Origin of the sequence: Arthrobacter sp. SX1312 (genome assembly GCF_002929295.1) — a bacterium.
Classification (GTDB): Bacteria; Actinomycetota; Actinomycetes; order Actinomycetales; family Micrococcaceae; genus Arthrobacter_D.
This window is the reverse complement of the sequence record NZ_PJIM01000002.1, coordinates 820,553-929,767: the sequence shown is the minus strand read 5'-3', so window position 1 is coordinate 929,767 and position 109,215 is coordinate 820,553. Positions and strand designations below refer to the sequence as shown.

General features: G+C 70.0%; 116 protein-coding genes, 1 tRNA gene and 2 riboswitches (2 of these 119 only partly in view). Of the genes, 56 read left to right on the top strand and 61 right to left on the bottom strand.

The genetic code is table 11. From position 1 onward, the window contains the following. The 6 genes from CXQ92_RS11900 to CXQ92_RS11875 all read left to right on the top strand — a co-directional run. Positions 1-629 carry the 3' portion of a carbohydrate ABC transporter permease gene (locus CXQ92_RS11900; RefSeq protein ID WP_306738619.1) on the top strand. Its footprint begins 319 nt before the window's first position, so only the last 629 of its 948 coding nucleotides appear in the window; its start codon lies off the left edge, out of view; it ends in the stop codon at positions 627-629. Further along, positions 629-1,477, top strand: coding sequence for a carbohydrate ABC transporter permease (locus CXQ92_RS11895; protein WP_104167910.1), 849 nt, complete (start codon positions 629-631; stop codon positions 1,475-1,477). Before CXQ92_RS11900 ends, CXQ92_RS11895 begins: the two co-directional genes overlap by 1 nt. Before the next feature lie 30 nt (positions 1,478-1,507). Then, the gene (locus tag CXQ92_RS11890) at positions 1,508-2,869 is read left to right on the top strand and encodes an ABC transporter ATP-binding protein (protein WP_258069885.1); all 1,362 of its coding nucleotides are present in this window, start codon (positions 1,508-1,510) and stop codon (positions 2,867-2,869) included. A gap of 88 nt (positions 2,870-2,957) precedes the next feature. Beyond that, on the top strand, positions 2,958-4,619 hold the full coding sequence (locus tag CXQ92_RS11885; protein WP_104167909.1) for a helicase HerA-like domain-containing protein: 1,662 nt from the start codon (positions 2,958-2,960) through the stop codon (positions 4,617-4,619). 33 nt (positions 4,620-4,652) lie between these two features. Continuing rightward, on the top strand, positions 4,653-5,036 hold the full coding sequence (locus CXQ92_RS11880; protein ID WP_104167908.1) for a hypothetical protein: 384 nt from the start codon (positions 4,653-4,655) through the stop codon (positions 5,034-5,036). A 26-nt stretch (positions 5,037-5,062) separates the two neighbouring features. Then, positions 5,063-6,046 carry a hypothetical protein gene (locus tag CXQ92_RS11875; protein ID WP_258069884.1) on the top strand — a complete coding sequence of 328 codons (984 nt, stop codon included), beginning with the start codon at positions 5,063-5,065 and terminating at the stop codon, positions 6,044-6,046. Positions 6,047-6,077: 31 nt separating this feature from the next. On the opposite strand, the gene CXQ92_RS11870 is transcribed toward CXQ92_RS11875, so the two are convergent. The 10 genes from CXQ92_RS11870 to CXQ92_RS11825 all read right to left on the bottom strand — a co-directional run bounded on the left by CXQ92_RS11870 (position 6,078) and on the right by CXQ92_RS11825 (position 15,655). Beyond that, positions 6,078-7,169, bottom strand: a complete 1,092-nt coding sequence (locus CXQ92_RS11870) for an SDR family oxidoreductase (RefSeq protein ID WP_104167907.1) — start codon at positions 7,167-7,169, stop codon at positions 6,078-6,080. Positions 7,170-7,241: 72 nt separating this feature from the next. After that, positions 7,242-9,224, bottom strand: coding sequence for an NHL domain-containing thioredoxin family protein (locus CXQ92_RS11865; protein WP_104167906.1), 1,983 nt, complete (start codon positions 9,222-9,224; stop codon positions 7,242-7,244). Then, positions 9,221-11,275, bottom strand: coding sequence for a bifunctional copper resistance protein CopD/cytochrome c oxidase assembly protein (locus tag CXQ92_RS11860; protein ID WP_258069928.1), 2,055 nt, complete (start codon positions 11,273-11,275; stop codon positions 9,221-9,223). The genes CXQ92_RS11865 and CXQ92_RS11860 overlap by 4 nt, the downstream gene beginning before the upstream one ends. 209 nt (positions 11,276-11,484) lie before the next feature. Further along, positions 11,485-11,763, bottom strand: coding sequence for an HU family DNA-binding protein (locus CXQ92_RS11855; protein WP_043441577.1), 279 nt, complete (start codon positions 11,761-11,763; stop codon positions 11,485-11,487). A 257-nt stretch (positions 11,764-12,020) separates the two neighbouring features. Then, on the bottom strand, positions 12,021-12,326 hold the full coding sequence (rpsN, locus tag CXQ92_RS11850; protein WP_026545363.1) for a 30S ribosomal protein S14: 306 nt from the start codon (positions 12,324-12,326) through the stop codon (positions 12,021-12,023). A gap of 2 nt (positions 12,327-12,328) precedes the next feature. Then, the gene (gene rpmG, locus CXQ92_RS11845) at positions 12,329-12,496 is read right to left on the bottom strand and encodes a 50S ribosomal protein L33 (protein WP_019481734.1); all 168 of its coding nucleotides are present in this window, start codon (positions 12,494-12,496) and stop codon (positions 12,329-12,331) included. Beyond that, positions 12,496-12,732 (bottom strand): 50S ribosomal protein L28, encoded by a 237-nt coding sequence (gene rpmB, locus CXQ92_RS11840; RefSeq protein WP_043441573.1) that lies wholly within the window; start codon positions 12,730-12,732, stop codon positions 12,496-12,498. Before rpmB ends, rpmG begins: the two co-directional genes overlap by 1 nt. A 304-nt stretch (positions 12,733-13,036) precedes the next feature. Next, positions 13,037-14,179, bottom strand: coding sequence for a glucose-1-phosphate adenylyltransferase family protein (locus CXQ92_RS11835; protein WP_104167904.1), 1,143 nt, complete (start codon positions 14,177-14,179; stop codon positions 13,037-13,039). A 60-nt stretch (positions 14,180-14,239) separates the two neighbouring features. Continuing rightward, positions 14,240-14,776: a MarR family winged helix-turn-helix transcriptional regulator gene (locus CXQ92_RS11830; protein ID WP_104167903.1), complete on the bottom strand. Its 537-nt coding sequence runs from the start codon at positions 14,774-14,776 to the stop codon at positions 14,240-14,242. A 96-nt stretch (positions 14,777-14,872) separates the two neighbouring features. Beyond that, on the bottom strand, positions 14,873-15,655 hold the full coding sequence (locus CXQ92_RS11825) for an SGNH/GDSL hydrolase family protein (RefSeq protein ID WP_104168232.1): 783 nt from the start codon (positions 15,653-15,655) through the stop codon (positions 14,873-14,875). Between the two features lie 80 nt (positions 15,656-15,735). Here CXQ92_RS11825 and CXQ92_RS11820 point away from each other — a divergent pair, with 80 nt between their 5' ends. After that, complete coding sequence (locus CXQ92_RS11820) at positions 15,736-16,734, top strand: diacylglycerol kinase family protein (protein WP_104167902.1); 999 nt, start codon at positions 15,736-15,738, stop codon at positions 16,732-16,734. A 72-nt stretch (positions 16,735-16,806) separates the two neighbouring features. On the opposite strand, the gene CXQ92_RS11815 is transcribed toward CXQ92_RS11820, so the two are convergent. The 6 genes from CXQ92_RS11815 to CXQ92_RS11790 form a co-directional block, all read right to left on the bottom strand. Continuing rightward, on the bottom strand, positions 16,807-17,859 hold the full coding sequence (locus CXQ92_RS11815; RefSeq protein ID WP_258069883.1) for a siderophore-interacting protein: 1,053 nt from the start codon (positions 17,857-17,859) through the stop codon (positions 16,807-16,809). Then, on the bottom strand, positions 17,856-18,749 hold the full coding sequence (locus CXQ92_RS11810) for an ABC transporter ATP-binding protein (RefSeq protein WP_306738566.1): 894 nt from the start codon (positions 18,747-18,749) through the stop codon (positions 17,856-17,858). Before CXQ92_RS11810 ends, CXQ92_RS11815 begins: the two co-directional genes overlap by 4 nt. Further along, positions 18,749-19,828, bottom strand: a complete 1,080-nt coding sequence (locus tag CXQ92_RS11805) for an iron chelate uptake ABC transporter family permease subunit (RefSeq protein WP_258069882.1) — start codon at positions 19,826-19,828, stop codon at positions 18,749-18,751. The genes CXQ92_RS11810 and CXQ92_RS11805 overlap by 1 nt, the downstream gene beginning before the upstream one ends. Continuing rightward, positions 19,825-20,883: an iron ABC transporter permease gene (locus tag CXQ92_RS11800; protein WP_104167900.1), complete on the bottom strand. Its 1,059-nt coding sequence runs from the start codon at positions 20,881-20,883 to the stop codon at positions 19,825-19,827. Before CXQ92_RS11800 ends, CXQ92_RS11805 begins: the two co-directional genes overlap by 4 nt. A gap of 125 nt (positions 20,884-21,008) precedes the next feature. After that, positions 21,009-22,019 (bottom strand): glutathione S-transferase family protein, encoded by a 1,011-nt coding sequence (locus CXQ92_RS11795; RefSeq protein ID WP_104167899.1) that lies wholly within the window; start codon positions 22,017-22,019, stop codon positions 21,009-21,011. Between the two features lie 97 nt (positions 22,020-22,116). Further along, positions 22,117-23,208: a YihY/virulence factor BrkB family protein gene (locus tag CXQ92_RS11790; protein ID WP_258069881.1), complete on the bottom strand. Its 1,092-nt coding sequence runs from the start codon at positions 23,206-23,208 to the stop codon at positions 22,117-22,119. 144 nt (positions 23,209-23,352) lie between these two features. Between CXQ92_RS11790 and CXQ92_RS11785 the strand changes: the two genes are divergently transcribed. Further along, the gene (locus tag CXQ92_RS11785) at positions 23,353-24,429 is read left to right on the top strand and encodes an NAD-dependent epimerase/dehydratase family protein (protein WP_104167898.1); all 1,077 of its coding nucleotides are present in this window, start codon (positions 23,353-23,355) and stop codon (positions 24,427-24,429) included. 10 nt (positions 24,430-24,439) lie between these two features. Here CXQ92_RS11785 and CXQ92_RS11780 read toward each other — a convergent pair whose 3' ends face one another. Together CXQ92_RS11780 and CXQ92_RS11775 are read right to left on the bottom strand one after the other, a co-directional pair. Beyond that, the gene (locus CXQ92_RS11780) at positions 24,440-26,527 is read right to left on the bottom strand and encodes an ATP-binding protein (RefSeq protein ID WP_104167897.1); all 2,088 of its coding nucleotides are present in this window, start codon (positions 26,525-26,527) and stop codon (positions 24,440-24,442) included. Positions 26,528-26,662: 135 nt separating this feature from the next. After that, complete coding sequence (locus tag CXQ92_RS11775) at positions 26,663-27,469, bottom strand: NmrA family NAD(P)-binding protein (protein ID WP_104168228.1); 807 nt, start codon at positions 27,467-27,469, stop codon at positions 26,663-26,665. Between the two features lie 81 nt (positions 27,470-27,550). Here CXQ92_RS11775 and CXQ92_RS18420 point away from each other — a divergent pair, with 81 nt between their 5' ends. Both CXQ92_RS18420 and CXQ92_RS18415 read left to right on the top strand, forming a co-directional pair. Next, positions 27,551-28,051: a cupin domain-containing protein gene (locus tag CXQ92_RS18420; protein ID WP_219815713.1), complete on the top strand. Its 501-nt coding sequence runs from the start codon at positions 27,551-27,553 to the stop codon at positions 28,049-28,051. 42 nt (positions 28,052-28,093) lie between these two features. Beyond that, positions 28,094-28,495, top strand: coding sequence for a helix-turn-helix transcriptional regulator (locus CXQ92_RS18415; RefSeq protein ID WP_219815712.1), 402 nt, complete (start codon positions 28,094-28,096; stop codon positions 28,493-28,495). Positions 28,496-28,523: 28 nt separating this feature from the next. Here the strand turns inward: CXQ92_RS18415 and CXQ92_RS11765 are convergent, their stop codons facing one another. Beyond that, positions 28,524-29,567, bottom strand: coding sequence for an NAD(P)-dependent alcohol dehydrogenase (locus tag CXQ92_RS11765; protein ID WP_104167896.1), 1,044 nt, complete (start codon positions 29,565-29,567; stop codon positions 28,524-28,526). Between the two features lie 263 nt (positions 29,568-29,830). Between CXQ92_RS11765 and CXQ92_RS11760 the strand changes: the two genes are divergently transcribed. Next, entirely contained in the window at positions 29,831-31,201 is a 1,371-nt protein-coding gene (locus CXQ92_RS11760; RefSeq protein ID WP_104168227.1) for an NAD(P)/FAD-dependent oxidoreductase, read from the top strand. Positions 31,202-31,240: 39 nt separating this feature from the next. Here the strand turns inward: CXQ92_RS11760 and CXQ92_RS11755 are convergent, their stop codons facing one another. Next, positions 31,241-31,861, bottom strand: coding sequence for a GNAT family N-acetyltransferase (locus CXQ92_RS11755; RefSeq protein ID WP_104167895.1), 621 nt, complete (start codon positions 31,859-31,861; stop codon positions 31,241-31,243). Positions 31,862-32,052: 191 nt separating this feature from the next. On the opposite strand from CXQ92_RS11755, the gene CXQ92_RS11750 reads away from it, so the two are divergent. Then, positions 32,053-32,349: a hypothetical protein gene (locus CXQ92_RS11750; protein ID WP_104167894.1), complete on the top strand. Its 297-nt coding sequence runs from the start codon at positions 32,053-32,055 to the stop codon at positions 32,347-32,349. Positions 32,350-32,444: 95 nt separating this feature from the next. Next, on the top strand, positions 32,445-32,714 hold the full coding sequence (locus tag CXQ92_RS11745; protein ID WP_104168226.1) for a DUF6480 family protein: 270 nt from the start codon (positions 32,445-32,447) through the stop codon (positions 32,712-32,714). Between the two features lie 67 nt (positions 32,715-32,781). On the opposite strand, the gene CXQ92_RS11740 is transcribed toward CXQ92_RS11745, so the two are convergent. From CXQ92_RS11740 to CXQ92_RS11710, 8 genes are all read right to left on the bottom strand, one after another. Beyond that, positions 32,782-33,105: a PRC-barrel domain-containing protein gene (locus CXQ92_RS11740; protein WP_104167893.1), complete on the bottom strand. Its 324-nt coding sequence runs from the start codon at positions 33,103-33,105 to the stop codon at positions 32,782-32,784. A 93-nt stretch (positions 33,106-33,198) separates the two neighbouring features. Next, positions 33,199-34,254 carry an iron-siderophore ABC transporter substrate-binding protein gene (locus CXQ92_RS11735; RefSeq protein WP_104167892.1) on the bottom strand — a complete coding sequence of 352 codons (1,056 nt, stop codon included), beginning with the start codon at positions 34,252-34,254 and terminating at the stop codon, positions 33,199-33,201. A gap of 102 nt (positions 34,255-34,356) precedes the next feature. Beyond that, positions 34,357-34,779, bottom strand: coding sequence for a ChaB family protein (locus CXQ92_RS11730; protein WP_104167891.1), 423 nt, complete (start codon positions 34,777-34,779; stop codon positions 34,357-34,359). Positions 34,780-34,875: 96 nt separating this feature from the next. Beyond that, the gene (locus CXQ92_RS11725; RefSeq protein ID WP_104168225.1) at positions 34,876-35,823 is read right to left on the bottom strand and encodes a RimK family alpha-L-glutamate ligase; all 948 of its coding nucleotides are present in this window, start codon (positions 35,821-35,823) and stop codon (positions 34,876-34,878) included. 154 nt (positions 35,824-35,977) lie between these two features. Further along, positions 35,978-37,387: a rhodanese-like domain-containing protein gene (locus tag CXQ92_RS11720; RefSeq protein WP_104167890.1), complete on the bottom strand. Its 1,410-nt coding sequence runs from the start codon at positions 37,385-37,387 to the stop codon at positions 35,978-35,980. Positions 37,388-37,558: 171 nt separating this feature from the next. Next, positions 37,559-37,705 carry a hypothetical protein gene (locus CXQ92_RS18200; protein ID WP_181033639.1) on the bottom strand — a complete coding sequence of 49 codons (147 nt, stop codon included), beginning with the start codon at positions 37,703-37,705 and terminating at the stop codon, positions 37,559-37,561. Further along, the gene (locus CXQ92_RS11715) at positions 37,702-38,664 is read right to left on the bottom strand and encodes a sulfite exporter TauE/SafE family protein (RefSeq protein ID WP_104167889.1); all 963 of its coding nucleotides are present in this window, start codon (positions 38,662-38,664) and stop codon (positions 37,702-37,704) included. Before CXQ92_RS11715 ends, CXQ92_RS18200 begins: the two co-directional genes overlap by 4 nt. Beyond that, entirely contained in the window at positions 38,661-39,338 is a 678-nt protein-coding gene (locus tag CXQ92_RS11710; RefSeq protein WP_104167888.1) for a rhodanese-like domain-containing protein, read from the bottom strand. The genes CXQ92_RS11715 and CXQ92_RS11710 overlap by 4 nt, the downstream gene beginning before the upstream one ends. 121 nt (positions 39,339-39,459) lie before the next feature. Here CXQ92_RS11710 and CXQ92_RS11705 point away from each other — a divergent pair, with 121 nt between their 5' ends. The 5 genes from CXQ92_RS11705 to CXQ92_RS11685 all read left to right on the top strand — a co-directional run bounded on the left by CXQ92_RS11705 (position 39,460) and on the right by CXQ92_RS11685 (position 42,781). Then, the gene (locus CXQ92_RS11705; RefSeq protein WP_104121696.1) at positions 39,460-39,717 is read left to right on the top strand and encodes a metal-sensitive transcriptional regulator; all 258 of its coding nucleotides are present in this window, start codon (positions 39,460-39,462) and stop codon (positions 39,715-39,717) included. A gap of 165 nt (positions 39,718-39,882) precedes the next feature. Beyond that, on the top strand, positions 39,883-40,104 hold the full coding sequence (locus CXQ92_RS11700) for a hypothetical protein (RefSeq protein WP_104167887.1): 222 nt from the start codon (positions 39,883-39,885) through the stop codon (positions 40,102-40,104). A 58-nt stretch (positions 40,105-40,162) separates the two neighbouring features. Next, the gene (locus CXQ92_RS11695; RefSeq protein WP_104167886.1) at positions 40,163-41,800 is read left to right on the top strand and encodes an ABC-F family ATP-binding cassette domain-containing protein; all 1,638 of its coding nucleotides are present in this window, start codon (positions 40,163-40,165) and stop codon (positions 41,798-41,800) included. An 86-nt stretch (positions 41,801-41,886) separates the two neighbouring features. Beyond that, positions 41,887-41,951, top strand: a riboswitch (guanidine-III (ykkC-III) riboswitch). Positions 41,952-41,958: 7 nt separating this feature from the next. Further along, positions 41,959-42,273, top strand: coding sequence for a multidrug efflux SMR transporter (locus tag CXQ92_RS11690; protein ID WP_104167885.1), 315 nt, complete (start codon positions 41,959-41,961; stop codon positions 42,271-42,273). Between the two features lie 97 nt (positions 42,274-42,370). Then, a complete protein-coding gene (locus CXQ92_RS11685) occupies positions 42,371-42,781 on the top strand; it encodes a hypothetical protein (protein ID WP_146067459.1) in 411 nt (136 codons plus the stop codon). Between the two features lie 2 nt (positions 42,782-42,783). Here the strand turns inward: CXQ92_RS11685 and CXQ92_RS11680 are convergent, their stop codons facing one another. Then, positions 42,784-43,980 (bottom strand): TerC family protein, encoded by a 1,197-nt coding sequence (locus tag CXQ92_RS11680; protein WP_104168224.1) that lies wholly within the window; start codon positions 43,978-43,980, stop codon positions 42,784-42,786. Between the two features lie 118 nt (positions 43,981-44,098). Between CXQ92_RS11680 and CXQ92_RS11675 the strand changes: the two genes are divergently transcribed. Further along, positions 44,099-45,217: an alcohol dehydrogenase catalytic domain-containing protein gene (locus tag CXQ92_RS11675; protein ID WP_104168223.1), complete on the top strand. Its 1,119-nt coding sequence runs from the start codon at positions 44,099-44,101 to the stop codon at positions 45,215-45,217. A gap of 76 nt (positions 45,218-45,293) precedes the next feature. Next, positions 45,294-46,157 carry an aldo/keto reductase gene (locus CXQ92_RS11670; RefSeq protein WP_104167883.1) on the top strand — a complete coding sequence of 288 codons (864 nt, stop codon included), beginning with the start codon at positions 45,294-45,296 and terminating at the stop codon, positions 46,155-46,157. Positions 46,158-46,307: 150 nt separating this feature from the next. Here the strand turns inward: CXQ92_RS11670 and CXQ92_RS11665 are convergent, their stop codons facing one another. From CXQ92_RS11665 to CXQ92_RS11655, 3 genes are read right to left on the bottom strand one after another with little or no spacing between them, the layout of a single operon-like run. Beyond that, positions 46,308-46,958, bottom strand: coding sequence for a cyclase family protein (locus CXQ92_RS11665; RefSeq protein WP_104167882.1), 651 nt, complete (start codon positions 46,956-46,958; stop codon positions 46,308-46,310). Beyond that, entirely contained in the window at positions 46,945-48,360 is a 1,416-nt protein-coding gene (locus tag CXQ92_RS11660) for a cytosine permease (RefSeq protein WP_104167881.1), read from the bottom strand. The genes CXQ92_RS11665 and CXQ92_RS11660 overlap by 14 nt, the downstream gene beginning before the upstream one ends. Then, the gene (locus CXQ92_RS11655; protein WP_104167880.1) at positions 48,357-48,794 is read right to left on the bottom strand and encodes a nuclear transport factor 2 family protein; all 438 of its coding nucleotides are present in this window, start codon (positions 48,792-48,794) and stop codon (positions 48,357-48,359) included. The genes CXQ92_RS11660 and CXQ92_RS11655 overlap by 4 nt, the downstream gene beginning before the upstream one ends. Before the next feature lie 124 nt (positions 48,795-48,918). On the opposite strand from CXQ92_RS11655, the gene CXQ92_RS11650 reads away from it, so the two are divergent. Then, positions 48,919-49,617 (top strand): SDR family oxidoreductase, encoded by a 699-nt coding sequence (locus CXQ92_RS11650; RefSeq protein WP_104167879.1) that lies wholly within the window; start codon positions 48,919-48,921, stop codon positions 49,615-49,617. A 163-nt stretch (positions 49,618-49,780) separates the two neighbouring features. On the opposite strand, the gene CXQ92_RS11645 is transcribed toward CXQ92_RS11650, so the two are convergent. The 3 genes from CXQ92_RS11645 to CXQ92_RS11635 all read right to left on the bottom strand — a co-directional run bounded on the left by CXQ92_RS11645 (position 49,781) and on the right by CXQ92_RS11635 (position 52,848). After that, positions 49,781-50,530, bottom strand: a complete 750-nt coding sequence (locus tag CXQ92_RS11645; protein ID WP_258069880.1) for a YqjF family protein — start codon at positions 50,528-50,530, stop codon at positions 49,781-49,783. Beyond that, the gene (locus CXQ92_RS11640; protein WP_258069879.1) at positions 50,527-51,684 is read right to left on the bottom strand and encodes a glycoside hydrolase family 26 protein; all 1,158 of its coding nucleotides are present in this window, start codon (positions 51,682-51,684) and stop codon (positions 50,527-50,529) included. Before CXQ92_RS11640 ends, CXQ92_RS11645 begins: the two co-directional genes overlap by 4 nt. A 96-nt stretch (positions 51,685-51,780) precedes the next feature. Then, complete coding sequence (locus tag CXQ92_RS11635; protein ID WP_104167878.1) at positions 51,781-52,848, bottom strand: spore photoproduct lyase family protein; 1,068 nt, start codon at positions 52,846-52,848, stop codon at positions 51,781-51,783. A 131-nt stretch (positions 52,849-52,979) separates the two neighbouring features. Here CXQ92_RS11635 and CXQ92_RS11630 point away from each other — a divergent pair, with 131 nt between their 5' ends. The 3 genes from CXQ92_RS11630 to CXQ92_RS11620 all read left to right on the top strand — a co-directional run bounded on the left by CXQ92_RS11630 (position 52,980) and on the right by CXQ92_RS11620 (position 54,253). After that, positions 52,980-53,399, top strand: coding sequence for a DUF1801 domain-containing protein (locus CXQ92_RS11630; RefSeq protein ID WP_104167877.1), 420 nt, complete (start codon positions 52,980-52,982; stop codon positions 53,397-53,399). 117 nt (positions 53,400-53,516) lie between these two features. After that, a complete protein-coding gene (locus tag CXQ92_RS11625; RefSeq protein WP_104167876.1) occupies positions 53,517-53,729 on the top strand; it encodes a hypothetical protein in 213 nt (70 codons plus the stop codon). Positions 53,730-53,896: 167 nt separating this feature from the next. Then, a complete protein-coding gene (locus tag CXQ92_RS11620) occupies positions 53,897-54,253 on the top strand; it encodes a hypothetical protein (RefSeq protein ID WP_146067458.1) in 357 nt (118 codons plus the stop codon). Positions 54,254-54,310: 57 nt separating this feature from the next. On the opposite strand, the gene CXQ92_RS11615 is transcribed toward CXQ92_RS11620, so the two are convergent. The 3 genes from CXQ92_RS11615 to CXQ92_RS11605 all read right to left on the bottom strand — a co-directional run bounded on the left by CXQ92_RS11615 (position 54,311) and on the right by CXQ92_RS11605 (position 57,009). After that, a complete protein-coding gene (locus CXQ92_RS11615) occupies positions 54,311-54,943 on the bottom strand; it encodes a uracil-DNA glycosylase (protein ID WP_104167874.1) in 633 nt (210 codons plus the stop codon). A 207-nt stretch (positions 54,944-55,150) separates the two neighbouring features. Then, positions 55,151-56,278, bottom strand: a complete 1,128-nt coding sequence (locus CXQ92_RS11610; protein WP_104167873.1) for a Gfo/Idh/MocA family protein — start codon at positions 56,276-56,278, stop codon at positions 55,151-55,153. Then, a complete protein-coding gene (locus CXQ92_RS11605; protein ID WP_104167872.1) occupies positions 56,275-57,009 on the bottom strand; it encodes a sugar phosphate isomerase/epimerase in 735 nt (244 codons plus the stop codon). Before CXQ92_RS11605 ends, CXQ92_RS11610 begins: the two co-directional genes overlap by 4 nt. 112 nt (positions 57,010-57,121) lie before the next feature. Here CXQ92_RS11605 and CXQ92_RS11600 point away from each other — a divergent pair, with 112 nt between their 5' ends. The 5 genes from CXQ92_RS11600 (at position 57,122) to CXQ92_RS11580 (ending at position 62,002) form a co-directional block, all read left to right on the top strand. Further along, positions 57,122-58,141, top strand: coding sequence for a LacI family DNA-binding transcriptional regulator (locus tag CXQ92_RS11600; RefSeq protein ID WP_104167871.1), 1,020 nt, complete (start codon positions 57,122-57,124; stop codon positions 58,139-58,141). Between the two features lie 101 nt (positions 58,142-58,242). Continuing rightward, the gene (locus tag CXQ92_RS11595) at positions 58,243-59,391 is read left to right on the top strand and encodes an NAD(P)/FAD-dependent oxidoreductase (protein ID WP_104167870.1); all 1,149 of its coding nucleotides are present in this window, start codon (positions 58,243-58,245) and stop codon (positions 59,389-59,391) included. Between the two features lie 5 nt (positions 59,392-59,396). Next, positions 59,397-60,281, top strand: a complete 885-nt coding sequence (gene sigJ, locus CXQ92_RS11590) for an RNA polymerase sigma factor SigJ (protein ID WP_219815711.1) — start codon at positions 59,397-59,399, stop codon at positions 60,279-60,281. A 249-nt stretch (positions 60,282-60,530) separates the two neighbouring features. Beyond that, the gene (sigK, locus tag CXQ92_RS11585; protein WP_258069878.1) at positions 60,531-61,070 is read left to right on the top strand and encodes an ECF RNA polymerase sigma factor SigK; all 540 of its coding nucleotides are present in this window, start codon (positions 60,531-60,533) and stop codon (positions 61,068-61,070) included. A 176-nt stretch (positions 61,071-61,246) separates the two neighbouring features. Further along, positions 61,247-62,002, top strand: a complete 756-nt coding sequence (locus tag CXQ92_RS11580) for a GAF and ANTAR domain-containing protein (RefSeq protein ID WP_104167868.1) — start codon at positions 61,247-61,249, stop codon at positions 62,000-62,002. A gap of 64 nt (positions 62,003-62,066) precedes the next feature. Here the strand turns inward: CXQ92_RS11580 and CXQ92_RS11575 are convergent, their stop codons facing one another. Continuing rightward, positions 62,067-62,822, bottom strand: a complete 756-nt coding sequence (locus CXQ92_RS11575) for a GAF and ANTAR domain-containing protein (RefSeq protein WP_258069877.1) — start codon at positions 62,820-62,822, stop codon at positions 62,067-62,069. 372 nt (positions 62,823-63,194) lie between these two features. Between CXQ92_RS11575 and CXQ92_RS11570 the strand changes: the two genes are divergently transcribed. Both CXQ92_RS11570 and CXQ92_RS11565 read left to right on the top strand, forming a co-directional pair. Then, the gene (locus CXQ92_RS11570; protein ID WP_181033638.1) at positions 63,195-64,865 is read left to right on the top strand and encodes a GAF domain-containing protein; all 1,671 of its coding nucleotides are present in this window, start codon (positions 63,195-63,197) and stop codon (positions 64,863-64,865) included. Positions 64,866-64,941: 76 nt separating this feature from the next. Further along, positions 64,942-65,202 (top strand): hypothetical protein, encoded by a 261-nt coding sequence (locus CXQ92_RS11565; protein WP_181033637.1) that lies wholly within the window; start codon positions 64,942-64,944, stop codon positions 65,200-65,202. A gap of 27 nt (positions 65,203-65,229) precedes the next feature. Here CXQ92_RS11565 and CXQ92_RS11560 read toward each other — a convergent pair whose 3' ends face one another. Further along, entirely contained in the window at positions 65,230-65,901 is a 672-nt protein-coding gene (locus tag CXQ92_RS11560) for a peroxiredoxin-like family protein (protein WP_104167866.1), read from the bottom strand. A 255-nt stretch (positions 65,902-66,156) separates the two neighbouring features. Beyond that, a riboswitch (cyclic di-GMP riboswitch) is annotated at positions 66,157-66,231 on the top strand. Between the two features lie 17 nt (positions 66,232-66,248). Here CXQ92_RS11560 and CXQ92_RS11555 point away from each other — a divergent pair. Continuing rightward, positions 66,249-67,496, top strand: coding sequence for a glycoside hydrolase family 26 protein (locus CXQ92_RS11555; RefSeq protein ID WP_258069876.1), 1,248 nt, complete (start codon positions 66,249-66,251; stop codon positions 67,494-67,496). Positions 67,497-67,532: 36 nt separating this feature from the next. On the opposite strand, the gene CXQ92_RS11550 is transcribed toward CXQ92_RS11555, so the two are convergent. Then, positions 67,533-68,339, bottom strand: a complete 807-nt coding sequence (locus tag CXQ92_RS11550) for a DNA-formamidopyrimidine glycosylase family protein (protein WP_104167865.1) — start codon at positions 68,337-68,339, stop codon at positions 67,533-67,535. 180 nt (positions 68,340-68,519) lie between these two features. Here CXQ92_RS11550 and CXQ92_RS11545 point away from each other — a divergent pair, with 180 nt between their 5' ends. After that, positions 68,520-68,879 carry a hypothetical protein gene (locus tag CXQ92_RS11545; RefSeq protein ID WP_104167864.1) on the top strand — a complete coding sequence of 120 codons (360 nt, stop codon included), beginning with the start codon at positions 68,520-68,522 and terminating at the stop codon, positions 68,877-68,879. A gap of 69 nt (positions 68,880-68,948) precedes the next feature. On the opposite strand, the gene CXQ92_RS11540 is transcribed toward CXQ92_RS11545, so the two are convergent. The 8 genes from CXQ92_RS11540 to CXQ92_RS11505 form a co-directional block, all read right to left on the bottom strand. Further along, a complete protein-coding gene (locus CXQ92_RS11540; protein WP_104167863.1) occupies positions 68,949-69,929 on the bottom strand; it encodes an NAD(P)/FAD-dependent oxidoreductase in 981 nt (326 codons plus the stop codon). Between the two features lie 55 nt (positions 69,930-69,984). Continuing rightward, a complete protein-coding gene (gene malQ, locus CXQ92_RS11535) occupies positions 69,985-72,171 on the bottom strand; it encodes a 4-alpha-glucanotransferase (RefSeq protein WP_104167862.1) in 2,187 nt (728 codons plus the stop codon). A 111-nt stretch (positions 72,172-72,282) separates the two neighbouring features. After that, on the bottom strand, positions 72,283-72,756 hold the full coding sequence (locus CXQ92_RS11530; protein ID WP_104167861.1) for a MarR family winged helix-turn-helix transcriptional regulator: 474 nt from the start codon (positions 72,754-72,756) through the stop codon (positions 72,283-72,285). A gap of 62 nt (positions 72,757-72,818) precedes the next feature. After that, positions 72,819-73,817 (bottom strand): MBL fold metallo-hydrolase, encoded by a 999-nt coding sequence (locus CXQ92_RS11525; protein ID WP_104167860.1) that lies wholly within the window; start codon positions 73,815-73,817, stop codon positions 72,819-72,821. A 106-nt stretch (positions 73,818-73,923) separates the two neighbouring features. Beyond that, the gene (locus tag CXQ92_RS18880) at positions 73,924-74,334 is read right to left on the bottom strand and encodes an ATP-binding protein (RefSeq protein ID WP_146067457.1); all 411 of its coding nucleotides are present in this window, start codon (positions 74,332-74,334) and stop codon (positions 73,924-73,926) included. Positions 74,335-74,396: 62 nt separating this feature from the next. Then, positions 74,397-74,705 carry a hypothetical protein gene (locus tag CXQ92_RS11515; RefSeq protein ID WP_104167858.1) on the bottom strand — a complete coding sequence of 103 codons (309 nt, stop codon included), beginning with the start codon at positions 74,703-74,705 and terminating at the stop codon, positions 74,397-74,399. Positions 74,706-74,816: 111 nt separating this feature from the next. Further along, positions 74,817-76,163 carry a BTAD domain-containing putative transcriptional regulator gene (locus CXQ92_RS11510; RefSeq protein ID WP_258069875.1) on the bottom strand — a complete coding sequence of 449 codons (1,347 nt, stop codon included), beginning with the start codon at positions 76,161-76,163 and terminating at the stop codon, positions 74,817-74,819. A 447-nt stretch (positions 76,164-76,610) separates the two neighbouring features. Further along, the gene (locus CXQ92_RS11505; RefSeq protein WP_104167857.1) at positions 76,611-77,999 is read right to left on the bottom strand and encodes an OFA family MFS transporter; all 1,389 of its coding nucleotides are present in this window, start codon (positions 77,997-77,999) and stop codon (positions 76,611-76,613) included. Positions 78,000-78,178: 179 nt separating this feature from the next. On the opposite strand from CXQ92_RS11505, the gene CXQ92_RS11500 reads away from it, so the two are divergent. Then, positions 78,179-79,507 carry an APC family permease gene (locus CXQ92_RS11500; protein ID WP_104167856.1) on the top strand — a complete coding sequence of 443 codons (1,329 nt, stop codon included), beginning with the start codon at positions 78,179-78,181 and terminating at the stop codon, positions 79,505-79,507. A 12-nt stretch (positions 79,508-79,519) separates the two neighbouring features. Here the strand turns inward: CXQ92_RS11500 and CXQ92_RS11495 are convergent, their stop codons facing one another. Then, entirely contained in the window at positions 79,520-80,062 is a 543-nt protein-coding gene (locus CXQ92_RS11495) for an acyl-CoA thioesterase (protein WP_104167855.1), read from the bottom strand. Positions 80,063-80,124: 62 nt separating this feature from the next. Between CXQ92_RS11495 and CXQ92_RS11490 the strand changes: the two genes are divergently transcribed. The 3 genes from CXQ92_RS11490 to CXQ92_RS11480 all read left to right on the top strand — a co-directional run bounded on the left by CXQ92_RS11490 (position 80,125) and on the right by CXQ92_RS11480 (position 82,447). After that, the gene (locus CXQ92_RS11490) at positions 80,125-80,862 is read left to right on the top strand and encodes a maleylpyruvate isomerase family mycothiol-dependent enzyme (protein WP_104167854.1); all 738 of its coding nucleotides are present in this window, start codon (positions 80,125-80,127) and stop codon (positions 80,860-80,862) included. 64 nt (positions 80,863-80,926) lie between these two features. Next, positions 80,927-81,928, top strand: coding sequence for an NADP-dependent oxidoreductase (locus CXQ92_RS11485; protein WP_104167853.1), 1,002 nt, complete (start codon positions 80,927-80,929; stop codon positions 81,926-81,928). Between the two features lie 51 nt (positions 81,929-81,979). Next, on the top strand, positions 81,980-82,447 hold the full coding sequence (locus CXQ92_RS11480) for an SRPBCC family protein (RefSeq protein ID WP_104167852.1): 468 nt from the start codon (positions 81,980-81,982) through the stop codon (positions 82,445-82,447). Positions 82,448-82,455: 8 nt separating this feature from the next. On the opposite strand, the gene CXQ92_RS11475 is transcribed toward CXQ92_RS11480, so the two are convergent. Beyond that, the gene (locus CXQ92_RS11475) at positions 82,456-83,088 is read right to left on the bottom strand and encodes a GNAT family N-acetyltransferase (protein ID WP_146067456.1); all 633 of its coding nucleotides are present in this window, start codon (positions 83,086-83,088) and stop codon (positions 82,456-82,458) included. Between the two features lie 256 nt (positions 83,089-83,344). Here CXQ92_RS11475 and CXQ92_RS11470 point away from each other — a divergent pair, with 256 nt between their 5' ends. Together CXQ92_RS11470 and CXQ92_RS11465 are read left to right on the top strand one after the other, a co-directional pair. Beyond that, the gene (locus CXQ92_RS11470; protein ID WP_104167850.1) at positions 83,345-83,569 is read left to right on the top strand and encodes a hypothetical protein; all 225 of its coding nucleotides are present in this window, start codon (positions 83,345-83,347) and stop codon (positions 83,567-83,569) included. Between the two features lie 133 nt (positions 83,570-83,702). Next, complete coding sequence (locus tag CXQ92_RS11465) at positions 83,703-84,530, top strand: aldo/keto reductase (protein ID WP_104167849.1); 828 nt, start codon at positions 83,703-83,705, stop codon at positions 84,528-84,530. 39 nt (positions 84,531-84,569) lie between these two features. Here CXQ92_RS11465 and CXQ92_RS11460 read toward each other — a convergent pair whose 3' ends face one another. Beyond that, positions 84,570-85,232 (bottom strand): pyridoxal 5'-phosphate synthase, encoded by a 663-nt coding sequence (locus CXQ92_RS11460; RefSeq protein WP_258069874.1) that lies wholly within the window; start codon positions 85,230-85,232, stop codon positions 84,570-84,572. 113 nt (positions 85,233-85,345) lie between these two features. Here CXQ92_RS11460 and CXQ92_RS11455 point away from each other — a divergent pair, with 113 nt between their 5' ends. The 5 genes from CXQ92_RS11455 to CXQ92_RS11435 all read left to right on the top strand — a co-directional run bounded on the left by CXQ92_RS11455 (position 85,346) and on the right by CXQ92_RS11435 (position 90,459). Further along, complete coding sequence (locus CXQ92_RS11455; RefSeq protein WP_104167847.1) at positions 85,346-86,140, top strand: phosphatase PAP2 family protein; 795 nt, start codon at positions 85,346-85,348, stop codon at positions 86,138-86,140. Continuing rightward, positions 86,124-86,756 (top strand): TetR/AcrR family transcriptional regulator, encoded by a 633-nt coding sequence (locus CXQ92_RS11450; RefSeq protein WP_104167846.1) that lies wholly within the window; start codon positions 86,124-86,126, stop codon positions 86,754-86,756. Before CXQ92_RS11455 ends, CXQ92_RS11450 begins: the two co-directional genes overlap by 17 nt. A gap of 101 nt (positions 86,757-86,857) precedes the next feature. Beyond that, complete coding sequence (locus CXQ92_RS11445) at positions 86,858-88,318, top strand: amino acid permease (protein ID WP_104167845.1); 1,461 nt, start codon at positions 86,858-86,860, stop codon at positions 88,316-88,318. Positions 88,319-88,452: 134 nt separating this feature from the next. Continuing rightward, entirely contained in the window at positions 88,453-89,952 is a 1,500-nt protein-coding gene (locus CXQ92_RS11440) for an APC family permease (RefSeq protein WP_104167844.1), read from the top strand. An 84-nt stretch (positions 89,953-90,036) separates the two neighbouring features. Beyond that, positions 90,037-90,459, top strand: coding sequence for a DUF4190 domain-containing protein (locus CXQ92_RS11435; protein WP_104167843.1), 423 nt, complete (start codon positions 90,037-90,039; stop codon positions 90,457-90,459). A gap of 42 nt (positions 90,460-90,501) precedes the next feature. On the opposite strand, the gene ppk2 is transcribed toward CXQ92_RS11435, so the two are convergent. Next, the gene (ppk2, locus tag CXQ92_RS11430) at positions 90,502-91,452 is read right to left on the bottom strand and encodes a polyphosphate kinase 2 (protein WP_104167842.1); all 951 of its coding nucleotides are present in this window, start codon (positions 91,450-91,452) and stop codon (positions 90,502-90,504) included. Positions 91,453-91,591: 139 nt separating this feature from the next. Here ppk2 and CXQ92_RS11425 point away from each other — a divergent pair, with 139 nt between their 5' ends. Together CXQ92_RS11425 and CXQ92_RS11420 are read left to right on the top strand one after the other, a co-directional pair. Next, the gene (locus tag CXQ92_RS11425) at positions 91,592-92,449 is read left to right on the top strand and encodes a DUF1684 domain-containing protein (RefSeq protein WP_104167841.1); all 858 of its coding nucleotides are present in this window, start codon (positions 91,592-91,594) and stop codon (positions 92,447-92,449) included. A 62-nt stretch (positions 92,450-92,511) separates the two neighbouring features. Further along, positions 92,512-93,174: an alpha-ketoglutarate-dependent dioxygenase AlkB gene (locus CXQ92_RS11420; protein WP_104167840.1), complete on the top strand. Its 663-nt coding sequence runs from the start codon at positions 92,512-92,514 to the stop codon at positions 93,172-93,174. Here CXQ92_RS11420 and CXQ92_RS11415 read toward each other — a convergent pair. Genes CXQ92_RS11415 through CXQ92_RS11405 form a run of 3 tightly spaced genes read right to left on the bottom strand, consistent with a single transcriptional unit; the run spans position 93,171 to position 94,875 of the window. Further along, a complete protein-coding gene (locus CXQ92_RS11415; protein ID WP_104167839.1) occupies positions 93,171-93,689 on the bottom strand; it encodes a DUF664 domain-containing protein in 519 nt (172 codons plus the stop codon). The two genes, CXQ92_RS11420 and CXQ92_RS11415, sit on opposite strands and share 4 nt — an antisense overlap. Further along, entirely contained in the window at positions 93,686-94,105 is a 420-nt protein-coding gene (locus CXQ92_RS11410; RefSeq protein ID WP_146067455.1) for a hypothetical protein, read from the bottom strand. The genes CXQ92_RS11415 and CXQ92_RS11410 overlap by 4 nt, the downstream gene beginning before the upstream one ends. 29 nt (positions 94,106-94,134) lie before the next feature. After that, positions 94,135-94,875 carry a FadR/GntR family transcriptional regulator gene (locus CXQ92_RS11405; RefSeq protein ID WP_104167837.1) on the bottom strand — a complete coding sequence of 247 codons (741 nt, stop codon included), beginning with the start codon at positions 94,873-94,875 and terminating at the stop codon, positions 94,135-94,137. Between the two features lie 115 nt (positions 94,876-94,990). Between CXQ92_RS11405 and CXQ92_RS11400 the strand changes: the two genes are divergently transcribed. Together CXQ92_RS11400 and CXQ92_RS11395 are read left to right on the top strand one after the other, a co-directional pair. Beyond that, positions 94,991-96,280 carry an alpha-hydroxy acid oxidase gene (locus tag CXQ92_RS11400; protein WP_104167836.1) on the top strand — a complete coding sequence of 430 codons (1,290 nt, stop codon included), beginning with the start codon at positions 94,991-94,993 and terminating at the stop codon, positions 96,278-96,280. Positions 96,281-96,428: 148 nt separating this feature from the next. Continuing rightward, entirely contained in the window at positions 96,429-96,749 is a 321-nt protein-coding gene (locus tag CXQ92_RS11395; RefSeq protein ID WP_146067454.1) for a hypothetical protein, read from the top strand. 64 nt (positions 96,750-96,813) lie between these two features. Here CXQ92_RS11395 and CXQ92_RS11390 read toward each other — a convergent pair whose 3' ends face one another. Next, positions 96,814-97,116, bottom strand: a complete 303-nt coding sequence (locus CXQ92_RS11390; RefSeq protein WP_104167834.1) for a DUF4193 domain-containing protein — start codon at positions 97,114-97,116, stop codon at positions 96,814-96,816. A 292-nt stretch (positions 97,117-97,408) separates the two neighbouring features. On the opposite strand from CXQ92_RS11390, the gene CXQ92_RS11385 reads away from it, so the two are divergent. The 4 genes from CXQ92_RS11385 (at position 97,409) to CXQ92_RS11370 (ending at position 100,473) form a co-directional block, all read left to right on the top strand. Then, a complete protein-coding gene (locus CXQ92_RS11385) occupies positions 97,409-97,843 on the top strand; it encodes a DUF2243 domain-containing protein (protein WP_306738559.1) in 435 nt (144 codons plus the stop codon). After that, complete coding sequence (locus tag CXQ92_RS11380; protein WP_104167832.1) at positions 97,836-98,708, top strand: cytochrome c oxidase assembly protein; 873 nt, start codon at positions 97,836-97,838, stop codon at positions 98,706-98,708. The genes CXQ92_RS11385 and CXQ92_RS11380 overlap by 8 nt, the downstream gene beginning before the upstream one ends. A gap of 119 nt (positions 98,709-98,827) precedes the next feature. Beyond that, positions 98,828-100,150 carry an alpha-amylase family glycosyl hydrolase gene (locus CXQ92_RS11375; protein WP_104167831.1) on the top strand — a complete coding sequence of 441 codons (1,323 nt, stop codon included), beginning with the start codon at positions 98,828-98,830 and terminating at the stop codon, positions 100,148-100,150. 53 nt (positions 100,151-100,203) lie between these two features. Continuing rightward, entirely contained in the window at positions 100,204-100,473 is a 270-nt protein-coding gene (locus tag CXQ92_RS11370) for a hypothetical protein (RefSeq protein ID WP_104167830.1), read from the top strand. A gap of 39 nt (positions 100,474-100,512) precedes the next feature. Here the strand turns inward: CXQ92_RS11370 and CXQ92_RS11365 are convergent, their stop codons facing one another. Both CXQ92_RS11365 and CXQ92_RS11360 read right to left on the bottom strand, forming a co-directional pair. Then, positions 100,513-101,151 carry a hypothetical protein gene (locus CXQ92_RS11365; RefSeq protein WP_104167829.1) on the bottom strand — a complete coding sequence of 213 codons (639 nt, stop codon included), beginning with the start codon at positions 101,149-101,151 and terminating at the stop codon, positions 100,513-100,515. A gap of 257 nt (positions 101,152-101,408) precedes the next feature. Continuing rightward, positions 101,409-101,481: transfer RNA gene (locus CXQ92_RS11360), tRNA-Ala, on the bottom strand. A gap of 112 nt (positions 101,482-101,593) precedes the next feature. On the opposite strand from CXQ92_RS11360, the gene CXQ92_RS11355 reads away from it, so the two are divergent. From CXQ92_RS11355 to CXQ92_RS11345, 3 genes are all read left to right on the top strand, one after another. Further along, positions 101,594-103,171 carry a DHA2 family efflux MFS transporter permease subunit gene (locus tag CXQ92_RS11355; protein ID WP_104167828.1) on the top strand — a complete coding sequence of 526 codons (1,578 nt, stop codon included), beginning with the start codon at positions 101,594-101,596 and terminating at the stop codon, positions 103,169-103,171. 36 nt (positions 103,172-103,207) lie between these two features. Continuing rightward, entirely contained in the window at positions 103,208-104,686 is a 1,479-nt protein-coding gene (locus CXQ92_RS11350) for a S10 family peptidase (protein WP_104167827.1), read from the top strand. Between the two features lie 242 nt (positions 104,687-104,928). Beyond that, positions 104,929-106,671 carry a glycoside hydrolase family 15 protein gene (locus CXQ92_RS11345; protein WP_258069873.1) on the top strand — a complete coding sequence of 581 codons (1,743 nt, stop codon included), beginning with the start codon at positions 104,929-104,931 and terminating at the stop codon, positions 106,669-106,671. Positions 106,672-106,674: 3 nt separating this feature from the next. On the opposite strand, the gene CXQ92_RS11340 is transcribed toward CXQ92_RS11345, so the two are convergent. Continuing rightward, positions 106,675-107,175 (bottom strand): DUF456 domain-containing protein, encoded by a 501-nt coding sequence (locus CXQ92_RS11340; RefSeq protein ID WP_104167825.1) that lies wholly within the window; start codon positions 107,173-107,175, stop codon positions 106,675-106,677. Between the two features lie 125 nt (positions 107,176-107,300). On the opposite strand from CXQ92_RS11340, the gene CXQ92_RS11335 reads away from it, so the two are divergent. Then, on the top strand, positions 107,301-108,344 hold the full coding sequence (locus CXQ92_RS11335) for a hypothetical protein (protein WP_104167824.1): 1,044 nt from the start codon (positions 107,301-107,303) through the stop codon (positions 108,342-108,344). A gap of 73 nt (positions 108,345-108,417) precedes the next feature. On the opposite strand, the gene CXQ92_RS11330 is transcribed toward CXQ92_RS11335, so the two are convergent. Further along, positions 108,418-109,215: the 3' portion of an SDR family oxidoreductase gene (locus CXQ92_RS11330; RefSeq protein WP_104167823.1), read on the bottom strand. Its footprint extends 120 nt past the window's final position; 798 of the gene's 918 nt are visible here — the last part of the coding sequence; the start codon falls outside the window, past its right edge; the stop codon is at positions 108,418-108,420.

Sequence of the window (109,215 nt, the reverse complement as noted above, 5' to 3'; positions counted from 1 at the left end):
CCCTCGCCCTGGTGATGCACAAGGCCCTGAAGTCTGTCCGGGGACCGCTCCGCACGGCCATCCTCGTGCCGTACGGCATCATCACCGTCGTGTCGGCGTTCGCCTGGTTCTACGCGTTCGACATCAACTCGGGCTACGTGAACAACTGGTTCAGCTGGGTGCCCGGGATCGACGAGAACCTCAACTGGTTCGCCCAGGGCGGCACGGCCCTGTTCGTCATCATGGCGTCCGAGATCTGGAAGACCACCCCGTTCATCTCGCTGCTGCTCCTCGCGGGCCTCGCCCAGGTACCGGACGAGCTCAGCGAGGCGGCGAAAGTCGACGGCGCCACCTGGTGGGAGCAGATGCGCAAGGTGATCATCCCCAACATGAAGGCCGCGATCATGGTCGCGGTACTCTTCCGGGCCCTGGACGCCTTCCGCATCTTCGACAACGTATTCATCATGACCAACGGTGCCTACGGCACGGAAGTGCTGTCCCTGCTCGCCTACCGCCAGTCGATCAGCAGGCTCGAGATCGGCCTCGGCTCCGCCGTGTCCGTCCTCCTGTTCCTGTGCGTCCTACTGATCTGCTTCGTGGCGATCAAGCTGTTCAAGGTCGATCTCGCCGGATCGCAGGGAGGAAAGTAATGACGAACACCAGCACCAAGGGAAAAGTCCTGTGGGCGATCGTCTCGGTCCTCGTGGTCGTCTACGCGCTGTTCCCCGTCGCCTCGATCCTCGCGACGTCCTTCAAGACGCCGAGCGATCTGACGAGCGGCAAATTCCTCCCGTCGTCCGGCACGGCCACGACGAGCAACTACGAGCAGATCCTCGTCGGTGACGCCCAGGGCCTGTTCCTCTCGGCGCTGCGCAACTCGGTCGGCATCGCCCTGATCGCGACGTTCATCGCCGTCGTCCTGGCGACCCTGTGCGCCTACGCGATCGCCCGCCTGGACTTCCCCGGGAAGAAGGTCATCCTCACGACGGCGCTGGCCGTCTCGATCTTCCCGGTGATCTCGATCGTGACGCCGCTGTTCAACCTGTGGCGCACCATCGGCCTCTACGACACCTGGCTGGGCCTGATCATCCCGTACCTCTCGCTCACCCTGCCCATCTCCATCTGGACCCTTGCCGCGTTCTTCCGGCAGATCCCGTGGGAACTGGAGCAGGCGGCCCAGGTGGACGGGGCGACGACGTGGCAGGCGTTCCGGAAGGCGATCGTGCCGCTGGCCGCCCCGGGTGTCTTCACGACGGCGATCATCGCGTTCTTCATCGCGTGGAACGACTTCGTGTACGGCATCTCGCTCACCTCCACCGAAGCGGCTCGCCCGGTCCCGGCGGCGCTCGCCTTCTTCACGGGAGCCTCGCAGTTCGAGGCCCCCACGGGCGCCATCTCGGCGGCCGGGATCATCGTCACGATCCCGGTCGTCCTACTGGTCCTGCTGTTCCAACGCCAGATCGTCTCAGGCCTGACCTCGGGCGCCGTCAAGGGCTAACGCCCGCGGTTCAAGTAAAGGATTCGCACCATGGCATCAATCACCCTCAACCACCTGGTCAAGAAATACGGCGACGGGTTCCCTGCCGTCAACGACATCAGCATCGACATCGCGGACGGCGAGTTCATCATCCTCGTCGGCCCCTCCGGCTGCGGGAAGTCCACGCTGCTGCGCATGATCGTGGGCCTCGAGGACATCACGGAGGGCGACCTCCTGATCGACGGGACGCGCGTGAACGACAAGGCGCCCCGCGACCGCAACCTGGCGATGGTGTTCCAGAACTACGCCCTGTACCCGCACCTCACGGTGTACGAGAACATCGCGTTCCCCCTCCGCCTGGCCAAGGGCAAGCACTCGGAGGAGCAGGTGAACAAGCTCGTCACGGAGGCCGCTGCGACCCTGGAACTCACCGACCACCTGCAGCGCAAGCCCGCCAACCTCTCCGGCGGTCAGCGGCAGCGCGTCGCGATGGGTCGTGCGATCGTGCGGCAGGCGGACGCGTTCCTCTTCGACGAGCCGCTGTCCAACCTCGACGCCAAGCTCCGCGGCCAGATGCGGTCGGAGATCTCCCAGATGCAGCGACGCCTCGGCGTCACCTCGGTCTACGTCACCCACGACCAGACCGAGGCGATGACCCTGGGCGACCGCGTGGCCGTCCTGAAGAAGGGCGAGCTGCAGCAGATCGCCTCGCCGCGCGAGCTGTACGAGCAGCCGCGGAACCTCTTCGTCGCCGGCTTCATCGGCTCGCCGTCGATGAACTTCCTGCCGGCGACCCTGGAGGGCACCACCCTCAAGACCGCCATCGGGGACCTCGAGATCCCCCAGGAGAAGGCCCAGAAGGCGGCCGGCAAGAAGGTGGTCCTCGTCGGCGTCCGGCCCGAGTTCTTCGAGGACGCGAAGCTGGTGGAGGACAGCAAGAGGCCCCACGGCTCCACCTTCGCGGCCACCCTGACGCACACCGAATGGCTCGGCAACGAGCAGTACGGGTACATCAACTTCGATCCGGCCCCCGAGATGCGGGACCTGCTCAACGGTCTCGCGCGCGACATGGACGCCGACGAGCTCCGCCCGCAGGTCGTCGTCACCCTCGACGCCTCGAGCCGCATCAGGGGCGGGCGCGAGTCGGAGCTCTGGGTGGACACCCGGAAGCTCCATCTCTTCGATGCCGAGTCCGGGGAGAACCTGACGCGTGATGCCGAGGCCGGCGCCGCGCTGACGCGTGAGGCCGCCGAGGAGCGCGCCGAGGAGATCGCGACCGCCCAGCAGGCCGATCGCCGGGCGGACTCCGGTGGTTTCGGGAGCGGCAACGGCGCGACCGGCGGGAACACCACCGTCGACGCCGGCCGGACCGGTGGAGCGACGGCGGCCGGCGGCACGCACGCCGCAGGCTGACAGGACCCGCATTCGCGCCCGGAGGGGCGCACCTGCTGACAGGACCGGCGCCCGGAAGGGTGCCGGTCCTGCTGTGTAGTCTGGCCCTATGGTCGAACACGACGGCGCCGCCCAGGTCACCGATATCAGCGCCGGCTACGTCTTCGAGGGGCCCACGCTGCACCTCGGCGCCGCCCTCGTGGACGGCACCCTCCACACCGACGCGCAGGTCCGCCTCCCCCTCGCGATGATGAACCGGCACGGCCTGATCGCGGGCGCCACGGGGACCGGCAAGACGGTGACCCTGCAGGTGCTCGCCGAGCAGCTGTCCGCACAGGGCGTCCCCGTCTTCCTGTCCGACATCAAGGGGGACCTCACCGGTCTGTCCGTTCCCGGGACGGCGTCGGACCGGCTCGCGAAGCGCACGGCGAGCGTGGGCCAGGACTGGACGCCGAGGGCCTTCCCCGTCGAGTTCCTGTCCCTCGGCGGCGACGGCGACGGCGTCCCCGTCCGGGCCACCATCTCCGCCTTCGGGCCCCTGCTCCTCGGCCGGGTCATGGACCTGAACGAGACGCAGGAATCGAGCCTCCAGCTCGTGTTCCACTACGCCGACAGGAACGGCCTGGAACTGTACGACCTGGCGGACCTGCGCGCCGTCATCGGCTTCCTCACCTCGGAGGACGGCAAGGACGGCCTGGAGTCGCTCGGCGGGCTGTCGAAGGCGACGGCCGGCGTGATCCTCCGCGAGCTGGTCACCCTCGAGGCCCAGGGCCTGGGGGCCTTCTTCGGAGAGCCCGCGTTCGACACCGCCGATCTCCTCAGGACCGCTCCGGACGGCCGGGGCATCATCACGGCGCTGGAGCTCGTCACCGTCCAGCAGCAGCCGCGTCTCTTCTCCACCTTCCTCATGTGGCTGCTCGCGGACCTGTTCGCCGAACTCCCCGAGGTGGGCGACGTCGACAAGCCCCGCCTCGTGTTCTTCCTCGACGAGGCGCACCTGCTCTTCGCCGGGTCGTCGAAGGCCTTCCGGGAAGCCATCCAGACGACGGTGCGCCTCATCCGGTCGAAGGGCGTGGGCATCTTCTTCGTCACCCAGACGCCGAAGGACATCCCGGGGGACGTCCTCGGCCAGCTGGCCAACCGGATCCAGCACGCCCAGCGCGCCTTCACGCCCGACGACGCCAAAGCACTCCGCGCCACCGTCTCGACGTTCCCCGTGAGCCCCTACGACCTCGAGGAGGTGCTCACCTCAGCGGGCATCGGGGAGGCCGTCGTCACGGTCATGGACGAGGAGGGCGCCCCGACCCCTGTCGCCTGGACGCGCCTGCGCTCCCCCGAATCGGTGATGGGCCGGGCACCGGAGGGCACCGTTGCCGCCGTCGTCGCCGCCTCCCCGCTCCTGCCCCGCTACCGGGAGGCGGTCGACAGCCACTCCGCGTCCGAGGAACTGGCCGCGCGCCGCCCATCCGGGACCGCGGCACCCCTGCCCGGCCGTCAGGCCCCGAGCGGCCCGCGCGAGGAGCGGGACGCGGAGGCGCGCCGCATCGAGGAGGACATCCTCGGTGTCCCGTCCCGTCCGAGGGAGGCACGCGGAGGGCGTGCGCAGGGTGACGTGCCGGGCGACGCGCAGGGCACCGGCCGGCCGGCCGGTGGCCGCAGCCCCGACCGGAGCGAGATGACCGACCTGGCGCTGAAGGCCGCCGGGGTCATCGGCAAGGAACTGGCGCGCGGGCTCTTCGGTACCAAGCACCGCACGCGGCGGTGGTACTGACCCGATGCGCCGCCGTCCGGACGGACCCCGATCATGCTGATCGAGATCGTCAGTTCCACCCTGACCGTGCTGGGGCTCGTGCTGCTCAGCGCCGCGCTCGTCATGCGGCTCGTGGACGGCTCGTGGAGCAGGACGCAGGCCATCACGTTCGAGCACGAAGGGCACCCCTACCTGCGCTGGCACGACCACCGGTTCCGCATCGTCGAGGCCCTGTGGTCCAGTGGCTCACGACGACGGCGGGACCGGACACCGGCACCTCCCCCGCTGCCGCCGGGGAAGGACGTCATCATCTTCTATCAGGCCCGGCACCCCGCCCACTGGTCGCTCGAGGAGCCCCATCGCGGCTCGCGCCGGATCGCGATCACCGGGCTCGTGTGCGCCGTGGTCGGGACCGTCCTGGGCTTCCTGCCCGGCTGATCCGGGCCAGCCGGTAACGTGGGATCGTGCACATCACCCCGGTCATGAAGGTCCTCGCAGCGTGGCTGCTCGGGCTCATGCTCCTGGGTGCGGCCTTCGTCGCCACGGTGTCCTTCATGAACGGACGGCTCTACAGCCCTGAACACCAGGTGGACCTGTACTTCGAGGCGCTGCGGGACGGCGACGGCGGGGCGGCCCTAGGGCTGCTCAACGCGTCGGTCCCGGAGGGGTCGAACCCCGCCCTGCTGGACGGCGACGCCCTCCGCCGGGCGAGTGCGGCCGTGGAGGACGTCGAGGTCGGCGATGCACGGGAGACGGATGACGACCGCGTCGAGGTACCTGTGACGTACACCCTCGACGGCGTGGAGACGACGACGGTCTTCCCGCTCCAGCGCACTGGCACCGAATGGGGCTTCTTCAACGTCTGGCGCTTCGAGCAGTCCGTCCTGCCCACCGTGCAGGTCACGGCCCTGAACAGCGTGGAGGCCGCGGTGAACGGCGTGGACGTCGGGCTCCCCGACGGCACGGCCGGGCTGGCCTCCTTCTACCCGGCCGCCATCACCGCGCAGTACGACGGGCAGTACGTCGCCGCCCCCGAGCAGCACGCCGTCGTCACGAGCCGGGAGGCGCCGCCTCCCCTGGCCCTGGCCACCGAGGCGACGCCGGAACTCGCCCGGGCGGTCGACGAGGACCTGCGGGCCTTCCTCGACGGGTGCGCGGAGCAGACCGTCTTCCAGCCCACGAACTGCCCCTTCAACTACGTGACGAACGAGCGCCTGGCCGGGGACATCGCCTGGTCCATCGAGGAGTACCCCGCCGTCAGCGTCACCCTGGACGGCAAGGAGTGGCTCCTCGGGCCGCTGCGCGGGTCCGCGCGGATCGACACGCAGCTGCGCGACTTCTTCTCCGGAGCGGTCCGGGACGTGTCCGAGACCGTCCCGTTCGAGTTCGAGGCCGATCTCACGGTGACCGAGGACGAGGTCACCGTGACGCCCGTCGTCCGCTACTAGGCCGTCCCGCGCCGTCGCACCGGGCAGGGCGTCAGGGGATGAGCTTCTCCGTGCGGTAGCGCTCGAACAGGGCCGTGAACGCGTCGAGGGTCCGCCGGTACCCGGTGAAGCCGGCGACCCGGCTCTTGCCCATGTCGGTGACCACCTCGATGCCCCGCCCGAGGTCGCTGTCCGTGTGCCACCAGGACGCCATGCGGTCCAGTCGGGGTTCCACCAGGCCATGGCGCCCTGCGAGGTCCGCCCAGTGGTCCTGCCGCCCGGCCATCGCCTGCTCCAGCGGCCGCGGCGCGCCGTCGTAACCCTCCCAGTCCACCCCGAACCAGGCGGCGAGCTGCGGCCACATCCACCGCCACCGGAACACGTCGCCGTTCACGATGTTGAACGCCTCGTCGGCGGCTGCCGGGGTCGTCGACGCCCACACCATGTGGTCGGCGAGCAGGCCGGCGTCCGTCATGTCGGTCAGCCCGTTCCACTGCGTCTCCGACCCGGGGAACACGAACGGCTCGCCCGCATCCCTGCACAGTGCCGCCTGCGTGGCGAGCGTGAGCCCCATGTTCATGGCATTGCCGACGGCGTGGCCGATCACGGTGTGCGCGCGGTGCACCGACCAGGTGAAGCCCTGCTCCGCCGCCGCGGCGAACAGCTCGTCCTCCTGCGCGTAGTAGAAGTTGCGGACCGGCAGGCGCGGCTCCTCCTCGTGGAACGGCGTATCCGCCATCTCCCCCGCCGCATAGGCCTCGAACGGCCCGAGGTAGTGCTTGAGCCCGGTCATGAGGGCCACGTGGGCCACCTCCTTGCCGCGCAGGGCGGCGAGCAGGTCGCGCAGCATGGCGGCGTTGACCTCGATGTTCTCCTCTTCGGTGTCCCTGCGGGACCAGGCGGTGAAGAAGACGTGCGTCGGGTGCTCCGGTGCCAGGACGGCCGCGAGCTCCTCGGCCGAGGTCAGATCCGCGGACAGCCAGCGCACCCCCTCACGCTCGGCCCCGGGCCGGCGGGACAGGGCCAGCACGGGCCACCCGTCGGCGGTGAGCCTCTCGACGAGGGCCGATCCGGCGATGCCGGTCGCCCCCACCACGAGGGCTGTCCCCGAGTCGGTGCCTGCGGGTCGGTGGTCGTTCGTCATGGTGCGCTCCTCGTCATGATGCTGCCGGCGCGGTGCCGGCACAGTGGGGGGCGGTCACCTCCTGCCGGAGGGTCAGTCGAGGCCCCTCAGGTCCAGGGTCAGGCTCGTCTCGCCGTCGGCCGAGAGCGTGACGGGGATGCCCCAGTCCTGCTGGTACAGGTGGCAGGCGGCGTGGTCGGGGATCTCGCCGCCCGGCTCGCCGTCGCAGGACGCCGCGCGGGCGGTGATGTGCAGGACCCCGCCGCCCGCCTCAGGGGCGAGCACGAGCTCGCGGGTCAGGCCGGTGGACGTGCCGCCGCCCGAGACGAGGAGCGATTCCGGCGACGCACTGATCTTCAGCTGGGTGGGATCACCCCAGCGGTCGTCGAGCTTCTGGCCCTTCGGCGCCGTGAAGCGCACGGTGAGTCCCACGGGGCCCGCGGACATCGCAGTGGTGGGCCGCTGGGTCCGGGATGCTCCCTCGTCGACGGCGAGGGCCTCCTTGGGCAGCGGCACACGGACCAGCTGGTGCCGGTTGGCCTCGACGACGATCAGCAGCGGGTCCCCGCCGTCGGCCACGGGGGTCAGGTCCACGAGGACGTCGGAGGGCTCGGACAGGCCGCGGAGCAGCGTGGACACCTGGCGGGTGGCGGGATCGTACCGGCGGACGGCGCCGTTGTAGGTGTCCGCGATGGCGATGGACCCGTCCGGGAGCGCGGCGACCCCGAGCGGGTGCTGCAGCCGTGCCTGTCCGGCGTCGCCGTCCCGGAAACCGAAGTCGAACAGCCCGGTCCCGACGGCGGTCTGCACCTGCACGCGGCGGCGGCCGCCGACCTCGAGGAAGGACAGGATGCGCACGGAGGAGGTCTCCGAATCGGCGATCCAGATGCTGCCGTTGGCATCCTCCGCGAGGCCCGAGGACTGGGCGAACCACGCGGCCGACGCATCGCCGTCGAGCAGTCCCTCCAGTCCCGTGCCGGCGAGGATGTCGACGGCGTGGGAGCGGGGGTCGTAGGTGAAGATCTGGTGCGTGCCGGCCATGGCGATGACCACGCGGTCCAGCACCGTCGAGTGGAGCACGTCCCACGGCGAGGACAGCGACACGTTCAGCGCATCGGTGCCGAGCTCCGTCTCCGTGAGGCGGGGCGCCTCGCTCTCCGCGTCCACCTCGAAGGCGTTCTCCTGCAGCCCGGTCTTCGTGTGGTTCCCGGCGTCGAGCAGTCGCTGCGTGCCGTTGCCCGCGAGGGTGCGCACCTCCCCCGTGGCGAGGTCCACGCCACGCAGGCGGTGGTTCACGGAGTCCGCGACGACGACGTCGTACCCGACCTCCGCGGCCAGCGCGGCGGGCAGCAGGGCGAGCCCCTGCGGCTCGTTGAACTCCGCCTCGCCGGCGCCGCCGTCGCGGAAGCCCTTCGCACCGGAACCGATGGTGCGGCGGACCGTGACGAGGTCAGCTTCGAGCTCCACGAGCCGGTGGTGGCCCGTGTCGCCGGCGAGGAAGGTACCGGTGGCGGGGAGCGCGAGCAGCTTGCCGGGGAACTTCAGGTCCCCTGCGGTGCTCTCCGCCGGGACGTACGGGCCGTCGCCGCGGTGCAGCGTGCCCTTCGCCTCGTGCTCGGCGACGAGCTCCTCGACGAGCGAGGTGAGGCCGGCGGCGTGGCCCTCGCCGGAGAGGTGCGCCACGATGTAGCCCTCCGGGTCGATCACCACGAGCGTTGGCCACGCGCGGGCCGTGTAGGCCTGCCACGTGGTCAGCTCCGGGTCGTCGAGGACGGGGTGGTGGATGTCGTAGCGCTCGACGGCGGCGGCCAGCGCGTCCGGGTCGGCCTCGTGCTCGAACTTCGGCGAGTGCACGCCGACCGTCACCAGGACGTCCGAGTGCTGCTCCTCGAGCGGCCGGAGTTCGTCGAGGACGTGCAGGCAGTTGATGCAGCAGAAGGTCCAGAAATCGAGGATCACGATTTTTCCGCGAAGGTCCTCGAGCTGCAGCTGCCTGCCGCCGGTGTTGAGCCAGTTACGGCCGGTCAGGGCTGAGCCGCGCACCCGGTAGCCAGTGCGCACGGTGGTCTCGGTCATTCATCGTCTCCTGCGGTGGTGGTCGCCCGCGCCGCGGGCTGCTGCCCTGCGCGGGCGGGTCCGGCGTCGCGCGCGGCGAGGTCGGCGAACATGCTGTTGTAAGCCGCGAGGTCGGCGTCGTTATTCCTGTCCGCCGCGCGGTCCTTGCGCTTCGTCTCCCGCGCATCCGAGCGCGACCACACGATCGCGACGCCGATCGCGAGCAGCAGCGTGGGGATCTCGCCCACGCCCCAGGTCACGGCGCCGCCCACCTGCTGGTCGGCGAGGGCGGAGGCGCCCCACTCACGGCCCATGTTGCCGAACCAGGAGGCCTCGAGCAGCGACGTCGAGCCCATGAGGGTGACGCCGAAGAAGGCGTGGAAGGCCATCGTCGCGAACAGGAGCAGCAGCCGCATGGGGTACGGGGCACGGAACGGCACGGGATCGGAGCCGATCATGGACAGCACGAAGATGTACCCGGTGATCAGGAAGTGGGTGATCATGAGCTCGTGGCCCACGTGCTCGCGCAGCGCGAACCCGAACAGCGGCGAGTAGTAGAACACGACGATCGACGCGACGAAGTTGCCGGCTGCGACGAGCGGGTGGGTGATGATCCGCGACGGCAGCGAATGCACGATCACGAGGATCCATTCCCGGATGCCGCGCGTGCCGTCCCGGCGGGCGCTGAGGGCCTTGAGTGCGAGGGTGACGGGTGCGCCGAGGACGAGGAACAGCGGCACCACCATCGTCAGGGCCATGTGGTCCACCATGTGCGCGCTGAACAGCACCATGCCGTAGATGGCGGGCGCGCCGGAGGTGAAGTAGGTGAGGCATGCCAGGCCGACCAGCCAGCTCATGAGCTTCAGCGGCGACCAGGAGTCGCCGCGGCGGTGCAGCTTCAGCATGCCCAGGACGTATGAGACGGCGAAGATCACCGCGACCGCGATCCACAGCCAGTCGGGCCGCCACTCGGTGACCCAGCGTGCCGCGGTGGGCTCGGGCGGGAGGTCGTAGCCGGTCAGGATCCGCGCCGGTCCCGCCTCCGTGGGCAGTTCCTCGGAGCGGGGCGGGGCCGTGCGTCCGAGGGCCCCGGCGACCCCCAGCACCGCGCTCATGATGAGGAGTTCGACGAGGACGAGCTGCCACAGGACGCGGCGTGCGGACATCTTCGACGCGGCGGTCCCGGCGGGAGCCCCGAGCTGCGGGATGATCCACTGCCGGTGCATCCAGCCGATCCCGCCGAGCAGGATCGTGGCGATGGTCTTGAAGGTGACGAGCAGTCCCCACGGGGAGCTGAGCTGCCCGAGGTCCGAGATCCGGAGGCTGGCGTTCACCACGCCGGAGGCGACCACGAGGACGAACGCGAAGCCGGCCAGCGCGGAGAAGCGCTGGAGGACCGGCAGGGTCTGCCCGCCGAGCGCGCCGCCCACCACGGCGAGGGCGATGATCCCGCCGACCCACAGGCAGACGCCCACCAGGTGCAGGGCGATCGAGTTCACCGCGGCGTTGTGGTCGTCACCGCTGGCGGAATGGCCGATCAGGGCCATGGGCAGCAGGTTCAGGAGCGCGAGCACCAGGGTGAGGGCCAGGCCGGTCTGCGACCGCACCCCGAACAGGAGGGTGGCCAGGACGGCCGCGACGATGGTCGTCACGAGCCAGGCGCGCCCGGTGGAGAAGTCGGTGAGGAAGGCGGCGAGCCCCTGCGTGTAGGCGGGGTCGGTGCTGAGCGGCAGTCCTGCCGCGTCCGAGTAGGTGAAGATCATGACGCCGAGCGCGCCGAGCGTCCAGGCGACGGCGGAGACGGAGGCCAGCAGCATCACGCGCGAGAAGGCAGGATGCTCGGCGGCGGTCTCCGCGGGCTTCCGGCCGCGGGGTCCGACCCTCCGCGGGAGCATGAAGACGGCGAGGACGAGGGCGCCGATGGTCGCTGCGGCCGCCGTGTTGTTGAGCACCTTGGCGACGGGCAGGCCCCACCGGGTGAGGGCGCCGGGGTCTCCGAGCTGACGCGCGGCGGCCGCCCCCGTGTAGAGCAGGGCGACGACGAGGGCGCCGAGGACGACGGCCCCGGCCAGGACGAGCCAGCCGGTCGCGAGGGCTCGCTCGGGGGAGGAAGCGGCGGCGGTCTCCCGGGGTTCCTTCACAGTGGTCGGCACATACACCATTCTCTACCCCGAGTAGAAATAGGGCCAATCTCCTCCGGGCCTGCACCGGAACGGGAGGGGCACTTAACGCCGAGGGACCGCTGCCTCATGGCAGCGGTCCCCTGGTGTCGGTCCTGGGACTACTTGGCGGAAGCCTTCAGCTTCGAGCCGGCGGTCAGCTTGACGCTGTGGCCGGCGGCGATCTGGATGGTCTCACCGGTCTGGGGGTTGCGGCCCGTGCGGGCTGCGCGGCTGGTGCGCTCGACGGCGAGCCATCCGGGGATGGTGATCTTCTCGTCCTTGGCGATGGACTCGGAGAAGACGTCGAACAGCGCATCGAGGACGCTGTTGACGGCGGCCTGGCTGGTGTCGGCCTTCGCCGCTACCTCTGCAACAAGTTCACTACGGTTCTTAGCCAATTTTGTCCTCCTGGACGTCACTCTTCGGAAAGAGCTCTTCGCGGTATTCGAAAAGCCTCTGTCCGAAAACTTACCAGCTTGGATGCCCCGACCCGCGTGTTCACGCGGCTTCTCGGCGGAAAGACGGCCGTTTCGAGGCTGTTTTCCGGCCGTGGCCGGGCATGACGCGAAGAAGCCGCCACCCGGGGGTGACGGCTTCTTCGGTTACCGCGCGGGGCGGCGGGTGATGCGGTGGGGCTCGGCGCCCCGGGGGCTGTCTACCAGCTCGACTTGGTCACGCCGGGCAGTTCGCCACGGTGTGCCATGTCACGGAAGCGGACACGGGAGATGCCGAACTTCTGGAGCGTGCCGCGGGGGCGGCCGTCGATCTGGTCACGGTTGCGCAGGCGCACCGGCGAGGCGTTGCGGGGAAGCTTCTGCAGGCCGAGGCGTGCGGCTTCGCGTGCTTCGTCGGTGGCGTTCTCGTCGACGAGGGTCTTCTTGAGCTCGAGGCGCTTGGCCGCGTAGCGCTCGACGATGACCTTGCGCTGCTCGTTACGAGCAATCTTTGACTTCTTGGCCATGGTTAGCGCTCCTCTCGGAATTCGACGTGCTTGCGGATCTTGGGGTCGTACTTCATCAGGACCATGCGGTCCGGATCGTTACGACGGTTCTTGCGCGTCACGTAGGTGTAGCCCGTCCCGGCGGTGGACTTCAGCTTGATGATCGGACGTACGTCCTTGTCCTTGGCCATTAGAGCTTCACTCCCCTCGCGAGGATGGACGCGACGACCGCGTCGATGCCACGCACGTCGATGGTCTTGATACCGCGGGCCGAGACCTGCAGCGTCACGTTGCGGCGCAGGGAAGGCACGTAGTAGCGCTTCTTCTGAATGTTGGGGTCGAACCGGCGCTTGTTACGGCGGTGCGAGTGCGAAATGCTGTGTCCAAAGCCGGGCTCGGCTCCGGTCACTTGGCAGTGGGCTGCCATAACTCTCCTCCAGATTAGATGAACGTGACGGAATCACTTGTTGGGCGTCCCGCCACCAGTAATGACACCGTTATTACTGCAGCTTTCCGGAGGTTGACCTGGCAGGGTGAGAACCTGCCGAAGCGCCTCGCCGCGGGGAAGACGGTGAAGTTCAGGCGGGGCGCGGCCTTGCGGCCGGCACAGCCTTGAATTCTAGGTAGTCGCGGGTCGCTGGGCAAATTCCTCCCGTCCGTGGACGGGCGTCATCAGCCACAGCCAAACGCCCTACCATCCTACCGGCCGGATGAGGCGTGACCAAAACGGGTCAGTCGTCGATCAGCCCGTCCCGCCCGACGACGGCGGGCTCGTCCGGACCGGCACCGAGGCGGTCCCCGTCGACGACGGCGTCCGAGTCCACGATGGCGTGCCGCACCACCGCCCCGGCCTCCACCCGCGCGCGGTTCAGCAGGACGGAATCCTCCACGACCGCCCCGGCCTCCACCGTGGCACCCGCGCCGATGACGCTCCGGCGGACCGTGCCGTGCACGCGCGCGCCGGGGGCGATCAGCGAGCTGCCGACAACGGCCCCGTCGCCGATGAACGCCGGTACCAGTTCCGGCGGCTCGGTGAGGATGGGCCAGTCGGGGTCCGAGAGGTCGAGACCCTCACCGTCCACGAGGTCCAGGTGGGCGCGGAGGTAGTTTGCCGGCGTCCCGAGATCGCGCCAGTACCCCTGGAGCCGGTGTTCGACCACGGAACCCTGCTCCACCAGGTGCGGCACCAGGTGGTGCCCGTAGTCACCCAGGCCGCCCTCGGTGCCGTCCAGGCGCTCGAGGGCGTCGAGGAGGGTCGCCGCGGTGTACAGGAAGATCTCCGTGGTGACGATGCGCGTCCGCGGCTCCTCCGGCTTGTAGGCGAAGTCGGTCACGCGGCCGTCGTCATCCACGGCCACGACGCCGTGGGCGGAGGCGTCGCCGTCGAAGTCCGCGGTGACCATCGTGAGCGCGGCCCCGCTGTCGAGGTGCGTGGCGACGACGTCGCGGTAGTCGAGGCGGTAGAGGTGGTCCGAGCTGAGGACGAGGACCAGGTCCGGTGCGAAGTCGCGGATGGAGTCGACCTGCCGGAGCAGTCCGTCGGCGTTGCCCTCGGCGAACCCCTCACCGTCGCCCCCGCTGAAGGGAGGCAGTACCAGGAGCCCGCCGCGGGTGCGGTCGAGGTCCCAGGGCCTGCCGTTGCGGAGGTGGTCGTTGATGGTCTTCGGCTGGTACTGCTCCATGACCCACACGTCGGAGATGCCGCTGTGGTGCAGGTTGGACAGGGGGATGTCGATCAGCCGGAAGCTGCCGCCGACGGGCATGACGGGCTTCGCCCGGTGATCGGTGAGCGCACCGAGGCGCCCTCCCGCACCGCCGGCGAGCACGATCGCGAGGATGCGCGGCTGGTGCCGGGCCTTCGCCTGCTGGTCCATGGGCAGTCCTGTCCTGTCTGTGTCCGGTCGGGATGATGGCCCCGCCCCGGTCGGGTGGTCCTAGAGGTCCTGCCGGGAGCTTCCCTGCGCTGCCGCCCGGCCCGCCAGGGCCGCCGCCGGGGCGGCGTCGGCCAGGATCCAGTGCGCGCTGTCCATCCCGCGGAGGATCTTGCGGCCCACGCGCTCGAGGTCGGCGACGTCCTGGTCATCGAGGGCGTCGAAGACGGTGGAGCGGACCTGCGCGACGTGCGTCACCGCGAGTTCGGTCAGCATCTCGAGCCCGTCGGCGGTGAGGGAGGCCGTGGTCACGCGCCCGTCGAGGGAGGACGGCAATCGTGTGACCCACCCCCGGCCCTCGAGCTTCTTGACCACATGGCTGAGCCGGGAGAGGGACGCGGTGGATCGGGCGGCGAGCTCGCTCATGGGCAGGCTCGTGCCCTCCGCCTCCGAGAGCATCGCGAGGACGTGGTAGTCGAACAGGGTGATCCGCGCCTCACGGAAGAGGTGGGTGTCGAGGTTCGCGGGAAGCAGGGAGGTCAGCGCGTAGAGGGCCAGCCATGCCCGCCGCTCGTCGGGTGTGAGCCAGTGCGCCGCCATGCGCTCATTCTGGCACACGGGGTCCTCCGGACGAGGGCCCGTGCCGCGGCCCCGGCGTGCTTGCGGGCACGGCCGGATCCGTGCTCGCTGCGGGCCTCAGGCGCTGACCGAGGCCCAGTGCGGGCGGGTCAGCGACGGGTACTTCGGCGCCAGGTCGTCCCCGGACGAGACGCCCCGCAGTCGCCTGCCCACCCAGGGCGTCAGGTACTCCCGCGCCCACTGCGCATCGGCCCGCAGCTGGTCCGCCCGGTTCAGGGCGGGACGGGCGTCGAGCTCGGGCAGGTCGATCCGGTGGGACGCCTTCATGGCCCCGAGCACGCGCGCGGCCATGAGCGTGTGCCCCGCGACGGACATGTGCATGCGGTCGACGTCCCAGTAGCTCCAGTCCTGGAACTCCCGCAGGCGCCAGTAGTCGACGATCGTGGCGGCATGCCGGTCGGCGATCTCACGCACCCACTCGTTGTAGACGGCGGTGCGCCCGCGGGTCTTCCCGAAGACCGCCGATCCCGCCGTGTCGAAGCCCGTGAACAGCACGACGGCGGCTCCCGCCGCGCGGAGCCGGGCCACGCCGTCGTCGTACCGGGACATCAGGAGGTCGATGTCGACGCGCGGCCGCAGGATGTCGTTCGCGCCGGCATAGACGGTCACGAGCGTCGGCTCGAGGGCCAGGGCGGCGTCGACCTGCTGGTCGAGGATCTGCCGCATCTTCTTCCCGCGGATGGCGAGGTTCGCGTAGCCCCAGGACGCGTCGGCGAGGACCAGCTGCTCCGCGACGCGGTCCGCCCACCCCCGGACGCCGTTGGGCGACGCCGGATCCCAGTCACCCACCCCTTCGGTGAAGGAATCGCCAAGGGCCACGTATCGCTGGGTGTAGGTCACGACCAAAGATTACCCCCGCCGGCCGCACCCGCCGGGATAAGCTCGTCGGAGCCATCCCTCCACCCTGCCCGAAGGACATCATGCCCACCGAAGCCACACTCGAAGCGACCCCCGAGACGCTCGCGGACACCGGATCGGGCCGCCGTCGCGCCGCGCTCATCGTCAACCCGATCAAGATCACCACGGTGGACGTCGAGGCGGCCGTGAAGCGCATCTCGGCCGAGGACGGGTGGGACGAGCCCCTGGTCATCGAGACGACCGCGGATGATCCGGGTCACGGCCAGGCCCAGCAGGCCCTCGAGGCCGGCGTGGACCTGGTCATCGCCGCGGGCGGGGACGGCACCGTGCGGTGCATCGCCGAGGAACTCTCCGGCACCGACACCATGATGGCCCTCGTGCCGCTGGGTACGGGCAACCTCCTGGCCCGCAACCTCGACATCGCGGTCGACGATCCGGACGCCGCCGTCGAGGCCGCGTTCCGCGGGACCGAACGCACCATCGACGTCGTGCACGTGACCGTGGACCGGGCACAGGACGCCCACGTCTTCCTGGTGATGGCCGGCATCGGCTACGACGCCGCCATCATGTCCGACACCCGGGACGATCTGAAGGACAAGGTGGGCTGGCTCGCCTACGTGGACGCCGGCATCAGGAACCTCCCCGGCAAACCGACCCGGACCACCATCTCGGTGGACGGCGGCAAGCCCTTCGACCGCCGCCTGCGCAGCGTCATGGGCGGCAACTGCGGCAAGATCATGGGCGGCCTGGAGATCTTCCCCGGCGCGAAGATCGACGACGGCCTGATGGACCTGATGACGGTCGCCCCGAAGGGGAAGCTCGGCTGGCTCGCCGTCGTCGGCAAGCTCTTCGCCCGCGGCAAGGGCAAGGACTCCTCGCTCGAGTACTTCCAGTGCCGCACCGCGGAGGTCACCCTGCACGCGCCGCTGGAGGTGCAGCTCGACGGCGATCCCCTCGGCGAGGCGACCCACATGGCGTTCGAGGTCAGGCCGAATTCGCTGCGCCTGAGGATGCCGCTGGGCTACAAGGACCCCGCCGTGGTGAGTGAGCCCCTGCCCTGACGGGTGGGCCCTGGGCGGCGCCGGGCGGGCCGCGGAGTGCGCCGGCCCGGTCGGCGCTGCTGCGGCTCCGGGTCAGGCCTGTTCCGCGCGCCCCTTGCGCCAGTACCCCATGAACGCCACCTGCTTCCGGTCCACGCCGACGTCGCGCACGAGGTAGCGGCGCAGGCTGCGCACCACGGCCGCCTCGCCCGCGATCCAGGCGTAGAAGGGCTGCGTGCCCGGAGGCCGCTCCGGGTTGACCGTGGACCGCACGATCGCCGTCTCGAGCAGCTGCGGCGTCTCCCAGAGGATGGTCCTGTCGATGTCGACGTCCTCCGGCTCGCCTCCGCCGTTCGCGCTCTCCCGGCCGGACAGGGAGACCCAGCCCGGGACGCGCACCGCGTCCCGGACCGCCGCCTCCAGGTGCTCGCCGTGCGGGCGATCCCCGCGGGGCAGCCAGGTGACCTGCACGGACGAGCGTGACCGGATGGGCCGGATGTCCTGCCCATCCGGCACCTCCAGGAACGCGTGGCCGCCGATGTCCTCGGGGAGTGCCTCGAGGATGGCGCTGATGGCGGGCACGGCGGTCTCGTCCCCCGCGAGGAGGACATGCTGCGCGAGGCCCGGGCTCCATTCGATCCCCCCGTACGCACCCGCCGTCCGGCACTGGGCGGCGGAGGCGTTCGGCCCGATGACGCAGACCTTGTCCCCCGGCCGCGCCGCCGCGGCCCATTCCGCGGCGGGACCGCCCCGGCCGTGGGCGTCCAGGTGCATCACGAAGTCGACGTCGATTTCGGGGCGGGGACCGCTGCAGCGTGATTCCCGCACCGTGTAGGTGCGCATGGAGCCGCGGTCCGCGGCATCCAGGCCGAGCCACCGCTGGTACCAGCCCGAGGCGTCGCCGCTGCTCATCATCGCCGCGATGTCCGGGGCGTCGCGGCCCTCGGAGGGGATGACGATCTTGATCCGCAGGTCGAGGGTGTCCCCCACCACGCCGAACCCCGTGAGGCACGCGCCGCCGAAGGTGATGCGGCGGAAGGTGGGGGTGAGGTCCCGGACGGCGGTGACGACGACGTCGAACGCCAGCACCATCGGCTCGGTGTCCGCGGCGGTCCGCCGCGCGCTGCGCTGGGTCACGTCGGTCATGATGCTGCCTCCAGGGGGGTCGGAACGGTGTCCTGCGGGCCGGGTCCTTCGCCGGCTTCGCCCGGGCCGTGGTGCCGGCCGTGGTGGCGGCCGATCGGGACCACCATCGGGGTCCCCGAGACCGGGTCGGTGATGACGCGGCACTCGAGGTCGAACACCCCGGACACGGTCTCCTCGGTCACCACGTCCGACGGCGCGCCGTCGGCCACGATCCTGCCGTCCCGCATGGCGATCAGGTGGTCCGCGTAGCGTGCGGCGAGGTTGAGATCATGCAGCACCATGACCACAGTGGTCCCGGACCGCCGGTTGAGATCCGTGATGAGGTCCAGGACCTCGATCTGGTGGGTGACGTCGAGGAACGTGGTGGGTTCGTCGAGGAGCAGGATGTCCGTCTGCTGGGCGAGGGCCATCGCGATCCAGACGCGCTGGCGCTGCCCGCCGCTGAGCTCGTCCACGGAGCGGTCGGCGAGCGGGAGGGTGTCGGTGGCCTCGAGTGCACCCGCGACGGCGGCGTCGTCCTCCGGCGTCCACTGGCGGAACCACCCCTGGTGCGGGTACCGGCCGCGGCCCACGAGGTCGGCGACGCTGATGCCGTCGGGCGCGACAGGGGTCTGCGGGAGGAGGCCGAGGACGCGGGCGACTGCCTTGGTGGACTGCGTGGAGATGTCGGAGCCGTTGAGCAGCACGGTGCCGCCGGCGGGCTTGAGGAGGCGCGCCAGTCCCCGCAGCAGCGTCGACTTGCCGCACGCGTTCGCACCGACGATCACCGTCACCTTCCCGGCGGGCAGGGCCACGTCGAGTCCGTCGACCACGGTGCGGTCGTCGTAGGCGAGGGTGAGCGCCTCGGCGGTCAGCGTGGCCGCCGTCGTACGTCCGGATCCTGCCATCATCAGCCTCCCTGGCCCGAGCGGTTCGCCGTGGCGAGCAGCCACAGCAGGAACGGGGCGCCGAGCGCACCGGTCACGACGCCGACGGGCAGCGACGCACCGGGGACGAGGTTGGCCGCCACGAAATCCGCACCGAGCACGATCACCGCACCCACGAGGGCCGCCATGGCCAGCGACGGACGGTTGCCGAGCAGGCGGCGGGCGATCGGCCCCGACAGGAAGGCGACGGCGGCCACGGGTCCGGCAGCGGCGGTCGCCACCGCGGCAAGGGCGACGCCGGTGGACATGAGCCCCAGGCGCGAGGCCTCGACGCGGAGGCCGAGGCCCGCGGCGGCGTCGTCGCCCAGTTCGAGGCCCTGCAGGCTGCGGGAGAGGACCGCAGCGGCCGGCAGCAGCACGGCGAGGCACGCGACGAGGACCGTCACGCGGTCCCACGTGCTGGAGTTCAGCGAGCCGTTCAGCCAGAGCACCGCGGCCGACGCCGTGCGGAGGTCGGTGCGGGTGATGAGGAAGCTCACGAGCGCGTGCATGACCGCCGCGAAGCCGATCCCGACGAGGATCAGGCGGTAGCCCGCCACGCCGCCGCGACGGGAGATCAGGTAGATGGCCGCCGCGACCACCATCGCGCCCACGAGGGCCGAGAGGGACACCGCGGCACCGGCCGCCCCGAAGAGGACGATCGCGGTCACGGCCGACGCACTGGCACCGTAGCTGATGCCGATGATGTCGGGGCTCGCGAGCGGGTTCCTCAGCATGGTCTGGAACACGGCACCCGCGATCCCGAAGGCGATCCCGACGAGGAGCCCGATGACCGCCCGGGGCAGCTTGTTCTCCAGCACGATGAAGCTCGCGCCGGGGATGTCGGCGCCGCCGAGGATGCGGAAGAAGTCCGGGACGGTGACGGTGTAGGAGCCGAGCAGGACGTTCACGGCGAACAGCACCGCGACGACGCCGGCCACGACGGCCAGCCGCGTGCCCGTGCTCCGGCGGCGGCGCGCCCGGACGGCGGCGGGACCGCCCGGATGCCCGGGGCGGTCCGCCCGGGGCATCCGGGCGGGCGCGTGGTCCACGGGCGCGCTCACAGCTGCGCCATCCTGCGCCGCCGGACGAGCCAGATGAAGACGGGGGCGCCGAGCACGGCGGTCATGATGCCCACCTGCACCTCGCCCGGCGGCAGGATGACCCGGCCCACGATGTCCGCCCACAGGAGCAGCACGGGACCCGACAGGGCGGAGAAGGGCAGGATCCACCGGTAGTCGGAGCCGACGACGAGCCGCACCAGGTGCGGGATGACGAGTCCCACGAAGGCAATCGGCCCTGCCGCGGCCACGGCCGCACCGCACAGCAGCACGACGCCGACGGCGGTGACGGCACGGGCGAGGGGGACGTTCTGGCCGAGGCCGCGTGCCACGTCGTCGCCCAGCGCCAGGGAGTTGAGGACCCGACCCGTGGCCAGGGTCAGGACGAGGCCCGCCCCGACGAACGGCACCACCGCACCGATGACCTCCCAGCCCCGGCCGGCGAGCGTGCCGACCTGCCAGAACCGGAAGGCGTCGAGGGTCTCCTGGCTGGAGACGAGGACGGCGTTCGTGAGGCTCGCGAGTCCGGCGGCCAGGGCCGCCCCTGCGAGTGCCAGCTTGACCGGCGTCGCGCCGTCCCTCCCGAGGCTCGCCACGGCGTAGACGGCGACGGCCGCGGCGCCCGCGCCGGCGAAGGCGAACCAGAGATAGCTGGAGGCGCTGCTGAGGCCGAACAGGTAGATCCCGACGACGACGGCGAGGGACGCGCCGGCGTTGATGCCGAGGATGCCGGGGTCCGCCAGCGGATTGCGGGCGATGCCCTGCAGCGCGGCTCCCGCGGTGGCGAGCGCCGCCCCGACGAGCAGCCCGACCACGGTGCGCGGGACACGGGAGAGGACCACGGCGTGGTCGCCGTTCGCCGGGTCGAAGGACGCAACGGCGTCGAGCACGGTCGGGATGCTGACGGAACGGGCGCCGATGGTGAGCGAGGCGACGCAGGACAGTCCGAGGATCATGACCGCGAGCAGCAGCTTCGCGAGGCTCCTCGCGCCGGAGGACCGGTGGCGGGAGGCCGGGCCGGCAGGGGCCCGGCGCAGGGTGGAGGCCTGGACTGCCATGTGCCTCCCTCAGCCGGACGATCGGTCTGAGTAAGGCTAGCCTAGGCTTGGATGGATTAGGAAACGAACTTGTTTCCTAATCCATCCAAGCCTGCCACGGAGGGACCGCGGCAGGCCCGCTCAGGTCACGCGGCGGCCGGCGGGGTGCCGTCGCCGAACGGCCTGCCGCCGAGTGCCTCACGTCCATGGGCGGTGGTCCATCCGGCCAGGTCCGGGCCCTTCGGGACGATCCCCGTGGGATTGATGTCCTCGTGGACGATGTAGTAGTGCTGCTTGATCTGCTCGAAGTCGACGGTGTCGCCGAAGCCGGGCGTCTGGAAGAGATCGCGCGCGTAGGCCCACAGCGCGGGCATCTCGGTCAGCGTGTTCCGGTTGCACTTGAAATGGCCGTGGTACACGGGGTCGAAGCGGACCAGCGTGGTGAACAGGCGGACATCGGCCTCGGTGATGGTGTCCCCGACGAGGAAACGCCGGTCGGTCAGCCGCTCCTCGAGCCAGTCCAGGGCCGTGAAGAGGCGGTCGTACGCAGCCTCGTAGGCGTCCTGCGACCCCGCGAACCCGCAACGGTAGACGCCGTTGTTGACCTCCGTGAAGACCCGCCTGTTCACGGTGTCGATCTCCTCGCGGAGGTGCTCGGGGTAGAGGTCCGGTGCTCCCTCGCGGTGGAACTCCTTCCACTCACCGGAGAAGTCGAGGGTGATCTGCGGGAAGTTGTTCGTCACGACCGCGCCGGTGGTGGTGTCCACGATGGCAGGGACGGTGATGCCGCGCGAGTAGTCCGGGTCCCGCTTGAAGAAGGCCTCCTGCAGCCGCTCGATGCCGAGCACCGGGTCGCGGCCGTCGGGGTCGAGGTCGAAGGTCCAGGACCGGCTGTCATGCGTGGGCCCGGGGGTGCCCAGCGAGATGGCGTCCTCCAGCCCAAGGAGCCTCCGCACGATGATGGTCCGGTTCGCCCAGGGGCAGGCGCGGGCCGCGACGAGGCGGTACCGGCCCGCCTCGACGGGGTAGCCGTCGGCGCCGTCGCGCGTGATCCGCGTCTCGATGTACTGGGTGTCGCGGGTGAACTCCTCGCCGGAGGTCACGTAGGCCCCTTTGGTGCTGTGCCCGGACGATTCGGCCTGCTGTGTGTCGGTCATGCTGCCAGTCTAGGACGGCGGACATGCGGGAGGCCCGGCCGTGTGCACGACCGGGCCTCCCGGAAGGTGGGTCCGGAGAGTGGGTCCGGACCGTCCGTCAGTTCTTCGCGGACTCGCGTCCGTACTTCTCGCGGAGCTCGCGCCCCTCGCGGACGAGCTTGAGGTGCTTCTCGCTCTTCTTCTCGGCGGCCTTGGTGTCGCGCGGGGGAAGCTGGATGGTCTCCTCCGCCTCGATCCCGCCCTGCAGCTGACGGCCGCGCTCCATCTCGGCGTCGAACTCGACGCCGAACAGCAGCGAGATGTTGGCGAGCCAGATCCACAGGAGCAGCACGATGACGCCGGCGATGGCACCGTACGTCGCGTTGTAGTTGCCGAAGTTGGCGACGTAGAGGGAGAACGCGGCCGTGGTGATCGCGAGGACGAGCAGGGCGATGAACCCGCCGAGGCTCATCCAGCGGAACTTGGGCTGCTTGATGTTGGGGGCGCCGTAGTACAGCACGGCGATCATGAGGACGGCGAAGAGGACCATGACGGGCCACTTGACGATGTTCCAGATGGTCACGGCGGTGCTGCCCAGGCCGATGGTGTTGCCGACGGCCTCCGCGACCGGTCCCGAGAGCACGAGCATGAGGCCCATGGCGACGATCAGGAGGAGGACGATGATGGTGATGAGCAGCATCTGCGGGCGCAGCTTGAGGAAGCCGCGGCCTTCCTCGACCTCGTAGACGCGGTTCATGGCCCTCGAGAACGCGTTGACGTAACCGGAGGCCGACCAGATGGCGCCTAGGAGGCCGATGACGAACGTCAGGCCGGCGGCCTGGTTGGACGCCAGGTTCTCGATGATGGGCTTGATGGTGTTGAGTGCTTCTTCAGGCGCGAACTGCCCGATGACCCCCATGACCTGGTCGGTGGTGGCCTGAGCCTGGCCGAAGAGTCCGAGGAGGGACATCAGGGCGAGGATTCCGGGGAAGATGGCGAGCACGGCGTAGTAGGTCAGCGCCGCGGCGAGGTCGGTGCACTGGTCCTTGCCGAACTCGTTGACGGAGCGCTTGAACACGTACTTCCAGGCCGGCTTCTTGACGTCCTTCGGATCGTCCGGCTTGCGGGGATCGTTGGGATCGGGTGCGTTCTGGGCCTTCTGCCCGGCCGCACTGCGGGGCTCGTTCCCCACCCTGCTGTTGCTGCTCACGGATACCTCCCGGTCTGGCCCCGCAGACGGTGTGGGGCGCTTTTTCGGCTATGCGTCTGGTCCAACTGCACCATAAGCTTACTTAGTAGTCCAGTTCAGACCGGCACCTGCCCGTGCCCCCGCGACCCAAGGCCAGGAGCAGCAATGCGTATCGCAGTCATCGGTGCCACCGGGAACGTCGGCACCGCGGTCCTCACCCGTCTCCACCGCGCCGCCGAGGAGCGCACGACTCCCCCGCCGGCGGGCGCCCACCCGGCCGATGACCCGGTGGGCCTCTCGATCACCGCGGTCGCCCGCACCCTCCCGGACACAGGCCGGTTCCCCTACGCGGGCGTCGACTGGCACGCCATCGACATCGGGACCGACGAGGGCCGGGAGGTCCTGACGGCGGCCCTCTCCGGCGTGGACGCCGTCGTGCATCTCGCCTGGGCCATCCAGCCCAACCGGGACGAGGACGCCATGCACCGGACCAACGTCACCGGCACCGCGAATGTCCTGCGCGCGGCCTCGGCGGCCGGCGTGCGCCAGGTCGTCTGCGCATCGTCCGTCGGTGCCTACTCCCCCTCGGACAAGGACACCCGCAGGGACGAGTCCTGGCCGACCGGGGGCATCGAGTCCTCCCACTACAGCCGGCACAAGGCCGAGCAGGAGCGGCTGCTGGACGGGTTCGAGCGGGACCACCCGGAGATCGCGGTGGCGCGGCTGCGGCCCGGGCTGATCTTCCAGGGCCAGGCCGGCAGCGAGATCGGCCGGTACTTCCTGGGGCCCCTCGTGCCCAAGATCGTGCTGGGTGCCCTGCCGCTCCTGCCGATCCCCGGATCCTTCATCTTCCAGGCCGTGCACGCGGAGGACGTGGCCGACGCCTACTGGCGCGTGGTGGCGCAGCGTGCCTCCGGCGCCTTCAACATCGCGGCCGAACCGGAGCTCACCCCCGAGCGCGTCGCCGACCTGCTGGGCGCCCGGCGGATCATCGGCCTGCCCGTGCGCGTGCTCCGGGGGATCGTCGGTGCGAGTTGGGCCCTCGGCGTCCAGCGGACGGACCCGGGCTGGATCGACATGGCCGCCGGGAGTCCCGTCATGGACACCACGCGGGCGCGCACCGAGCTGGGCTGGGAACCGCACCACTCCTCGAAAGACGCCCTGGCCGAGGTCCTGGCCGGGCTCCGCCACGGCGCCGGCCGCCGCGGCTCCCCGAAGCTGTACCCCCGCTCGGGGTCCTGAGCAGCAGGCCTCAGGGGGTGGAGACCCGCGGTCCCTCGGTGGCGGCGACCAGAGGGACGCCCTCCGGCAGCTGATCCGGCACCCCCGGAAGGTCGACCGTGAATTCGGCGCCGCCCCCCTCGATGTTGCGGACCCTGATGGACCCGCCATGGCTCTCGGCGATCCTGCGGCAGATGGCCAGCCCCAGGCCGGTACCCGTCGCCTGATTCAGCCCGTTCTCCGACCGGTGGAACTCCTCGAACACGCGCTCGAGGTCCCCACCCGGGATGCCGATGCCGTTGTCCCGCACGTGGACCTCGGTCCTGCCGGTCGATGCGCCCATCGAGGTGTGGACAACGACCTCGGCCGAACCGTCCGTCCGCCCGTACTTCATGGCGTTGCCCACGAGGTTCTCCATGAGCTGCAGGAAGAGCCGCTCGTCGGCATAGACCGGGTGCGACGCGTGGACGTCGAAGCGCACCTCGGGCAGGTGCGTCCCGGGCAGCGCGGTCCGTAGGTCGATGATGCCCTCGACGACGCGGCCGACGTCGATCCTGGAGGCAGTCAACTTCTCCTCCTTCGCCAGGCTGTAGGCCAGGAGGTTGCGGATGAGGTTCCGCATGCGGAGGCTCGCCTGCTGCAGCCGCTCGATGCTCGCCTGCCGTTCCGAGGGCGGCAGGTCGGGGTCCTCGAGCATCTCGAGCCAGCCGTCGAAGACCGTCAGGGGCGTCAGGAGGTCGTGGGCGACGACGGACGCGAACCGGCCGAGGTCCCGCTGGTACGCCCGCTCGTCGGTGACGTTCCTCATCACGACGAGCGCCCCCCGTTCGCCGGGCAGCGGCATCGCGTCGACGGAGAGGTGCACGAGCTCGCCGGACCGGTGCACGAGATCCAGGTCCATCCGCTCCGTCGCCGTTCCCTGGAGGGCCAGCGTCAGCGGGTTGTCGGCATCCTCCAGCCGCGCCCCATCGGGCCAGGTGACTTCGTAGTCGCGCTGCCACACCTCACCGGGGCGGGCCGTCCCCGATCCGAGCCACCGCTCGCTCATGGCGTTCTGGAAGATCAGGCGACGGTCCGGTCCCGCGACGAGCACGCCGTCGTTCATGCGTCCGATCACGAGGTCGCGCAGGTCCGCCGCCGCCTTCGCCTCGGCGGTGGCGCGATACAGGCGGTCGATCAGGCGGCGCCGCTCGTCCATACTGAGCGCCAGGACCGCGGAGAGTGAGAAGGCGATGAACATGAAGGACTGAGCCACGTAGGCGCCGGCGACAGGCGCCAGGTCCTGGAACGGGCCCAGGCCGGCCAGGGTGAAGAACACGAGGAAGGCCCCGCTCACCAGCCCGTGCAGCATGGCCCACCCGGTGCGCAACCGGAGTCCGGCCCACATGTGGGCGGGGATGGTGGTGTAGGCGATGGGCAGGGCCGAACCCGCACCGAAGGTGGCGACGTACAGCAGCACGGACGCGACGACGAGCAGGGCGTATTCGGTGCGCCGGGCGACGGTGAGCGGCGTCGGGTGCTCCCCGCGGGCGCGGGCGGTGATGCTCGCTGCGGCGACGATGCCGAGGGATCCGATCGCGGTGAGCGACACCGCATGGCGGACCAGCCACGGGATGAAGGACGCGAACGGATCGGGGCCGCCCTCGAGCGCGACGCCGAGGACGATGAAGAGGGCGCCGACGGAACACGCGCCGAGCGCCACCAGACCGAGCCGGAGATACTCCCCCACGGTCCGCACGGACACGGACGGCACCAGGCGCCGGAAGGAGTAGACGGCCACCGCGGTCTGGGCCACGCTCCCGAACGCGACAGCGAAGGCCAGCTGGGCGCTCAGGCCGGTGGCGAGGTTCACGGCGGCCAGGAGCGGCACGGTGGAGAGGAGGGCGACGGCGAGATCGCGCCGCGAGCGCGATGCCCACAACCCCCAGAGGAAATTGATCCCCGCGGCGGGCCAGACCAGTGCGAGGCTGGAGGATTCGAAGGTCGTGAAGCGTCCGAAGAGGGCGGCCACCACGAGCATCGCGGCGAAGGCCGCATGCACGGCGACGGGAGACATCCGTGTCAGCCCCCCAGCGACCGTCAGCATCCGCCCCTCGTCCATCCCATCTCGTGCCGGCATCCTGCCTCCCGCGGTCGAGACCGGACCCCGCGGAGGCGGCCGGAAAAGCACCGCTGACGGACAGTGTACTTGTTACCTCCCCCGTCCTGCCCGCTCCCGCGCCCGCGGACGAGCCCGGAGCAGGAGCACGGCGGTTCACGACCAGGCCCCGCTCGCCGCCGTCGCCGCCGCGTAGGAGCCGAAGGATGCCGCAGGCCGGCCCAGGATCTGCTCGACGCCGGCCCCGAGGGAGGCATTGCGGCCGTCGAGGATGTCGGTGAAGAGGTGGGCGAGGAACTCCGCCTCCTCCGCCGGGATCCCGTCGTCGGCGAGGTCGGTGACGAACGACGCGACGTCGACCGCCTCGAACGTCACCGATCGTCCGGAGGCGTCGGCGAGGACCTGGGCGACCTGGGCGAAGGTCAGGAGTTCCGGACCGGACAGCTCGTAGGTGGCGTCGTCCGGGACGGCCCGGGTGAGGACCTGGACCGCCGCGTCGGCGACATCGTCCAGGTCCACGAATGCCTCAGGCACGTCGGGTGCCGGAAGCCGCAGTCGTCCCCGGCGGACGGGCCCACTGAGGAAGTTCTCGGAGAAGTTCTGCTGGAACCAGGAACAGCGGAGGACGGTGGTGGGCACACCCGCTCCGCGCAGGGCCGTTTCGCTCGCGCGGGCTCCTTCCTCACCCCTGCCCGAGAGCAGGACGAGCCGTTCGAGGCCCTCCGCCGCGGCAAGTCGACCGAGCGCTGCCATCTTCTCCGGTACTCCGGGGAAGGCGAGGTCCGGGGCGAAGCAGACGTAGGCGGAGGTGGCGCCGGACAGGGCCTGCGGCCAGGTGTCGGGTCTGTCCCAGTCGAAGCCCGTGTGACGGGAGGCGAGCCGCGTGGGCTCTCCGAGGGCAGTGAGGCGGTCGTTGATGCGTGCGCCGGTGCGTCCTGCGCCGCCGAGGAGAAGAGTTGTCATGCATCCAGTGAACGGCCAGAGCATCGGACGAAGAATGGGTGGGACTCCACAGATCCTTGGTGATCGTCTACCGTCGTGGCCATGGATCCGCTGACCCATTTCCTGGACGGCCCGCGCGCCGTGCGCGCGTTCGCGCTCGCCATGCACATGAGCGCACCCTGGGGGGTGGAGGTCCGCGACAACGCGGTGCTCACCGTCTTGGCCGTCACGTCGGGCGAGGCGCGCGTGACGGGCGTACTCCTCGAGGAAGGGGATGTCGCGCTCGTCCGCGGCCCCGAACCCTATGACGTGACCGACGCCGCCGGCAGCCCGCCCTCCATCGAGATCGGCCCCGGGCAGCAGTGCACCACGGTCGACGGACGGGATCTTCAGGAGGAGTTCCGTCGCGGGATCCGCCGCTGGGGCAATGCCACGGACGGCGGGACGGCACTCCTGGTCGGGACGTACGACCGACCGGATCAGGCCGGCGGGCTCGTGGCCCGCGCCCTGCCCCGACTCGCCGTCGTACGGCGTGACCGCGCCGACGCAGACATCGTCCGGCTGCTGGTCGGCGAGATCTCCCGGGAGGACCCCGCCGCTTAGGTCGTCGTCGACCGCCTCCTCGACGTCCTCGTCGTCAGCACCATGCGCCGCTGGTTCGACGGCGCGGACCGTCCGCCGAATCCCACCTGGTTCGCGGCCGACGACCCCGTGGTCAGGGCCGCCCTCGATCACCTGCATGCCGCGCCTTCGGCACCCTGGACCGTGGAGACCCTCGCTCGGCGGGTCAACACCTCGCGGGCCTCCCTCGCCGCCCGCTTCCGCACGAGCGTCGGGGAGCCCCCCATGGGCTATCTGACCCGCTGGCGCCTCACGCTTGCCGGCGATCTCCTGCAGACCCCGGGCGTCACCATCGCGCACGTCGCCCGCTCGGTCGGGTACACCGACGCCTACTCGTTCAGCACCGCGTTCAAGCGACACGTTGGAGTCACACCGTCCGAGTTCCGACGCCACCGTCCGGTCCTGGCGGGTGGCGAATGGTCCTGACGGAGCCTGCCGCCGCCGAAGGTGCCGCCTAGCCCAGGGTGGCCGTGTCGATCACGAAGCGGTAGCGGACGTCGGAGGACAGGACGCGCTCGTAGGCCTCGTTGACGGCGTCGGCCGCGATGACCTCGACCTCGGGTGCGATGCCGTGGTCGGCGCAGAAGTCGAGCATCTCCTGGGTCTCGCGGATGCCGCCGATCCCCGATCCCGCGAAGGAGCGCCGCTGGTTGAACAGCGTGAACACGTGCAGGGGCAGGGCGTCGGCGGGAGCGCCCACGTTGACCATGGTCCCGTTCAGGCCGAGCAGCCCGAGGTGCGCGTCCAGGTCGATCTTGGCGCTGACGGTGTTGATGATCAGGTCGAAGGTGTTGGCCAGCTGCTTGAACGTGTCCGGGTCGCTCGTGGCGTAGTAGTGCTCCGCGCCGAACCGCTTGCCGTCCTCCTGCTTGCTGAGGCTCTGCGAGAGCACCGTCACCTCGGCGCCCATCGCGGAGGCGATCTTGACGGCCATGTGCCCGAGTCCGCCCATGCCGACGACCGCGACCTTCTTGCCCGGGCCCGCGTTCCAGTGGGAGAGCGGCGAGTAGGTCGTGATGCCCGCGCAGAGCAGGGGTGCAGCCGCTTCGTAGGGGATGCTCTCGGGCACCGTGAGGACGAAGTCCTCGTCGACGACGACGTGCGTCGAGTAGCCGCCCTGCGTGATCGAGCCGTCGCGGTCCACGGACGCGTAGGTCCCGATGTTGCCGTTGAGGCAGTACTGCTCCTCGCCCTGCAGGCAGTTCGCGCACTCACGGCAGGAATTCACCATGCAGCCGACACCCACGCGGTCGCCGACCTTGTGGCGGGTCGCCTCGCTGCCGGCCTCCTCGACGACGCCGACGATCTCGTGGCCGACCGTCAACGGGTACTGCTGGGGACCCCACTCGCCGCGCACCGTGTGGATGTCGGAGTGGCAGATCCCGGCATAGGCGATCTTGATCAGTACGTCCTTCGAGCCGACGTCGCGGCGCTCGATGGTCGTGGGGATGAGCGGGTCCGTGGCGGATGGCGCTGCGTAGGCCTTGACGGTCCTCATGGGGTTCCTCCTGGGAATCGGGGACACGGCCCGCAGGGTTGCGGGCCGGGAGTCTGGTGGCTGCCGTCCTGGCGGCAGGTGCGGGCCCTGCCTGCTTCGACACTGATGCGGGGGCGCCCGGAGGTGGGACAGTCATGGACGTCCTGACCGCTGCCCACTGTTCCAACGGTAAGGCGGATCGCCGACGAGTGGTGCATTGTGGCGCGGGTGACATCCGGTGGAGGATGGGACGAGCCACGGCGGACGACCTCAAGGAGCATTCCATGGACTACACGTTCGATGTCCTCGTCATCGGCGGTGGGCCCGCCGGAATGGCGGCCGCCACGCGCGCAGCCGAACTCGGCGCACGCACCGCCGTCGTCGAACGCTCCGCGCTCGGTGGGACCTGCGTGAACTCGGGATGCGTCCCCACGCGCGTACTCGCCAAGACCGCGCGGCTGTTCCGCGAGGTCCGCACGGCGTACGACTACGGGATCGTCGTCGCCGAACCGTCCGTCGACTGGGACAAGACGGTGCAGCGGGTCCGAGCCACGGTGGCCCGGGTACTCGACGCCAAGGGCTACGGCCCCACCATGGAACGCCTCGCCATCGACCTCGTCGAGGGCGACGCCGAGCTCACGGGCGAGCACAGCGTCGTCGTCGACGGCCGGGAGATCACCGCCGCCGCGATCATCCTGTGCATCGGCGGCAGCGGCCGCCGCCTGCCGATCGAGGGCACCGAACATGCCGTCCTGCCGCACGAGGTACTCGACCTCCCGAGCCTGCCCGGTACGGTCGCGATCATCGGCGGCGGACACACCGGTGCCCAGATGACCACCATCTTCGACGCCATGGGCTCGGACGTCCTCCTCCTCGACGTCGCACCGCGCATCCTGATGACGGAGGACGAGGACGTCGCGGACGTCGTCACCGCCGGCTTCCGGGGCAGGGGTATCCGGGTGGAGGCCGGCATCAGCGGTATCGACAGCATCCGCCGGGAGGAGGGCGGCCTCACGCTCACCTGGCAGCGCGATGAGGCACCGGAGTCCCTCACCGTGGATGCCGTCATCATGGCGGCCGGCTGGCCCGCGAACCTCGCCGGCCTGGGCCTCGACGCGGCGGGCGTCCGGACTGCCCGCTCCTTCATACCGGTGGACGACTACCTGCGGTCCAACGTGCCGCACATCTTCGTGGCGGGCGATGCGAACGGCAGCAGCATGCTGGTGCAGGCCGCGGTCTTCGAGGGGGAGACCGCGGCCGAGAACGCCGTGATGGGCGCCATGCGGACCACACCGCACCATCTCCTGCCCGAAGGCGGGTTCACCGACCCCGACTATGCAGGGGTCGGGCTCACGGAGGCTCAGGCGAGGGAACGCGACACGGAATGCCACGCCGTCACGGTGCCCTACGCCGCCGTGGAGCGTCCCATCATCGACGACCGCGAGCAGGGCTTCCTCAAGCTCGTGATCGACCGGCGCCGCGAGCTGATCCTCGGCGCACACGCGGTGGGTGAGAACGCCGTCGAGGTCATCACCGCGGTGGCCGCCGCCATGGCGGCGGGCACCGACCTGGCGACGCTGGCCCGGGTGAAGTTCGCGTACCCCACGTACAGTGCCATCATCGGGCAGGCGGCCAGGGCCGGCCTCCACAGCTGACCTCCCGGCCCCGGTCGCTGCGGGGGACGCCGCCGGGCGTCAGGAGGTGCGGCCGAGCGTCAGGTACTGCGGATTCTGCCGCAGGAAGTCGCGGGCCGCGGCGCACCCCGCGACGAGGTCCAGTCGTCGCCTGTGGGCGCTCAGGACCGCGCGCCGCATCAGGACCCGGCCCACGCCGCGCTGTTCGAAGCCCGGCATCTCGACCAGGGCCTGCAGGGTCAGCCGGCCGCCGAGCATCGAGTAGTCGAGGTAGGCGGCGAGGCCTCCGTCCACGAACAGTTCGAACCGCGAGCCGAAGGCGGAGTCCTTGAAGACCGCCCGGGAGATCGCGGCGTCCCCGCGGGTGGCGACCAGGCGGGCCCGGCGGGCCCGGCGCTCGATCTCGTCGACCGCCGCCGCGTACCGTTCGACGGCCTGCTCCGGCGGGACGGCGGTGTCGAGCAGGCGGAACATCCTGTCCGCGAGACCGCGGAGACCGGCCAGGGACGCGGTGCCGACGTCGAATGCCGTGGCGTCCTCCATGCACTGCGCTTCGCGCTCCCGCTCGGTGGGAGGCACGACGGCGTCAGCGGCCGGGTCGTCGGGGACGGCCGGCACCGGCGGCAGGGCGATGCCACCGGCCGCGCTGGTGACATCGGGAACGGTCGAGGATTCTGTCATGGAAGATCCGATGATGGTCAGGAAGCCGAGGCCTGCTGCTAGACCGTGGCAGCACGCACGCTAGTCCATGCCGCCCCCAGAACTCCGGGCCGGCCACCCCGTGCCGTCCACCATGACGCACTGCTACTGTTGCAGCCATCCACATTGCAAGGGCACTTGGTTCTTCAGGATCGGCAGGAATGGCGAGGGCGATGATCGACAAGAAATTCACCGTGACCGAGGAGTCGACGAGCAAGCATCCGCACGACTGGGGGCGCGCGATGGCGGTGGCCATCAGCCGCCTGACGGACCTTGCGCGCGAGGCCGGTGACCCGGTGCACGACGAGGCCCTCATCGGAGAGGAACTCCAGCTCTTCGTGGCGGACACCGAGAACGGCGTGAACATCACCATGTCGTGGACTCCCGGGGAACAGGGCACGCCTCCCGCCGAGACGCCCGCGCGTCCGGCGGAAGGCATCGCCGAAGAGGACGGCGGATCCGGCCGGTAAGCGCAAGGGCGAGCCGACAGGAACGTCAGTAAGCAGACTGATGATCCTGTGCGTAGGGTGGAGTGGAGCAGCCGACCAACTACGTGGAGGACAGCATGAGCGAACGAAAGAACCCCGATCCCTCGAATGCGGGGAACCCGGATCCGGACGAGATGAACCTGACGGGCCTCGAGCCCGGAGGCGGCGTCCCACCCGGCGAGACACCGCCGGGCGAAGCCAGCACCACGTGGCAGCAGCCGACCATCGAGAACAAGACCCAGTCCAAGACCGTCACCGGTCTCTGGATCGGCGTCATCGCCGTCGTCGTGCTCCTGGTCCTGCTGTTCATCGTCGGCAACATCATTGGGCTGTTCAACCTGACCTGATCCCCGGTCCCGGACCAGCAAAGCCCCCGTCCGGTGGACGGGGGCTTCGCCGGTCCGGGACCGGGGATCAGGCCTCGGCGCCGTCGCGCAGACCGTAGTGGTCGATCAGGGCCGTCTCCTCCTCCGGCGAGAGCTCCACGCTGCTGTTGGCGCTGGGCGCGTCGGAGATCTCCTTCTTCGTCCACGCGAGGTGGAGGTCGTCACCCTCGAAGCGCGAGTTCGCCAGGGGCACGTAGTGCTTGCGGGAGTTGAGCAGCCCGAGTGACACCGTGACCCAGGCGGGGATGCCCGATTCCTTCTCGAGGTGCACGTCGTTGACATCGCCGAGCTTCTTGCCCTTGCTGTCCCAGGCCGTGGCGGACTGGAGTTTCGTGATTTCGGCCTGAGCCATTGGGTGTTCCCTTCGGTGGAGGAGATTCGGTTCGCTTCCCATTCCAGCCCAGATACCGCCCGGGGGCAATCGACGCGTGGAGCGAGGCTCCGCTCAGGCCTTGTCGGCGGCCTCACCGAGCAGGGGGAGGAAGCGCTCGAGGGCCCAGGGCAGGCTCAGCGGGTTGGCCGCGGAGATGGACAGCGTGAGCGTGTTGTCGCTGTCCGCCACCAAGGCCCCGCTCTCGACCGCGGGGATCTGCTTCAGCAGCGGATCGGCCGAGATCGCCTGCTCGGTGGCCTCGTCCGCGACCCAGGTCACGAAGAGGTCCGAGTCCAGCTCGTTCGCCCGCTCCGCCGACCACGGGATGAAGAATTCCGAGGAGTCCTTCGTGTTCTCCGTGACGACGTCGGCCTGGACCATGCCGAGCTCGGTCAGGAAGCGCGGGCGGTTGTCGTTGGCGGTGTAGATGCTGACGCCGTCGGCGGCGGCCGGCTCGAGGTTGCCGTAGATGAAGGTCTTGCCGGCCAGTTGCGGGTAGTCGGCGGCGGCGTCCGCGATGGCCCGCTCCGTGTCGGCCACGAGCTGCTCGGCGTCGTCGGACAGGCCCAGGGCCTCGCCGATGATGCGCGTGGAGTCCTGCCAGGCGGTGCCGTAGGGGACCTCCGGGTAGGCGACGACGGGGGCGATCTTGCTCAGGGTGTCGTAGTCCTCCTGGGAGAGCCCGGAGTACGCGGCGAGGATGACCTCGGGGTTCGTGGCGGCGATGTCGTCGAAGGCGATGCCGTCGGTCTCGGAGTACTGGACGGGGGCGTTCTCGGTGCCGATGGCGGCGTCGAGTTCCTCGAGCCGGGCATCCTTCCAGGGGGTCGACTGGTTCTCGTTGCCACCGTAGGTGTCGGCGGGCATCCCCACGGGCACGACGCCGAGCGCCAGGGACACGTCCGCGTTCACCCAGGACACCGTCGCCACCCGCTCGGGCTTCTCGGTGAGGGTGGTCTCGCCGAAGGCGTGCTCGATGGTCACCGGGAATCCCTCGGCAGCAGCGGACGCCGTGGCGCCGTCGGCTGCGCCGGATCCGCTGTCGGCCGGACCTGTGGAGCAGGCGGAGAGGGACAGGACGGCGACGGCGGCGGCGGCCACGAGGCTGCGCAGGCGGGTGGGGGCCATGAGGTTCCTTGACTTCTGTGGCCTCGAACGAGGCCGGGACGGGACAGAAGTAAGGCTAACCTAAGCTGTGTCCTATTAAGAAATACTTTCGTTGCGTAATGGTCAGCCCTCGCGGGCCCTGCGGGTCTCGCGCTCGTTCGCCTTCTGGAGCGCCTCGACGAGCTCGGCCTTGGACATCGTGGACCGGCCCGGGACGTCGAGCTTCCTGGCCAGAGCGTAGAGATGCTCCTTCGACGACTTCGTGTCCACCCCGCCGGCCGTGCGCCCGCCGTCGGCGCGGTTGCCGGCGGCCTGCTCGTCGGAGGGGCCCTTCTCCTCCTTCGGCTCCCAGTGGTCGCCCACCTTCTCGAAGCCGTGCTTCAGGGAGGCGAAGGCCGTGCGGCGGGCCCGCTCGCCGTCGCCGTACTGCTCCTCCGCGGCGTCGAGGGTTGCAGCGAACGTGTCCTGCGCCTTCTCGTCGGAACGCTGGAGCGTGCTCGGGAGCGTCTCGGACTTGACCTTGCCGTCCTTCGTGAATCGGGACATTCCTGCATCCTTCCGGGTCGGGGCACCGCAGGGCGCGTACCAGCACGCTACCGCAGAGGGCCCGGCCGGAGGCGTCGTCGGGAAGCGACGACGGCGTCAGCCGAGCGTCGCGAGGTACCGGACCAGCTCGCGGGGTGCGGACTTCGGCGCCACCGCCTCCACCGCGGCGTTGTAGTTGGTGTTGGTGTTGACGTCGTAGGTGAGGACGCGTCCGTCCGCGGTCTCGATGAACTCGATGCCGCAGACCTCCAGGCCGTTGCGCCGCGCGAAGTCCTCGAACCGTCCGATCACGGGATGATCGAACCCCTCCCGGAGGCTGAAGAGCTGCTGGCCCGGCTCGGGCGCGATCGTGGCTCCCGGGGGCATGATCGGCCTGCCGGTCACCGGGTCGATCGCGCAGGCGTCCGCGGGGCAGAGCTGGAAGCCGCCGCGCGCCGTATCGGCCTTGATCGCGTAGACGAACCGCCCGCCCACGATCTCCGCGCGCGTGATGAACGGTTCGGCGGCCTGGATGTACTCCTGCACGAGCGTGATGCCGTCCTGGGGCTCCTCGAACCCGCTCGACCCCACGTACTCGGCGAGCTCCTCGTGGGAATCGAACTTCCGCACCCCGAGGCCCTTGCCGCCCTGGTTGTGCTTGACGATGAACGGCGTCGCGAAGCCCTGCGCCGCTTCGAGGATGCGGTCACGGCCGACGGCGGCGACCGTGCGCGGGGTGTCGATGCCGGCGGCCTTCAGGGCGGTCAGCTGGTCCACCTTGCTCATCTCGAGTTCGAGGACGCGGCGGCCGTTCACCGTGCGGCGCCCGTGGGCCTCGAGCCAGGAGAGGACGGACCGCGCGTAGTCCTTCGACAGGCCGTGGTCGCGCGTGTGGGCGGAGGCGCTGATGCGGGACCAGAAGATGCCCTCCGGCGGCACGGCATCGAGGTCCAGCACGCCGTCCGTGAGCAGCCACTCGACCACCTCGACACCCTCGGCTTCGAAGGCGCGGGCGAAGGGCGGGAACCACTCGGGGTTCTCGTGCAGGGCGTAGACCGTCGTCACGGGGTGGACCTCCTGGGGGGAATCGATGGACCTGTCCGGATAACCGGTGGCCAGGGGCACCTATTCCTGCACTCCTTCCTGCACTCCGTGCGACGCGGACCCCGGCACGGGCCCCGACACGGGCCCGCCAGATGCTGACGGCCCGTGCGGGGGATCAGCGTGCGGACGTGGCTTCCCTGGTCTGCTGCCAGGCGGTCCAGGCTGCGTAGCTGCCGTCGAGTTCGACGACGTCGTACCCGGCCCGGCGGAGGGCACTGGCGGCGACCGAGTTCCTCAGTCCGCTCTGGCAGTAGGTGACGATGGTGCCGTCGGAGGGAAGTTCGTCGAGGTGCCACATTACCCGCCCGCCGTTGAGCTGGTGGGCTCCGGGGATGTGCCCGTTGGCGTGTTCGGTGCGGTTACGGACATCCAGCACCATGGCGGCGTCGGAACCCTCGAGCTCTGCGGGCTGGATCAGGGCGGGCGTGGTGAGGGGTAGTCCGTCGAGGCTGGTGACGTACCCGGCGACACGGTCGATACCGACGCGGACCAGGTGATCCCATAGTTCTTGGGCCTGGTCCTGGCCGGTGGCGAGCAGGACGAGCGGGTTCGTGTCCGTCTCGGGGTTGACGACCCAGGCGCCATGGGTGGCCGGGGTAGGGCTCGCGGGGATGTTGAGGGATCCCTCGACGGTCCCCGCGTGCACCTCGTCCGCGGTCCGGGTGTCGATGAACGTCAGCGTGTCCGCGGCGAGGCCGGCGGCGACCCGGTCGGCGTCGAGTTCGGCCAGCGGTGCGCGCTCCCCCATGACCGCGGGCCCGTCGCGGTTCTCGCGCTTCATCCGCCCGAAGTAGGCGTGGGCGTCGGGCTGACCGTCGAGGAGTTCGTCGATGAAGCCCTGCTCGTCGTCCGCGGCGAGGTAGGGGCCCCACCAGGAGTAGAGCCGCTCGTAACCGACGGTGGAGGACGGGATGGCGCCCAGGGCCTTGCCGCAGGCGCTGCCGGCACCGTGGGCGGGGTGGACCTGGACGTGGTCGGGCAGGGTCAGGAACTTCTCCTGCAGGCTCCGGAACAGCTGCTTCGCCCCCTCGAAGCGGGTGTCGACGCCGCCCGCGGCCTCATCGAGGAGGTCGGGGCGGCCGAGGTCCCCGGAGAACACGAAGTCCCCCGAGAGCAGGTAGCCGGGCTTGTCGCTGAACGCGCCGTCGGTGACGAGGAAGGACAGGTGCTCGGGGGTGTGCCCGGGCGTGTGCACGGCCCGGATGCTGATGTTGCCGACGGTGATCGCGTCGCCGTCGAACAGTCGGGTGCCGTCGAAGGCGTACTGCCAGTCGGGTCCGCCTTCGCCGGAGACGTAGATCGCAGCCCCCGTCGCCGCCGCCAGTTCGCGGGTGCCCGAGAGGTAGTCCGCGTGGATGTGGGTCTCGGTGACGGCCACGATCCGCATGTTGTTCTTCGCGGCGAGGTCCTGGTAGACGGCGATGTCGCGGCGGCCGTCGACGACGACAGCCGTCCCGTTGGCCTGGCAGCCGATCAGGTAACCGGCCTGGGCGAGGTCCTCGTCGTAAATGCGTTCGATCAGCATCGGGTGCTCCTTCTGTTCGGATGGATTCTGATACCCCCTGGGGTATCTTGCTGATCTCCAGCGTAATACCCCTGGGGGTATACCGCAAGGCGTGGAGGTGCCTGCGGGGGGCATCGGGAGGAGGGCGCGTGACCGGGCCCGGGACGGGACGGGTCCGGGCACGCGCCCGGTCTATGGGGTCCGGGGCCGCCGGGAGGGCGCCTGCGCTCCGGCGCGGCCCGCCTGGTCGACAGGGAGGCCTGTAGCCTCGCGGACGTCGAGGACCTGCCCGTGGTGCCGGCGGTCGATGGTCGCGGCGGTGGCGGTCTCGCTCATCATGCGTCCCTCCTGGGATCAGAGGGTGCGTGGTGGGGCTGGTGCAGGGATGGTGCGGCACCAGCCCCGTCGCCCCGTTCCCGGTTCCGGGCGCTGAGGGGACGGGCCGGAAGGATGAACCGCCGGGCGACGAGTGCCGCGAGCGCAATTCCGGCGACCATCGCGGCGACGAGGGGACGCGCGTCTGCAGGGACCTGCTGGATGAGGACGAAGGCGCCCATGGCCAGCACGAACCAGCCGAAGGCCTTGCGGAGGGCCACCTCGGGGATGCGGCCGGCGAGTTGCGCGCCGATCAGGGATCCGACGATCGCGGCGGCCGTGACCGCAAGGGTGAGCGGCCAGTCGATCTGCACCGTCGTGAGGTATCCGGCGAGGCCGGCGAAGGACTTCATGGAGATCACGACCAGGGAGGTGCCGACGGCCACGGACATCGGCAGCCCGCCGAGCAGGGCCAGGGCCGGGACGACGAGGAACCCGCCACCCGCTCCGACGAGCCCGGTGACCAGCCCGACCACCACGCCGTCGAGCAGGACCCGCCCGAGGGGAAGCTCACGCCTGACGCCGACAGAGGCCGTGCCATGAGTTGCCGTGCGGGGCTTCCTGCGGCCGCGGATCATGGCGATCGACGTGGCGACCATCATGGGGGCGAAGGCGACGAGCAGGATCTGTCCGGGGACGAACCCTCCGAGGAGCCCGCCGACGAACGCCCCGACCATGCCGGCCGCGCCGAAGATCAGCCCCGTCCGCCACATCACCCGGCCGCGCCGGGCGTGGCTGATGACGCTGACCGCGGAGGTGACGCCGACGACGAACAGGGACGCGGCGATCGCCTCCTTCGCCTCGAAGCCGGCCACGTAGACGAGGATCGGGACGGTCAGGATCGATCCGCCACCGCCCAGGACGCCCAGGGACAGGCCGATGAGGATCGACAGGGCCAGGACGAGGGCCAGGACCGCGTTCATGCCACGTCGGCCCGTCGGCGGGCCTCGGCATTCCCGACGCCGACGAAAGCAGTGGGCAGGGTCAGGATCGCGGATTCCCGGGTGGGCTCCTGGGCCGCCCTGTTCCAGGGCATCGAGGACAGGGCACGGCCCATCGCGCACGTGTTCGTCGCGGCCGAGAAGGTCAGGCCGGTGCCGATGAGGCCTGCCAGGGTCCGGATCCTCGGGGAGACGAGGCGTCCTCCGGCGAGACCGACGAGGACGAGGGAGCCGGCGGCCATGCGGACCTGACGCTCGAGATCCCAGCGGCCGCCACCGCGCACCACGTCGCCGCCGACCGCGGCGTACCCGGGAACCCCGCCCGTCAGGACGTGGGCGGCGCCGATGCCCGATGCGGCCAGCTTCCGGCGTGCCTGCTCGGCGCGGACACCGGACTGGCAGGCCAGCACGACCCGGCCGCCCAGGCGGGCGGCGAGCTCGTCGGTGTGCTCCGACAGGAGCGGCAGCGGGACGTTGTACGAGCCATGGATGTGCAGGGACTCGAACTCCGCCGCAGACCGCACATCGATCACCACGAGATCCTCGTGCTCGGCCACCCAGTCCCGCAGCGTCTCGGGGGACAACTCCGTCAGGGCCGACGAGGACGTCGCCTCCGAGACGATGGCGGCGGGGTTCACAGGGGAAGGGGTGCTCATGGGAGCCTCTCGGTCGAATCGGAAGGGTATACCCCCCGGAGTATTCCGCATACCCCCCGGGGTAGTCAAAATACCCATGGGGGTATAAGCTCGACAGGTACCCCGACATCTGGAGAAGACCATGCAGCTCGACCCGACCGAAATGACGCCTGTCATCAACCGCCTCAAGCGTGCCCAGGGGCAGCTCGCCGCGGTCACCCGCATGCTCGAGGAAGGCAAGGACTGCAAGGACGTCGTCACCCAGCTCGCAGCCGTCTCGAAGGCGCTGGACCGCGCCGGGTTCGCCGTGATCGCCAGCGGCCTCGAACAGTGCATCGTCCGCGAGGACACCAGCCTCGACAAGAAGGAGCTCGAGAAGCTCTTCCTCACCCTCGCCTGATCCGGTGGACCTGGCCCGAAGGAGAAGCCGGCAGGGCTGCCCGGCGCCGCGTCCTGCCGGCGTCGAGAACTAAACGTCCCGGAAACACTCCCGCAATACCGCTCCCGAATCATGGAGACAGCCCGCCGTTCCAACGGGCCGACCCTGGATCACCGAGGAGTACCGATGACCGCCATCGCCACCCGCACCACCGTCCGCATCCTCGACCTCCGCGCGCTGACCCCGGGAACGATCGTCGAAGCCCGTCGCAGGGACGAAGTGCACTACCGCGGGCGCGTGGAGGACACTGCCCCCGGGCTCGGCGTCGTCTGGATCCGCGACGACCTGGCCGGGCACCGCGCCATCCTCCACCTCGACGAGTACAGCATCTGGCGTGTCGCGGGGTGAGCCGCCCGTCCGGCAGTTCCGCCCTCAGCTCGAGCGGGCACCCTCCTAGACTGGAGGGATGACTGCAACCCTCGTGGCGAAGGACCTGTCCGGGGGCCACGCCCACCGCACCCTCTTCTCGAAGCTCGACCTCACCGTGTCGCCCGGGGACGTCGTCGGCGTCGTGGGGGCCAACGGCGCCGGGAAGACCACGCTCCTGCGCCTCCTCGCCGGAGCGGACACCCCCCTTGCCGGCACCGTCCGGACCACCCCGGCCGACGCCTTCGTGGGGTGGCTCCCGCAGGAGCACGAGCGCGTCGCGGGTGAGACGGTGGCCGCCTACCTCGGGCGGCGGACCGGCACGACGGCGGCAACCCTCGCCATGGAGGACGCCGCCGCGGCGCTCGGAAGCGGGGCGAAGGGCGCCGACGACGCCTACGCCTTGGCGCTCGACCACTGGATGTCCTCCGGGGCCGTGGACCTCGAGGACCGCATGCCGGCCGTCCTCGCCGACGTCGCCGGGGGCCTCGACCCGTCCACCCCCACCGCTGCCCTGTCCGGCGGGCAGCTCGCGCGGGTCGCGCTCGCCGCCCTGCTGCTGAGCCGCTTCGACATCGTGCTCCTCGACGAGCCCACCAACGACCTGGACCTCGCCGGCCTCGACCGGCTGGAATCGTTCATCCAGAACCTGCGCGGCGGCGCGGTCCTCGTCTCGCACGACCGCGAGTTCCTGGCGCGCTGCGTGACCACCGTCGTCGAGCTGGACCTCGCCCAGAACAGGGTGGCGGTGTACGACGGCGGGTACGACGCCTTCCTGGAGGAACGCGCCGTAGCGCGCCGGCACGCCCGCGAGGCGTACGAGGAGTACGCGGACAAGAAGCAGGACCTCGTGGGCCGGGCCCGGACGCAGCGCGAGTGGAGCTCGCAGGGCGTCCGCAACGCCATGAAGAAGAGCCCCGACAATGACAAGATCCGCCGCAGGGCCAGCATGGAGTCCTCCGAGAAGCAGGCGCAGAAGGTCCGCCAGATGGAATCGCGCATTGCCCGGCTGGACGAGGTCGAGGAACCCCGCAAGGAGTGGCAGTTGCAGTTCACCATCGGCGCTGCACCGCGCTCGAGTTCCGTGGTCGCCACCCTGAACAACGCCTCCGTCACGCAGGGCGCCTTCACCCTCGGGCCCGTGTCCGTCCAGGTGAACGCGGGTGAGCGCATCGGGATCACCGGCCCCAACGGTGCCGGGAAGTCTACGCTCCTGCGCCTCCTGCTCGGTCATCAGACGCCCGACGGCGGCGCGACCGCCCTCGGCTCCAGCGTGGCCGTCGGCGAGATCGACCAGGCCCGCGGTCAGCTCGACGACGCCCTCCCCCTCGGGACGGCCTTCGAGTCCCTCGTGCCGGAGATGGCGCAGGGCGAGGTCCGCACCCTCCTCGCCAAGTTCGGGCTGAAGGCCGACCAGGTACGCGCCGCCGTCGGCTCCCTCTCCCCCGGCGAGCGGACCCGTGCCGGGCTCGCCCTGCTGCAGGCGCGCGGCGTGAACCTCCTGGTCCTGGACGAACCGACCAACCACCTCGACCTGCCGGCGATCGAGCAGCTGGAGGACGCCCTCGAGTCCTACACGGGTGCGCTGCTGCTCGTCACGCACGACCGCCGGCTGCTGGAGAACGTGCGCCTCGACGAGCGCTGGCAGGTGGAGGACGGCAGGGTCACCGTCGGCTGAGCCCGGCATCGTACCCGCGCCGGAAGCCTCTCGCCCGACCCGGACGAGCCCTCCCCCGATCCCGCATCCGTGACAGCATGGATCCCGAAGCGCGGACTGCTGCTTCCCGGACGAGGGGTGCCGTACCCGGTAGGCGACAAGACGGCCCGGAGAGAGTCATGGCCTGGATCGTCCTCGTAGTATCCGGAGTCCTCGAAGCCGTCTGGGCGACAGCCCTCGGCCGATCGGAGGGCTTCACCCGGCTCGCGCCGACCGTGGTGTTCGGCATCGCCATCGCCGCGAGCATGGCCGGCCTGGCCTATGCGATGCGGACCCTGCCCGTCGGGACGGCGTATGCGGTCTGGGTGGGCATCGGCGCGTCACTGACCGTCGTCTACGCGATGGCGACCGGCACCGAGCCGGCGTCGCTCCTGAAGATCGTGTTCCTGCTGATGATCGTCGGCGGCGTCATCGGGCTGAAACTCGTGCACTAGACCATCCCTTGCGCCAAAACTGAGTCTGCACACCCGTTTCAGTTGACGTTGGTCCGACAGGATCGGTGAAGGCCCCACCGGGGGCCACGACCGGGGGTTGAGCAGAATGCAGCACGACGACACGCTGAGGGCCATGGAGTTCGCCGGGCTTTCCGTCTACGAGACGTGGATGCACTACTGCAACATGGGGGGCGCGGGCGACTACTTCGAGTTCGACGCATACCTCCACGGGATCGTCCGCCTCGACGCCGAGGACGCCGATGTCGTGTCGCAGGCCGTCAACGAACTCGTCGACGACGTCCTCCCCGCCGAGCAGTCCCGCGTCAGCCGTGCCCCCTACTCGTGGACCCGGTACCCGGAGCCGGCGGCAGGTCGGGGCGACGACGACCCGGTCCGCGCCCTGACCAGCCCCGGCGTCCCGCTGCCCCCCGGAGCCCCGCTGGAACTCCTCGGGGAGATCCTCGGCAGCAGCGTCCTGAACGGCTCGGTCGCAGGTGGGCGGGCGTAGGGCTACCCGCGCGGTTCCCGCTCCAGCGCGGCGTCGTGCTCGGCATGCGCCCGGCGGATCAGCTCCATGAACTCGGTCTCGTTCCGGATGAGGCGCTTGAACTTCTCGGGCAGCGCCCTCAGTCCCTCCTCCTCGGCGCACAGCTTCGCGAAGATCTTCTCCCGCTCGGCGATGTCGGTCTCGTAGTTGAGATCCAGGTACTCGGTGGCATGCCGCTTCGCCCCGGAAATGGCGTTCTTCGCCCGCCCCTTGGGGCTCAGGACCGAAGCCAGGACGGTCACGATCAGCACCCCGAGGATCACGCTCAACGAGACCCCGGTACTGATCTCGACCACCTCGACGTGCTCGCCGCCGTTGATGAACGGCAGGGTGTTCTCGTGCAGGGCGTGGAGGATGAGCTTCACGCCGATGAACCCGAGGATCACGGCGAGGCCGTAGGAGAGGTAGATCAGGCGGTCCAGCAGCTCGTCGATCAGGAAGTACAGCTGCCGCAGGCCCATGAGCGAGAAGGCCGTGGCCGTGAACACGATGAACGTGTTCTGCGTCAGGCCGAAGATCGCGGGGATGGAGTCGAGGGCGAAGAGGATGTCCGTGCCGCCGATCGCGACCATGACCAGCAGCATGGGCGTGAGGACGCGCTTGCCGTCCACCATGGTGAACAGCTTGTCGCCGTCGTAGTGCTCGGAGGCGGGGAGGAAGCGCTTCGCGAGCCTGATGATCAGGCTGTCGCCGGCGTCGTCGTGCCCGTCCGGCTTCAGCAGGTTGCCCGCGGTGAGCAGGAGGATCAGGCCGAAGATGTAGAACACCCAGGCGAAGGTGTTGATCAGTGCGGCACCCAGGAAGATGAACCCGGTGCGGGCGATCAGCGCGAAGACGATGCCGAAGAGCAGTACCTTCTGCTGATCCGCGCGAGGCACCTTGAAGCTCGCCATGATGATGAGGAAGACGAACAGATTGTCCACGGAGAGCGCCTTCTCCGTGACGTACCCGGCGAAGTACTCGGTGCCCATGGTCGGTCCGCCGAAGACCAGCACGCCGACGCCGAACAGCAGCGCCAGGCCCACGTAGATCGAGGACCAGATCGCCGACTCGCGCAGCGTGGGGGTGTGCGCCTTGCGCACGTGGAAGAAGAAGTCGAACAGCAGCAGCCCGACGATGCCGATGATGGTGCCGACCCAGACGTAGAACGGTGTTTCCATGCTGCGCATCTCCCGCCGTCGTTGGTGATGGTCTTCGATTGTCCCGCTAACGGTACGGGTACACCCCTAGACTGGCGCAGTCCCTACCTTTTTGACGAGGAATGCCATGAGCCCGATGATGCGTGCTGCAGTGCTTCGCGCCGCCGAACTGCCCGTTCCCTATGCGGAGAGCACCCCGCTGTCCCTCGAATCGGTCCCCGTCCCTGAGCCGCGCCACGGCGAGGTGCTCGTGCGGATCGCCCGGGCGAGCCTGTGCCACTCGGACCTGTCGGTGATAGACGGGTCCCGCATCCGCCCCCTGCCGATGGCCCTCGGGCACGAGGCGACCGGCGTCGTCGAGGGCGTCGGCGACGGCGTCGGCGACGTGCGGGTCGGCGACCACGTGGTGCTCGTCTTCGTGCCCGCCTGCGGGGAATGCCGTGCCTGCTCGGCCGGCCGGCCGGCTCTCTGCTACCGGGGCGCGGAGGCCAACGGCAGCGGCAACCTGCTGCACGGGCCCGCCCTGCTGCGCGACGCCGACGGCGGGCGCGTCAACCACCACCTCGGCGTCTCCGCATTCGCGCAGTACGCCGTCGTGGCCCGCGAATCGGTGGTCGTCATCGACGACGACGTCCCGTTCGACATCGCCGCCATGTTCGGCTGCGCGGCCCTGACCGGGATCGGCGCCGTCCTGAACACGGCCGCCGTCCGGGAGGGGCAGTCGGTCGTCGTCTTCGGCCTCGGCGCGGTGGGCCTCATGGCCGTGATGGCCGCGGCCCAGATCCCCGGCACCACCGTCATCGCGATCGACCCGCTCGCCTCCAAGCAGGAGCTCGGCCTGCGCTGCGGAGCGCAGCATGCGGGCGCCCCGGACGAGGCCGCCGACCTGGTGCGGCGCGCCACGGACGGCGGGGCCGACGTCGTGATCGAGGCGGTGGGGAGCGCCCGCGTGATGGAAGCGGGCCTGCAGCTGCTCGCCCGGGGCGGCGCCCTCGTGTCCGTGGGCCTGCCGCACCCGGACCAGGAGATCTCCACCCAGGCCCTGCAGTTCGCCGGGCAGGGGCGGCGCCTGCTCGGGTCCTACATGGGGGACGCCGTTCCGGAACGGGACATCCCCGCCTACCTGGAGCTGTGGCGGCAGGGACGCCTGCCGGTCGAACTGCTCCACACGGACACCCGGCCGCTCGAGGACCTCAACGAGAGCCTCGACGCGCTCGCCGAGGGCCGGGTGGTACGGCGGATCTTCACGCTCGGCTAGTACCGGAGCCGGTTCCCCGCGGGCTGTGAAGCGTGCTTACCATGTGGTCGGCACGTCTATCCAAAGGAGAACGACAATGCAGCAACGCTCGCTCGGCGGTACCCCGGTCAGCGCCCTCGGCCTGGGCGGCATGCCCATGTCCATCGAGGGACGTCCCGACGAGGACCGTTCCATCCGCACCATCCACGCTGCGCTCGACGCCGGTGTCACCCTGATCGACACCGCGGACGCCTATCACCGCGACGCCGACGAGGTGGGCCACAACGAGCTGCTGATCGCGAAGGCGCTGGCCCACTACGGCGGGGACAGCTCCGGCGTCCTCGTCGCCACGAAGGGCGGGCACCTTCGGCCGGGCGACGGGTCGTGGACGCTGAACGGCCGCCCCGAGTACTTGAAGGAGGCGGCGAAGGCCTCGCTCAAGCGGCTCGGCGGGGACGCGATCGACCTCTACCAGTTCCACCGACCGGACCCCGAGGTCCCCTACGAGGAGTCCGTGGGTGCCCTCAAGGACCTCCTGGACGAGGGCGTCATCCGCATGGCCGGTATCTCGAACGCCACCGTGCACCAGATCCGGAAGGCGAACGAGATCCTCGGCGGAGCCCTGGCCTCGGTGCAGAACCAGTTCTCCCCCGCCTTCCGGTCGAGTGAGGACGAGCTCCGTTACTGCGGCGAGAACGGCATCGCCTTCCTGCCCTGGAGCCCGCTCGGCGGCATCAAGAAGGCCGGCGGGCTCGGCGAGCAGTTCACGCCCTTCCAGGAGATCGCCGACGCGCACGGTGTCAGCCCCCAGCAGGTGTGCCTGGCCTGGGAGCTCGCCCTGGCACCGACGGTCATCCCCATCCCGGGCGCATCCCGCCCGGAGAGCATCCAGGATTCGGCCCGCGCCGAGGAGCTTGAGCTGTCCTCCGACGAGATCGCGATGCTCTCCCGCACCGACTGACCGGCACCACGTCCGCGTCGCACGCCCGCGTTCCCTCCGGGGGGCGCGGGCGTCCGCGTCACGGGACCCTCCCGGTCCCGTGGGGTGCCGGGCCCCGCCGATCGGTCACGGCCCGGGGCCGCCGCGCCGGGCACGATCGCCCGGGAGCCGTCAGGCGTCCGGCTGCATCGCGACGGCTCGGACGGGCGCGCCGTCCGTCCCGGCCAGGGCGAGCGGGAGTACCGACACCAGCGGGCGGTCCCAGGTGACCTGCGCCAGGTTCGCGAGGTTCTCGACGATCACCCCGTCCGCGCCGAGGAAGACGGTGTGGAACGGCAGATCGTCCCCGTTGTCGAGGGTGGCGTCCGGGTTGAGGGTGTCGACGCCGACCACGGTGATCCCGGCGGCGAGCAGCTGCCGGGCCACCTCGGCCGCGAGGACCGGGTGCTCGAGGTAGCGCTCCGTCCCGAAGTGCTCGGACCAGTCCGTGCGGAAAAGCACCATGGCGACGCCGTCGAGGTCCTCGAGCTGGTCGGCCACGGCGGACCACGGGATCATCTCGCGGGCGGCGAGACCCGTGCACCGCACGATCCTCGCGGACCCCACGAGCCGGGCGAGGTCGATGTCGTCCACCGCCCGCCCTCCGGGGATCGAATGGAGGGGGGCATCGAGGTGGGTCCCGGTGTGGGAGCCGGCGTGCAGGGATGCCACCTGGTAGCCGTCCTCGACGACGGTGGCCACCGTGGTCAGCGTGACCTCCGGGTCCCCTGGATAGACCTGCATCCCGGTGTGGACCGGCTGGGACAGGTCAACGATCCGCACGGGCGGGGCTTTCCTCCGGCAGGTCGAGCAGGTGGACGTGGGGGCGCCGCGTGCGGTCGATCCGCCCGGTGGCCGCTGCCCAGGCCAGGTACAGCACGGCCGAGAGCACGAAGGTGGGGATCGTTGCGCCGATGGGGCTCGGGACACGGTAGGTCAGCAGCAGGGAGGCGCCCGCCCCGACCAGCCACACCAGCACGGCGGCGATGTTGACTCCCCCGCGGTACCAGTACTCCCCGCCACGGGCGCGCAGGATGTCGCGTCCGTAGTGGCGCGACTTCAGCACGTAGTAGTCGACGAGCATGACGGCGAAGACCGGGATGAACAGTGCGCCGATCACCGTCAGGAAGGCGGTGAACTGGTCGAGGAGGGCCAGCCACGTGGAGCCGAGGATCGAGATCACGCCGAGGACGATCGCCGTCGGGAGGAACGTGACGCGGCGCGACGGCGCCATGTTCACCACGGAGGCGACCATCCCGTACACCACCATGGTGTTCGTCGCCATGACGGACAGGAAGATCACGACGGCCAGCGGTGCGCCGAAGGCGGCGACGATCACGGTGGGGTCGAAGGGAACGGCCTCGCCGCCGTCGAGCACCACGTAGCCGATGGCCGTGGCGCCGAGGGTCATGGCGAGGACCGTGGACAGGACGTAGCCCACCCCGGAACCGATCATGCCGGCTGCCTGCGTCCGGGCGAGGCGGTTGAACTCTGCGGAGAGGACGGTCCACGAGATGGCGGTCGCGATGACGACGTCGAGCGTCGCGACGGGCGTCCACCCGGCGGCGGCGTCCTGCGGGATCGCCGCGAAGTCCGCCGGACCGTACGCGAGGAACGCCGTGGTGAAGATGTAGGCCATGAAGGCGAGGATCACGAGGGCGAGCCACGGCTCCACGCGGGCGATCCCCGTGTGGCCGAAGATCGCGAGGCAGACCACGAGCAGCTGGCAGAGGACGGAGAACAGCACCGGGCTGGAGAAGCCGGTGGCCTGCTCGACGAGGAAATTGACCGTGACCCCCGCGAGCATCGCCTGGACCCAGCTCCAGCCCATCAGGATGATCACGTTCGCGGCGACCGGGAGGAAGGAGCCGCGGAGCCCGAAGGAACCCTTCGTGAGCGACATCGTGGCCAGGCCGGTCCGGGTGCCCATGTTCCCGACCAGCACCAGCACCGAGCCGCCGATCAGGGTCCCGAGGACGATCATGCCGACCGCGAGGCCCCAGCTGATGCCCGGGACGAAGAGCGTCCCGGTGAGCAGGGTGGTCACGACGAGGTTGGCGGCGAGCCAGATCATGCCCATGCGCGCGGTCCCGAGCGTGCCGCGGAGGGGGCCGTACCCGTCGGAGTTCTTGTCGAGGTGGTCGGACAGGCGCCGATACGCCGAGGTCCGGGAGGCCTGCGTCATGCTGCGCTCTCTTCCGTGGGGTCTTCGAGGGCGGGGCTCAGGTGTTCGTGGACGGCCTCGATCGAGGACCCGGCGCGGCGGAACACGATCGTCTCCCGCTCGCTGGTCGTCCCGGTCGCGCCTCCGACCGAGGTGGTCGTCCGGACGTGATGGGTGAAGATCGCCGTGGTCCCGACCACCTGCACGCGGGGACCGCTGCTGATGCAGTCCGTCACGCGCCAGCCATCCGCCATCCACCCCGCCCACAGCTCCTCGTAGGCGGCCCTGTCCTCGAGCCGGCGGGGCTCCGTGTGGAACACGAAGGTGGCGTCCGGGGCGAAGCACCGGAAGTACGCCTCGGTGTCCGTCGCGCGGAAAGCGGTCACGAGCGCGTCGGCTGCCGCGAGGACCTCGGCCTCCGTGAGGATCTCATGGGGTGGATTCACGTCAGGCATGTGCCCTCTCATCTCTCTGAAGTTGTCCCCCAGTGAACTTTTGTTGTCAGGCGATTTTGTGTGACGTGGACTTCATTGTCAAAGCACGCCCGGCGGGTGAACAGCCCGTTGCTAGGGTGAGGGCATGGCCTCCTCTCCCGTCGCCCTCATCACGGGCGCCTCCCGCGGCATCGGCCGTGCCATCGCCGACGAGCTCGGCACCACGCACCACCTGCTGCTCGGCGGACGTGACCTGACCGCCCTCGCGGAGCTGTCGGCGTCGTTCCCCTCCGCGGAACCGTTCGCCGCGGAACTGCGCGATTCCGGCCAGGTGGCCGCCGCGGTCGCCGGCATCCCGCGACTGGACGTCCTCGTCCACTCCGCGGGTGTCCTGCGGATGGGGTCGGTCGCGGAGCTGTCCGACGACGCCTGGCGCGAGAGCTTCGAGGTCAACGTGTTCGCGGTGGCCGCCCTCACGAAGGCGCTGCTCCCGGCCCTGCGCGCGGCCGGCGGCCAGGTCATCGCCATCAACAGCGGCTCCGGCTACAGTTCCGGGGCGGGTTCCGCCGCGTACAGCGGCACCAAGTTCGCGCTGCGCGCCCTCACGGACGCCCTGCGCGAGGAGGAGCGCCCGCACGGCGTCCGGGTCAGCTCCATCCATCCCGGCAGGGTCGCCACGGACATGCAGGAGGAACTGCATACCTGGGAGGGCAGGGACTACCGGCCCGAGGCGTGGATCCAGCCGGACCAGGTAGCCCGGGCCGTACGCCTCGCCGTGGACGCGACCCGCGAATCGACGATCGAGACACTCAGCATCCGGCCCTCGGGCATCGCACGCGCGTGACGGTGCCGGCCGGGGCGTAGCGTCATGACGCTACGCCCCGGTGAGAAGCACAGGCCCCGGCTGTACTCGGCCCCGCTCGCGGGCCGGTCGTCCTCGACCGTGATGCCCCCGTCGAGCACCGCCCCGCAGGACGCGGCGGGAGCGGACAGGAGGGGTCCGAGGGTCAGGGACGGTGGACCACGCGAGGCTTCCCGAACTGCGTCTGCACGCCGGGCGAGAACAGCACGGACTCCGGCGGACCGTCCACGTGGAGCCCCGCCGCGGCGAGCAGCCCATCGTCGAGCTCCGTCAGGGTGGCGGGGTGGAGCGGCCAGGGGGTGTGGGTGTTGGGGATGTAGAGGGTGCGTCCGGCGAGGACGCTGTGCAGCCCGAAGCGCGCGGTGAGCTCCAGGGACAGCGCGTCCGCCGCCGTCGCGCCCGTGTCTGGCCGCACGGCGAAGCGGGAGCGGGCCTGCCGCCGGTACCGGGCGACGTCGTACCCGTACTCCCCGCGCTCACCCTCCCCACGCGCGAGCGGCGCGCACTTCGACCACACGTAGGGGATTCCGCCGGCGCGGGCGGCGAGGACGACGGCAAGGCGGGAGGCATCCAGCGTCACGAACACGACGCCGCGGACGCCGTCGGGGCCGCGTGAGTAGAGCCGGACGTTGATCTCGGTGAACGACCCGACGTACGGGACGGGCAGGCCGCGGCCCAGTCCCGCACCGATCATCCGGAAGCCGATCAGTCCCACCCAGGAGGAGCCGTCCACCTCGTCCGGCACGACGCCGGGCGGCATGAACCCGGCGACGACCGCGGCGTCGATCCGCCAGTGGAGGAAGACGGCGTCCGCCCAGTACTGGTCCATGATCACGGGGCGTGGCAGCTCCGGGGCGAGGTACCGGTCCGGGCCCTGATGGGGTTCGGCGGTCATGACAGCGGCTCCCCGCAGTCCTCGGGCTCGTCGGCGAACCGGTACCAGTCGGGCAGCGCGGCCGTGAACTCGGCGCGGATCGCGGGATCCTCGACGACGGTCCAGTCCACGGCCGAGCCCACCTCGGGTTCGACCTTGTTCCACTCGAACCAGTTGACCATCGCGAGTCGCGGGAGGCGCTCCTGGATGGCCGGGTCGAAGACCTGCTGCCACCAGGCACGCTTGATGTTCAGGGTTCGCAGGCCGCCGATGTCATCGCGGACGAGCGCCGCGGTCTCCGGGATGGCGACGGGTTTGCCGTGGCCCACGCCGTACTCGGCGTAGAAGTCGGGGAGCATCGTCTCGTCGCCGTTGGCGCCGTCGTAGGTGCCGGTGAGCTGGGCGACGAACTTGCCCTCCTCGGGCATCTCGCTCTCGCCCCAGGGGTAGGTGCTCCCCCAGTGGTAGATGGTCACGCCGACCCAGTCGACGGCGTCGTCGCCGGGGTAGTAGGGCGCGTAGGGGTCGTCGAGCGCGGTCAGCACGCCGTCCCCGGTGGTGTCGAGCGCCGGGAAGCCGGCGGCTCCGGGGAGGGACTCCTGGGCGCCCCCGGCGAAGGGATAGCCGCCGCCGTAGTTCGGGGCCCACATCATCGCGGACCCCGGGGCGTCGGCGTGGACGGCGTCGGCCACGCGGCGGAAGGCCTCGATGTACTCGCCGGGCTGCTGCCCCCAGACGTACCAGGAGCCGTTCATCTCGTGGGCGAACCTCACGATGACCGGCACCCCGCTGGTGTTGAAGCCCGCGAGCAGGGCCGCGAGCTCCCCCGCGCGCTCGTCGGTGACGGCGGCCAGACCATCCACGGGCTCCAGCGTCAGCAGGAGCATGGCTCCCGTCTGTCGCGCCTGCTCGGCGGCGGCACTGACGAGGTCCTCCGGGGCGAACGGGAAGTCCGCGAAGGTCACGGCCACGGCAGGGCGCTCGCCGAGCTTGTCCGCGTACTCGGCGAGGGTCTCCCTCCCCCACTCCAGGTTCACGCCCATGAGCGTGCCCTCGGCCGGCGCGAGGTTCCGGCCATCGATGGGGTCGCAGGCGACGGCGGCAGGGTTGATGTTGCAGGCGCACAGGCAGAGGAGCAACAGCGCCGTGACGAGGCGCGCAAGGTTTGAGACCACGGTGACAATGTACCGTCGGTCGGCCCCGGCCCGGCGCCGCGGACGGGGCCAGTGCGGCGGACGGGGCCAGTGCGGCGACGCGCGCGGCGTCGAGCGCTAGAAGGCATAGCGGATCCGGCAGTAGGGCAGCTGCGCGTCGGCGAGGCGGAGGAACTCGTCGAGATAGCCCCGCTTGTCATAGGCGACGTAGCGTACGTTCGTGAACCCGTTCTGGGACTGCTTGGTCTCCTGGAGGTCCGGCCGCCACAGGATCTCCTCGGCCTGCGGATGCCACCCGAGGTTGACCTCGTGCAGTTGCTGGTTGTGGGTCAGGAAGATGACCTCCGCCGCGAGCTGGCTCTTGGCCGCGGGTGACAGCGCGGCGTCGAGCTGGCCGAAGAGCTCGCGCCAGTCGTCCTGCCAGCCGGGCGTGATGATCACGGGAGAGAAGTTGACGTGCACCTCGTAGCCCGCCTCCACGAAGTCGTTGATCGCGGCGATGCGCTCCGCGACCGGCGTGGTGCGCACGTCCACGGTTCGGGCGAGCTTCTCGGGCATGAGGGAGAAGCGGATGCGGGTGCGTTCCTGGGGGTCCCAGGCGAGCAGGTCCCGGTTCACGTACTTGGTGGCGAAGGAGAGCTTGGCGGTCGGCAGGTCCCGGTACAGGTCGACGAGGTCCCGCACGTTGTCGCTGACGAGCGCGTCCACCGAGCAGTCGCTGTTCTCCCCGATGTCGTACACCCAGGCCTGGTCGTCACACTGGTTGGGCTCCAGCTTCATGCCCTGACGCGCCACGTGCCGTTCGAGGTAGCCGCTGATCTGGTCGATGTTGGCGAACACGGTGATGGGGTTGCTGTAGCCCTTGTGGCGCGGGACGTAGCAGTAGGCACACGCCATGGCGCAGCCGTTCGCCGTCGAAGGGGCGATGAAGTCCGCCGACCTCCCGTTGGGTTTCGCGGTGAGCGACTTCTTGACGCCGATGATCAGGGCCTCGGTCTTGATGCGGACCCATCGGCGCACATTCGCCTCGTCCCCGCTGAGTTCCGGGATACGCCAGTGGCTCGCCACCTCGACGACGTCGGCGTCCGGCCACCGTGCGAGGATCTCCTGGCCGCGGGGCAGGGCAGCCGCAGCCGGCTCGACGTAGATGCGGCTGATCTGAAGCAGCTTGTTGGCCTGGAGCATGCAACCCTTCGAAGTGTCCGTCGTTATCCCCGACGGTACCTGCCGCCACCGACACTTCCGGAGGGCCGCGGGCCCGTCTACTGTGGCTGCACAGGCGCCGACGGCGCGCCCCTGGGAAAGGCGGCCGGACCGTGGCAGAACTGCTGACACAGCCGACGGATCAGGACCCGCGCTCGTTCATCGACACGATCGCGCATCCCACGCGACGTGCCGACGCGCTGGTCCTGCTCGACCTCATGGGCCGGGTGACGGGCGAGCGCGCCGTCATGTGGGGTTCCTCGATGATCGGTTTCGGCCGGTACCACTACCGGTATGCCTCGGGTCACGAGGGCGATGCCCTCTCCGTGGGATTCTCGCCACGGTCGACGGCGCAGGCGCTCTACGGCCTGCTCGCCGCACCAGGGGTGGAGGAGCTGCTGCCGCACCTCGGCAAGCACCGGCGCGGCGCCGGGTGCCTATACGTCACCTCGCTCGCCGCCGTCGACCTCGCCGTGCTCGAGGACCTGGTGCGGCGCGGACACGGATTCATGACGACGGAGAACTTCTCCTAGGCGCCGGACGCCGCCCTCCTCACACGGGATGACGAGTATCCTGATGAGTAGTTCCCTGCCTCCGACCGGAGAGCACCACGGAGGACGACCTCCTGCTCGGGACGCCGAAAGGAAGCAATGAGCGCGAAGGATCCGCTGTCGACCCGCTTCATGCAGGCCACGGGCAGACTTCGCATGTTCTTCGGACCTGCACAGCGCGGCAGTACCACGGGCCCGATCGTCTACCTCGACGACGAAGCGCAGCGGGCGAGGCAGGAGGAGTTGCAGCAGTGGACGGTGGTGCGCAACCCGGACGGGTCGACCTACCTCACCTCGAAGCGGGACTCCTGATGGACGGCGACGGACCCACGGTCCGTACTCGTCGGTAACTTCCGGGATTCCTGCGGCATGGAACGCGGAGAATACTGCCGGGTAATGGCAGACTGTCTGTGTCAATGCCTTTTCGCCCCTGAGCGATGTCAGGGTGCCGTCATCACACAGACCGAGGTCTCACCTACATGAGCACACAGTGCCCGTCTGCCCCCACGCCCACGGACGAAGCCGCGCCGCACCGGACCGCACTCCACATGGTGCCCGGCGGCCGGGACGCACGAAGCGGGGACACCCTCGTCCACCAGCTCAGTGCCGAGACGGACGCCCTGCTCGAGCACCTCGAGAGAGCCGTCGCGCGCCTCGCCCTCACGCACCGCGCGAGCGCCCCTGACCTCGAGACGCAGAGGACGGACGACGACGCCTTCGCGTGGGTCCAGCAGTCCATCGAGGACATCGCGGCGACCCTGCGGGGACTGACCCTGAAGCGTTCGAGGGAGCACTCGGCCGAATCTCCTCTGCACGCGCTCAGCGACCGTCCCTGAGGCGCGGCCGGGCGGCGGCCCCGGTCCCCGACGTGGACCGGGGATCCGGAAGGAGCCCTAGATGGACTGCCGGGCGCGGATGCCGGCGCGGCCCATCGCGTCGGTGTAGGCCGCCTGGATCTCCTTCAGCCACAGCTCCTGGTTGACGGGCGTGCCTTTGAAGGCGCGCTCCCCGGGGGAACGGACCTCGTAGATCTTGAACCCGCGCTTGGCGATGGCCCGGTTCTCGAGCTTCATGAGCCGGCGGGCGGCCTTGTGGGCGTCGGCACCGTGCGCCACGAGCGCCGACGCTCGCGGGACCTGCTGCAGGAAGGTGAGCAGGGGCTTCACGCCGTCGGCGATCTGGTCCATGGTCAGCGCCCGCTCCTTGCCCTCCGGCAGGTACCAGGGGTGGGCGTTCCACGGCATGAAGGCATCGGGCCGCAGACCGACGGCCTCGTAGATCCCCGCCATGCGGATGGAACTCGGGTCGTCGTTCTCGAACGAGACGAAACCGGAGGGCAGCGAGGCTCCGGGGTTGGAGAAGAGGCTGACGATCTTGCAGCCGTCCACGTCGTGGATCGGGTCGATGTAGGGCACCGCCGACCCCGGCTTCGACTCGGCCAGGGTGTCGCACAGCCGGTTCACGTCCTCGATCTGCGGATCGTATCGCTGTTCCCACTGCTGTGCCCTGTACGTGGGGTCTGACATACGCTGTACCAATTCCGCCTCCTCGCGGACGGCGCCAGAGGTGGCGCGAACGTGTCCGCAACTCCCAGCCTACGCCAGTACCCGACCGGCGTCGCGGCCACCGGACCCTGCCGGGTGCTCGACCCGGGCGGAACGCGGGCTGTCGGAGCCCCGCCGGCCACCGTCCGCGTCCCTCGCGGGCGTGGTGGTCGGGTTCCCCGGGAGGTCTCAGGACAGGGTCGCCGCGTACGGGTCCCAGTCCTCCGGCAGCGGCTCGGCGGCGGTCGCGGTGCTCGAGAGCGAGACGAACTCACCGGTGGCGAGGCTCTCCGCGATCGAGACCATGGCGTCGAGGACGTGGTACGCCGTCCCGCCCTGGGCGCGGTGCGGGCGCCCCTCGCGCAGGGCCCGGGCCATCTCGAGCACACCGCTACCGCGCGTCGACGTCGCGCCGACCGCGTGGACGACCTCCGGTTCGTCGCTTCCGCGGCGCGTCAGCACGAGGTCGCCCGTGAAGTTGTTCGGGTCGGGGAACGCGAGGGTGGCCTCCGTCCCGGTGACCTCGACGAACCCTGCGCGATGGAGCGGTGAATCGAAACTGAAGATGCTCTGCGAGGACTCGCCGTTCGCGAACCGGGCGATCGCGCTGACGTGGGACGGAACGGTGACGTCGAAGACCTCACCGGCCCGCGGCCCCGAACCGACGGTGCGCCTATCGCGGGACGTCGACCCGAAGCCCGCCACCTTCGTGATCGCACCGAAGGTCTGGACGAGCGTCGTCAGATAGTAGGGGCCCATGTCGAACAACGGCCCGGCGCCCTCCTGGAAGAGGAAGGCGGGATTCGGGTGCCAGGACTCGGGGCCCGGGGACTGCATCAGGGTCAGCGCCGTGAGGGGTACGCCGATGTCGCCGCGCGCCACCAGGCGCAGCGCCGTCTGCAGGCCCGCGCCGAGGAAGGTATCGGGAGCACAGCCCAGGCGGAGGCCGGCGGCATCCGCGGCCTTCAGCAGGCCCGTGCCGCTCTCCCGGTCCAGCGAGAAGGGCTTCTCGCTCCACACGTGCTTGCCCGCTTCGACGGCGGCAGTAGCGACCTCGACGTGCGCTGCGGGGATGGTCAGATTCACGATGATCTCGACGTCGGGGTGGTTCAGCGCATCCTGGACGCCGCCCGAGGACGGCACCCCGAACTCCGCGGCCCGGGCCGCGGCGACCTCCTCGTGCAGGTCGGCGACGATGTGCACCGTCACGTCCGGGAAGGCTGTCAGATTCGTCAGGTATTCCTTGCTGATGACCCCTGCTCCGATGACGGCGACGCCGACGGGGCCGGTGCGCCGGGCTTCCGATCGAGCGCTCATTTCCTTCCCTCCGTCAGGTACGCGAGGCTGTCGGCGACGGCGGCGAAGATGTCGCCGTCGAAATCGTCGAGTTCGACGACGGCGGCCTCGAGCCCGGGAGCGGCGTCGAGCACGTCCCAGACGGGCATGCTGCCCGAGCCGACGGCAACCTGCTCCGTGTTCTGCTTGGTGAGTGGGCCGTCCTTGATGTGGATGAAGCGTACGCGGTCGCCGAGGCGGCGGAGCAGCGCGGCGGGATCCTCGCCGCCGACGGCCGCCCAGTAGGTATCCACCTCGAGGACGACCTCCGGGTCGAGGTAGCCGGCGAGGACCTCGAGGGCGGAGGTGCCGTCGATGCGCTCCTCCAGTTCGAACTCGTGGTTGTGGTAGCCGACGGTGATGCCGTACCCGGCACCCTTCTTCGCTGCCGCGTTGAGGGCTTCGGCGGTGGCCCTGATGTCCTCGTCGGAGGTCCAGGACGAGCGCTCGACGTGGGGGTCGATCACGGTGCCGATACCGAGCTTGCGTGCGGCCTCGAAGATCTCGTCCTGATCCGCACTGAGGAGGGGCGCGTGGCCGGACGGGGCGGTGAGTCCGCTCTCCGAGAGTGCGGCCGTGAGCTCGTCGGCGGTGGCGACGAAGTTGTAGGGCTCGACGGCGGTGTAGCCCAGTGCGGCGACACGCTGGATGGTGCCCGGCAGATCCTCTCCCATGGCCGTCCGCAGGGTGTAGAGCTGGAGTGAATACGTCACGGGGGATTCTCCTCGCTGAGAATAGGGGATGCTGAACCGGTTCAGCAGTCAGGTCGAACCTAGGTGATATCACGGGGTCGGTCAAGCATTTCGTGGAGCTATTGTGGAAGCCATGTCCAAGGAAACCATTACCGGCCTGGCGAAGAGGCTGGGCATTTCGAAGGCATCGGTCTCCTACGCGCTCAATGGCCAGCCAGGGGTCAGCGAACTCACCCGGCGCCGTGTCCTGGACCTCGCCGAGGAACTCGACTGGTACCCCAGCTCCTCCGCCCGCGCCCTCTCCCGGTCCCGCGCGGGCGCCGTCGGGATGGTCCTGTCCGCCGATCCCCTCCTCATCGGCACGGAACCGCACTACATGGCGATGCTCGCGGGCATCGAGACAGCCCTCGCCGAAGGGGACATGGCCCTGATGCTCCGCATGGTGGACAAGGGTCCGGTCCAGGAGCAGTCCACCTACGAGCGCTGGGCCGGCGAACGGAAGGTGGACGGCGTCCTCATCTTCGATCACCTGCACGACGACCCGCGGCCCACCCTGCTGGACCGGCTGGGCCTGCCGTTCGTGCTGCACAGCGCACCGGCATCCGCCGCGCCCGCCTCGTACTCCGGGACGACGACGGACCACGCCGTCGACGCCGCCACGATCGTCGATCACCTCCACGACCGCGGGCACCGTCGGATCGCGCACGTGTCGGGCCCGCACCGGTTCGTCCACGAGGAGGAGCGCATCCGAGGCGTACGGGAGCGCGCGGCACGCCACGGTTTGGAGGTGGTCCAGGTGGAGACCGACTACGCGCTCACGTCCGGGCACGACGCCGTCGTGACACTCCTCCGCGCACCGGAGGCACCGGTGACGGCGATGGTGTTCGGCAACGACCTGATGGCGATGGGCGGGCTGCTCGCCCTGCGCGAACTCGGCCTGCGCTGCCCCGACGACGTCGCGATGGTCAGCTGGGACGACTCGCTGCACTGCCGGCTCGCGTCCCCCGCGGTCACGGCACTGTCCAGGAACCCGGGCATGCAGGGCCGGGTGGCCGCCGAACTCCTGCTCGCCCTGCTCGACACAGGCACCATCCAGACGAAGCCCATGCCGCACGGCGAACTCGTGCTCAGGTCCAGCACCGCCACGGGCTGAGGACGACCGACCGGCCCCCACGGTCCGGCTGCGCCCCTGTCACAGACCGCCGGCGAGCGGTGTCTTGATGGTGTCGGACATTCCTGAGGAAGGGAGGCGTCATGAGCGGGTCAGTGCGGGTGGTGGTCGTCGGTGGCGGGTACGCCGGGGTGATGGCGGCGAACAGGGTTGCGGGGAGCACAGCGGATCGACTCCCCGTCGAGGTCACCCTGGTGGATCCGGGGGCGCAGTTCACCGAACGGATCCGGCTGCACCGGGTCGCCGCCGGGAGCCGGGACGCAGCAGGCGTGGACTGGTCGAGGGTGCTGCATCCACGGGTGCGTCGCCTCCCCGCCCGGGCGCTCCGGATCGATGCCGACCGTCGGTCCCTGACCCTGCGGGGCCACGCCCCGATCGGGTTCGACTGGCTGGTGTACGCGGTCGGCAGCGGAGAGCCGCCCACTCCCCTGCTGTCGGTCACCAATGCGGCGGCCGCGGCGGGAACGCGGCGCGCCATCACGCGTCTGGCCCCCGGTGCGGCGGTGACGGTGGCCGGTACCGGTCCCACGGGAGTCGAACTGGCCTGCGCGCTCGCGGTCACGCGCCCGGACCTGTCCATCACCGTCGTCGCCCCGTCCGGGCCGGCCCATCCCCTCACCGACAGGGACGCGGTGGCCCGCCGCCTGCACCGCCTCGGCATCACCGTCGAGCACGGGAGCGTGGACCCTGAGACGGGGACCGTGACCCCCCGGGCTCCCGGTGCACGCCCACGACCGGCAGCGGCGGCGACGATCTGGACGGCGGGGCTCGCCGTGCCGTCCCTCGCGGCCGACAGCCTGTTGCCCGTGGACGGCAGCGGGCGGCTCGTCGTGGACGCGACACTCGCCGTGCCTGGCCATGAGCGCGTCCTCGGCGCCGGCGACGCCGTGTCCGTCACCGGTACCGCCGGGGATCACCTGCGGGCGTCCTGCGCGATCGCGCTGCCGATGGGCGCCCACGCCGCCGACACCGTGCTCGCCCGCCTGGCCGGCACCGCCCCGTCGGAGCTCGACGCCGGCTACCTCGCGCAGTGCCTGGACCTCGGCGCGGGACGGGGTCATGTGCAGTTCGTCCACGCAGATGACGCGCCCCGCCGCTGGGCGCTCTCCGGGCGGGCCGGAGGATGGGGGAAGGAACAGGTCTGCCGGATGACGCTCGCGTGGCTGGCCGGGGAGGCGCGCACACCGGGGTCCTACACGTGGCCGGCCGGTCCGGCCGTGCCCGTAGGCTGATGCCCATGGCCCCCTCGACGGAGCAGGACGAGCTGTTCGCAGCGCATCGCCCCATGGTGTTCGCGATCGCCTACGAGGTCCTGGGGACCCGCGCCGATGCCGACGACGTCGTCCAGGACAGCTACCTGCGCTGGGCCGGGGTGGACCCGGCCGGGGTCCGGGATCCGCGGGCCTACCTCGCCACGATCGCGACCAGGACTGCACTCAACGCGATCCGGACCGTGTCCCGCCGCCGGGAGTCCTACCCGGGTCCGTGGCTGCCCGAGCCGCTCGTGGCAGAGGCCGACGACCCCGAGCAACGCCTGATGATGAGCGAGCAACTCAGCTACGCCCTGACCGTGGTGCTGCTGCAGGCCACTCCGGAGCAACGCGCCGTGTTCATGCTCCACGACGTCTTCGGCCTGCCCTATCCGGCGGTCGCCGAGGCCCTCGGCAAGAGTCAGGCCGCGGTACGGCAGATCGCCGTGCGGGCCCGGACCCGCATCGGCGCCGCAGACCGGTCCGCGAGCAGCACCAGGGAGGGCGCCGCGGCCCTCGAGGCTTTCCAGGCCGCCGTGGGCACGGGTGACCTGCAGGCCCTGATGGACGTCCTGGCCCCCGACGCCGTCCTGCTCTCCGACGGCGGCGGCAAGGTCGTGGCCGCCCGCAAGCCCATCCTGGGGGCCGCGGCGATCGCCGGGTTCCTTCTGAGGATCGGCCGCACGCCGACGCCGGGGGCGCGGGTGGGCATCGGACCTCTTAATGGCGGCCAGGGCATCCTGGTCCATGCGGGTGACCGGCTGGAACTGACCGTCGCCGTGGAGGCGGACGGGCAGGGCAGGATCAGCGGGATCTACCTCGTGCGGAACCCGGACAAACTGCGCGGCCCGGCCCGAGCCGCAAGGCTCTGACGACACGCAAGATCTGCGCACCTCCATGGATCCGGCCGCCCGACACGGGGGGACCTGTGGTTTGCTGTACTTAGGTTGTTTAGCAATCAGGGACCTTGTGGCACGCGGTGCCCGACGTCGCCTGGATCAAGCCGACGGTCAGAAGAAGGTCTCACGCACATGCAAATTACCCGGATCCCGGCTCCTGTCCGGCTTTCTCCCCGGTCCTCCCCTCCTGCTGTCGCTGGTCCGGGCCTGCCGGGGAGCGGGGTGGAGTCGCTGCTCCTTCGGGTGGGGCAGGGCGACGCGCAGGCCTTCGAAGACCTGTACCGGCAGACCTCCGCCCGCGTCTACGGGCTTGCCCGGAAAGTGCTCGTCGATGCCGAGATGAGCGCCGAGACGACGCAGGACGTCTTCCTCGCCCTCTGGCAGGGCACCGCGGCGCGATTCGATCCCGGCCTCGGTACCGGGATGTCCTGGATCCTGACCGTCGCGCACCGCCGCGCGGTCGACAAGGTCCGGTCCGAGGAATCCCACCGGACCCGGGACCTGAAGTGGGGGATCAAGAACCAGGACGTCGACTACGACCAGGTCGCAGATGCTGCCGTCCGGCAGTCCGAGGCCGCTGCGGTCCGGGCCTGCCTTGCCTCCCTGTCCGCGGCGCAGCGGGAGGCGATCAACCTCGCCTACTACGCCGGCCTGACCTACGTCGAGGTCGCCGACCACCTCGGCATCCCCGTCCCGACCGCCAAGACCCGGATCCGGGATGGCATCGGACGGCTCAGGACCTGCCTCCAGGCGGCGGACTGAATGATCGACTCCGGGCTCCCAGGTCCTATACTTCTTCGGAGGAAAGCGCTCCACATCTCCATCCACGTGGTCCGAAGCGAGCGGTGAACCCCGACCGCCGCGACGACCCGGCCCGGTTCCGACCGCTGCGGCTTGGATCGTCGACCTGACATCCCCTCGTTCAAGGAGCCAGCCGCATGCCCGACGAAAAGGAACTCGCTCGCGAGATCGACCGCGACCCGGTCACCGCGCTCCTGCAGGACATGGTGCTCGAGAGCGACGACGTCCAGGAATTCCTCACCGGCCTCGCGACCATAGCCTCCGAAGCGTTCAGCAGCGCCTACGGTGAGGTGTTCTGCGGGGTGACGCTCCTGCGGCCACGCTCGATGATCACGGTCGCCAGCAGCAGCGACAAAGCCCGTGAGGTCGATGAGGTGCAGTACGGGTTCGACGACGGCCCCTGCCTCCGGGCCGCCCGCACGGGTGAGACCGTGCATATCCGGGACTTCCTCACCGAGGAACGCTTCCCCGAATACCGCCAGGCCATTGCGGCCCACGGCCTGCGCTCTGCCCTCGGCATTCCCATCCGTCTCGATGACGGAGCCAGTGCCGGCCTGGACTTCTACTCCACGACCCCGGACGCCTTCGACGCCACAGGCATCACGGTGGCCGAAGGCCTCGCCCGCGATGCCTCACGCTCCCTCCGCCTGGCCGTGCGGATCGCGAAGCTCAGCGAGGACACGCAGCACCTCAAGGCCGCCATGACGACCCGCACCACGATCGACACGGCCGTCGGCGCGATCATGGCCCAGAACAGGTGCACCCAGAAGGAAGCGTTCGCGATCCTCCGACAGGCATCCTCCACGCGCAACGTGAAGGTATCGGACCTCGCCGCCGGCATCCTCGCCTCCGTGGGCCAGGCAGAACCGCTGACCACGCACTTCAACCACTGACGACGACCACGCGTCGCACGCCCCGGAGGATCCGCCGCCGTGAACCGGAGACAGCCCCGATGCGCTAGCGAGCGGTCTTCGAACGGGGAAGTTCGCCGCTGCTGATGAGGTGATCGGCGACGTTCCAGAGTTTCAGGTGGGTGCGCTGGCTGGCCATGGACAGCACGATGAACGCCTGCTCACCGGTGATCTTGTGGCGTTCCATGAGGATGCCCTTGGCCTGGCCGATCACATCCCTGGAGTTCACCGCCTCGTGGAGTTGCCGGGCCTTCTCGGCCTCGGCGAACGCCACCGACGCGTGGGAGGCGACCAGCAGGCCGATGTTCTCCGACTCGTCCGTGAACGCGTCGGCCTCGTACGAGTAGAGGTTCAGCGCCCCCAGGTCGTCGCCTTCGACCCACAGCTGGATCGAGAGCATCCCCTTGGCGCCGGCCTCGGCGGCCCGCTGCGCGAACAGCGGCCACCGCTCCTCGTGCGCCATGTCGGCCACCCGCACGGTCCGGCGCTCGTACGCCGCTTCCAGGCACGGCCCCTCCCCGGTCTCCATCTGCAGCGCATCGATGCGCTCGGGCAGGCTGCCGGACGCGCCACGGGATCCGATGTTCTTCCGCCCGATGACGACACTGACGGAGCCTTCGTCGACCCCGGGGATCAGGTCGACGGCCGCGTGGACGAAGCCGGCGACGATCGCGTCCGAGTCGGGTTCCTGCTGCAGCGACCGGGCGAGCTCGGCCAGCTCCGTGGCGAGATCGCGTGTCCGCTCACTACCGCCGTAATGCGACGACGGCATACCCCTGTTCATCTTGAGCTCCTCGCTCATCACATACACCTCCTAGCAGTGGGACCGCGATCGGTACGGGCGGTGCTGCCCTCCACTGTAATGCTCGTCGTTTTGCAATGCTTGTCGCGGTGTGCCGCTGCCGGATACACGATCGTCGACCGGCTTCCCCGTTGGACAGCTCGCGACCGGCGCACTGTTTCCTGAGTGTCGGCCGTGCGATCAGCGGTTGCTTCGACACGGAATCCGCTCTTGACTGGAAGGAGTCCCCGGGTCGAGCAAACGGCACCGGGGGCGACAGGAGTGCAGGGCCCAGCGCCCTGCACTCCTGGTCATGCGCGGCTCATGCCGCAAGTCCTCGACCTGCGGCAGGAAGTGACGAGGCGGAACCGTGCAGTGATGCATGCTGGGAGGATGAAGGACACGCCGGCGCCTGAGGCAGGACCGAGCTCCGGGAGGTCGGCCGGCATCAGCGCCCTGGTGGGAGCATTCGGTGCGATGGCCGAGGACATCGACCTGAACACCGTCCTGGAGCGGGTGGTGTCGGCGGCCTGCAAACTCGTCGGCGCGCGGCACGGAGCGTTGGGAGTGGTCGGTCCGGATCGGCTGCTCAGCGCTTTCGTCACGGTCGTGCTGGAGACCGACGAGAACGGGACGGCCTCGTCGCACCTCCGGGGAGACGGGGCCCCAGGCGCATCGGGCCCCGGTCCGCGTCCCCTGCGCCTGCACGACCTGCGCCCGCACGAGCGCGTGGCAGGCTTCCCTGCCCGGCATCCGGAGATGAGCTCGTTCCTCGGAGTCCCCATTCGGATCCACGACAGGGTCTTCGGGACTCTGTACCTCACCGGGAAGGACGGAGACGGAGGATTCACCAGCACCGATGAGAAGCTCCTCGTCGCTCTCGCCGCGGCGGCCGCCATCGCGATCGCGAACTCCCGCCTGTTCGACGACTCGACGCGCAGGACACGATGGCTCGAGGGCGGGCTCGGCGCGGTCCGCGAGATCCTCGAACAGACCGACCCGGTCCGGAGCCATCCCGAATCGGTCGCGCACCACGCCCTGCGGGCATCGCACAGCGACCTCACACTCGTTCTCCGCGAGCACGGTGATCGACGAGCGCTCCTCTGCGTAGCGGCGGAAGGCCGGGACGCAGGCTCCTTCAGCGGGGAATCCTGGGACTATCCGGCGCTGCTGGACGATCTGACCGCGATGTCGTCCCCGTTGCTGCTGGCACCGGCGGATACCGCCCGCCTCCTGCACGGGTCCTCCCTCCCTGCCCCGACGACGGCGGTGTGCGTACGACTCGCCGGGTCGGGAGAGCGGCACTACATCCTCTTCGTCCGCCGGGCGGAGGTCCCGTTCACCGACGTCGACCACGAGATGGTCCGGACGTTCGCGTCCCATGTGTCGTTGGCCCTGGAACTGCTGCGGGCCCAGCGGGAACGGGAACAGGACGCGGTGTTCGGCGACCGGGACAGGATCGCACGCGACCTCCACGACCTGGTCATCCAGCGACTGTTCGCGACAGGCCTGAGCATGCAGGTCCTCAGCAAACAGCTCACGGATCGCAGGGCGCTCGAACGCATCAGCGTCGTGACCGCCGAGCTGGATGCCACGATCAGGGAACTGCGGGACACCATCTACTCACTGCGATCCGTCCCGCGGGCCACCTCGACCTTCAGCGCCGGCGTCTTCGCCCTCGTGGCGGCAGCGGCCAGGAGCCGCGCCCTCCAACCCGTCCTGCACCTCTCAGGCCCCCTCGACGCCGCTGTCGACCCCGAACTGGCCGAACATGTCCACGGGGTCCTCACGGAAGGCCTGTCCAACGCCCTCCGGCACGCCGCAGCACACTCCGTCACGATCACGCTGCAGGCCCTTCCGGATCGCCTCGAGATGGAGATCATCGATGACGGCTCCGGGTTCGCAGAACCGCCCTCGTGTCCCGGACTGACGGAGATGCGGCGCCGGACCGGACTCTGCGAGGGCACCCTCTCGATCTCGAGCCCCCTCGGCCATGGAACGCACATCCTGCTCATCGTGCCCCTGGGCACCGAGGACGGTGGGGACCAGGAATCCGGGAGGTAGGAGGCGATTGCGGTAATGTCGGTCTCGCCTCTAGAAGCGGGGCTCTTGGGTTTGTTGCATGTGAATGAGGCACTTCGTGAGTGATAACAGCAGGTTGGACCCGGCGAAGCTCTTCCCGGAGGATCTGACATCGATCGATCGGGATGACCTTGACATCCTGAACAGCAGGAACCACCGCTCGAGGGATGTGCAGTACATCCGTGACGGGGGCGTGGACGCGGAGACCGAAGGGCAGCACCACGAGCTCCGGGAAGAGCTTGATCGCCGTCAGCTGGCACGCGGCACCTTCGTATCCGCCGACAACGAGGACGCCGACAACGAGGCGAAGGAAGCCTGAGCCCGCCTCCGGTGGGCGCGACTACCGTCAGAGCGCCACGAGGGCATCGATGATGTCGCTGGTCTCCGTGCGGTTCGTGTAGTCCACGTGAACATCGATGAACCGGATGGTGCCCGTCGCGTCGGCGACGATCACCGTGGGAAACGGGATCGTCAGCGACCGGTCCAGGTTGGATCCGGCGACGTCGATCCCGAGGGCTATGCGCGCCAGCGTCGACTCGGGGCTGGGTGACGTGACGATCCCGAGCTGCGAGGCGAGGGTGTTCCCTGCGTCCGAGTAGAGCGATACGTACAGCCCCCTCTCGTGTGCCATCTTCCGCGTGATCTCCGGGTGCTGGGGGCTGACGGCGATGAGCCGCGTCCCGAAGGTCTCGGCGAGGGGGCTCAGTTCCCGCTGGTAGGTCTGCAGGGTGATGCTGCAGTAGGGGCACCACTCGCCCCGGTAGAACACGATGATCGCGGCTGCGGCCCCGAGGACCTCGCGCAGGGGCACCGGATGCCCTCCGTCGTCGTACAGGATCGCCTCGGGAAGCTTGTCGCCCACGCGGGCGATCCCCTGCGGCAGCCCTGCGCGGCGGAGTTCCTCCTGCTCCATCATGAAGACCTCCGCGAGCGCCGGGCCCACCTGCGCCTCGAAGGTCGGCCTGAACCCGTCCACCTGCGCCGCGATCGTGTCGGTGAATTTCTGTCGTTGCTTCATCTTCTCCCTCCGCACACCACGACGGGAGCCTCGAGCCCGTCGCACTACCAATTGTGGGCCAGGCCACACGATTTCCCAAGACGACGGCCATATTCGGGCGGCGGCCGGGGCCCACCGGGGATGCGCGCTGCGGAAGACCTGACGGAATCCTTGGCCACCGCTCAGCGGATTCCGGCGGCTGCGGGCAGATGCGACGGGACAATGGGGTGCGGGTCCCGCTGCATCGCGGGGACCCACGACGCCCGGGCAGCCGCTCGGCGACAAGGGCAAACCCGGCGCGAGCCGGGGACGCAAAGCCACGGGACCCTCGCGGTCAGCCGGGCCACCGAACCCGTGAGGTGCCGATCATGCTTCCCGTTCCCCGTCTCGCAGCAGCTGCAGTCCTGACGACCGCCGCGCGCCTCGTCGTGGTCGCCGCGGTGCTGTCCGTCCTCATGCTCGGGGTGCCGCCGGTGTCCGCCCAGGCCGCGGCCACGGGCACGCCCAGGGTCACGGTCAGCACCACCTCCGGAGTACCCGGCGCCGCCGTCACGGTGACTGGCGCGGGCTTTCCGAAGAAGAGCAGGGGAACCGTCGTGGCAGGGGCCGTGGGTGCGGCTCTGACCACGTCGCCGACGGGCGCCTTCACCGTCTCGATCGTGCCGACGGGGACCGGCCCGGTGGACATCACGGCGACGGTCGGTACCAGCACGGCGAGCGTCCGATACACGCTTCTCGAGCCTGCGCCCGCCCCGGGCGCCCCGAAGGGCATCCGCTTCGGCGTCGGCACCAATGGCGGGCCCGCGGCCGGCGGCGAGCTCGACGAGGTCGCGACACTCGCGGGCGAGGCCCCTTCCCTCGTGCTGTCCTACAAGGACTTCAACCAGCCCGCGCCCATCGCCGAGCTGGACGCGGTGCGCGCCCGCGGCGCCGAGACGCTGCTGACCTGGGAGCCGTGGACCTGGGGTGGCGGCACCGACCAGCCCGCCTACTCCCTCGACCGCATCGCGGCCGGCGAGTTCGACGCCTACCTCCGCGAGTGGGGCACGGCCCTGGGGCACTGGGGGCAGCCCGTGTATCTGCGGTTCGCGCACGAGATGAACGGGGACTGGTACCCGTGGGCCGCCGGCGTCAACGGCAACACCGAGGCCGACTACATCGCGGCGTACCGGCACGTACACGACGTCGTCGCCTCCACCGGCGCGACCAACATCAGCTGGGTCTGGAACCCCAATGTCCCCTACTGGGGGTCCACGCCCATGGATCGGCTGTACCCGGGTGGAGACTACGTCGACGTGGTGGCGCTCGACGGCTACAACTGGGGCACGTCGCAGGCGTGGAGCTCCTGGCAGGAACCCGAGGCGCTGTTCGGGGACGGCATCGCACAGCTCCGGCAGATCGCCCCGGGCACGCCGATCATGATCGCCGAGACGGCCTCGTCCGAGATCGGCGGGTCCAAACCCCGGTGGATCTCCGACCTGTTCAGGTACGTCTCCGCGCAGCAGGACGTCGTCGCGCTCGTCTGGTTCCACATCGTCAAGGAGGCCGACTGGCGCATCGACAGCTCCGCCGCATCGACCGACGCCTTCGCCACGGCACTCGCCGCGCGACGCTGACCGACGCCCGGCACGGGATGAGCCCGGACGCCGGCGTCAGTGCCCCGACGGCGGCGGCTGGCAGCGCGGACACCACCAGGTCCGACGACGGCCAGGATCATCCGGGACCTCCGCCCTGACGTGCACGGCGGTGCCGCAGCGGAGGCACGGCCTGCCGGCGCGACCGGCCACCCAGTGCTTCTCGCCCCGTCGGGTGTTCCCCGTGGTGACCTGGTGCGCACCCGGCTGCATCGCGGAGAACCGCAGGCACCGGGCGCCGAGGGCCACCAGTGCCGGCACGTCCACGTCGGCCACTGCTGTGTCGGGGTGGACACCCCGCAGGAAGCAGAGCTCGTTGGCCCACAGATTTCCGAACCCGGCGATGTTCCGCTGATCGAGCAGGGCGGCCGCCACGCGCTCTTCCGGGCCGCGGCGCAGCCTGCGCACCGCCTCGTCCGCGGACCAGTCCTCCCGCAGCGGGTCCGGACCGAGGTGACCCACGGCGTCGCCCTCCGCCCGCGTGGCCAGGAGGTCGACGACGGGCAGATCCAGCCCGTACGCCGTGGGCCCGTCACGCACCGCGAGGATCACCCGAGCATCCGGCAGGAGTCTCCGCGGCAGCGCCCTCCCGGGGGCCGTGACCGTCCAGGACCCCTGCATCAGCAGGTGCGTGTGCAGGGTCAGCCCGCCGTCGAACCGCGTCAGCAGGTGCTTGCCGTGGGTCACGTGCTCCGCGATCCGCATCCCGTCGAGCGGCGTGGCGGCATGCGCGGGAACGCGCAGGTCGCCGCGGCTGAGCGCGCGCCCGTCGAGGGATCGCCGCAGGCGGACGGCGAGCCGGAACACGCTGTCCCCCTCGGGCACGGAGCCTCCCTGTCCTGGTGCTTCCGGCCAACCTAGCGCCCGGCACCGACACTTCCTCGCGCGGCAGGGCCTGCACCGCGGCACTCCCCTACAGCATGTTGCCTCTGGAAACTCCTCTCGCCCCGGCCGACCAGGTGGTCTAGATTCGAGAGGATCGCAGTCCATCGAAGGGAGAACACCATGAAGAACAAGCTTGTTTTCGCCGCAGGCACGGCGGTCGGCTACGTCCTCGGGACGCGGGCCGGCCGGGGGAGCTACGAGCAGCTCAAGACGAAGGCGCAGGCTCTGTGGGAGAGCCCGAAGGTCCAGGAGACCGTCGCCTCGACCACCGGCACGCTCAAGAGCAAGGCCCCCGAGCTGCAGGACTCCCTGAAAGGCGTCCTCAAGAAGGGCGGCTCCAGCAAGGGCGACAGGGCGCAGGGTGGCACCTCCGGAACCACCGGACCGAGCGGGGGGAACCCCCGCGACGTCGAGGACACCCCGTTCCAGGCCCAGGACAGCGAGACCCGTCCTGACCTCGGGAAGGATCTCGGGAAGTAGCGCTCTTCCCGGAGGCGGGCCACGACACGACGTCGGGGCCCGCCTCTCCCCCGCCCCCTGCGGGAGCAGTCAGACGCCCTCGCTGACCGCCTCCTCGACGTCGAGGAGGTCCTCACAGTCCTCCTTGACGAGGACGGCGTTGAGGGCCACCGCCGTCCGGTAGGCATCTCCGGCCGCGGTGATGAGGTGGGCTGCGGGGTCGGCTGCGTTGCCGACCACCCAGACCCGGTCGCGGGACGCCCGGCCGAGGTGGTCGGTGACGATGCACCCGTCGTCGCGCACTTCGCATCCCAGCGAGGCCACGAGCGGCGAGCCCGCGTCCGCCCCCGGCTCGCAGAACACCGCGACGCACGGCACCCGCTCCCCGTCGGCGGACCCGTCGTCGACCCGGACGGCGACGAGCGCCTGCGGGGTACCGCCGCCGGGCACCCCGCCCAGGACGAACTCCCGGACCGGACCTTCGACGACCCGCACGCCCCTCGTCCGCAGGCGGCGTGCGTCCTCCTCCGGCACGGAGCCGAGGAGGTGCGGGAAGTAGGTCACGTCCGCCGACCACGGCCGCAGCAGGAGCGCCTGCGCGAGTGACGCGTCGGTGGAACCGATCACGCCGAGGGCCTGGTCCGCGACCTCCCAGCCGTGGCAGTACGGGCACTGCAGCAGCCCGCTGCCCCACGCCTCCCGGGCGCCCGGGACCTCCGGGAGGACGTCCCGGAGACCCGAGGCGAGGACGAGGTGCCGTCCCCGCGCCGTCCCGCCCGCCGCGGTACGCACGCTCCAGAAGCCCCCCTGCTCCTCCGCGCCGTCCACGACGTCGTCCACGACGTGCACCCCGTAGGGTTCCAGTTCCGCCCGCCCGAGGGCCACGAGGTGCTCCGGTGTGGCGCCGTCGCGGGTGGTAAAGCCGTAGGTGGCGCCGGCCGGGGCATTGCGGGGCGTCCCGGCGTCGATCACGAGGACGCGCCGCCGCGCGCGCCCGAGCACGAGGGCTGCGCTCAGGCCCGCGATCCCGCCACCGACGACGACGACGTCATATGTTCCGAGTCTGTCCATTCCTCCATCCGACCACGCCGCGCGGCTCCGCCGTCCCCGGAGTTTCCGCTTGCGCTCAGTCGGCGGGCCCGGGGTGTCCGCCGGCTCCGCGCGCTCCGCCGTCGACGGGTAGCCCCAGCGACGCCACGAGGGACGAGAAGCGACCGTTCGCGGCGAGGTCCTCGACGAGGACGGCCCTGCCATCGGCGTCGGCGAGGGGAATCCGCCAGTTGGGGTACTCGTCGCTGGTGCCCGGCTGGTTCTGCGTGCGCCGTTCCCCGACGGCGTCGGCGAGTGCCACGCCCAGCAGGATGGACGGCGTCTGCGCGATGAAGGCGTGCAGGGCCTCGACGGTCTCCGGGACCCCGACGGGGCCGTCCGCGAGGAGATGCCGCTCCCGGAGGAGGTCCAGGAACTTCTCCTGGACGGCGCGGTCCTCGGCCTGCTCCTCCGCGACGGGCCGGCTGAGCAGGCCGAGCCGTTCGCGCAGCGCCACGTGCTCGCCCGCCAGGTACCCTGCGCTCGGAGGGAGGTCGTGCACGGTCACCGTCGTCAGGCAGCCCTGGCGGTAGGCCTCGGGGGGAAGGGGACCGTCGGCGTCCTGCTCGAACCACAGGATCGAGGTGCCGAGGATGCCGCGCTCGGCCAGGTACTCCTGGACGCCTGGTTCGAAGACCCCGAGATCCTCCCCGACCACGATCGCACCGGCCCGTTCCGCCTCGAGGGCGAGGATGCCGATCAGCGCCCGATGGTCGTAGTACACGTAGGCTCCCGCGCCGGGCGCCTCGCCCTGCGGGATCCACCACAGCCGGAACAGGCCGAGGATGTGGTCCACCCGGATACCGCCGGCATGCCGCAGGATGTTGCGGAGCATGTCGCGGAACGCCGTGTAGCCGGAGGCGGCCAGGCGCTCGGGGTGCCACGGCGGCTGGCTCCAGTCCTGGCCGAGCTGGTTGAACATATCCGGTGGTGCGCCGACGCTGATCCCGGGGGCGAGCACGTCCTGCAGCGCCCACGCATCCGCCCCGCTGGGGTGGACGCCGACGGCGAGGTCATGCACCACGCCGATGGACATGCCGGCGTCGGTCGCCTCCAGCTGGGCTTCCTGCAACTGCTCGTCGAGCAGCCACTGCAGCCACGCGTGGAACTCGATCCGCGCCGCATGGCGCTCGGCGAACGCGCGGGCTCCGGGCGAGTCGGGGCGTCCGACGGTCTGCCATTCCGGGGCGTCCGGCGGATACGCCTCGGCGAGCGCCGACCACAGGGCGAAGTCGGCCAGCCCCCGGCCCTGCCGGGCGCAGTAGGCTTCGAAGTCCTGCCGGCGCTGCGCGGGGCGTTCGACGGCGAAGACCAGCTCGAGGGCCTCCAGCTTCGCGGCGTACGAGGTGTCCCGGTCGAGCAGTTCGGTGGCCGTATTCGCGGCGGAGAAGCCCGCGGCCAGGCCCTCGATGCGCTGCCGCGCGGGGGCGTCGAGCCTCGCGTATTCGGGAATGTCCTCGATGCGCAGGTACAGGGGGTGGAAGTACCGGCGCGTGGTCGGCAGGTAGGGCGAGGGTTCCACCGGCGGTACCGGCTCGGCGGCGTGCAGGGGGTTCACCAGCACGAAGTCGCCCTGGTGCTGCGCGGCCGCCTGCGCGATCCGGCCGAGGTCCGCGAGGTCGCCGATGCCCCAGGAGTCGGTGGATCGGACCGAGTACAGCTGGGCCATCAGTCCCCAGCTGCGGTGGTCGGCGAGCGCCGCCGTCGTGCTCAGCCGGTCCGGCGTGACGACGAAGGCGCAGGTACTCTCCTGCCCGTCCACGCTGGCGTGCAGCGTGTGCCAGCCGAGCGGGACGGCGTCCGGCAGCGTGCCGTCGCGCCGCTCGAGGTCCTGGCCGTCGACGGTCCGGGCCTGCCCGGCCGCACCGACGGTCCCCTCGTGGCGGACGCCGTCCTCGTCCACGGCCCAGAACTCCACCGTCGCACCGACCGGCACGTGGAGGGGCACGGGGTCGGCGTCGCTCTGGCGCACGACGACGACGGCGGGCAGGATTGAGCGCCAGGGAGCGGCCGCGGTGTCGGCGAGGGCCTGCGCGATGGCGGTATCGGAGGAGGCATCCACCCCGAGCGCCGCGAGGACCGCCACGAGCGTCTCCGGGGTCACCTGCGCGGGCTCGCCGTCCCACCCCTTGAAGGTGGTGCCCACCCGGTGCGCCTCGGCGAGCCGGGCGAGGGGGGACGGGTTCCGCGGGCGTGCGTCGTCGTGCTGCGTCGTATCGGCCATGGCTCCAATCTAGGCGGCCATCAGCAGGCTGTGCATCCGTTCCCGCAGCACGCCCCGCATTTGACGGGCTCCGGGACCCCCGCCTCCCCGCACCGCCGGTGCAGGGAGGGGCTACCAGGTGTCCTTCGTGTAGGTGCTGTTGAGACGGGCGATCAGCGTGCCGAGCGCCTCCACGTCCTCCGGCTTCCAGCTGCGCATGAGGGCCGTGAAGGCCGTGCGTCGGCCGCTCTGCGCGGCGGCGAGCTGCTGCTGCCCGAGCGGGGTCAGGACTACGCGCTGGGAGCGGGCGTCGTGCGGGTCCAGCTGGCGGTTGACGAGCCCCAGCCGCTCGAGCCCGGCGAGCTGCCGGCTCACCGAGGGCTTGCCCACTCCGATGCTCAGGGCGATGTCCGTCGCCCTGAGGGACCCTTCCCGCTGCAGGAGCGTCAGGATGCCGTAGGCGGCCGGCTCCATGTCCGGATGCACGTGCTTCGCCAGCGCGTGCGAGGTGGTCCGTTCCCTGCGCCACAGCACGCTGGTCTGTTCCTCGAGCACCTCGATGGCGTGATCGAATTCGACGTCACCGGCCGCCGTTGCTGTCTCCATTCCCGAAGCGTATAGACGAGCGGCCCGGCCGGGGAGGGGTTACGGCGAACAATCCGAAGATTTCAGGGCGCGGGCCTCGTCCCCGCCCTGACGAAGTCCCGGTGCATCTCCGTCTGGGAGAGCGCGGACAGCAGCTGGAAACCCTGCAGCCCTTCCCAACCCGCGGTCCAGGTCAGGCGCGACGCGAGGTCCCAGACGGTGGGCTCCCCCAGGGTCTCGAGGACCACCTCCACCTCCCGTGCGCGCTTCAGCTGATGGTCGGCGCTCTCCTCCGCCCGCTCGCCCAGCCCCGTGAACCGGTGGCCGTGCCCGGGGAGCGCCTCGTAGTGTCCGTAGCGGCGCACGCTGTCGATCGACGCCACGTAATCGGCCACGGGGTTCGACGGCGTCGCGCCCCCGAGCCCCACCCCGGCGAACACGGTGGGCAGCACGTGGTCGCCCGTATAGAGGAGCCCGCGGTCGTCGTCGCGCAGGCAGATGTGGCCGCCCGTGTGGCCGGGCGTGCCCATCACCACCGTCCGGAAGCCGGGAACGGGCAGGACGTCGCCGTCGGTCAGGGTACGGTCCACGGCCGGCCCGAGCCCCGCGGGCGAGCGGTCCACGAATCGGGCCAGCTCGTCCCGGCGTTCCCGCGGAACATCCCACCCGTCGAGGCGCGCGGTCACCTCGTCGGGATCGAGCAGACGGGTGTGGTGCCGCTCGAGGGCGGCACGCTCCACGCCGTGCATCGCCAGGGGTGCGCCCGAGGCCCGCCGCAGCCGCGCGGCCATGCCCACGTGGTCGGGATGCAGGTGCGTCCCGGTGATCCCGGTGACCGCTCCGTCCGGCGCGACCGCCGCGAGCGCCGCCGTCAACCGGTCCCAGTTCGCGTCGGAGTCCCACCCGGGATCGACGACGTGGACACCGGCGTCCGCGCCCCGCAGCAGGTACGTGAGGGAGTAGGCGAGGTGCCCACCCGGCATGGGCTGCGCGAGGCACCAGACGTCGTCGCGCACCTGCTCCAGCGGCGGGAGCTCTCCACGTGCGAGGGCTTCGACCTGCTGCGTGCTGGTGGCGTGCATCTGTCCTCCCGAGGGTCCCCTCCACCGTAGACCAGGCGTGCACGACGGGGGCGAAGCCGGAACACTTCGGGAACTGCGCCAGACGGATCGGTAAGGAGCGATCGCGTCATCGACCCGGGTGGTCCGGCGCTTCCGCCCCTTGGTCGCGCCCTTGCCCGGGAGCCAAGGGTTCCGAGGCGCTCCTGGCGGTCGGTCGGATGGCAGGAGTGGACTCTCCGAACGTTGCCGCGACCGAGGTTCCATGCCCCGGTGCGGAACTGATGTGGAGGGAACCGCCGGCCTGCCGAACAGTGTCCGCAAGGATCCTCAACCCGAAATGGCCATCGGGCCGGGGCTCCGTCGTGTCGAAACCGACGCCGTCGTCCGACACCGTGATCCGCGTCCGCATGCCGGACTGCCGAACTCTCACCTCGACCGACTGCGCCGAGGAGTGCTTGGTCGCGTTGACCAGGGCCTCACGCGCAACTCGATGGACCAGAACGGCCCGGTCCCGATCCAGGACGATGTCGTCGGGCATCTCGACGACGAAGGAGATTCCGCGGTCCACGAGGAGTGCCCCCAGTCGCAGAAGAGCGGCCTTCAGCCCCCCGGGTCGAACTCCTGACCGATGAGCGATCCCGCGTCCGAGTAGACCACGCGGCCGTTCTCGTCCCACACCTTGATCCTCGACATGTTGCCGCTGTTCAACCAGGGCGCGACGCTCTGGTCGAGCAAGTGAAGTGTAGCGGCATCGCCGCCGAGGAGCTCCTCCGTGATCAGCGGCCCGACCACGTTGTCGGCCACCCGTTGGGTGATGTCCCGCGCATTCATCAGGGCATGCCGCTCGGCCTCCGCCCGCACCCAGAGCACGACAGGGCTTGCCACCAGCAGGAGGACAAGGGAACCCACCCCGAGGAATTGCAGGACGGCTGTCCGGACTTCGCGTCGTTCCGTGGCTTCCCGGGGAGCGACGTCGATCGTTCTGCCTGGTCGTGGCCCGTGCACGGCGGATACCTCTGCTCAGATCCTGACGGGATCCGGTGAGGGACCGACGGTACTGCCGAGCCTCGCCACCAGCGATGGGTGCACGATCATGTTCCCCGGGTGCGCGTGCCTCAGCGTGTCCAGCATGATCCCGAGAGCACCGTCCTTCGGGAGGAAACCACAGATTCCCAGGCGGGCTGCTTCACGGAGTGCTTCCTGGGACGGGCGGCCCGTCAGCATGACGATCCGCGCCTCGGGCACTTCCGAGAGTATCTGCTCGGCGGCGTTGAGTCCTGATCCGTCGGCGAGATACAGATCCATGACGACGACGTCGGGTCGCACGGCCTTGAACATCTCGACCGCGTCGACCACCGTCGTCCCCACGCCGACACTCCTGAAATCCGGTTCCCGGTCCAACGCCCCGGCCAGCAGGTCCGAGAACATGGTGTGGTCATCGACGATCAGAACACTCATCCGCTCCCTGTCCTGTGGGGGTGCGGGCGATTCGAAGGGCCGATTCCGAACCATCGGCGTCGTCAGGTCTCGAAACCTCACCTCGACGAGCGGAGCAGTCGTCGCCAGCAATCTGGCGTGTGCCTCCCTGAGCAGCGCACTCGGAGCGCACCCCAGCTCCTCGTCCATGACCCTGCGGCAGCGATCGAAGGCCCGCAGCGCCGCAGTGCTCTCTCCCTTGCCCTCGAGTCCCAGGATCAGGGCCGTCCACGCCCGCTCGTTGAGGGGATCTTCCCGGACCGCCACCTCACCCCATGTGATGGCCCTGCCCACCTCGCCCGACAGGATCGCAGCTTCTGCGGCCAGGACCCGGGCGAGGCGTACGCGCTCCGCGTGGAGGGTCCGCTCCTCGTCAGCCCAGGCCGGCAACACCTCGTCACCGAACAGCGGAGCAGACGCCAGGTCGAGCGCCTCGCTCAGCAACGCCAGTGCAGCACGCGGCGCAGCAGCCTCGGCCCGCCGCGTGAGACCTTCGAACCGTGCCAGATCGAGGTCGACCAGCGACCGGTCCACCACGTATCCGCCGGTGACCGTGCGCAACGGGCCGATCCTACCGGCGCCCGGCTGGAGGCTGCGCCGCAGGACGCTGACGTAGCTCTCGAGCGTGGGCAGGGCCACGGCGGGATGCTTGTCGTTCCACAGCAGATCGATGATCCGGGTCTTGGACACGGCCGAGCCGAAGTTGAGGAGGAGGATCTCCAGCACCTGACGGGGTTTGGGTCCACCGAGATCACCGGCGCCGAGTTCGGTGTCCCCCCGGTGCACGGTGAGCGGTCCCAGCACAGAGATGTTCATCCGCGCCATGTCGCCGCACTCCGCCACAGGGTCGCCGGAGGCGCCTGCCCTCTTTACCAGATCCAAGGTGACCATCTAGTCCTGCCCAACTCATCGAGTGCCGTGCCTGTCATCTAAGGACGCATCGATAGGGGGCACCAGAGAGGTACCTACGCAAGGAGAAAAGGGAGCTACTTAGCAAATGGCTCCGATGCTACTTACTCATAGGGAGTGCCTACGTGAACTACCCACTCGCAGGCTCTAGCGGATCGGCAGTGTCGGTTCCACATCATCGTGGAGTGGCGCAGCTCCGAAGAGGGGGGCGTTCGCGGGATGGAGCCGACGGTCTCTTTCAGGAAGGAAAACCCGAGCAGGAGGCCCGAGCTACTGACGGATCATCAGGAACTCGGGCCTCTCCGACAGGTGGACCTGCCCGATCAGCCGCCGAAGAGCGCTGCGGCGCGGGTGAGGGTCTGGAAGATCCCGTAGACCAGGGGGACCCCGACGAGGGCCCAGACGGCGGCGATTCGTGCTCCGGCCATGTCAGGCCTCCTTTGCAAATTCTCGTGGCGCATTCCGGACGGGTTCGTGGAAGCGGGCGTTCACTGGCTTGACGAGCAGGTTGGCGATGAATCCCACGACCAGCAGGGCCACCATGGTGAGCAGGGCGGGCTGGTAGGCGCCTGCGGTGAGTTCGCCCGGGGTGCCCTGGGCATCGAGGAAGGAGTTCACGATCAGGGGCCCGGCGATGCCTGCGGCGGACCACGCGGTGAGCAGGCGGCCGTGGATGGCCCCGACCTGGTAGGTGCCGAACAGGTCCCGCAGGTAGGCAGGCACGGTCGCGAAACCGCCGCCGTAGAAGGAGATGATCACGAAGGCGAGCGCCACGAACAGGAGGGTCGTGGAGGAACCGGCCAGGGCGAGGATCAGGTACAGCACCGCGCCCACGCCGAGGTAGATCATGTAGATGCGCTTGCGGCCGATGAGGTCCGACAGGGTCGACCAACCGAACCGACCGCCCATGTTGCCGATGGACAGCAGGCCCACGAAGCCACCGGCGACGGCGACGGAGACCGCCGTCGTTCCGTCCGCGCCGCGGAAGAAGTCCTGGATCATCGGGGAGGCCTGCTCCAGGATGCCGATACCCGCCGTGACGTTGCAGAACAGGACGACCCACACGAGCCAGAACTGGGGGGTCTTGATGGCGTTCGCCGCCGAGACGTTGTCAGAGGTGATGAGGGGCTTGGACTTCAGCTGGGAGGGATCGAAGCCGTCCGGCCTCCAACCCTCGGCCGGCACCTTGATGGTGAAGGCGCCGAACATCATGTAGACGAAGTAGATGACGGCGAGGGTCAGGAACAGCTTCCCGACGGCGTCGCCGCTGGCCACCCAGCCCTCGGCACCCGAGTTCGGGTCGTACATGCGGAGCAGCTGCGTGGACAGGGGGCTCGCGATGAGCGCGCCGCCGCCGAAGCCCATGATCGCCATACCCGTGGCGAGGCCCGGGCGGTCGGGGAACCACTTGATCAGCGTGGACACGGGAGAGATGTACCCGATGCCCAGCCCGATGCCGCCGATGAACCCGTACCCGACATAGACGAGCCACAACTGGTTCGTGAAGATGCCGAGTGCTCCCACCAGGAAGCCGGAGGTCCACAGGACGGCCGAGGTGAACATGGCCTTGCGCGGCCCGTTGCGGTCCACCCAGGTCCCGAGGAGCGCCGCCGACAGGCCGAGCATCACGATCGCGATCGAGAAGATGATGCCGATCTGCGTCAGCGTGGCGTCGAAATGCGCCGTCAGCGCGGTCTTGTAGACACTGGTCGCGTACGCCTGGCCGATGCACAGGTGGACGGCCAGCGCGGCGGGCGGGATCAACCAGCGGTTGAATCCGGGTTTGGCGATGGTGTGGTCGCGGTCGAGCCAACTCATCGATGGCCTCTCTGTCAGCTGGAGTGGCCTCCCCCGGCCCTTGTTATCGAAAGCAATTATGCTGTGCATCACAGCGGCCGGGGTGCAACCCGCGTTCGACGGTAGTTGTGGCGCGTCGAGCGGTTCTGTGATTCGGACAATACCCAGCCAGCTTAGTAGTTTCGTTTACACTGACGCTCATGACCATCACCGAACAGAACCCCGACACCAGACTGAAACGCGGCATCACCGGCCCGCTCCTGTACCTCTTCATCCTCGGTGACGTCCTCGGAGCCGGTGTCTACGCCCTGGTCGGGGTCATCTCGGAAGAGGTGGGTGGTGCCATCTGGATGCCGCTCATGGTCGCACTGGCGCTCGCCCTCCTGACGGCGGGCTCCTATGCCGAACTGGTCACCAAGTACCCGAAGGCCGGTGGAGCCGCCGTCTTCGCCGAGCGCGCCTTCAGGAAGCCGTTCATCTCGTTCCTCGTCGGGTTCTGCATGCTCGCTGCGGGCGTGACCAGCGCCGCCGGACTCGCCCAGGCGTTCGCCGGCGGTTACCTCACCACCTTCATCGACGTACCCGCGACTCCGGCCGCGCTCGTCTTCCTCGTGCTCCTGGGTCTGCTGAACATGCGCGGCATCAAGGAATCGGTGCGCAGCAACGTGGTCATGACCGTCATCGAGGTCTCGGGCCTCGTCCTCGTGATCGTCGTCGTCGGGATCTTCGTGGCTGCCGGCAACGGTGACCTCTCGCGTGTCAACGAATTCCCACCCGGTGTGGGTCCGGCATCGGCCGTCCTCGCGGCGTCGCTCATCGCCTACTACTCCTTCGTGGGCTTCGAGGTCTCCGCGAACGTCGCCGAGGAAGTCCACGACGTCAGCCGTGTCTACCCCCGGGCCCTCTTCGGCGCACTCCTCACGGCCGGCGTCGTCTACCTCCTGATCGGGCTGGCCTCCTCCGCCGCCCTCGCCCCCGACCAGCTCGCGGGATCGAGCTCGCCGCTGCTCGACGTCGTGACGGCCACCGGCGCGGGCATCCCCGGCTGGCTCTTCAGCCTCGTGGCGCTCATCGCGGTCGCCAACGGCGCACTGCTGACCATGATCATGTCGAGCAGGCTGACGTTCGGGATGGCCGAGCAGGGGCTCTTCCCGTCGGTCTTCGACCGCGTGCTGCACCGCCGCCGCACCCCGTGGGTGGCCATCGTCGCCACCACCCTGGTCGCCATGGCGCTGACACTGACGGGCGGGCTCGAGTCCCTCTCCCAGACCGTCGTCCTGCTTCTGCTCTTCGTCTTCCTCAGCACCAACATCGCCGTGCTCGTCCTGCGGAAGGACGCGGTGGAGCACAAGCACTTCCGCATCCCGGCGGTCTTCCCCTACCTCGCCATCGCGTCCTGCATCCTGCTGCTCACCCAGCAGACGGCCGAGATCTGGTTCCGCACGGGTATCCTGCTCGCCGTCGGCCTCGCCCTGTACGGCGTGCAGCGACTGGTCCGCAGCCGGGCACGGAGGGCTGTCGACCAGTAACTGGTCCCCCGCCTACCAGGTGTGGGGTGCGGGCCTCCGGGTGCTGGGCAGCCCGTTGTTGAGGCGCCACTCGTGGATCCAGTCGGGAAGCACCAGGTCCTCCGGCGGCGCCCCGAAGGCCGCGATGATCTCCTCGTTGCTGACAGGGCCCGACGACGAGACGAGCCTCGTCGCGATGAAGGCCCGTGCGTAGATCTCGCCGTCGGCCACGGCACGCTGCTCGAAGTAGACGGCGCGTTCGTCCAGCCCGATGATGCGCGTCTCGACGGCATAGCGTTGGCCGAGCTGGAGCGACTTGCGGAAACTGATGGTCTCCCCGGCCGCAACCGGGCTCCACCCGCGACGGCGCATCAGGCGCCACACCCCGCTGCGGACCATCAGGTCGAAGCGGCCGAGGTCGAACACCGAGAAGTACATCCCGTTGTTCATGTGCATCGCGATGTCGATGTCCGTGAGGAGGACCCGGAGGGTGACGCTGCTGGAGCCCCAGATACTGAGGTGCGACCGTCTGCCGGACCGGAAGAGCTGCAGCATCGTGCGGAAGATCAGGTGCATGGACAAGATATTACTCGCCGGTAACATAACCCCGGTCGGACACACCCGCCTACACTCGGGAGATGGACCAGGCCTCCCCGCACGCCCTTCCGTTCGACCGCTACCGGGAGTTGCTGGACCGGGAGTACCGGATCCTCGCCGACCTCGTCCCCGCCACCCTGGACCTGCCCGTGCCCGCGTGTCCGGGCTGGACGGGCGAGGACCTCGCGCGGCACACCGCGATCGTGTTCCTCCACAAGGCGGAGACCATCCGGACGGGCGAGCGGCCGAGCCATGGCTGGCCTCCCGTGAGCATCGGCAGCTTCCCGCCGCAGGCCCTGCTCGCCCACTCCTTCAGCAGCCTCACTGACCAGTTGGATCGGCACCGGCCGGAGGATCCGGCGGAGACGTTCGTCCCGTGGGACCAGACCGTCGGATTCTGGATCCGGCGGCTCACGCACGAGACCGCGATCCACCGGGTGGACCTCGAGGACACGGCAGGAGACGGGCCCACGCCGATGGACCCGGACCTCACCCTGGACGGCATCGACGAAGTGCTGACCGTGATGCTCGTCCGCAGCCAGCCGGACCTCACGGCGTCCGCAGCGGTGGTCCGCCTCGAGGCGGGCGGGCACTCCTGGGACGTGTGCCTGGCCCCCGGGCGGGTCGAGGTCACGCGGGACGCACCGGCGAACGGACAGCCGACCGCCCGGACGGACCCGGAGGCATTGCTCCTGTGGCTCTGGGGCCGTGCGCCGCAGCCCTTCCCGCCCTCGGACGCCCTCTGTGAACTCCGGGACCGCCTGGCCGGGGCACTCTAAACGGAATAGATCCTCCGGATCGTGGGTTGGCAGGTGCAGGAAGCAACCGACCCCAGGAGCAGCAATGACCGCCAGTACCCAGATCCAGCTCGTCCGACGTCCGGTCGGCGCGCCGACCCCGGAGGACTTCGCGCTCGTGACGGTGGACCTGCCCGAGCTCGGCCTCGATGAAGTGCGCGTCCGGAACGAATACGTGTCGGTCGACCCCTACATGCGCGGCCGGATGAACGACTCCAAGTCCTACGTCGCGCCCTTCGGACTCGACGAGACCATGACCGGTGGAGCGGTGGGCCGGGTGGTGGAATCGACGTCCGAGGCGATGCCGGTCGGCACGGCGGTCCTGCACGGCCATGGATGGCGCGACGTGGCGCAGGGCCCGGCCTCCCACTTCTCGCCCCTGCCGGACACGGCGCTGCCGCTGTCCGTCTTCCTCGGTGCCGCCGGCATGACCGGCCTCACCGCCTACGCGGGACTCAAGCGGGTCGCCGGGCTGAAGGAGGGCGACGTCGTCTTCATCTCCGGCGCGGCGGGCGCCGTCGGCTCCATCGCCGGCCAGATCGCCCGGAAGCTGGGCGCCTCGCGGGTGATCGGCTCGGCCGGTTCGGCGGAGAAGGTGGCCCTCCTCAAGGAGAAGTACGGCTACGACGAGGCGTTCAACTACAAGGACTCCCCCGTGCGCCGTCAGCTCCGCGATCTCACACCGGGTGGCATCGACGTCTACTTCGACAATGTGGGTGGGGACCATCTCGAGGCAGCGATCGACCGCCTCAACACCGGAGGCCGCGCGGCCCTGTGCGGTGCGATCTCGCAGTACAACAACACCGAACGCACCCCGGGCCCCGACAACATGGCGAATCTGGTCACGCGCTCCCTCACGCTGGAGGGCTTCATCGTCGGCCGGCACCAGGATCTGCAGGCCGAATTCGCGGAGCTGATGACGGGCTGGCTCGCCGACGGCAGCATCGTGTTCGACGAGACCGTGGTGGACGGCATCCAGAACGCCGTCGGCGCCTTCCTGGACATGATGAACGGTGCCAACACCGGCAAGATGCTCGTCCGCACCTGAGCGGCTGCGGGGCATCGCCGGCGCCACCGGGCAGGCTGGGATACTGGCGTCATGACCGCAGCGTTCACGTGCACGACAACCACCACGGTGGGCCAGGCCGAGCTGTTCGACCGCTCGCGCAGCATCGATGCCCATGCGACATCGATGCGCTTCTCACGGGAGCGGGCGGTCGCCGGGGTGACGAGCGGGCTCATCGGCCTCGGCGAGCACGTGACATGGCGGGCCTGGCACTTCGGTATCCCCATCAGGATGACGAGCGTCATCACGGAGCTGGACGCACCGCACCAGTTCGTGGATGAACAGCGCACCGGCCCGTTCCGCGACTTCCGGCACGTCCACGAGTTCTCGGAAGCCGACGGCCTCACGACGATGGTGGACCGGATACGCTTCACCGCGCCACTCGGTCCTGCCGGCGCCGTGGCGGAACGGATCCTCCTCCGGCCCTACCTGCGCTACCTCATCGAGGTGCGCAACCGCTTCCTGACGGCCGACCCCGCAGCCGGCCCGACGTCCGCCTGAGCGGGGACTCAGGCGTCCGAGGAGACGAGCAGCGCCGCTTCGAGCCGCTTGCGCTGGTCCACGGGCAGGAGGGCGCGGTACTGGGGGAACTCCCGGAGGAACTCCCGCACCCGCGGGCAGTAGGGCACGACCGCGATGCGCCGCTGGTGTGCGTTGAGGAGTACCCGCCGGATCAGCGCGGGTTCGACGTCGACTGCGTCGAACTGCGGGTCGACGACCGCCTGGATGAGCACGGCGTACGGACCCTTCATCTCGTACTTGACGTGGCCCACCATGGTGCCGTCGCTGAAGAGCTCGAAGCGCGAGAACAGGGAATTGTCACGGAAGCCGCCGCGCGCCTTCGTGGGTTCGCTGCGCGTCTCGGCCTGCACCTCACGGCGTTCGATCTCCTCCACCAGCAACTCGTAGTGGTGAACGGCTTCCATCGGGGGGAAGTCGCGATCGAGCACCCGGTAGGTCTGGTTGCAGAGGACCCTCAGCTGCCGGTTCGACACGGTGGACAGGTCGGCAGGAAAGCCTGCGTCCTCCGCACGGGACGCGGGGCCCTGGGAGGCTCCGGGGGCCGTGGCCAACCCGAACGGCTGGAGATCGGCGGCGGGCGCACTTTGGGTACGGTAATCGGCGAACGAAGAAGATTCCATGGTCAGCTCCACGATGGTGGTTCAATGGCCCGCTGCTAGGCCCTGTACAGAACTATACCGCGCCGGGGCCCGATGCGAAATCAAGGCATTCCTCGCATACCTTCTCCGCCTGACGGGCAGGGCCGCTATGGCTTGAGTGAATCTTGAGGGATGAGGGGCGCTACCCGGACTATCGTGTCAGGAAGAGCGGCAGTCCCCGTCCGGATGCCACTGGACCCGAGGAGCCGCCGTGCAGTCCCAGACAGCATGTACGGCCATGGCGGAATCGTCACTGACCGTCCATGAGGTGTATCTGCACTACCTCAATTCGGGTGGATTCTTCGACGAGTTCGAGATGGACGCCTACCTGCACGGCCTCGCCCCGCTGCCCCGCGAGGAACGCGACTGCATCGCCCGGGCCGTGAACGAACTCATCGACGACCTGCTCGCGCGCGGCGCGCCGCATCGCCGGCCCCGGGCGTCCTACAGCCGAATCGCCTGAGCCGCTTCCATCGCGGAGGTCCGCGCGCGTGCGTCACCATCTAGCGGCCTTCCACGGGACATGCCGTTTGACGGGAGGTTCGGCGCGGGACAGGCTGGTGCTGACCCGTCACCTCTCGACCAGGACTCCCACCATGGCACTCGCCCCCACCGTCCAGCTCCGCAGCGGCGCCCACCTCCCCCTCCTCGGCCTGGGCACGTGGCCGCTGGACGACACCGAAGCCGCGGACACCGTGGCCCTGGCCCTGGAGACAGGCTACCGGTTGATCGACACGGCGGAGAACTACCGTAACGAGCGGGGCGTCGGTGAGGGGATCCGCCGCTCCGGCGTCCCGCGGGAGGAACTGTTCGTCACCACCAAGTTCAACCGTGAACACCACGGTCGGGAGGGCGTCCGGCGTGCCTTCGAGACCAGCGCCGGCCTGCTGGGCCTTGAGTACATCGACCTGCTCCTGGTCCACTGGCCCAATCCCGACCAGGGGCGCCACGTCGAAGCGGTCGAGGGCATCGCCGCGCTGATGGAGGAGGGCCTCGTGGGCGCGGTGGGCACCTCGAACTACAAGCCGGCGCACCTGCAGCAGGTCATCGACGCCGGGATCGTCCCCGACGTGAACCAGATCCAGCTCGATCCCCAACGGCCGCGCATCGTGGAACGGGCGTTCCACAACGAGCACGGCATCGTGACCCAGGCCTGGAGCCCACTGGGCAAGGGCAGCGGGCTGCTCGACGAACCCGCCGTCGTCGCGATCGCCGAGGCCCACGACCGGACACCCGCGCAGGTGGTGCTGCGCTGGCACGTGCAGCAGGGGATGGTCGCCATCCCGAAGTCCTCCAACCCGGAGCGCCTCGCCCGGAATCTCGACATCTTCGACTTCGAGCTCTCCGGGGCGGAGCTGGCCGCGATCTACCTGCTCGACTCCAGCCGGGCCGACATCGTCGACTCGGACGAGTTCGGCCATTGAGCCGGTGCCGGCCCGGGTGACGCGGCGGACGGTGCAGCCCTAGGGCCAGAGCATCTCCCGGCGCCAGCCCTCACCGAACCGGCTGTACAACAGGCGGGTGTGGCGCCGCTCCTGGTCGGCCTGCCAGAACTCGACGGCGTCGGGCGCCACGGTGAAGACCGTCCAGGTGGTCGACACGAGGCCCTCCCCCGCCTCGATGCGGCGCACCTGTTCCGCCACGGCGGTGTCGACGTCGCTCCTGCTGCGCACCACCGAGCTCTGGCTGCCGGCCAGCACCAGGGCGCGGGCCACCGGGTGGCGGCGCTGGAAGTCGGCGTCGTTCTCCTGTGCGGTGCCGGTGGAGACCGAGCCGCGGATCCGCACCTGACGGCCGGCCTCCGGCCAGAAGAAGGTCAGCGCGGCGGAGGGATGGTCCGCCAGCTGCCGTCCCTTCGGACTGTCGCTGCTGGAGGCCACCTCCCATCCGGCGGGCGTGAGGTCCTTCAGGATCACGACGCGCGCATCCGGCAGGCCGTCCTGCCCCACCGTCGCGAGGGTGAGCGCGTGCGGCGCCGCGACGCCGTCCTCCACCGCCCGCTGCAGCCACTCGACGAACAGCGGGATCGGGGAATCGGGGGCTGCTCCCGGATCGAAGGGCGGCATCTCGTCGGGGAACACCGGGACGCCGCGGATGATGTCGCGGATCATGCCTGGATCGCTCATGCGGCCAGCCTAGCCCTCGTGCCCGCCGACACCCCGACGGGCGACCACGCAACTCGGCGTCGCCGGCCGGGCCCCGGGATGCCCCTGCCCGGGCCGCAGCATAGAGTCGGTGGATGCCAGCGCACCAGGACCAATACGTCGGACCACGAGACCTCACCCGGTGGACGTCGCCGATGGGCCGGTTCCTCGTCCGGTGCGTCCGCCCCCTCGCCCGCTGGGCCGGTCCGCATGCCGCCCTGCTGCTCCTCATCGCGATCGGCGGCGGGGTGGCCGCGGCCCTGACCGCGGCGTCGGCCGAAGTGTACGAATCGGTGGTGGAGGCCGACGGCGTCGCGGCCCTCGACCAGCCGGCCCTCGACCTCGCCGTGTCGCTGCGCGAGGGCTGGTTCGACGCCTTCATCACCGGCTACACCAACATCGGCGGACCGATCGGCATGCCCATCCTCGCCGCCTCGGTGATGGTGCTGCTCGCCGTCCACCGCCGCTCCTGGACGCCGGCGATCCTGCTGCCGGCCGCGGCGTTCGGCTCCCTGCTCATGACGGTCGCCGGCAAGGATGCGATCGGCCGCCTGCGTCCGCCCATGGACCTGGCGGTCCCGCCCTACGAATCGTCGCCGTCGTTCCCCAGCGGGCACTCCCTCAACGCCGTCGTGATCGCCGGCATCGTGGCATACCTGCTGGTCCTGCGGCAGCAGCGCAAGCGCACCCGCGCGCTGACCGTCACCCTCGCCGTCGTCTTCGCCGTGACCATGGGCCTCAGCCGGGTCTACCTCGGCCACCACTGGCTCACGGACGTCCTGGTCGCCTGGACGCTCGGGGTCGCCTGGCTCGCCGTCGTGATCACCGCGCATCGGCTCTTCCTGACGTTCCGCCTCCACCGGACAGCCACCCGTGGCGTCACCACCTGAGCAGCCCGGACCCGGCGCCGGTCCGCCACCCGCCCTCCGGCCGCTCCGGCGGGATGCCCGGCACAATCGCGAGCTGGTCCTCGCCGCGGCCCGGCGCATGTTCGCCGTCCATGGCGCGGAGTGCAGTTTCGAGGACATCGCCCGTGAGGCCGGGGTGGGCGTGGGAACCGTGTACCGCCGGTTCCCCGATCGCCGCACCCTCATCGAGGCCATCCTCGAGGAGCGCGTGACGGACGTCGACGCGACGGTGTCCGAGGCCCTCGCGCTCGAGGACTCCTGGGCGGCAGCACGGCTGTTCATCGGCTCCGCCGCCCGCATGCAGCTCGAGGACCGCGGGCTGCGGGACCTGCTGCACGACCCCGGCTTCGTGTCGGCGGGACTCGCGATGCTGCGGCGTCGGATCGCTCCGGCCGCGGAGGAGTTCGCCGCACGGTTGAGGGACGACGGCGCGCGGCCGGACCTCACCGGTGAGGACGTCCTGGTGCTCGTCCGCATGCTGGGATCACTGCCCCCGGGGGCCGTGACGGCCGCCCCCACGGACCCGGACGCGGGCTTCCAGCGGTACCTCGGCCTCGTCCTGGACGGCCTCCGCCGCCGGGTGGCCGCCGAAGGATAAGCAGAACTGACGAATTGTCGTCAGGAATAATGATTTCCGGTCACCAACGGCCCGCTCCATACTGGGGGGTGCACACGAGCACCCCCTAGGAACGGACGACGATGTCGGATTCATCAGCCCTGCAGAACCCACGATCGGTGTTGCGGCGCAAACCGATCGACAACGTCGAGGACGAGACGGGCCGCTCGACCCTGTTCAAGAGCCTCGGCCTCTGGCAGCTGACCGCCATCGGCGTCGGCGGCATCATCGGCGTCGGGATCTTCACGCTCGCCGGACTCGTCGCGAACGGCGGCCCGGACGGCGAGCCGGTGGGTCCGGCCGTGCTCATCTCGTTCCTCATCGCGGGCCTGGCCAGCGCAGCGGCAGCACTGTCCTACGCCGAGTTCGCCGGGATGATCCCCCGCGCCGGCTCCGCCTACACCTACGGGTACGTGGCCCTCGGTGAGATCGTCGGCTGGTTCATCGGCTGGGACCTGCTCCTCGAGTACATCGCCATCGTGGCCGTCGTGGCGATCGGCATCTCGGGGTACTTCACCGAGTTCATGTCCGGCATCGGCGTCACCGTACCCACCTGGATGCAGGGAACACCGGACACCATCCCGGGCGGAGTGATCAACCTGCCCGCGATCGTGGTCTGCCTCCTCGTCACCTTCATCCTCAGCCGCGGCACCAAGACCTTCGGGCGGTTCGAGCTCGTCGCGGTAGGCCTGAAGATCCTGCTCATCCTCGGCATCGTGGGCCTCGGCTTCTTCTACGTGAACGTCGACAACTACTCGCCGTTCGTCCCCTCCGGCTTCGGGGCCGTGTTCGCCGGCGCCGCCACCGTGTTCTTCGCCGTGTTCGGGTACGACGCCATGAGCACCGCCGCCGAGGAGGCCAAGGACGGCAAGAAGCACATGCCGAAGGCCATCCTCCTGTCCCTCCTCATCGCGATGATCCTGTACGTCCTGGCGACCCTCGTCCTCACCGGGATGCAGAACTACAAGGACATCAGCCCGACCGCCGGCTTCGCCTCCGCCTTCCAGTTCGTCGGCCTCCCCGTCGTCGCGACGATCATCTCGGCCTTCGCCGTGATCTCCATCCTCACCGTCATGCTGACCTTCCTCCTCGGTGTCACGCGCGTCTGGTTCTCGATGAGCCGCGACGGGCTCCTGCCGGCCTGGTTCTCGACGACGGACCGCCACGGCACGCCGCAGCGCGTCACCTGGATCGCCGGGATCGCCTCGGCGTTTCTCGCCGGGGTGTTCCCGATCCGCGCCGTCGCCGACCTCACCAACATCGGCATCCTCGCGGCGTTCGTCGTGGTCTGCATCGCGGTGATCGTGCTGCGGCGCACCCGTCCCGAGGTTCCCCGCACGTTCAAGCTGCCGCTGATGCCGATCGTCCCCGCGTTCGGCGTCCTCGCGTCGCTGTTCCTGATGCTGCAACTGGACGGGGAGACGTGGCTGCGGTTCGGCGTGTGGCTCCTGATCGGCCTCGCCATCTACTTCTTCTACGGCAGGAAGCACTCGCTCATGAACCCGGACAGCCCGCGCCACGCCTTCCTGAAGCGGCAGGCCTAGCCTCCGCCGGACCGAGCGGGCCTGCCGCCCGCGTCACGAACGTGCGGCAGGCCCCGTCAGCTCCTATCCTCGACAGGTGCGCGGCCTCTCCACGACCGCGGACCCTCCACCCCCACCACTGAAGGACCTGCCCCATGGACCTCTTCCGGACCAAGTCCATCGAGCAGTCGATCAAGGACTCCGACGAGAAGGGGCGCGGCCTCAAGCGGTCCCTCACCACGTGGGACCTCATGGTCATGGGCGTCGCCGTCGCCGTGGGCGCGGGGATTTTCTCGGTGGGCGCACAGGCCGCCGCCTTCAACGCCGGCCCCGCGGTGACCATCTCCTTCGTCCTCGCCGCGATCACGTGCGCCCTCGCGATCATGTGCTACGCCGAGTTCGCGACGGCGCTGCCGGTCGCGGGAAGCGCCTACGTCTTCACCTACGCCACGATGGGTGAGCTGATCGCCTGGATCATCGGCTGGAACCTGATCCTCGAACTGCTCATGGCCGCCGCCGTCATCGCGAAGTTCTGGGGCGTGTACCTGTCCGATCTCTTCAACGCCCTCGACCTCGACGTCCCCGCCGAGGTCGGCCTGCTGGGCGTCGACCTCGCCTGGGGTCCGCTGCTGATCGTCGCGGTTTTCACCGCCGTCCTGGTCTGGGGCACCAAGCTCTCCGCGCGGGTCAACAGCGTCTTCACGGTCATCAAGATCGGCATCGTGCTGTTCGTCATCGTCGTCGGCTTCTTCTACGTCGATCCCGGGAACTACACGCCGTTCGTCCCGGCCTCCGAGCCTGCGACGGACGGCGGAACCGGCTGGGCCGACCAGCCCTTCCTCTCCTTCCTCAGCGGGGCGACACCGGCCGCCTTCGGTTTCACCGGCATCATCTCGGGAGCGGCACTGGTGTTCTTCGCGTTCATCGGGTTCGACGTCGTCGCCACCTCCGCCGAGGAGGTCGAGGATCCGAGCCGCACCCTCCCCCGCGGCATCTTCGCGGGCCTCGCCGTCGTCAGCGTCCTGTACATCCTGGTGACCCTGGTCGTGACCGGCATGGTGTCCTACACCGAGCTCGGAGCCTCCGGTGCGCCGTCGCTCGCCACCGCCTTCCAGCTGGTCGGCGCGGACTGGGCCGCCGGCGTCATCTCGGTGGGCAGCCTCATCGGACTGACCACCGTGATCATGGTGCTGCTGATGGGCCTGGCACGCGTGATCTTCGCGCTCAGCCGCGACGGGCTGATGCCGCGCGCCCTCAGCCGCACCTCGGACAAGCACGGGACGCCGGCGCGGACCCAGGTGCTCTGCGGGGTCGTCGTCGCCCTGCTCGCCGGGTTCACCCAGGTGGAGGTCCTCGCCGAGATGATCAACATCGGCACGCTGTCCGCCTTCATCACGGTGAGCCTCGGGATCATCGTCCTGCGGCGCAGGCGTCCGGACCTCACGCCGGCGTTCCGCGTCCCGTTCGGCAGTGTCATCCCGATCGCATCCGCCCTGCTCTGCCTCTATCTGATGTTCAACCTCGCCACCATCACGTGGGTGTTCTTCGCAGGGTGGCTCGTGCTCGGCTTCGCCCTCTACTTCGCGTACGGCCACCGGCATTCCCGCCTCGGAGCCCAGCAGCGCGCGGACGCAGGGGATCCCGCGCACGTGTGAGGTGCGCCGGCGCCCTCGACGCGGGATGATGGTCTTCCCGGGGTCGCGTCATCCGGGACCGCCGAGCCGACCAGGAGAACCACGATGTCCCAGGATCCCTATCCCAGTGAACTCCCCTCCCCCGGCCACAGGAATCCGTACGACGGCGGCGCCTACGGCCCTGCCGGCGGCTACCCGCCGAACCAGCCCGGCAGCAGCCCCTACCAGCAGACCGGCAGCTATCCGTCGGGTCTCTACCAGTCCTCGTACCAGACGATGGAGGGCGAGAAGGCGGCCCAGCTCTCCCTGATCCTCGGTCTGGTGGGCTTCTTCGTGGCGGGCATCGTCCTCGGTCCGCTGGCCATCTGGCAGGCCCGGAAGGCGGAGCGCCTCGGCGTGCCCGCGACCGCAGGCAAGGTCCTGGGCTGGATCGTCACGGCGCTCTACGGTCTCGCGATCCTGTTCGGGATCCTGTTCTTCGTCCTCGTCATCGTGGGACTCGGCGCCACGGCCGGTTTCAGCGGCTGACCGGCACCTGACCGGCAGCCCGACCGAGGGCCACCGCTGCCGTCAGAGCGTGGGGAACAGGTGGGTGGACTGCTCTCCGGCCTCGAAGACGCCCGAGTGCGGCCCCGTCCCGACGATCAACGGATCGGGCGTGCCGACGACGTCGTGGTCCTTCTCTTTGTAGTCGAGGACGTACAGGACGTAGCGCATCGCCTCGATCCGGGCCCGCTTCTTGTCGTTGCTCTTGATGACCGTCCACGGGGCGTCCGCCGTGTTCGTGTAGAAGAACATGGCCTCCTTGGCCGCCGTGTACTCGTCCCACTTGTCGAGGGACTGCAGATCCATGGGGCTGAGCTTCCAGCGTCGCACCGGGTCCGTGTGGCGCTTGGCGAAGCGACGCCGCTGTTCCGCCTGCGACACCGAGAACCAGAACTTGATGAGGTGCGTGTCGCTGCGGACGAGCATGCGCTCGAATTCCGGGGCCTGCCGCATGAACTCGAGATACTCCGTGGGCGAGCAGAACCCCATGACACGCTCCACCCCTGCCCGGTTGTACCACGACCGGTCGAACAGGACGATCTCGCCGCCCGAGGGGAGCGTGGAGACGTAGCGCTGGAAGTACCACTGCGTCTTCTCCTTGTCGCTCGGCTTGTCCAGGGCGACGATCCTCGCTCCGCGGGGATTCAGATTCTCCATGAAGCGCTTGATGGTTCCGCCCTTGCCGGCCGCGTCACGGCCCTCGAACACCAGCGCCACCTTGGCCTCGTTCGCCCTGACCCACCCCTGCATCTTGAGCAGTTCGATCTGGAGGGCCCTCTTGGCCTTCTGGTACTCCCGTTCCGTCATCCGCTTCTCGTACGGGTAGTCCTCGCGCCACGTCGGCTGGTCCGGATGCGGCAGGAGCACGGGGGCGTCGCCCTCGGCGAGGGGATTCGGGACCGGGATGGCCGGCACTTCGAGGGCGGGGGCGCCGTCGAGCACCGCGTCACCGGGGGCTGCCTTTGCTGAACTCATGCCTGGTCCTCCGGATTCGACCGTGCCGCGCGGATGCCCATCCTCTCAGAGAAAGCACGGGGGAGATACGGGTCCGGGGAATCCCCCGCCCCCATGACGGGTTACAGCCCACAAACGACCCGCAGGACAAGGAGCACCCGTGAGCGACGTCAAGACCCCGGAGGAACGCTGGCGCCGTTTCCGGAACGCCCGGGATGCGGCCCTGGCCGAGGAGCACGGCTGGCTGAGCCTGACGTCCTTCCAGTGGCTCGGCAGCGAGCCGGCCCGGGTCGACGTCGTGCCGGGGCTCTGGTCCTCCACGGGCGACGCCGCGCAGCTGACCGCAGGGGCGTCGGACGGCCTGACCGATCTGACCGACCCGGCCGGCGGCAGGATCCTGGAGGGGACGATCACGGCGACCGTCGACGACGAGGAATCGCTGATGTGGGTGGCGCACGGCGGTGAGGACGGGCGCCGGGTCGTCGTCGAACTCGCGCGCCGCGCCGGCCGCTATGCCCTCCGGACCAGGGATTCCTCCTCGCCCACGCTCACCGGCTTCACCGGCGTGCCGACCTTCGACCACCGGCCCGATCTCGTAGTGGAGGGACGGTTCGAACCCTACGGGGATCCCCTGCACGAGCCGATCGCCACCGCCCACCCGGACGTGCCGGGAATGCACGAGACGGCCGGCGAGGTGGTCTTCTCCCTTCCCGGGGACCACCGCCGGTTCCGGCTCCGCGCGGGCCAGGACGGGTCCGGCGCGCTCTCGATCACCTTCCACGACACGACGAACGGGGTCACCACCGCGGCCTGGCGCAAGGTGACCACGCGCCGGCCCCGCCCGGACGGCGGGGTCGTCCTGGACTTCAACCGGGCGATCAACTACCCCAGCGCCTTCACGCTCTACGGGACCTGCCCCGCACCGGTCGGCGCGAACGTCGTCGACGCTCCCGTCGAGGCGGGGGAGAAGCTGCCGGCGGGCGTCCCGGCGGAGTTCCAGGCTCCCGTGGCGGGGTAGACGCTCCGGCGGAATCGCGTGCTGCTGCGGGGACAGCGCGCCGGCCGGAGCACAATGGTGGGGTGACCGATCCGTTCGACGCCCTGATTCCGCGCCCGCGGCGGGAGCTCGCGCCCGGCGCCGTGCACGTCCCCGACTGGCTGGACCCCGACCGGCAGCGCCGCCTGGTGGACCTCTGCCGCACCTGGGCGAGCGGGCCCGTCCCGATGCGCGCCGTGACCATGCCGAACGGCGGCGTGATGTCCGTGAAGAGCGTGAGCCTCGGCTGGCACTGGCTGCCGTACCGGTACAGCCGTACGGCCGACGACGTCGGAGGCGCCGCCGTCGCACCCTTTCCGGAGGTGCTGCGCGCGCTGGGCCGCGACGCCGTGACGGCGGCCTACGGTGAGGAGGCGGGCTCCTCCTACGAGCCCGACGCCGCACTCGTGAACTACTACGACGACGCGGCCCGGATGGGCATGCACCAGGACCGCGAGGAACGGATCAGCGCCCCGGTCGTCTCCCTCAGCCTCGGTGCAACATGCGTGTTCCGGTTCGGCAACACGGAGAACAGGAACCGCCCCTGGGAGGACGTGCAGCTCGCCTCCGGTGATCTCTTCGTCTTCGGCGGACCCTCACGCTTCGCCTACCACGGTGTCCTGCGGACCCTTCCCGTGACGGCGCCGGCCGGTATCGGCTTCGAGGGGCGGCTCAACATCACGCTGCGGCAGACGGGCCTCGGCTAGCGCCGTCGATCGGCGAGGATGATCCCGCGGGCGTACGCGGCCTGGCCGGCGTGCTGCACGGCGTCGTCGAGCACGCTCACGAGCCGGACGAGCAGGGTGACCGGCGGATCCCAGCGCTCGTCGACCACCCGGTGGAGGTCCTCCTCGTCGAGGTCCGCCACGAGGGTCCGGGAGATCCGATGGACCGCGTCGAAGTAGTCCAGCAGTTGCTGCGCGGACGCCACGCGGACGGCGTCGACCTGGTCCCGCGAGTGCCCGTAGCCGGTGTCCTCCCGGTCCAGCGCGAGGTCCCAGCGGTCGGCGAAGCCGTCGGCCAGCCACACCTGCTCGTGGCCGAACGCCTCGGCGAGGTGGCTGTCCGCCACCCGCGTGAGGTGCCAGACGAGCCACGCGACCGGGTTCGCGGATCCACCCGGTCGGAGGGACAACTGGTCGGCATCGAGGCCGCGCACGGCGCCGCGGACGAGGCCCGGCAGCCGGGAGAAGGCTTCGGAGAGGACCTCGACGGACGTCATCGGCGATCCCGTCCTGCGGCACGAGCGGCCCCCGGCAGGCGGAGCCGACGGCGCCCCGTGCCCGGCACGAGCGGAAGGATCACGGCAGTGCCGCGGAGCCCCGAAGGCGGATCCGGCTGCTCCGCCCGGGCTTCCCGCCGTTCGAGTTCCTCGACGACGGCGTGGTAGCGCTCCCGGCTCCCGGGGGAGGGACGGTCCGCATCGAGCCGCTGGTAGATGCGGTTGCAGAGGATCCTCAGCCGGCGGGTCGGCACCTCGCGGAGATCCTCCGGGATGTCGGCCTCCGCACCCAGGAGGAGGCCGGGGAGGAGCGCGCGCTGACCCTCCTGGACGGTCGTCACCCCGTTCAGCCGCACGGTGGGATATTCGAGACTGTGAGGAAGATGATCCATGGCCTGCTCCACATCAAGGTCCATGGCCCGCTGCTCGACCAGATCCCTGCAGTCTAGGTATTCGGCATCGTGATGGAAAGCGCCTGGCGTCGGAAGGAATCGCTTGCATCCCGGGGGACGCCGGCCTCCCGGTAGAAGCCCTCGATGTGGTCGCGGACCAGGTCCGCCGCCGTTTCGCCCCGACCGGCCAGCACCGCGTCCAGGATGGCGCGGTGCTCCGTTCGGAGGCGGTCGGAGGTGGTGCTCCAATCCGGGAGCCGGGCCGTGAGCCGCTGCGTGTACGCCGCGATCGAGCCGCGGAGCGATCCCATCATGGCACCGATCAGCACGTTGCCGGCAGCCTCCGCGAGCGCTACGTGGAAGAGGGCATCGCGCTCCAGGAAACCGTCCGGGCCGTCGTCGTGCTGGTCCATCTCGTCGAGGAGGAGGGCCGCGCGCGCCAGGGCGGGCGAGTCCGGGGAGGCGTGGGCCGCCGCCCACGTCTCGAGCAGCAGTCGCGTCTCGACGACGTCCTTGACGGGCAGGTGCGCGCTCGCGACGTGGAGCCGCAGGGCGGAGTCGAGGGCCAGCGCGGGATTGCCGGTGATGACGGTCCCGGCCTGCGGACCGGAGCCCACGCCGGCGCGGACGACGCCGAGCGCCTCCAGGACGCGTGTCCCCTCCCGCACGGAGGCACGGGAGATGCCGAGCTGCTCCGCCATCGCGCGCTCCCCCGGCAGGCGGGACCCGATGGCAAGCCGGCCTGCCGCGAGTTCCTGCTCGAGCCATGCAGACACGACCTGGTGATTGCGCATGCCGCCAGCATAGCTTGTGTGGTCGGACCACACGCCGTAGGATCTGTGGTCCGACCTCACTCGGCGCTCGACGACGCCGGCTGAGCCACGGCCCGACGACGAGCAAAGGCAGACCATGCAGACACCCTCGAGTGCATCCGTTCCTCCCGCCCTGAGGCGCCGGATCCCCAAGGTCGCGGACCTCGCACCGCTCATGCAGTTCAAGAAGCCGGAATTCGGCGCCGCCGGGCGCCTCCAGCGTGCCAACACCGTCTGGGATCTCCGCGACCTGGCCAAGCGGCGCACGCCCACCGCGCCCTTCGACTACACGGACGGTGCGGCGGAGGCCGAGATCTCCCTGGGGCGTGCACGCCAGGCGTTCCTCGACGTCGAGTTCCGGCCGGGCATCCTGCGGAACGTGGAGACGGTCAGCACGGTCACCCCGATCCTCGGGAGGGACTCCGCACTGCCGTTCGGTATCGCCCCCACCGGCTTCACGCGCATGATGCAGTCCGAGGGCGAGTACGCCGGGTCCCGGGCGGCCGCGGCTGCGGGCATCCCCTACACGCTCTCGACCATGGGCACGGCATCCATCGAGGACGTGGCGCAGGCGGCGCCGGACGGGCGCAACTGGTTCCAGCTGTATCTGTGGACGGACCGCGACCGCTCCATGGAGCTCATCGCGCGTGCCGCCGCGGCAGGCAACGACACCCTCATGGTCACCGTGGACACCGCGGTCGCCGGGGCCCGCCTCCGGGATGTCCGGAACGGGATGACCATCCCGCCGGCTTTGACCCTGAAGACTGTCGTGGATGCCTCGTACCGGCCTGCGTGGTGGTTCAACTTCCTCACCCACGAACCGCTGTCCTTCGCCTCCCTCTCCCGCTACTCGGGCACGGTGGCGGACCTCATCAACTCGATGTTCGACCCCACCCTCACGTTCGAGGACCTCGACTGGCTGCGCAGCGTGTGGAAGGGCAACCTCGTGGTGAAGGGCATCCAGACGCTCGACGACGCGAAGAAGGCGGTGGACCACGGTGCTGACGGGATCATCCTGTCCAACCACGGCGGGCGCCAGCTGGACCGCGCGCCCGTCCCCCTGCACCTGCTGCCGCGCGTCGCCGCCGAGCTGAAGGGCAGGACGGCGATCATCCTCGACACGGGCATCATGAGCGGCGGGGACGTCGTCGCCGCCATGGCACTCGGTGCCGACTTCACCCTGATCGGCCGGGCCTACCTGTACGGCCTCATGGCCGGTGGCCGCAAAGGCGTGGACCGCACCCTCGAGATCCTCGGCACGCAGACGGCCCGCACCATGCAGCTCCTGGGCGTGAACCGGATCGGGGACCTCAATCCCGACCACGTCCGGCTGCTCGGCGAAGCACCCGCCGATGCCGATCTGCCGAAAGCCGCGATGACGCTGTAGGTGCCATCGCGATCCCGTTCCCGGACACCCCGGGTCCCGCTACATATCGATTCGGTATCAATTTCCGGGAGAGCCCGGATGCCGGTCTAGTCTTTCCTCCAGTGGTCCTGCCCTGGGCGGGCCCGAGGGACCGATCCGGGAGACGAATATGGCGCGTAGGCGGGTGCACCATCCGTTGCCCTACAGGCGCGCCCGGTCCCTGCTCTACGTCATCGGGCTGTTCTGGCTGTGGCTGTGGCTGGGCAGCGGCGCCCTCGTGGATGGGCTCCACCATTCGCCGGTCCACGCGGCGCTCGCGGTGTACGCGGTCGCCGTCGTCCTCCTCGTGTCCATCCCCGCCGCGCTGCTCGCGGTGATCAGGATGCTCCTCACGCACCCCCGCCGGCGCGCCGTCGTCATGACCCTGCCACTCCCGCGGCAGGCACCGCGAGAGGACGCGCACTGGTGGTACGGCGGGAAGGCCTCCTGAGGACTGCCCGCGGAACGGGACGGCCCCCTCGAGGGAGCGCCGTCCGTCAGCACCAGCGGGAGGTCTAGCCCTCGCAGTCGGTGCAGTACTGCCGGCCGTCCTTCTCGAGGGCGATCTGGCTGCGGTGCCGGACCAGGAAGCAGGACGCACACGTGAACTCGTCCTCCTGCGGCGGGATCACCTGGATGAGGAGTTCCTCGCCGGAGAGATCCGCACCCGGCAGATCGATGCCCTCCGCGGTGTCGCCGTCCTCGACGTCGACCGACGACGACTGGGCGGTGCTGCCGCGGTTCGCCTGGAGTGCCTCCAGGGACTCCGCTTCCTTGTCCTCGTCGTTGTTGCGCGGTGCGTCGTAGTCCGTTGCCATGCCGATGCCGTTCTTCGAGGGGTCTGGTGCCCGGTGGGGCGTGTGCAGCACCTGAGTCTAATGGCAGGAATCAGCGCGCACGCGGCTTCCAGCGCTCCCGTGATGCTTGTCATACCACCCGGAGCCGGGGTCCGCCTGCCGGGAAACCGGTGGACGCCCAGCCGGCTGCGCTGGCACGCTGGACATCATCCCAGCCCACCCGACGACGGGGAACACCATCGCCTCATCCACCCGGCCTCCCGCATCCGCTCCCCGCGCGGGGGCGCGTTCCCCCGGGCGTCGTAACGTGCTGGTGGGGGTCCTGTTCGGCTGCGGGATCATCGCCTTCATCGACGAGGCCGTGTTCCACCAGCTGCTCCATTGGCACCACTTCTACGACCGGTCGACGCCCGGCGCCGGCCTCGTGTCCGACGGCCTCTTCCACGCCTTCAGCTGGTTCGCGACGGTGGCGTCGCTCTTCCTGTTCGCCGACCTCCGACGCCGCAACGCACTGGACACCCGCCGGTGGGTGGGCGGAACCCTCGTGGGGATCGGCGCCTTCCAGCTGTACGACGGCGTGATGCACCACAAGATCCTGGACCTGCACCAGATCCGCTACGGCGTCGACCTCCTGCCGTACGACCTGCTGTGGAACGGCGCCGCAGTGGTGTTCCTGGTCGCCGGACTCCTCGTGCTCAGGACGGCCCGGCGCGCCGGACGCGGGGGCGACACCGCGGACCGTGCCTGACGGCCCGCACCACCCCGGACCACCGGCGCCCGTCGTCGGTGATCCGACCGCCTTCGCGCTGGACGCGGCCGCCGTCGTCGTCTGGGCCTGCCTCGCCGTGCTGTATCTCGCCGCCGGGCGTGCCGCCGCCCTGCGCGGACGCGACGCCCGTCCGCTCCGGTACTCGATCGCATGGCTGTCCGGGACGGCGCTCGGGCTCGCCGTGACAGCGGGCCCCCTCGCACGGGCCGCCGCCGGGACCCTCACCGGGCACATGGCCGTCCATCTCGTCCTGGGCATGATCGTTCCACTGCTGCTCGTCCTCGGCGCTCCCGCCACCGTCTTCCTGCGGGCCGTGCCGGGCCGGGTGGGGCGCACGTACAGCAGGATCGTCCGTACGGCGGCGCTGCGGCTGCTCGCCCATCCCCTCACCGCCATGCTCCTGGCCACGGTACCCATGGCTCTTCTGTACTGGGACGGTGCAGGGCTCGCGGTGCTGCACCACGCCGTGCTCGGACCGCTCCTCCACGTCCACTTCGTGGCATCCGGCACCCTGTTCGCCTATGCCGTCATCGGGATAGACCCCCATCCACACCGCGCACCTGCCTGGGTCAGGGCGGCGGTCGTCGTGGCGGCCATCGCCGTGCACGGAATGGTCGCTAAGCACCTGTACTCCGTGGCCGGGCGGGGCGGCATGCCTCCCGACACCGAGCAGGCGGCCCTGCTCATGTACTACGGCGGCGATGTGGCCCACGCCCTCCTGCTGGTCCTCTTCTGCGCGCAGGTCTACCGCGAGACGGGACGGCACCGTCGAGGAGCCAGGATGCCGTCCGGGAGCACGGCCGGCTCCGACGCAGGACCGGGCGGGTCACGGACAGCCGGGTGACGTCCTGCCGCTCGCTGCGGGTGACCGGCGGCTCGGCGACGTAGGCTGGTCAGCGCCCCGGCTGCCGTCGGGGCGCTGCCCGAGAGGGGCGGGTGCGAGCAGACGGGAAGGCCTGTGCCATGAACGAACCCGAGTGGGTCCAGCACGCGATCTGGTGGCAGGTGTACCCCCTCGGCTTCGTGGGCGCGGAGAAGTCCGCCACCCAGGAGCCGGCCGGGGCGCATCGCCTGCTCGGTCTGATCCCGTGGCTCGATTACGCCGTGGACCTGGGCATGTCGGGGCTGGCACTCGGGCCCGTCTTCGCCTCCGAGACGCACGGCTACGACACCACGGACTACTTCGCCATCGATCCCCGGCTGGGCACGCTCGAGGACTTCGACACCCTGGTCGCGGAGGCGAACAGGCGCGGACTGCGTATCATCCTCGACGGCGTCTTCAACCACACGGGGCGCTCCTTCGCGCCGTTCCAGCAGGTCCTCGCCCAGGGGCCGGACGCGCCGACCACTGCCTGGTTCTCCCTCGACTGGCCCGACGGCGCCGGGCCCGGCGTCGAACCCGGGTACCGCGATTTCGAGGGCCACCACCACCTCGTGGCCCTGAACCACGAGGAGCCCGCGGTCGCGGACTTCGTCGTCGAAGTCATGGAGTACTGGCTGGGACGCGGGGCGGACGGCTGGCGGCTCGACGCCGCCTACGCCGTGCCGTCGTCGTTCTGGGCCGGGGTGACGCGGCGGGTCCGGGAGGCGCACCCCGACGCCTACTTCGTCGGCGAGTACATCCATGGGGACTACGCTGCGGCGGTCCAGTCCGGCGGCATCGATTCCACCACCCAGTACGAGCTGTGGAAGGCGATCTGGAGTTCGCTCAACGATGCGAACCTCTACGAGCTCGCCGCGGCCCTCGAGCGCCATGACGCGCTCCTCGCGGCCTTCGCGCCGCTGACCTTCATCGGGAACCACGACGTCACACGCATCGCGAGCAGGCTCGAGGACGCGTCCCTCGTGGAGCACGCCGTCGTCGTCCTCTTCACGGTCGGCGGGACGCCCTCCGTGTACTACGGGGACGAGCAGGGCTACCGCGGCATCAAGGCGGACCGCGCCGGGGGCGACGACGACGTCCGCCCCCTCTTCCCGCGCTCGCCGCAGGACCTCTCCCCGATCGGCGGGCCCGTCGTCGCCCTGCATCAGGAGCTCATCGGGCTGCGCCGCCGGCACGCATGGCTGCACCGGGCGAGGACCCAGGTGCTCCACCTGTCCAACGAGGTGCTCGCCTACCGCACCGCGCTCGGCTCCGACGCGCTCGTCGTGGTGCTGAATCTCTCCCACGAGGCCCAGCGCGTCGGTGTCGCCGGCGCGTCGTCCGTCCTCGCCGGACACGCGGCGGTCGACGGCGGCGCGGACACGGCGCTCGTACCGGCCCGGCGCTGGGCCGTCCTCGGCTGAGGCACCTCCCGCGTGGATAATGGAGTTCCACGCCATGTTGCAGGGAGGGTCAGATGAGTTGGGACGAGCATCCCGGGAACACCGACACGGCCGACTTCACGCCCTGGCCACGGCCCGTCCCGTGGCACGTGCTCACTGCCATCAAGAAGGTGCTCCTCGTGGCCGCGGTCCTCGTGGGCGTCCATCAGCTCTTCCCGTCCACCACGCTCGGCTCCTCCCTGAGCAGCACCTTCACCCTGCTCGTGGTGATGTCCTGGCTCGGACCACTCGCACGGATCCTCGCGGCGAAGCCCTGGACGCGGAAGGACCCCGACGAGGAGTAGGCGACGCGGCGCGACGGGTAGGCGGTCTTCATCGGTCGGCTAGGGATGTTCCGCCGACTCCTCGAGGGCCTCGCACAGATCCACCACGCCACTGGTGGTGTCCCTGACGATCTCGACCGCATCGGGTTCGACGGCGTCCTCGTCCTCCGAGAGGCTGATCTCGATCCTCAGCTTCCCGTCCTCGAAGTAGAAGAGCTCCGGGAACCCTCCTCTGTCCAGCTCCGCCGAGTCGGTCGCACTCACCGGATAGACGATCGAAGGCCCTTCCAACGTCTCCACGACGGTCGACCTGTCCGCCGAGATCCGCTGGCTGCCCGGCCCGGAGACGTCCAGTTCGTCGATGAAGCCTCCGTCGGGGAGGTCCCCGCCAGGGGTCGCCGTCAGGTCCACGGTGCCATCGCCCCGGTACCTGATCACCGTCGACCCATCGTCCTTGAGCGTGGACTTGTAGTAGACGTCTCGGACGTCTCCGGAGGTCATGGTGACGCTGGTCCCGCACGCCGGGAACTCGATGGGGTCGTAGTAGTCGTCGGGGACGGGCACGTACTCGCCGTCCGTGTCCGCCGGCGGCCAGGGGGCGGGAACCTCCTCCCCGGTGGCCGATGCGGCAGAGGCCGGCCCCGCGACGAGGGACAGCGTGGCGAGAAAGGAAAGACACAGCTTGTTCTGGATGATCATCTCAGGCTCCCGAGTGCGGCAGGAGTGCAGCCGTGGTGCGTCCTGCCCGGATAAGGGGTGGATGCCGTGAAGGCGACGGGTCCGCCGACGGAACGGTCATCACCGTGTGCGTCAGTCAGGTCGTGCACCGCAACAAGCTACGCCCGGATTTTTCGGGCTGTCAATGGCAGCCGACGCCATACCGCTACCCGATCGGCGGACGAACCTACCCGCCGACCACCGGGGCACCGACAGCGTGCACGTGCTGTGGGATCGAGTGGAGCTTAGGGGAATCGAACCCCTGACCTTTTCATTGCGAACGAAACGCTCTACCAACTGAGCTAAAGCCCCGGATACTACTTCCGAACACCAACACTGTACCCAGAAGTTCCCCCTACGCCCAAAGCGCGGGTGGTTCCCGCCCTCAGCGTGGATGTCAGCGCGCGGGCGTAGTCTTCTCCCCATGTCCAGCACCCCCACCCCGGCAACCGCCGGTCCCTCGAAGCACGACGAGATCAGGGCGTGGCCGGCCCTCTGGTCGCTCGTCATCGGCTTCTTCATGATCCTCGTGGATTCGACGATCGTCTCGGTTGCCACCCCGGCCATCATGGAGGGGCTGGACGCCGGCATCGACAGTGTCATCTGGGTGACGAGCGCCTATCTGCTGGCCTACGCCGTACCGCTGCTCGTGACGGGCCGGCTGGGTGACCGCTTCGGGCCGAAGCGCATCTACCTGGTGGGGCTGGTGGTCTTCACCCTCTCGAGCGCCTGGTGCGGGCTCTCCGGCACCGTGGAGGCACTCATCCTCGCCCGCGTGCTGCAGGGGTTGGGTGCCGCGCTCATGACGCCGCAGACCATGTCGGTCATCACCCGGATCTTCCCGCCCGAGCGGCGCGGTGCCGCCATGGGCCTGTGGGGTTCCGTCGCCGGCATCGCAACCCTCGTGGGCCCCGTGCTCGGCGGCATCCTCGTGGACTCCGCCGGGTGGGAGTGGATCTTCTTCATCAATGTCCCGATCGGCGTCATCGGCTTCATCCTCGCCTCCCGCCTCGTCCCGACCCTGCCCACCACGTCCCACCGCTTCGACATGCTCGGTGTGTTCCTCAGCGCAGCCGGCCTGTTCTGCCTCGTCTTCGGCATCCAGGAGGGTGAGACCTACAACTGGGGAACCATCGCCGGCCCCCTGTCCGTCTGGTCGCTGATCATCACGGGCATCGTGCTGCTCGTCGCCTTCGTGGTCTGGCAGAAGATCAACCGCGGCGAGCCCCTGGTGCCACTGCGGCTGTTCCGGGACCGCAACTTCTCCCTCGCCAACACCTCCATCAGCGCCATGGGCTTCGCCATCACCACCATGGCGCTGCCCCTCATGCTGTATGCGCAGACCGTCCGGGGTCTCTCGCCCACGCAGGCGGCGCTGCTCCTGACCCCGATGGCCGTCATCTCCGGCGCCCTCGCCCCCTTCGTCGGCAAATTCGTCCAGCGGGGCAACCCCAAGTACATGGCGATCGCGGGTTTCGCCGGCATGTCGGCGTCCCTCTTCTGGCTGGGGTCCATCCTCACGCCGGACGTCCCGATCTGGCAGCTCCTGCTGCCGATCTCCCTGCTCGGTCTCTCCAGCGCGGGGATCTGGGCGCCGGTGTCACTCACCGCCACCCGGAACCTCGCCCCGTCGCTGGCGGGAGCAGGGTCCGGCGTCTACAACACCACCCGCCAGATGGGCGCCGTGCTCGGGAGCGCTGCGATCGCGGCGATGATGCAGTCACGCCTCATGACGAACCTCGACGGCGGCGGCATGAGCGCCACCCCCGGAGGAGCGCTGCCCGACGAGTCGAAGGCCGGCTACGCCCTCTCGATGGGCCAGTCCCTCTACCTGCCGGCCGGCGTCATCATCATCGGCTTCCTCGCCGCGCTGTTCTTCGCCAGGCCGCAGCGGAACACCCAGTGGTCCCGGGACGCCGCGGCCGCAGGCTCGGCGGACCACGCCCAGGGTGACGCGCGACCGGCGACGGGCCCCCGGGCGACGACGCCCGCCGACTCCTGAGCTGTTGCCTCGGAGAACTACCGGTAGTCTTCTGGCATGGCTGATGAGACGACGGACACACCCACCACTGCCGCGGGGGAACAGGATGCACGGGCCAAGGAGGTGTCGGACGACTTCGCCGTCAGGGAGCACACGTCCGCCTCGGGCCTGAGGTACACGACGACGACCGGGCGGCTCGTCCTGCGGCGGGAGGAGACGAAGGACGGCAAGGTGGACGGCTTCAAGCCGAAGGCCGAGATCTTCCTCGTGGCGTATACCAAGCAGGACGCCGAGCCGGACCGGCCTGTCACCTTCGCCTTCAACGGCGGCCCCGGGTCCGCCTCCGTATGGCTCCACCTGGGGCTGCTGGGTCCGCGCCTGGTGGACTCGGGGGACGTCGGCGCCATGACGCCCGCACCCTTCGGGCTCGTCGACAACCCGGACAGCCTGCTGGAGTCGAGCGACCTCGTCATGATCGACCCGGTGAACACCGGCTACTCCCGCGTCGTCGACGGTGAGGCGGCCGACGAGTTCCACGCGTTCGTCCAGGACCGCGACCTCGTGGCGGAGGTCATCCGCCTCTGGACCACGCGCAACAACCGCTGGCTCTCCCCCAAGTATCTCGTCGGCGAGTCCTATGGCACGCTGCGGGCCGTCGCGGTGGCCGGGCGCCTGTTCGACGCCTACGGCATGGCCGTCAACGGGCTCGGCCTGATCTCCACCGTGCTCAACATGTCCACGCTGCGCTTCTTCCCGGGCAGTGACCTGCCCTACGCGCTCCACCTCCCCACCTACGCCGCCATCGCCCACTACCACGGGCGGCACGGGGACCGCGAGCTCTCCGACGTGCTCCGTGAGGCCGAGGAGTTCGCGGCGCGCGACTTCGGTTACGCCCTGACGCAGGGCAGCCGGTTGAGCCCGGCGGAGTACGACGACGTCGTCGCGCGACTGCACGCCATCACCACGCTCGACGAGGGCTTCATCCGCCGGACGAATCTCCGCTGGGCGTACCACGAGTTCGCTGCCGAACTCCTGCGCGGGGACGGCCTCGCGGTCGGCCGCATCGACGGCCGGTTCGCTGCCCGCCCCGAGAACCAGCAGGCCTCGGACTCCTTCGACGACCCGAGCATGCGGGCGATCACCGGACCGTACTCGGCGGCGATGAACCACTACGTCCGGGCCGAACTCGGCTACGAGAACGACCTCCCCTACGAGATCCTCACCGCCCGCGTCCAGCCGTGGAGTTACCGGACGTTCGAGGGCGCCCCCGTCGACGTCTCCGGCGTCCTCGAACGTCTCCTCGTGCACAATCCCGCCCTGCGCGTGCACGTCGACTACGGCTACCACGACGGCGCCACACCCCACTTCGCAGCCGAGTACGTCTGGGCGCACATGAATCTCGACGACGCCGCCCGGGCCCGCTTCACGCACCACTACCACGAGGCCGGGCACATGATGTACCTGAACCCGATAGCACGTGATGCCCAGCTCCGCGCGCTGGCTGCGTTCGTCACCGAGAACCGGACCACGCGGTAAATGATCAGTAGGATGATGAATCGACCGGCCGTGACCCTCGCGGCCCGGACCCGACCGTAAGGACACACCATGCTGCTGAAGAGAATCCTCTGGGCCCTCGTACCCGTCATCGCATCACGCCTCATGAACCGGCGGGGCCAGCCGTCGCGTGCCAGCAAGACGCGCTACAACGGCAGGTAGCAGCGGCAGGACACCACGGGACAGGAAGGCACGGTATCGCACTCCGGGATGAGGCGGGCTTCGTGGATCTCCGCTCCTACGCGGCGATCGGCGACGGCCGGACAGTGGCACTGGTGGCTCTCGACGGGTCCATCGACTGGTATCCGACCCCGGACCTCGATTCACCGCCGGCCTTCGCCCGGCTGCTGGATGCGCAGGAGGGCTTCCTGTCCCTCGCCCCCACGGGGGACTTCTCGGTGGAGCGCCGCTACGCGGACGGCTCCAACGTCCTGGAGAGCACCTACACCACTGCCGCCGGCACGGTGCGGGTCACGGATTCGCTCAACACGGGAGTGGCCGGCCGCCTTCCGTGGGGCGAGCTCGCCCGGCGTATCGACGGCCTGACCGGTTCCGTGGAGATGGCATGGGCCGTCGCACCCGGCACCTGTTTCGGCGCCGCATCGCCGTGGGTCGATACCGGTGCAGGGCATCCGATCCTGCGCATCGACGGCGTCGCGCTCGGCATCCTCGGCATCGACCACGGCCTCCGGCACTCCCAGGGGCGGTCCGTCGCGGGCGCCTTCACCACGTCACCGGACTCGAGGCACCTGGTCGCCGTCGTCTCCACGCACGGCGAGCCCCTCCCGCTCCCGGACCCGCAGACCATCGACGACGGCGTGGGCCGCACCATCGCCAACTGGCAGTCGTGGTCGGACAACTTCGCCTACGACGGCGAGTACCGGCACGCGGTCCTGCGCAGCGCCCTCATCCTGAAGCTCCTGCTGCACAGCCCGTCCGGGTCGATCGCCGCCGCAGCCACGACCTCCCTTCCCGAGAGCGTCGGGGGTGGCAAGAACTGGGACTATCGCTACGCGTGGGTGCGGGACACCGCCTACACCCTGCATGCCCTCACCCGGGCGGGGGTCCGCGAGGAGGTCCACGCCGCCGTGTCGTGGATGCTGAAGAACCTGCGGGCGCAGGGGACCGAACTGGAGGTCTTCACCCGGCTCAACGGTGACACCCCCGAGGGCACCGGACGCCCGGACCTGACCGGCTGGCGCCACATCGGGCCCGTCGTCGACGGCAATCCCGCCGCGGGCCAGCTGCAACTCGGCGTGTTCGGGGACATCTTCGACATCGTGTGGCAGTACGTCCAGGCAGGCCACGCCCTCGATCCGGCGACGATGCGCCAACTCGCCGACCTCGCCGACCTCACCTGCGACATCTGGCAGCGCCGCGACGCCGGCATGTGGGAGTTGCCGGAAGAACGGCACTACGTGACCTCCAAGCTCGGGTGCTGGAACGCACTGCGGTGCGCCGTCCTGCTGGCCGAGCGTGGCCAGCTCCAGGGGCCCGTCGAGCGGTGGGCCGCGGAGCGCGACCGCATCCGCGACTGGGTGCATGAGCACGGCTGGTCCGAGGAACGCCAGAGCTACATCTGGTACCCGGGGTCCACCGAGCTCGACGCCTCGATCCTCCTGCATGCGATGAGCGGTTTCGATCGCGGACCGCGCATGTCCTCCACCCTGGACGCCCTCCGCGCGGAGCTCGGCGCGGGCCCCCTGCTCTACCGCTACAGCGGGATGCAGGAGGAGGAGGCGACGTTCGTGGCGTGCGCCTACTGGATGGTGTCGGCGCTCGTCGCCGTCGGCCGCCGGGACGAGGCCGTGCACCTGATGGAGGAGCTCGTGCCCCTGGCCAACGACGTCGGCATCATGGCCGAGATGATCGAACCGTCCGACAACGCGTTCATGGGCAACCTGCCGCAGGGGCTGAGCCACCTCGCACTGATCGTCGCGGCGCTGACCCTCTCGGGGGAGTCCTGACGCCTACTGGCCGGCGAAGTAGACCCAGACCCCGATGACCCAGGTGGCCCCGGCCAGGCAGGCGAGCGCCAGCTCGGCGAGGATCCCGAAGCCCGTCGCCTTCAGGGCATGCAGGCTCGAGGTCACCGCCTCCCGCACGTTCCGCTGCCGGGCGAACTCGCTCAGGAACAGCCCGAGGGCGAACCCGACGAACAGGCCGACGACGGGGATGAGGAACATGCCCGCGATCCCCGCGAGCACACCGATGGTGACGGACCGGCCCGGGATCCGGCGCTGCCGGAGGGTCCTGCCGGTGAGGACGAGTCCGGCGGCGAGACCGGCACCCGCAAGGACGGTCCCGATCGCGAAGACCGTCCAGCCCGTGGCGCTCCCCACCGTGAGCGCCCAGACGAGCAGCGACACGATGATCAGGATGCTGCCCGGCAGCACCGGCACCACGACCCCCGCGATGCCCACGGCGATCAGGGCCCCACACACCACGGTCATGAACAGCTGAGGATCCATGGCCCCAGTCTTCCATCCCCCGGTGCGGCGCGGCGCCACCGGTCTTTCCACCCGCCGTCATGGGATACTTCAAGGAATACTAAGCCACCTTAGCGAGCCTGCGGGCCCTGAGATCAGGAGGACCGATGAGTACACCGGCAACAGGGAACACGGACGGCGAGCGCCGCGGCGCCGTCGGGTCCGAGCACGCCCAGACCCAGGACAACCCCACCGAACTGATGGACACCCACCGCACGGGAGCCGGAGAGAGCGGCTCCGGCGCGTCGGCCGTGGCGCCGTCGTCGGCGCGGAGCGGAGGGAACGACGCCGGGAGCGGGTACGAGTCCGACGACGACTCGGTCGGCGACTACGTCCCGGGCATGTATTCCGGTAGTTCGGCCGACACCGAGGACAGCACCCCCACCCGCCGGCAGGCGGCGCCGATCTCCGCCTCGCGGGAGGAGCCGCGCCCTGCGGAGCACACGAGGACGCAGGCCCACACGCAGGTGGTCCCCGTGACGCCCGCCGGCAAGCGCGAGGAGCGCGGCACCGCCGATCCCGGCACCGACCGCCCCCTCCCCCGCGGCGCCGTGGCCGGCTCGGGTGTGCCCAGCCCGTCCGACCGCAAGCTGCTGCACCAGCGGGAGAAGGAACACTTCGGGGGCATGAAGTTCGGCTCCGCGTTCTTCGGCTGGCTCACCGCGACGGGCATGTTCGTGTTGCTCTCCGCGGTCGTGGGCGGCCTGGCCGCGCTGTTCGGCGTCGGCGGCACCCTCTCCATGCAGGACCTCACGAGCGGTTCGGGCGAGGCGCAGACCGCGGCCATCACGACCGCCGTCGTCCTCGGCATCATGCTGCTCGTCGCCTACTACACCGGCGGCTACGTCGCCGGACGCATGGCACGCTTCAGTGGCGCCAAGCAGGGTGTCGCCGTCTGGCTCTGGGCAGTGGTCGTCACCCTCGTTCTCGCGATCATCGGACTCATCGTCGGCAACCAGGCGAGCGTCACCGAGCGGGTCCAGGGTCTCGGCCTCCCCGCCCTGCAGGACTTCACGGGTCCCGGGCTCCTCGCCCTGCTCGTGGTGGCCGCCATCGCACTCGTCGGGGCCATCCTCGGTGGTCTCGCCGGCATGCGGTACCACCGCCGGATCGACCGCGCGGACTTCGACGCCCTGGACGAGGCGCCGTAACCGTCCAGCACCGTACAACACAGCAGCCCCGGACTCACAGGAGTCCGGGGCTGCTGTGGTCTGCCGTCAGGACCTACGGCGAAGGCATGCCGCCGTTGACGTTCAGGGTCTCGCCGAGCACGTAGCTCGACTCGGAGGACGCCAGGAAGACGTAGGCGGGCGCGAGTTCGGTCGGCTGGCCCGCACGGCCCAGCGGGGTGTCCTTCCCGAATTCGGGCAGTGCCTCTTTCGGCTGTCCGCCCGAGGGCTGCAGCGGCGTCCAGATGGGTCCGGGCGCCACAGCGTTGACGCGGATGCCCTTGGGCGCGAGCTGCTGCGCGAGTCCCTTGGTGAAGTTGTTGATCGCGGCCTTGGTGCTCGCGTAGTCCACGAGGGTGGGCGAGGGCTCGTAGGCCTGGATCGAGGTCGAGTTGATGATCGCCGAGCCGGGCTCGAGGTGCTTGAGCGCCTCCTTGGTCACCCGGAAGAACGAGTAGATGTTCGTCTTGTACGTGTGGTCCAGCTGCTCGTCGCTCAGGTCCTCGAGCGACTCGACCGCCACCTGCTTGCCGGCGTTGTTGACGAGGGTGTCCAGTCCGCCGAGGCCGTCCACGGCCTGCTGCACGAGGGAGATGCAGTACGCGGGGTCCTTCAGGTCACCCGGGATGCAGACGGCCGTGCGGCCCTCCGCCTCGATGAGTGCCTTGACGACCTGCGCGTCGCCTTCCTCCTCGGGGAGGTAGGACAGGGCGACGTCGGCTCCTTCGCGGGCGAAGGCGATGGCCACGGCGGCGCCGATCCCGGAGTCCGCGCCGGTGATGAGGGCCTTGCGACCCGTGAGGCGGCCCGTTCCGCGGTAGGAGGTCTCGCCGCGGTCGGCCTTGATCTCCAT

Excerpts from the sequence above, each read along its gene's own strand:
- CXQ92_RS11895 (WP_104167910.1), top strand. The coding sequence starts at position 629 with ATGACGAACACCAGCACCAAGGGAAAAGTCCTGTGGGCGATCGTCTCG.
- CXQ92_RS11890 (WP_258069885.1), top strand. The coding sequence starts at position 1,508 with ATGGCATCAATCACCCTCAACCACCTGGTCAAGAAATACGGCGACGGG.
- CXQ92_RS11885 (WP_104167909.1), top strand. The coding sequence starts at position 2,958 with ATGGTCGAACACGACGGCGCCGCCCAGGTCACCGATATCAGCGCCGGC.
- CXQ92_RS11880 (WP_104167908.1), top strand. The coding sequence starts at position 4,653 with ATGCTGATCGAGATCGTCAGTTCCACCCTGACCGTGCTGGGGCTCGTG.
- CXQ92_RS11870 (WP_104167907.1), bottom strand. The coding sequence starts at position 7,169 with ATGACGAACGACCACCGACCCGCAGGCACCGACTCGGGGACAGCCCTC.
- CXQ92_RS11865 (WP_104167906.1), bottom strand. The coding sequence starts at position 9,224 with ATGACCGAGACCACCGTGCGCACTGGCTACCGGGTGCGCGGCTCAGCC.
- rpsN (WP_026545363.1), bottom strand. The coding sequence starts at position 12,326 with ATGGCCAAGAAGTCAAAGATTGCTCGTAACGAGCAGCGCAAGGTCATC.
- rpmG (WP_019481734.1), bottom strand. The coding sequence starts at position 12,496 with ATGGCCAAGGACAAGGACGTACGTCCGATCATCAAGCTGAAGTCCACC.
- rpmB (WP_043441573.1), bottom strand. The coding sequence starts at position 12,732 with ATGGCAGCCCACTGCCAAGTGACCGGAGCCGAGCCCGGCTTTGGACAC.
- CXQ92_RS11835 (WP_104167904.1), bottom strand. The coding sequence starts at position 14,179 with ATGGACCAGCAGGCGAAGGCCCGGCACCAGCCGCGCATCCTCGCGATC.
- CXQ92_RS11830 (WP_104167903.1), bottom strand. The coding sequence starts at position 14,776 with ATGGCGGCGCACTGGCTCACACCCGACGAGCGGCGGGCATGGCTGGCC.
- CXQ92_RS11820 (WP_104167902.1), top strand. The coding sequence starts at position 15,736 with ATGCCCACCGAAGCCACACTCGAAGCGACCCCCGAGACGCTCGCGGAC.
- CXQ92_RS11815 (WP_258069883.1), bottom strand. The coding sequence starts at position 17,859 with ATGACCGACGTGACCCAGCGCAGCGCGCGGCGGACCGCCGCGGACACC.
- CXQ92_RS11810 (WP_306738566.1), bottom strand. The coding sequence starts at position 18,749 with ATGATGGCAGGATCCGGACGTACGACGGCGGCCACGCTGACCGCCGAG.
- CXQ92_RS11800 (WP_104167900.1), bottom strand. The coding sequence starts at position 20,883 with ATGGCAGTCCAGGCCTCCACCCTGCGCCGGGCCCCTGCCGGCCCGGCC.
- CXQ92_RS11795 (WP_104167899.1), bottom strand. The coding sequence starts at position 22,019 with ATGACCGACACACAGCAGGCCGAATCGTCCGGGCACAGCACCAAAGGG.
- CXQ92_RS11785 (WP_104167898.1), top strand. The coding sequence starts at position 23,353 with ATGCGTATCGCAGTCATCGGTGCCACCGGGAACGTCGGCACCGCGGTC.
- CXQ92_RS11780 (WP_104167897.1), bottom strand. The coding sequence starts at position 26,527 with ATGCCGGCACGAGATGGGATGGACGAGGGGCGGATGCTGACGGTCGCT.
- CXQ92_RS11775 (WP_104168228.1), bottom strand. The coding sequence starts at position 27,469 with ATGACAACTCTTCTCCTCGGCGGCGCAGGACGCACCGGCGCACGCATC.
- CXQ92_RS18420 (WP_219815713.1), top strand. The coding sequence starts at position 27,551 with ATGGATCCGCTGACCCATTTCCTGGACGGCCCGCGCGCCGTGCGCGCG.
- CXQ92_RS18415 (WP_219815712.1), top strand. The coding sequence starts at position 28,094 with ATGCGCCGCTGGTTCGACGGCGCGGACCGTCCGCCGAATCCCACCTGG.
- CXQ92_RS11765 (WP_104167896.1), bottom strand. The coding sequence starts at position 29,567 with ATGAGGACCGTCAAGGCCTACGCAGCGCCATCCGCCACGGACCCGCTC.
- CXQ92_RS11760 (WP_104168227.1), top strand. The coding sequence starts at position 29,831 with ATGGACTACACGTTCGATGTCCTCGTCATCGGCGGTGGGCCCGCCGGA.
- CXQ92_RS11755 (WP_104167895.1), bottom strand. The coding sequence starts at position 31,861 with ATGACAGAATCCTCGACCGTTCCCGATGTCACCAGCGCGGCCGGTGGC.
- CXQ92_RS11750 (WP_104167894.1), top strand. The coding sequence starts at position 32,053 with ATGATCGACAAGAAATTCACCGTGACCGAGGAGTCGACGAGCAAGCAT.
- CXQ92_RS11745 (WP_104168226.1), top strand. The coding sequence starts at position 32,445 with ATGAGCGAACGAAAGAACCCCGATCCCTCGAATGCGGGGAACCCGGAT.
- CXQ92_RS11740 (WP_104167893.1), bottom strand. The coding sequence starts at position 33,105 with ATGGCTCAGGCCGAAATCACGAAACTCCAGTCCGCCACGGCCTGGGAC.
- CXQ92_RS11735 (WP_104167892.1), bottom strand. The coding sequence starts at position 34,254 with ATGGCCCCCACCCGCCTGCGCAGCCTCGTGGCCGCCGCCGCCGTCGCC.
- CXQ92_RS11730 (WP_104167891.1), bottom strand. The coding sequence starts at position 34,779 with ATGTCCCGATTCACGAAGGACGGCAAGGTCAAGTCCGAGACGCTCCCG.
- CXQ92_RS11720 (WP_104167890.1), bottom strand. The coding sequence starts at position 37,387 with ATGCTGATCGAACGCATTTACGACGAGGACCTCGCCCAGGCCGGTTAC.
- CXQ92_RS18200 (WP_181033639.1), bottom strand. The coding sequence starts at position 37,705 with ATGATGAGCGAGACCGCCACCGCCGCGACCATCGACCGCCGGCACCAC.
- CXQ92_RS11715 (WP_104167889.1), bottom strand. The coding sequence starts at position 38,664 with ATGAACGCGGTCCTGGCCCTCGTCCTGGCCCTGTCGATCCTCATCGGC.
- CXQ92_RS11710 (WP_104167888.1), bottom strand. The coding sequence starts at position 39,338 with ATGAGCACCCCTTCCCCTGTGAACCCCGCCGCCATCGTCTCGGAGGCG.
- CXQ92_RS11705 (WP_104121696.1), top strand. The coding sequence starts at position 39,460 with ATGCAGCTCGACCCGACCGAAATGACGCCTGTCATCAACCGCCTCAAG.
- CXQ92_RS11700 (WP_104167887.1), top strand. The coding sequence starts at position 39,883 with ATGACCGCCATCGCCACCCGCACCACCGTCCGCATCCTCGACCTCCGC.
- CXQ92_RS11695 (WP_104167886.1), top strand. The coding sequence starts at position 40,163 with ATGACTGCAACCCTCGTGGCGAAGGACCTGTCCGGGGGCCACGCCCAC.
- CXQ92_RS11690 (WP_104167885.1), top strand. The coding sequence starts at position 41,959 with ATGGCCTGGATCGTCCTCGTAGTATCCGGAGTCCTCGAAGCCGTCTGG.
- CXQ92_RS11680 (WP_104168224.1), bottom strand. The coding sequence starts at position 43,980 with ATGGAAACACCGTTCTACGTCTGGGTCGGCACCATCATCGGCATCGTC.
- CXQ92_RS11675 (WP_104168223.1), top strand. The coding sequence starts at position 44,099 with ATGCGTGCTGCAGTGCTTCGCGCCGCCGAACTGCCCGTTCCCTATGCG.
- CXQ92_RS11670 (WP_104167883.1), top strand. The coding sequence starts at position 45,294 with ATGCAGCAACGCTCGCTCGGCGGTACCCCGGTCAGCGCCCTCGGCCTG.
- CXQ92_RS11660 (WP_104167881.1), bottom strand. The coding sequence starts at position 48,360 with ATGACGCAGGCCTCCCGGACCTCGGCGTATCGGCGCCTGTCCGACCAC.
- CXQ92_RS11655 (WP_104167880.1), bottom strand. The coding sequence starts at position 48,794 with ATGCCTGACGTGAATCCACCCCATGAGATCCTCACGGAGGCCGAGGTC.
- CXQ92_RS11650 (WP_104167879.1), top strand. The coding sequence starts at position 48,919 with ATGGCCTCCTCTCCCGTCGCCCTCATCACGGGCGCCTCCCGCGGCATC.
- CXQ92_RS11645 (WP_258069880.1), bottom strand. The coding sequence starts at position 50,530 with ATGACCGCCGAACCCCATCAGGGCCCGGACCGGTACCTCGCCCCGGAG.
- CXQ92_RS11635 (WP_104167878.1), bottom strand. The coding sequence starts at position 52,848 with ATGCTCCAGGCCAACAAGCTGCTTCAGATCAGCCGCATCTACGTCGAG.
- CXQ92_RS11625 (WP_104167876.1), top strand. The coding sequence starts at position 53,517 with ATGAGCGCGAAGGATCCGCTGTCGACCCGCTTCATGCAGGCCACGGGC.
- CXQ92_RS11620 (WP_146067458.1), top strand. The coding sequence starts at position 53,897 with ATGAGCACACAGTGCCCGTCTGCCCCCACGCCCACGGACGAAGCCGCG.
- CXQ92_RS11615 (WP_104167874.1), bottom strand. The coding sequence starts at position 54,943 with ATGTCAGACCCCACGTACAGGGCACAGCAGTGGGAACAGCGATACGAT.
- CXQ92_RS11610 (WP_104167873.1), bottom strand. The coding sequence starts at position 56,278 with ATGAGCGCTCGATCGGAAGCCCGGCGCACCGGCCCCGTCGGCGTCGCC.
- CXQ92_RS11600 (WP_104167871.1), top strand. The coding sequence starts at position 57,122 with ATGTCCAAGGAAACCATTACCGGCCTGGCGAAGAGGCTGGGCATTTCG.
- CXQ92_RS11595 (WP_104167870.1), top strand. The coding sequence starts at position 58,243 with ATGAGCGGGTCAGTGCGGGTGGTGGTCGTCGGTGGCGGGTACGCCGGG.
- sigJ (WP_219815711.1), top strand. The coding sequence starts at position 59,397 with ATGGCCCCCTCGACGGAGCAGGACGAGCTGTTCGCAGCGCATCGCCCC.
- CXQ92_RS11580 (WP_104167868.1), top strand. The coding sequence starts at position 61,247 with ATGCCCGACGAAAAGGAACTCGCTCGCGAGATCGACCGCGACCCGGTC.
- CXQ92_RS11575 (WP_258069877.1), bottom strand. The coding sequence starts at position 62,822 with ATGAGCGAGGAGCTCAAGATGAACAGGGGTATGCCGTCGTCGCATTAC.
- CXQ92_RS11570 (WP_181033638.1), top strand. The coding sequence starts at position 63,195 with ATGAAGGACACGCCGGCGCCTGAGGCAGGACCGAGCTCCGGGAGGTCG.
- CXQ92_RS11560 (WP_104167866.1), bottom strand. The coding sequence starts at position 65,901 with ATGAAGCAACGACAGAAATTCACCGACACGATCGCGGCGCAGGTGGAC.
- CXQ92_RS11555 (WP_258069876.1), top strand. The coding sequence starts at position 66,249 with ATGCTTCCCGTTCCCCGTCTCGCAGCAGCTGCAGTCCTGACGACCGCC.
- CXQ92_RS11545 (WP_104167864.1), top strand. The coding sequence starts at position 68,520 with ATGAAGAACAAGCTTGTTTTCGCCGCAGGCACGGCGGTCGGCTACGTC.
- CXQ92_RS11540 (WP_104167863.1), bottom strand. The coding sequence starts at position 69,929 with ATGGACAGACTCGGAACATATGACGTCGTCGTCGTCGGTGGCGGGATC.
- malQ (WP_104167862.1), bottom strand. The coding sequence starts at position 72,171 with ATGGCCGATACGACGCAGCACGACGACGCACGCCCGCGGAACCCGTCC.
- CXQ92_RS11530 (WP_104167861.1), bottom strand. The coding sequence starts at position 72,756 with ATGGAGACAGCAACGGCGGCCGGTGACGTCGAATTCGATCACGCCATC.
- CXQ92_RS11525 (WP_104167860.1), bottom strand. The coding sequence starts at position 73,817 with ATGCACGCCACCAGCACGCAGCAGGTCGAAGCCCTCGCACGTGGAGAG.
- CXQ92_RS18880 (WP_146067457.1), bottom strand. The coding sequence starts at position 74,334 with ATGCCCGACGACATCGTCCTGGATCGGGACCGGGCCGTTCTGGTCCAT.
- CXQ92_RS11510 (WP_258069875.1), bottom strand. The coding sequence starts at position 76,163 with ATGGTCACCTTGGATCTGGTAAAGAGGGCAGGCGCCTCCGGCGACCCT.
- CXQ92_RS11505 (WP_104167857.1), bottom strand. The coding sequence starts at position 77,999 with ATGAGTTGGCTCGACCGCGACCACACCATCGCCAAACCCGGATTCAAC.
- CXQ92_RS11500 (WP_104167856.1), top strand. The coding sequence starts at position 78,179 with ATGACCATCACCGAACAGAACCCCGACACCAGACTGAAACGCGGCATC.
- CXQ92_RS11495 (WP_104167855.1), bottom strand. The coding sequence starts at position 80,062 with ATGCACCTGATCTTCCGCACGATGCTGCAGCTCTTCCGGTCCGGCAGA.
- CXQ92_RS11490 (WP_104167854.1), top strand. The coding sequence starts at position 80,125 with ATGGACCAGGCCTCCCCGCACGCCCTTCCGTTCGACCGCTACCGGGAG.
- CXQ92_RS11485 (WP_104167853.1), top strand. The coding sequence starts at position 80,927 with ATGACCGCCAGTACCCAGATCCAGCTCGTCCGACGTCCGGTCGGCGCG.
- CXQ92_RS11480 (WP_104167852.1), top strand. The coding sequence starts at position 81,980 with ATGACCGCAGCGTTCACGTGCACGACAACCACCACGGTGGGCCAGGCC.
- CXQ92_RS11475 (WP_146067456.1), bottom strand. The coding sequence starts at position 83,088 with ATGGAATCTTCTTCGTTCGCCGATTACCGTACCCAAAGTGCGCCCGCC.
- CXQ92_RS11470 (WP_104167850.1), top strand. The coding sequence starts at position 83,345 with ATGGCGGAATCGTCACTGACCGTCCATGAGGTGTATCTGCACTACCTC.
- CXQ92_RS11465 (WP_104167849.1), top strand. The coding sequence starts at position 83,703 with ATGGCACTCGCCCCCACCGTCCAGCTCCGCAGCGGCGCCCACCTCCCC.
- CXQ92_RS11460 (WP_258069874.1), bottom strand. The coding sequence starts at position 85,232 with ATGAGCGATCCAGGCATGATCCGCGACATCATCCGCGGCGTCCCGGTG.
- CXQ92_RS11455 (WP_104167847.1), top strand. The coding sequence starts at position 85,346 with ATGCCAGCGCACCAGGACCAATACGTCGGACCACGAGACCTCACCCGG.
- CXQ92_RS11445 (WP_104167845.1), top strand. The coding sequence starts at position 86,858 with ATGTCGGATTCATCAGCCCTGCAGAACCCACGATCGGTGTTGCGGCGC.
- CXQ92_RS11440 (WP_104167844.1), top strand. The coding sequence starts at position 88,453 with ATGGACCTCTTCCGGACCAAGTCCATCGAGCAGTCGATCAAGGACTCC.
- CXQ92_RS11435 (WP_104167843.1), top strand. The coding sequence starts at position 90,037 with ATGTCCCAGGATCCCTATCCCAGTGAACTCCCCTCCCCCGGCCACAGG.
- ppk2 (WP_104167842.1), bottom strand. The coding sequence starts at position 91,452 with ATGAGTTCAGCAAAGGCAGCCCCCGGTGACGCGGTGCTCGACGGCGCC.
- CXQ92_RS11415 (WP_104167839.1), bottom strand. The coding sequence starts at position 93,689 with ATGACGTCCGTCGAGGTCCTCTCCGAAGCCTTCTCCCGGCTGCCGGGC.
- CXQ92_RS11410 (WP_146067455.1), bottom strand. The coding sequence starts at position 94,105 with ATGGACCTTGATGTGGAGCAGGCCATGGATCATCTTCCTCACAGTCTC.
- CXQ92_RS11405 (WP_104167837.1), bottom strand. The coding sequence starts at position 94,875 with ATGCGCAATCACCAGGTCGTGTCTGCATGGCTCGAGCAGGAACTCGCG.
- CXQ92_RS11400 (WP_104167836.1), top strand. The coding sequence starts at position 94,991 with ATGCAGACACCCTCGAGTGCATCCGTTCCTCCCGCCCTGAGGCGCCGG.
- CXQ92_RS11395 (WP_146067454.1), top strand. The coding sequence starts at position 96,429 with ATGGCGCGTAGGCGGGTGCACCATCCGTTGCCCTACAGGCGCGCCCGG.
- CXQ92_RS11390 (WP_104167834.1), bottom strand. The coding sequence starts at position 97,116 with ATGGCAACGGACTACGACGCACCGCGCAACAACGACGAGGACAAGGAA.
- CXQ92_RS11375 (WP_104167831.1), top strand. The coding sequence starts at position 98,828 with ATGAACGAACCCGAGTGGGTCCAGCACGCGATCTGGTGGCAGGTGTAC.
- CXQ92_RS11370 (WP_104167830.1), top strand. The coding sequence starts at position 100,204 with ATGAGTTGGGACGAGCATCCCGGGAACACCGACACGGCCGACTTCACG.
- CXQ92_RS11365 (WP_104167829.1), bottom strand. The coding sequence starts at position 101,151 with ATGATCATCCAGAACAAGCTGTGTCTTTCCTTTCTCGCCACGCTGTCC.
- CXQ92_RS11355 (WP_104167828.1), top strand. The coding sequence starts at position 101,594 with ATGTCCAGCACCCCCACCCCGGCAACCGCCGGTCCCTCGAAGCACGAC.
- CXQ92_RS11350 (WP_104167827.1), top strand. The coding sequence starts at position 103,208 with ATGGCTGATGAGACGACGGACACACCCACCACTGCCGCGGGGGAACAG.
- CXQ92_RS11340 (WP_104167825.1), bottom strand. The coding sequence starts at position 107,175 with ATGGATCCTCAGCTGTTCATGACCGTGGTGTGTGGGGCCCTGATCGCC.
- CXQ92_RS11335 (WP_104167824.1), top strand. The coding sequence starts at position 107,301 with ATGAGTACACCGGCAACAGGGAACACGGACGGCGAGCGCCGCGGCGCC.